The organism is Aeromonas bivalvium (assembly GCF_000819765.1).
GTDB classification, from domain to species: Bacteria; Pseudomonadota; Gammaproteobacteria; order Enterobacterales; family Aeromonadaceae; genus Aeromonas; species Aeromonas bivalvium.
In genome coordinates this window covers 211916-327258 of sequence record NZ_CDBT01000008.1, presented here as the reverse complement: position 1 = coordinate 327258, position 115343 = coordinate 211916, and the positions used below count along the sequence as shown (strand labels likewise).

Sequence of the window (115343 nt, the reverse complement as noted above, 5' to 3'; positions counted from 1 at the left end):
GACCCCGCGCCTGCAACAGCAGTGGCGGGGCGAGCTGCAAGCCCTGGCCATTCGCCTGGGGCTCGGCGCCCACTGAGGTGAGCCTTCCCGGTACATCTCAATGCCTGTGCATCGACGACAAGCCCCGCACTGCGGGGCTTTTTTGAAGGTTACTTGATGGCGCAGACGTCGCCGGCCAGCATGCGGCGGCGCCTGCGCCGCCACAACGAAAAGCCGCCATACCCCAGACTGAGCAGCACGGCATAGAGTACCTGGGAGGCAAGCGCCACCAGCACGGCAAGACAGAGCAGCACGCTCACCCCCGCCAGCCACTTGCCGCCTCCCGTCAGCAGACGCCAGCCCGCCGCCATGCACAGCAGATAGACCAGCACGAAGTTGCCGTTGGCGTAGCGGATCAGGGTATCCAGGGGCAGGGTCCAGTAGAGGATCAGGGTGATGGAGAGGACGCAGACGACGATCACCCAGCCGAGGGCCCGTACCGGCGCCCCCCGGGCCGACAGGGTGGCCAGGGACGCGGGCAGCTTGCCTTCCCGCGCCATGCTCCAGATAAGCCGCGCAAAGCCCTGCAGGTAGATGTTGATGCTGGCAAAGCAGGAGAGGTAACCCAGGATGGCCACCAGCCACTTGGCGGTGGGGCCGAACAGCAGGGAGAGCAGGGTCGGGATGGCGGTGGCATTGGTCGCCTCGTCACCGTAGAGACCGTACTTGAGCACCACCAGGGAGTGAACCCAGTAGATGAGCCCGGCCAGCAGGACGCCGCCGAGCAGAGCCAGGGGGTAGTCCCGCTCCGGGTTTTTGAACTCCTCCCCCATGTGGGCGAAGGCCTCCAGGCCGACGAAGCACCAGAACATCACCGCCAGGGCAGTGGCCATGGCTGGCCACTGCCCTGGGGCGGGAAGGGGCGTCGCCGCGTCCTGCCAGCGGATCTCCCCCTTCATGGCGATGAGCAGGGTCAGCCCCACGATGGCCAGGGCAATCAGCAGTTGCAGGTTGCCCGAAGAGCGCGCCCCCCGCAGCCCCAGCAGCAGCACCCCCAGCAGGGTCAGCAGCTGGATGGCCCACAGGGTCAGCTCGCCGAGCTCGAACAGGGCGTGCCAGAATCCCGCCGCTATGGTGAGGGCGGCGGGCAGCCCCACCGGCAGCACCGCCAGGAACAGAAACGCCGAGTAGCGCTCGGCCCCGGCCCCGAACGCCTTGCCGATAAGATGAGGCGCGCCCCCCGCGTGGGGATAGCGGCGCCCCAGCCTGGCGAAGGTGAAGGCGATGGGCAGCACCAGCACGATGAGCAGCCCCCAGGCCCAGAGGGAGGCTTCCCCTGCCAGGGAGGCGGCGGCGGCCGGCACCACGAATATTCCGGTACCCAGCAGGGAGGTCGCCAGCAATCCCATTCCCTGCCACAGACCCAAATCCTTCTTTAAACTCGACATAATCCCTTGTCCGATGTGAGAATCGCCCACCATGTTAGGCCAAATCGGCGCGGCTGATAAGCCATCAAGCCGCCCCTTGGCGACGGCGAAGCGACGGTTGTCGCCGCCATTTCGTCGGCAGCGGATCGAACGCCCCCAACAGAGGCAACAAAGAGGCAAGGTGGACAGATACGACGAGAAGATGGTGGCCCTGCTGCAGCAGGATGGCCGCCTCAGCATCAGCAAGCTGGCCGAGGCGGTGGCCCTGTCCCGCTCGGCGGTGAGCGAGCGGCTCAAACGCCTGGAAGAACGGGGCATCATCCTGGGTTATCGCGCCGTGCTGGCCGAGCCAGAGGGGCAGATCAGCGCCTTCTTCGAACTCTGCTTTCGCACGCCCCGCTGCGAACAGTATGGCGCCCTCATCGGCCAGATCCCCGAGGTGCGCCTGTGTTACAGCATCAGTGGCGATACCGACATGCTGGTGCAGGTGAGGGTGGCCGGCATGGCGCGGCTCGAAGCCATCCGCCAGCAGCTGGAGGCCCTGCCCCAGCTCACCATGATCAAGACCCACACCATCCTCAGTGAACTGGTGGATCGTACCCGCTAAATCCGAGTCCCCATGGTCAGCCCCCATCCCCTTGTGAGTGAACGGGTGGCTCGTACCGCCAGGCTCCCCCTATGCACAAAGCCGCCCTGAGGCGGCTTTGTGCTACCCGAGACCAGGCTCAGAACAGCAGGGAGTAGAGGATCCCCGTCATGGCCAGCACCCCTATCAGGGTGACGAACAGGTTGCTCGGCTGGCCGGCAAACCTGGCCATGGCGGGCACCTTGCGGATGGCGTACATGGGCATCAGGAACAGCAGCATGGCGATGATGGGGCCACCAAGGGATTCAATCATGCCCAATATGCTGGGGTTGATGGTGGCCACGGCCCAGGTGGTCAGGATCATGAACAGGGCTGTGATGCGATCGAGCTGGGCCACTTCCAGTCGCTTGCCGCGCTCGCGCAGGGTCTTCACCATCAGGCCGTTGAACCCCTCCTTCGCTCCCAGATAATGACCGAGGAAGGACTTGCTGATGGCGACCATGGCGATGAGGGGGGCCAGGGTGGCGATCACCGGGTTGTCGAAGTGGTTCGCCAGGTAGGAGAGGATGGAGATGTTCTGCTCCTTGGCCGCCAGCAAGTCGGCGGGGGAGAGGGCCAGCACGCAGCTGAACACGAAGAAGAGCACGCTGACCACCATCATGATGTGGCTGCCGAGCAGGATGCGGTTGCACTTGCCATCCGCCCGCTCCCCGTAGCGCCGCTTATTGTCCACCGCGAAGGAGGAGATGATGGGAGAGTGGTTGAAGGAGAACACCATCACGGGGATCGCCAGCCAGAGCGTCTTGATGAAGTCACCGCCAAAGGCCTCGGACAGGGGGGGCGCCTCGCTGATGATGGCACCGTTCCAGTGAGGCACCAGATAGAGGGCCAGCCCCATCAGGGCGATGACGAAGGGGAAGACCAGCACGCTCATCGCCTTGACGATGAAGTGGCCCCCCAGGCGCACCACGGCCATCAGGGCGAGGATCAGCCCCAGGGCCAGCAGGGCCCGCGGCGGCGGTGTCATCCCCAGCTGGTGCACCATCAGGCTCTCCACCGTGTTGGTGATGGCCACCGCGTACATCAGCAGGATAGGGTAGATGGCGAAGAAGTAGAGCAGGGTGATGAGCTTGCCCGCCGTCTTGCCGAAGTGCTCCTCGACCACCTCTGTGATGTCCCCCTCCCGGGTCGAGCCGGAGAGGACGAAGCGGTTGAGGCCACGGTGGGCGAAGAAGGTCAGCGGCAGGGCCAGCAGCGTCATGGCCAGCAGTGGCCAGAGGCCGCCCACGCCGGCATTGATGGGCAGAAACAGGGTGCCGGCACCGATGGCGGTACCATAGAGTCCCAGCATCCACACCAGATCGGCCCTGTTCATGCCGCTGGCGCGCGCCCCCTGACGTGGCAGGCCGGCCTCTACTGCAATATTCATCTCGGACATGGGTCTTTCCTGTAGTTTGACAATCGAAATCTGGCACATGGCATACGCCGCCTCGTTCCGACTCCCTGGAACCCTGTCTCCCCCCTGGATACTGCCCGCGTCCCGATCTGGGCCTATCGCGGCAACATGCTGGCAACGGCGGGGGCGCGCAGACGGGTCAGCTCCCATCGGCCGCTCGGGTCATTCACATCCCGTTAACCCCTGCCATGTCTATGGGGTCACTGTAAATTAAACGCCCGGCCAAACAATAGATAAATTTTAAAGATTCAACAAAAGTTTGACCTAAATCGTGTTTCCGGTGCCCAGGTTCACACTCCTGCCCCGAACTTGTAAAACCGGGGTAAACCGAAGGCCGCTCCCAGAGGCCATGGCCGCCGGGCGTTAACAAGGTGTTTGCATCTTGCGCTTGGTGCGCCCGATTGTGCGCCGCCCTGCCCTGGCGTACCCTGTTCTCCCCACTTTTCGCTGGATCAACATGGCCATCACCCGCACCGATCTTGCCGAGCTGGCGGTGTTTGCCGCCGTCGCCCGCCACCAGAGCTTCAGCAAGGCCGCCCTCGAACTCGGGGTCTCGGCCTCCGCCCTCAGCCACAGCCTCAAGGGGCTGGAGACCCGGCTGGGGATCCGCCTGCTCAATCGCAGCACCCGGGCCGTGGTGCCCACCGAGGCGGGCCAGCGGCTGCTCGTGGGGTTGCTGCCCACCCTCACCACCCTGGAGGAGGCCCTGGCGGAACTGACCCGCCACGGCGACGAACCTGTGGGGCGCCTCAAGATCAGCGCCCCCCGCAGCGCCATCGACGAACTGCTGACCCCGGTGCTCATCGACTATCTGGCGCTGTATCCGCGCATGCAGGTGGAGGTGGTGGAGCAGGAGCTGATGCCGCGCCTCATCGAGGATGGTTATGACGCCGCCATCTTCTATGGCGACCTGCTGCCCAAGGAGATGATCGCCGTGCCCATCGGGCCGCCCCAACGCTACCTGGTGGTGGGCTCCCCCGCCTATCTGGCCGAGCACGGCACGCCGCAACACCCCAGGGATCTGGCGCGCCATGCCTGCATCGGCTATCGGCTGACCCCCTCCCACCACTACCGCTGGGCCTTTGCCGGGGAAGAGGGAAGCCTACTGGAGATAGAGGTGAGCGGGCCGCTGACCGCCAGCTCCCCCTCTCTCTATCTGGGGGCGGCCGAGGCGGGTCTGGGGTTGGCCTACTGTCTGGAGGAGGAGGTGAGCGCCCCCCTGGCGGCGGGTCGGCTGGTGGCCGTGCTGACTCCCTGGAGCCCCACCTTCGCCGGTTTTCACCTCTTCTATCCCAGTCGCCATCAACTGAGCAGGGGACTGCGCGCCCTGATCGACCTGCTCAAGGCCCGCCAGGTGGCCAATTACTGAAAATTACTCAGCAATTCATTAAATAAAAACCGGATTATCAAAGAAAAGCGATCAATCTAGACTGTCAGCTCGATGATTGCCGCGAGATAAGTCTTATGTCCGCCCATGTCAGCCTGCGTCAGCGGGCCATGATCCGCCGTTTCTGGGGCCAGGCCCTCCCCTCCATCCTCGCCATGCTGGTCTCGGGTGCCTACTACCTGATCGATGGCATCTTCGTCGGTCACTACGTGGGGGCCTCGGGTCTGGCCGGGATCAACCTGGTCTATCCGGTCATCATGGTGCTGATCGGCCTCGCCGCCATGGTCAGCATGGGCACGGCCACCGCCATCTCCTTCCAGCAAGGGGCCAGGCAGCCGGGATTGGCCCGCCAGGCGCTGGTCAACGGACTCTGGCTGCTGCTGATCCTGGGCACGGTAGCGCCGCTGCTGCTGCACCACTGGCACACCGACATCCTGCTGGCCCTGGGCATGGAGCAGGGCAGCGAGACCTGGCGCCAGGCCAGCGACTACCTCGGCTGGATAGGGGGCGGCACCCTGCTGCTGGCCAGCAACCTGGCGGTGCCCTATCTGCTGCGCAACGACGGCCGTCCCCGCCTCGCCATGGTGCTGGTGAGCGGCGGCGCCCTCCTCAACATCATCCTCAACTACATCATGGTCGGCCGGCTAGGGCTGGGACTGATAGGAACGGCCCAGGCCACCCTCATCTCGGAAGGAGTGGTGAGCCTGCTGGGTCTGGGCTACTTCTTCACTCCCTACGCCAGGCTGCGCCTTGGCTGGCACCAGCTCCTGCCCAGGGCGCGGCTCATGCCAGGACTGCTGTTCACCGGCCTGCCGAGCCTGATCGCCCAGTTCAACCTCGGCCTGCTGCTGTTGCTGCACAACCTCCAGCTGATGGTGTACGGCTCGGTCAAGGATCTGGCGGGCTTTACCGTGGCCGGTTACACAGAGGCGGTGTTCATCGTGATCCTGCAGGGGCTGGCGTTTGGCATCCAGCCCCTCATCAGCCAGGCGGCGGGGGGCGGTCGCCATCGGGATCTGAGCTTCCTGATGGCCATGGGGCTCAAAGTGACGCTGATCTACGGGGTGGCGGTCTGGCTGCTGGTCCAGCTGCTGCCGCGCCAGGTGGCCATGCTCTACACCGGCAGCCAGGATGGCGAGCTGCTCGCGGCCGCCGTTCGCAGCCTGACCCTGAACCTGGGGGCCATTCCCCTGGAGGGGGTCATCATGTTCGGCATAGTGCTGCTGCAATCCATGACCCGCACCCGCCAGGCCCTGCTCATCTCGGTGGCCAAGACTCTGCTGTTGCTGCCGCTGATCTTCTGGCTGCCGCTCCAGTGGGGCCGGGACGGCGTGCTGCTGGCCCAGCCCGTCACCGTGCTGTTGCTGACCCCGCCGCTGTGCTGGCTGCTGTGGCGTGAATGGCGCCGCCTCAAGGAGGCCGATGCCCCGCTGGCAAGGCCAGGTCCCGCCCTCCCCCGCCGGGAACAGGTACTCGATCGTACCTAAAGCCGGCTGGCACGGATGCGGATCTCGGGCTCGGCCAGCGCCTGCTGGGCGGCCACCAGTTGCAGCTCGCCAGCCCCCGCCAGCCAGGTCTGGGCCAGCACGGCATCGACGCTGGCGTTGGTGCGCTCGAACGCCGTCACCGGATCAAACCCCGCCAGCAGATTGGCCAGCAGGGTGGCGCTCAGCAGGTCTCCGACGCCTATGGGGTGGCGGGCAAAGGGGTAGAGAGGGCGAGCGATATGAAAAGCCCCCGCCTCGCACACCAGCAACATCTCGAAGCGGTCCGCGGCAAAGCCCGCTCTGCAAAGGTGCTTGACCATCAGGATCTTCACCCCCTGCTCCCTCAGCTGCTGACAGGCCGCCAGGGCCTGGGGCACATTGCGGATCTCCCGGCCGATGAGCTGTTCCAGCTCCAGCAGATTGGGGGCCAGCATATCGGCGCAAGGCAGCGCCCGAGCCTTGAAAAAATCGGCGACGCCGGGGGCCACCACGCACCCCTTGTCCGGATCCCCCATGACGGGGTCGCAGAAATAGATAGCGTTGGGATTGAGCGCCTTGAGGTGGGCCACCGCCGCCAGGATCTCCTCCCCCTGCTCGGCCGAGCCGAGATAGCCGCTCAAGATCCCGTCGCACTGTCCCAGCACACCTATGTCGGCAAGCCCCGTCATCAGCGCACTGATGTGGCCATCCGGCATCCGCATTCCCTGCCAGCCTGCCTTGTACTGGGTATGGTTGGAGAACTGCACCGTATTGACGGGCCACACCTCTACGCCTAGGCGACGCATGGGAAACACGGCGGCGCCATTGCCGGCACAACCAAATACCACGTGGGACTGGATGGATAACACTCGTTTCATGACAAGCACCCATGACAATGAATAGATAACGCAGGCAAAAACGGGCCTTGCGGCCCGTTGTGTCACTCTCGCTTAACGCAGCACCTTGACGGTGTAGCTGCCATCGGCCTGACGATAGAGGCCGTGGATGTCGGTCTCGAAACCCGGATAGTGGGCACCGATTTCGCACAGCATCTCGAGGAACTCCAGCACCGGCTGGGAGTCAGCCGTCACCATCTCCCCCGGCAGCACCAGGGGCACTCCCGGCGGGTAGGGCAGGATCATGTTGGCGCTGACGCGATTCACCATGTCCCGCAGGGGCACCTCCTCCACCTTGCCCGCCAGCTCCTGCTGCCAGGCGGCGTGGGGGGGCATGGTCATCTCGGGCAGCACGTCGAACGCCTTGAACATCAACTCAGGCAGACGGTACTTGCAGGTCAGCTCGTGAATGCGCTGGGCCAGCTCCTGGATGCGCATCCCTTCGTAGAAGCCCGGATCTTCGCGATACAGGCTCGGCAGTATGCTCTTGATGGTCAGGTTCAGGTCGTAGCCGCGCTTGAACTCGGTCAGGGCGCGCAGCAGCTGCATCGCCTTGGACTGATCGATCCCGATGGAGAAGAGGAACAGCAGGTTGTAGGGACCTGTCTTCTCCACCACTATGCCGCGCTCGTCCAGGAACTTGGAGACCAGGGAGGCGGGGATGCCGCGCTCCAGCAGCTGGCCGTCGCGACCCATGCCCGGGGTCAGCAGGGTCACCTTGATGGGATCCAGGTACATGTGGTCGTCATCAATGTCCTTGAAGCCGTGCCAGTCATCCTTGGGATCCAGCTTCCAGCACTCGACGGTGTCGATGTCGTCCGGCTGCCAGACGTCGAAGAACCAGCCTTCGCTCTGCTCGCGCAGGCGCTTGATCTCTTTACGGAAAGAGATGGCCCGCTCGATGGAGTCCTTGATGAGGCGCTTGCCGCTGTTGCCCCGCATCATGGCGGCGGATATCTCGGTGGAGGCCACTATGCCGTATTGCGGCGAGGTGGAGGTGTGCATCATGAAGGCTTCGTTGAAGGTCTCCTCCTCCACGTCCCCCTTGATGTGGATCATCGAGGCCTGGGAGAAGGCCGCCAGCAGCTTGTGGGTGGACTGGGTCTCGTAGAACACCTTGCCCGGCATGGCCTCGCCGCTCATGCCGCACTTGCCCTCATAAATCGGGCTGAAGTTGGTGTAGGGCACCCAGGCACTGTCGAAGTGGATGTAAGGGGTGTCCAGCGCCTCCTTGATGAAGCCGGTGTTGTAGAGCAGGCCGTCGTAGGTGGAGTTGGTCACCACGGCGTAGCGCGGCATCTGGGCACCCGGGGTGGCGGCCACCTTGGCGGCTATGGTGTCGCGGCTGAATTCGCTTTGCGGAATGCCCCCCAGAATGCCGTAGGCGTTGCGGGTCGGGCGAAAATAGATCGGCGTCACGTCGTTCATCATCATCAGGTGAGTGAGGGACTTGTGGCAGTTGCGATCCACCAGCACGGTACTGCCCGCCGGCGCCGAGTACATGCCGACTATCTTGTTGGCGGTGGAGGTGCCGTTGGTGACTATGTAGGAGCGATCGGCGTTGAAGGTGCGGGCGATGTACTCTTCGGCCTCCTTGTGGGGACCCGAGTGATCCAGCAGGGAGCCCAGCTCCGGCATGGAGATGGAGACGTCCGCCTTGAAGGCATTGGGGCCGTAGAAGTCATAGAAGAGGCTGCCGGCCGGGCTCATCTGGAAGGCGGTCCCCCCCATGTGACCCGGGGTACAGAAGGTGTACTTGCCCTCTTCCACGTACTTGAACAGCGCCTTGGTGAACGGCGGCAGTATGGCGTCCTGATACGCCTGGGTGGCCTGGCCCATCTTGAGGGCGATGTCGTCGGCCATGCCGAGACGGTACTCGAAGAAGTGGACGTTCAGACGCAAGTCGGTCAGGTGAATGTCCAGGGTGGACTGGTCGTTGGCGAAGGCGAAGATCGGCAGCTTCTCGTTGCGATCGTGGATCTCCTTGCAAAGCCCCAGGGAGTATTTGTCCCAGTCGAAGATGGCGCCGCAGACGCGAGGGTTCTTCTCGATGAGCTTGAGCAAGTCGGCCACGTCGACCGGGTAGACGACCTCGAAGCCCTTGCGCTCGAGGGAGGCTTGCAGCTGACGGATGGGTTCTTCTTTGAAGAAAACGCCCAGGTGGTTGAGGATGGCAATGATGTTCATCTTGATGCTCCACACGTGAAGAGGCGCTCTCCATCAGGGATGGTGAGTGAAGAGCGCATGGAAAAGGAAAAGGGGATCAGTGGCTGGCTTGTTCTTTGAGCAGGGCGTCGTGCTGACACAGACCCTGTTTCTTGGCGTAGAACATCAGGATGATGAGCGACACCACGAAGGTAGCTGTGAGGTTGGAACCCTGGGCCCCCATCAGGGCCACCAGGCAGAAGACGCAGGCCACACCGGAGAAGATCATGGTGCCCATGCTGCGGGAGGTCATGCCCTCGAAACGGATGAGGTTAATGCTGGAGTAGAAGTAGGGCAGCATGGTCAGCAGCACAGCATCCGTGGTCAGCACGTTGAACAAGTCGGCGGCGTGGGCGGAGTGGGAGGTGAAGGCGGTCAGCACCACCATCAGCGCCGTCATCTTGAGGGAGCCGAGGATCAACCCCTTCTTGGCCACGCCGTTCTTGTCCACTTCGCCGTAGATCTTCGGGAAGTTGCCGTCGTTGGCGGCGCGCTTGCCCGCCTCGCCCACCAGCATCATCCAGGAGCCCAGGGAGGTGAAACAGGCCAGGGCGGTAAAGGCAGACACGAAGGGAGCTGACCAGTCACCAAAGATGGCGGAGGAGGCCATGGCGAACGGCGCGCCGGAAGCCGCCACTTCCCCGGCCGGGAACATGCCGCCGATCACCTGGGTGGAGAGTATGTAGATGACACCGGCGATGCCGGTACCCAGCATGGTGGCAAGGGGAACGGTGCGCTTGGGATCCTTCACCATGCCCGAGGAGACCGCGGCAGACTCGACGCCGACGAAGGACCAGAGGCAGATCAGCACGGCACTGATCACCGCATGCAGATCGCTGCCGCTGGTGGTGTTCCAGTTCTGGCGGTAGAGCTCGGGGTCGAAGTGGCCCCAGCCGATCAGGGCTGTGCCCACCACGGGCAGCAGGATCAGCACCAGACCCAGGGTACAGAGCCGGCTCACCCAGCTGCCGCCAAGCAGGTTGACCAGGGTAAAGATCCAGACCGCGGCTATGGTGGCGACCGATGCCGGTATGGGGTCATTGAGGATGGGGAAGAAGACCGAGAGGTAGGAGACCCCTGTGATGGCGATGGCCAGGTTGCCTATCCAGTTGGCGTGGTAGTAGAGCACGCCGGTCTGGAAGCCGAACACAGGAGAGATCTCGCCGGCGTAGGCGATGGGGCCTCCCTCTTGCGGGTTCTTGGTGGCGAGGCGGGCGAAGACGAAGGCCAGGCCCATGGCGCCCACCAGGCAGATGGCCCAGCTGAACACAGAAATGGAACCTATGGTGGCCAGGGCCGAAGGCAGCAGCGCGATGCCGCTCCCCATCATGTTGCCGGCCACCACACCTGTACAGGCGATGAGGCCGATCTTCTTGCTCGTATCGAGGGACATAAGATCTCCGGGGCAGTGAAAGGTCGGGGCATCCCATGCACTACTGGGCAGCACCCCGCCAACGAATGGCCACAGACTAGGCCTCTGCCCCCCGGAAAACATAAGGAACCGCTAACGGATAAAAATATGAGCCGTTTTTTTTCGCTGCCTCGCAGCCATTAAAAAACACATTTAAAAACAGAGCCTTGAGAGCATTCTCGCCAGCAGCTTGATAAAACCTTGATATCCGGCAATCTGGTTTTCGCCCCTTGATCACTCCCTTATCCGGCCCCCTTGATGTTTTTCCCGGGACACACCCGAGAGAAAGGGACTCTCATAGCGCCACCCTCCCCTTGTGGGCATCCAAACGCCCTCTGAGCCATGACGTGGCCGCTCATCCCTATCCGGCCAGCAATAAGACAGTGGCAACCCTCGACGTGGCAGCAAACCTCAGCGGCCATACTCTGTTTCCGACAATGGGCAGGCCATAGCCACATTCACGGTGAGATAGCGTGGTGAACAGCAGGAAACAAATCAGGCTGCGCCAAAACTGGCTATTCAAGCTGGCGGACAAGCAGGATTGAGACAGGCAGAAACGACACAGGCCGCCCGAAGGCAGCCTGTGCAAGGGGCTGGCCACAGAACCGCCCGAAAGGAGACAAGGGCCCCAGTGTTAGAAGAGCTTCACCTTGCTCTGGCCCAGCCCATTGAACAGGGCGGGAGTCAGGGTCTCCATGTTGCTGTAAAAACCCAGTTGCTGGCAGAGCAGATAGGTCTGCTCGGTCGCCTCCATCAGGAAGGCCTGACTGTAGGCATCCCCCGCCGCCTCGGGGCGACCGTCCAGCTCCGCCAGCTTGCCCTGCAATATGTAATAGAGCACGGAGCGGCCCCGGCTGGCGGCCCGCGCCAGCAGATAGCCGGCCTGTTGCGGCTGCCCCCCCAGGATGGCCTGCAGGGTCAGCGCCTCCCACACCCGGGCGGGCAGTGGCCCCTCCCCCCGTACCAGGACGGCGAGGCGGCTGCCTGTCTCCAGCAGACGATCGCTCTCGGACTTGCCCGCCAGGGTCGCCAGCGCCTCGCCGGCCAGATAGCGCTCCGCCAGCAGCAGGGGCTGATCGGGCTGACTGGCGAGGGCCTGGTCGAGCAGCACTATGCCGCGCCTGAGGGCCACGGGATCCCGGCTGTTGATGTAGTAGCGCGCCTCCATCATGGCCATCAGGGAGGCGTCATCGGTGGGCCAGCCCATGCCGGGCACCACCTCGGGCCTGTCCAGGGCGCGCAGCAGATCCTGACTGCTCGCCTGCAAGACCTGGTGCACCTTGTGGCGGCTGAGCTGGTACTGCTGACTGAACAGCACCCGGTTGGTGTTGAGGTTGCGGTACTCCAGATCCAGATAGGTGCCCCGTGGCTGGCGGCTGACCCGTACGCTCAGCTCCTTGCCGGGCAGTATGCCCCCCGTCGGGTTGGTGGCGCCGTACTGCACCCGCAGCGCCGTGGCGGCCGCCACCTCCCCCATCAGGGCACGGGTGATGCCGTCGGCCAGGCGCACGTTCTCGTTATTGCCATCCATGCCGGCGTGGAAGCGAAACACCAGCAGATGGGGATCCAGCATGGCGCGCACCCTGGGGCTGGCCCCCTGATAACTGAGCAGGCTCACCATGGCGATCAGCACCAGGACCACGAAGAGATCGAAGCCAAACATCCTGGCGCGGCTGCGGGGATCCTTGGCCCGAGCCGAGATGGCGCGGGTCAGGGGCCCGGCCGGGAAGGGGGCCGGGCCAGGCGGCGCAGGCTCGGCACAGGCCGATGGGGCCTGCATGGGCGGCAACGCCGCCGCAGGGGCTCCATCATCGGCCGCCCCCTGGGAGAGCGGCGGGACCGTTCGCACCGGCGCCACCAGCTTGTAGCCCCGTTTTGGCACTGTGACGATATAGTCGGTCGCGTCGGGGCGGCCGTCTTTCAAGAGTTTGCGCAACTCGAAGATGGACTGGGTCACCACCTGATCGGTCACCTCGGCGCCATCCCACACCTCGTCGATGAGGCAGTCGCGGCCGAACACAGTGCCGGCATGGCGGGCCAGAAAGCGCAGCAGGTTGACCAGCCTGGGTTCGAGGTAGACCTCGCGGTCGGGGCGACACAGCAGGTTGTCATCCACCTTCAGGGTCCAGTCATGGATCTCAATAACCGATTCGCTCATGGTTCACTCGCAGCAGATGAAGAGAAGGCCAGATGCGAGTGGCACACACCCTGAGTGGTCGACGAGGCAGGATCTTGGCAAAGAGGGTCTGCCGCAGGGTGGGCGCCTCCTTGCATCAGAGTGGGCGGGCCACTCGGTTTGGGTCTGCGGGCATCCTTGCGGGTCTTCCAATCGGTGAGATCGGAAGGGGGAATACTGTAAGCAAAGCGGGCGCCAGAACCCACCTCTTTTGCCCACCAATCACCGCTGAATTGATCCAAGAAGGGGTTTTGGCAGACAGTGCCGGCAGATATAGTGCTGGCAGATAGCCATGTGGGCAGGATTTTCATCCGGGCAGCCAACCCCGAAAACAAGAAGGCCCCCGCATTGCGGGGGCCTTCGACAGCGCCAGGACGGCGAGGGCTTAGCAGTAGCCGTAGCCCAGCAGACGCTGGTAGCGCTGCTCCAGCAATTGCTCGCTGTCCAGGGGGCGCAGGGCCTCGAGATCCTGCTTGATGCGGGCCTTGAGGCGCTCGGCCATCAGGGGCACGTCGCGGTGGGCGCCGCCGAGGGGCTCCTCGACGATGCTGTCGATGAGTTTGAGCTCCTTGAGGCGCTGGGCGGTGATGCCCATGGCATCGGCGGCCACCGGCGCCTTGTCGGCGCTCTTCCACAGGATGGAGGCGCACCCTTCCGGCGAGATGACGGAGTAGGTGGAGTATTGCAGCATGTTGACCCGATCGCCGACGCCGATGGCCAGGGCGCCGCCGGATCCGCCTTCCCCTATCACGGTGCAGACCACGGGCACGGTCAGACCGGCCATCACTTTCAGGTTGCGGGCGATGGCCTCGGACTGGCCGCGCTCCTCGGCGCCCACGCCGGGGTAGGCACCCGGGGTGTCGATGAAGGTGATGATCGGCATCTTGAAGCGCTCGGCCATCTCCATCAGGCGCATGGCCTTGCGGTACCCTTCCGGGCGCGGCATGCCGAAGTTGCGCTTGATCTTCTCCTTGGTCTCGCGACCCTTCTGGTGACCGATGATCATCACGGGCTCGCCGTCGAGACGGGCGATGCCGCCGACGATGGCCTTGTCATCGGCGTAGGCGCGATCCCCGGCCAGTTCGTCGAAGTCGGTGAAGATCTGCTCGATGTAGTCGAAGGTGTAGGGACGCTGAGGATGACGCGCCATCTGGGACACCTGCCAGGCACCCAGATCGCCGAAGATCTTCTTGGTCAGCTCTTCGTTTTTCTTCTCCAGCCGACGAATGTCCTCATTGAGATCGACGGCACTGTTGTGCTCACTCACATGGCGGAGTTCATCGATCTGCGCCTGCAACTCGGCAATCGGCTGTTCAAAATCCAGAAAAAGACTCATAGGGCCTATAGATCCTCTAATCAAAAACCAATTCCACCCGCTCTCGTCCCAGCAGGACGCGCAAGTCATCTATCAGTTGATCGGTGGGCGTCACCCGCCACTCGGTACCAAGGGTCAGTCGCACCCGGGAGCCGGGGCGCCGATAGTGTACCTGAACCGGACAGACTCCGGCACGGGCGGGTTCCAAAATCTCGTTAAAACGCTGAAAAAAGCGTTCATCTATCCGTTGTTCGTCGAGGAAGATGCGGATCGCTCTGGCGAATCGTTCCCTCGCATCGTTGATATCCAGTACTTCACGGGCCGACATTTTAAGGCCACCGGAGAAGTCATCAAAGCTGACCTGTCCAGAAACCACCAAAATACGGTCTTTTTGCATCAATTCTTCGTACTTTTCCAGCGCTTCGCTGAACAGGGTCACGTCCAGACGCCCGGATCTGTCGTCCAGGGTGAAGATCCCCATCTTGTTGCCGCGCTTGGTCACCATGCTGCGGGCCGCGATCACCAGCCCCGCCGCCGTGGTCACCGTATCCCGGGAGGTGGGGTGCAGGTCGCACAACCGCCCCGACGTATAGCGACGCAGCTCGCCGCTGTACTGGTTGATGGGGTGACCGGTGAGATAGAGGCCCAGGGTCTCCCGTTCCCCCTCCAGCCAGACCTTGTCCGGCCAGTGGGGCACGTTGGCGAACGCCTTCTTGACGTCGTCTATCTCCTGGGTCAGTACCCCGAACATGTCCACCTGACCGAACGCCTGGGCCTTGGCATGCTGCTCGGCGGCGCGCATGGCTTCTTCCAGGGTCGCCATCAGGGCGGCGCGGTGGGGGCCGAGCCGGTCCATGGCGCCGGAGTAGATGAGTTTTTCCATCACCCGCTTGTTGATCTTCTTGATGTCGACCCGGTTGCAGAAGTCGAACAGATCCCGGAAGGGGCCGTCCTGATCCCGGGCGCTGAGGATGGCGTCGATAGGGCCTTCCCCCACCCCCTTCACCGCACCTATGCCGTAGACGATGTGGCCGTCCTCGTTGACGCTGAAGCGATAGCGGCCCGTGTTCACGTCCGGCGGTATCACGGTGAGCCCCATGCGCTGACACTCGTCCACCAGCGTCACTATCTTGTCGGTGTTGTCCATGTCGGCGGTCATCACCGCCGCCATGAACTCGGCCGGGAAGTGGGTCTTGAGCCAGAGGGTCTGGTAGGAGACCAGGGCATAGGCGGCGGAGTGAGACTTGTTGAAGCCGTAACCGGCGAATTTCTCCACCAGATCGAAGATCTTCATCGCTAGCTCGCCGTCGACGCCGTTCTTGACCGCCCCCTCCTCGAAGCCGGCCCGCTGCTTGGCCATCTCCTCGGGTTTCTTCTTGCCCATGGCCCGGCGCAGCATGTCCGCGCCACCCAGGGTGTAGCCCGCCAGAGTCTGGGCTATCTGCATCACCTGCTCCTGGTAGAGGATGATGCCGTAGGTGGGCTCGAGTATGGGTTTGAGACTCTCGTGCTGCCACTTCTCGTCCGGGTAGGAGATGGCTTCTTTACCGTGCTTTCGCTCGATGAAGTTGTCCACCATGCCGGACTGGAGCGGGCCCGGACGGAACAGGGCCACCAGGGCGATCATGTCTTCGAAGCAGTCGGGCTGCAGCCGCTTGATGAGATCCTTCATGCCGCGGGATTCGAGCTGGAACACCGCCGTGGTCTCGAAGCGCTGCAACAGGTCGAACGATTTCTTGTCGTCGATGGGGATGGCGGCGATGTCGACCGGCGGCTTGCCCTCCTTGGCCAGGCGCGGGTTTATCATGCCAAGGGCCCAGTCGATGATGGTGAGCGTTCGCAGCCCCAGGAAGTCGAACTTCACCAGGCCGGCGTACTCCACGTCGTTCTTGTCGAACTGGGTGACCGGGTGCTGGCCCTCGCTGTCGCAATAGAGGGGCGCAAAATCGGTGATCTTGGTGGGGGCTATCACCACGCCACCGGCGTGTTTACCAGCGTTGCGGGTGATCCCCTCCAGTCGGCGGGCCATGTCGATGAGGTCTTTCACCTCCTCGTCCTGCTCGTAGAGCTCCGGCAGCTTGGGCTCGGCCTCGAACGCCTTGGCCAGGGTCATGCCGGGATCCGGCGGAATGAGCTTGGAGATGCGATCCACGAAGCCGTAGGGGTGACCCAGCACCCTTCCTACGTCCCGCACCACCGCCTTGGCCGCCATGCTGCCGAAGGTGATGATCTGGGACACCGCATCCCGGCCATACATGTCGGCCACGTGGTCGATCACCTCGTCCCGTCGGTCCATGCAGAAATCGACGTCGAAGTCGGGCATGGAGACCCGCTCGGGGTTCAGAAAACGTTCGAACAGCAGATCAAACTCGAGCGGATCCAGGTCGGTGATCTTGAGGGCATAGGCCACGAGCGATCCCGCCCCCGAGCCCCGGCCCGGCCCCACCGGGATGCCGTTGTCCTTGGACCACTGGATAAACTCCATCACGATGAGGAAGTAACCGGGGAAGCCCATCTGGTTGATCACCTTGAGCTCGATGTCGAGACGCTCGTCATACTCGGGACGGCGCTCGGCCCGTACCGCCGGATCCGGGAACAGAAACGCGAGACGCTCCTCCAGCCCTTCCTTCGATTTCATCACCAGGAACTCTTCCGTGGTCATGTCGCCGGTGGGGAAGTTGGGCAGAAAATATTCCCCCAGGCGCACGGTCACGTTGCAGCGCTTGGCGATCTCCACCGTGTTCGCCAACGCCTCCGGGATGTCGGCGAAGAGCTCCAGCATCTCGGCCTGGCTGCGCAGATACTGCTTGGGGCTGTAGTTGCGCGGCCGGCGCTTGTCCGCCAGGGTGTAGCCGTCATGGATGGCGACCCGGATCTCGTGGGCATCGAAGTCTTCGGCCTCGAGGAATACCACCTCGTTGGTGGCCACCACCGGCAGGTCGAACTCGGTGGCGATCGCCACCGCCATGTGCAGGTAGACCTCCTCATCCGGGCGCTCGGTGCGCAGCAGCTCCAGATAGTAGGCATCGGGGAAGTGCTGGCGGTAGAAGGCGAGACAGGACTCCGTCATCTGCCGGTTGCCCTTGAGCAGGAACTTGCCCACGTCCCCCTCGCGGCCGCCGGACAGCACTATGACCCCCTTGGCGTGCTCGCCAAGCCAGCCCTTGTCGATGACGGGCTTGTCCTGGACATGGCCGCGCTGATAGGCCCGGGAGATGAGCAGTGTGATGTTCTGGTAGCCCTCGTTGTCCATGGCCAGCAGGGTGAGGCGAAACAGCTCGTCGCCAAGCTCCTGGCTCTGCACCCAGAAGTCGGCCCCGACGATGGGCTTGATCCCCTTGCCGTGGGCCGTGCCGTAGAAGCGCACCAGGCCGCACATGTTGACCTGATCGGTCAGGGCCAGGGCGCCCTGGCCATCGGCGGCGGCGGCGGCCACGATGGGGCCTATCTTCTGCAGGCCGTCGACCATGGAGAAATCGGAATGCACGCGCAGATGGATAAAGCTAGGCTCGGCCATGGTCACCTCTTGGGTTGGCGGAAGAGAGAGTCAATTGCATCATGGGTGAGGGGCTGGCTCACTCCTGCCCGAGCGCACGGCGCACCGGCTTGAAGCTCTGACGGTACTCGGGCAGGGGGCCGCGCTCGGCCAGTATGGCAAGGTGCTCCGCGGTGGGATAGCCCTTGTGGCGGGCGAAGCCGTACTCGGGATGGCGGCTGTCCAGCTCGGTCATCTCGGCGTCGCGGGTCACCTTGGCGAGGATGGAGGCGGCGCTGATGGCGGCCACCAGGCTGTCCCCCTTGACCACGGCGCGTGCCTCCATCGGCAAAGCCGGGCAACGATTGCCGTCGATGAAGACCAGCTCGGGCGTCACCGCCAGCCCCGCCACGGCGCGCTGCATGGCCAGCATGGTGGCGTGCAGTATGTTGAGCTTGTCTATCTCTTCGGGCGTCGCCCGGCCGATGGCCCAGGCCAGGGCCTTCTCCCTGATCTCGCCGTACAGGGCGAGGCGCTTCTTCTCGGAGAGCTTCTTGGAGTCGGCGAGGCCAGGGATGGGATTGGCGGGATCCAGGATCACGGCGGCGGTGACCACGTCCCCCACCAGGGGGCCGCGACCCACCTCGTCCACGCCGGCAATCAGCTTGTCTTCGGGAATATCGATCGTCATCTCGGAGCCTTGAATCAAAACCGGCCCCGCAGGGCCAGTATCAGCACAACATCACGCATTACGCGCACATTCCTGCCCAACTAGCGGTAAAGCAACGCAGCGACCGCTTCCGCAGCCTGCACGTCCGCGTTGCAGCGGATCTTCTCGTGCAACCGGGTGAAGGTGGCGATGAGTTCGCTGTTGTCATGGTCGAGCAGCTTGCTGACCTCTTCCACCAGGTTCTCCGTGGTGCACTCATGCTGAAGGAGCTCGGGCACCAGCATCTGATCCGCCAGCAGGTTGGGCAGGGAGACATAGTCAGTCTTCACCAGCCACTGGGCCAGCCAGTAGCTGAAGGGCTTGAGCTTGTAGCCCACCACCATGGGTTTTTTCACCAGCATGGCTTCCAGCGCCGCGGTGCCGGAGGCGAGCATCACCACGTCGGCGGCGATCATGGCCTCCCGGCCCTGACCGTCCAGTAGCACCATGTCGAGATCCGGCGCCACCTCGGCCTTGATGGCCATGAACTGCTCGCGCCGCTTGCCGTTGACCAGGGGCACGATGAAGCCGAGATCCGGGTTGTGCACCGTCAGGTGCTTGCAGGCCTCGAGAAACAGGGGCGCCATGAAGCCCACTTCCGCACTGCGACTGCCCGGCAGCACCGCCAGCCAGCGGCGGGACGAATCCAGCCCCAGCTCGGCGCGCACCGCCCCTTGATCCGGTACCAGGGGGATGTCGTCCGCCATGGTGTGGCCGACGAAGCGACAGGGGGCGTCGAAGCGGTCGTAGAACGCCTTCTCGAACGGCAGGAAGGCGAGCACCATGTCGGTGGCCGCCTTGATCTTGTGAATGCGGCCCTGACGCCAGGCCCAGACCGAGGGGCTGACATAGTGGACCGTCTTGATACCGGCGCGGCGCAGTTTCAGCTCCACCCCGATATTGAAATCCGGTGCATCCACCCCGACGAAGATGTCAGGGGGATTGGCGATGAAGTGGCGCAGCAGCTCGCGGCGCACCTTGAGGATGCGGGGCAGACGGCCCAGCACCTCGGTGATCCCCATGACGGAGAGCTCTTCCATCTCGAACAGGGCCTTGACCCCGAGCGCCTGCATCCGTGGCCCGGCAATCCCTTCAAACTGCGCGTCCGGGTAGCGGGCCTTGAGCTCGCGCACCAGGCCGGCGGCCAGGATGTCGCCGGAGGTCTCTCCGGCAACGATGCCGATGCGGATGGGATCAGGCACGGATGATGCCACGCTCGTTGTCCTTGAGGAAATCCACATAGAGCTGAACCGCAGGCTCTGTGGCCGCCATCTCGATCAGCACGGGCAGCACCTCTTCGATGGTCTTGCCGGAGCGGAAGATCTCCTTGTAGGCACGCTTGACCGCCGAGATGGCCTCAGGGCTATAGCCACGGCGACGCAGGCCTTCGGAGTTGACCCCGAACGGCTTGGCATAGTTGCCCGCGGCCATCACGTAGGGCGGCACGTCCTTGTTGAGGGCGGCGCAGCCACCGACGAAGGCGTGGGAGCCGACCCGGCCGAACTGGTGAATGGCGGAGAGGCCACCGAAGATGACGAAATCGCCGATCACCACGTGGCCCGCCAGGGTGGCGTTGTTGGCGAAGATGCAGTTGTCACCGATGATGCAGTCGTGGGCCACGTGGACGTTGACCATGAACAGGTTGCCGCTGCCCACCTTGGTCAGGCTCTGGTCCTGGGTGGTGCCGCGATGCACGGTGCAGTTCTCGCGAAACACGTTGTTGTCGCCGATCTCGAGGAAGGTGCGCTCGCCGGCGTATTTCTTGTCCTGGCAATCCTCACCGATGGAGGTGTGCTGGAAGAACTTGTTGCCACGGCCAATCCTGGTCGGGCCCTTGATCACCACATGGGAACCCACCCAGGTATCGTCGCCTATCTCCACTTCGGCACCAATGACGGTAAAGGGGCCGATTTCAACCCCTTTACCTATCACGGCAGACTCATGGACGATGGCAGTATCGTGAATCATGGCTGTCGAATCGATCACTATTACACCTCGCGTTTGGCACACATCAGCTCGGCGGTACAGACCACCTCGCCATCGACGGTGGCCACACCGGTAAACTTGGCGATGCCGCGGCGCTCCTTCAGGAATACCACGTCCAGCACCAGTTGATCGCCAGGACCGACCGGGCGCTTGAAGCGGGCATTGTCGATGGAGGCGAAGTAGTAGAGTTCATTGGGGGACGGCTTGCCCACCATGGTGAACGCCAGGATGCCGGTGGCCTGGGCCATGGCTTCCAGGATCAGCACACCGGGGAACACCGGCTTGGCCGGGAAGTGTCCCTGAAAAATGGGTTCGTTGAACGAGACGTTCTTGATGGCACGCAGCGTCTTGCGCTCATCGCTGATCTCGTAGTGCTCCACCTTGTCCACCATCAGGAAGGGATAACGGTGCGGCAGCAGATCCATGATTTCCTGGATCCCCAGGCTTTTCTTTTCAGTAGTCAAAACAGTACCCTATCGTGATTATTCTTCTTCACCCAGTTTCTTCTCAAGCTTGCTTATCCGCTTGTGCATCTCGTCGATACGCATCACCCGGGCGGCGGTCTTGCGCCACTCTTTATTGGTTTGCAGGGGGATGCCGGAGGAGTAGACACCGGGCTCGGTAATGGGTCGCATCACCATGGCCATACCGGTAACGGTGGCCTGGTCGCAGATCTCCATATGCCCGTTGAAGACGGAAGCGCCGCCAATAATACAATACTTACCGACCTTGAGACTACCGGCCATCACGGTCGAACCCGCCACGGCGGTGCCGTAACCGATCTCGACGTTGTGGGCGATCTGACACTGATTGTCGATGATGACGTTGTCGGCAATGCGGGTGTCTTCCAAGGCTCCCCTGTCAATGGTAGTACAGGCGCCTATCTCGACCCGATTGCCTATGGTGACACCGCCCAGCTGGGGGATCTTGATCCATTCGCCACGCTCGTTGGCGTAGCCAAAGCCATCGGCCCCGATGACGGTGCCGGCTTGCACCAGGCAGTCGGTGCCCAGGGTCACCTTGTGATACAGGGTGACGTTGGCCCACAGGCGGGAGCGGGCTCCCAGCCGGGTGTCCTTGCCAACGAAACAGCCGGGGCCGATGCGCACATCGTCCCCCAGCACCACACCGGACTCAATGACCGCATTGGCACCGATGGCAACCCTCTCACCCAGCTGGACATCGGCGGCGATGACGGCGCTAGGATGGATATCCGTGGCCGGCTGCGGCGTGGTGTCCAGCAACTGGGCAACCCGGGCAAAGCCGACATAGGGATCCTTGAGCACCAGGGCATTGGTGGGGCAAAACGGCAGATCCGCCTCTGTGATGAGCACGGCGCTCGCCTTGCTCTGCGCCAGATAGTCGCGGTACTTCTTGTTGGACAGGAAGGTGATATCCCCCTCCCCGGCCTTCTCCAGTGTCGCTACCCTGCGAATTTCCAGGTTTTCGTCCCCATGAACCTCGGCCCCCAGTTGCTGGGCCAGCTGTGCGAGAGTGAATACCATCAATTAGTTGCTCTTGCTGACCTGAGAAATGACCTGACCGGAGATGTCCAGCTTGCTGGCGGCGTAAGGGGCGGCATTGCGCTCCAGCACCAGATCGTAACCATTGCTCTTGGCGATGGAGTCGATGGCAGCTTTCACCTTGGTCAGGATCTTGTTGCGTTCTTCCGCCTGACGACGGCCGTTATCCTGCTCGAACGCCTGACGCTTCTGGTTGAATTCCATCTGCAGCTTGGCCAGCTTCTCCTGGTTCTGCTTCTTCTGCTGGGCGCTCATGAAGGCTTCATCCTTCTTGAACTTCTCGACCAGCTTCTGGCCGTCGGCTTCCAGCTTCTGCAGCTCGCGCATGCGCGGCTCGAACTCGCCTTTGAGCTTCTGGGAAACGGCTTCACGCTGGGGCAGCTTCTGGAAGATTTCGCCCATGTCGACCACGGCAATCTTGGTGTCAGCCAGGGCGGAACCCATGCCAGCAGCCATCAGAGCAATACTCAGACCCGCGACTTTCAATGCTTTGTTCACACTAACTCCTTGTTCCCTCAAGGTGAGGGTAACGGATTACCTTGAATGACAAGCGGCACCCTGTGCCGACTCGTTACTTGGCGGGGCCGACAGGCCCCGGCATTACCTGCCCTCACCAGGAGGGCATCTCATCGAGAAAGGCGCCGGGAAGGCCCCTTTCTGTTAGAAGGTTCGACCTATGTTGAACGAGAAGAACTCTGTCCTGTCACCCTCGTACTCCTTGAGCGGCCGCGCGATGGCGAACACCAGGGGGCCCATGGGGGAGAGCCACTGCAACGACAGGCCATAGGAGGCGCGGAAGTTGGTGGGATCCGAGTAGTCCAGCAGATACTTGCAGCCCGTGGTGCAACGATCCTTGTACTGGTCATAGTCGAAGGTGGTGTCCCAGACCGAACCGGCATCGAGGAAGACGCTGGTACGCAGCTGGGGCTGATAGGTCTCGGACGCAAACGGCGTCGGCACTATCATCTCCAGAGACGCCACCGCCAGGGCGTTGCCCCCCACCGAGCTGTCGGTGCCCTGGGTCACGTCATTGCCCGCGACGTTGTAGTAGTAGAGCGCCTTGGGACCGACCGTGTTGCTCTTGAAGCCACGCAGGGTATCGAAGCCACCGGCGAAGTAGTTCTCGAAGAAGGGCAGCACGTGCTCGTAGTCACCGTTGTTGCCATAGCCGTTGCCGTAGGAGGCGCGGGCACGGGCCATCAGCACCCACTGGTGATCCGCATCGAACGGGAAGTAGTGGGCATCCTCGGCGTTGAGCTTGAAGTACTGCAGATCCATGCCGGGAATCGTCACCTTGGCATTGACCCGCTGGCGGTTGCCGTCGGTCGGGAAGGTGCCCTTGTTGAGGGTGGAACGGGTCCAGCCTGCGGTGAAGTCGACCGTGTTGAAGGTCAACCGGTTGTCGCCGTCAATGTTGCCGTTGTAGACCTTCCAGAACTCCTCTACCTGCTGATAGGGGTTGGGCTGGGAGAGCTTGTTGTTCTCGATCCCGAGGCTGAAGTCGAGGCGGTTGTTCTCGTTGACCGGGAAGCCGCTGGAGAGACGGAAACCTATGGTGGTGTTCTCGTAGTCGACGATGTTGGCATCGGCCGCACTGAACTCGTTGTAGTAGAGGCGACCGCCCAGGCTGACACCGTCCACGGTGAAGTAGGGATCGTTGTAGCTCAGATCGACGCTCTTGGAGTACTTGTTGGTACTGGCGGAGATGCCGATCTTCTTGCCGGTGCCCATGAAGTTGTCCTGCTGCAGGCCCGCCTGCAGGCTCAGACCCGACTCGGTACCATAGCCGACACCGGCGTTGATGGAGCCCGCCGGCTGTTCCTTGACCTTGAAGTCGAGATCGACCTGATCGTCCCGGCCAGGCACCCGCTTGGTGTCCACGTCCGCGCTTTCGAAGAAGCCGAGACGGTTGAGACGGGTCTTGGACTGTTCGACGTTGTCGGAGGAGAGCCAGGTGCCCTCCATCTGGCGCATCTCGCGACGCAGCACCTCATCCTGGGTGGTGACGTTGCCGCTGAAGTTGATGTTGCGCACATAGACACGGGGGCCCGGCTCTATGTTGACGATGAGCTCCACCTCTTTGCTCTCGTCATTGATCTGCGGGAAGGTGGTGACCTTGGGATAGGCGTAGCCGTAACGGCCGAGGAACTTGGAGAGCACCTCTTCGGTGTGGGTCACCTGGCTGGCGGAATAGACGCTGCCCGCCTCGATGGGGATCAGCTCCTTCATCTCGCCACCGCGATCTATCATGTCGCCCTTGAGCTGGACGCCGGAGACCTTGTACTGATCCCCTTCCTTGAGATTGAGGGTGACATAGACCCCCTTCTTGTCCGGGGTCATGGAGACCTGGGTCGACTCCTGGGCGAAGCGGATGTAGCCGCGGTCCAGGTAGTAGGAGCGCAGCACCTCGATGTCGCCGGCCAGCTTCTGCTTCTGATAACGCTGATCGCCGGTGAAGTTCCACCAGGGCACGTCATCTTTCAAGGAGAGCTGGGCCAGCAGCTTCTCTTCCGGGAACACCTGGTTGCCGACGATGTTGATCTGCTGGATCTTGGCCGCTTCCCCTTCCACGAAGGTGAACTTGAGGTCGACCCGGTTGCGGGGCAGCGGGGTGACGATGGCCTTGACCTTGGCGGAGTACTTGCCCACGCCGTAGTAGAAGTCTTCCAGTCCCTTCTCGAGGGAGCTCAGCACGGTGCGATCAAGGGGGTCGCCCACCCGGATGCCGGAGGACTCCAGGCTCTGGGTCAGCTGCTCTTCCTTGATGTCCTTGTTGCCGGAGAACTCGATGCTGGAGATGGTCGGCCGCTCCTTGACCGCCACTTGCAGCACGTTGCCGTCCCGATAGACCTTGACGTCCTCGAAGTTGCCCGAGGCGTAGAGCCGCTTGATGGCGGCGGCCAGGGTGACGGGATCCACGGTGTCACCGACCCGGATCGGCAGGTTCAACAGGGCGGCGCCCAGGGTCACCCGCTGCAAACCGTCGACCTGAATGTCTTGCACCACAAAAGAGGCAGGGGCCGCCTGGGCCAGGAAGCTGGCACCCAGCAGGCAACTCAACACCAATGCTTTTTTAACAGCCATTTTGTTCTTATGTGTCCTTGTTGATGCTCTGGCCTCAGAGGCGAGCGAAATCATTAAACAGCGCAATACCCATCAGCAACATCAGAATGGCGGCGCCTATCCTGAACCCCACTTCCTGGATCCGCTCCGAGACCGGCTTGCCGGTCACCGCCTCGATGAGGAAGTAAACCAGGTGGCCGCCATCGAGCACCGGCAGGGGGAACAGATTGATGATCCCCAGGTTGACGCTGATCAGCGCCAGGAAACCGAGAAAATAGACCAGACCATAATCGGCGCTGTTGCCCGCGCCCTTGGCGATGGAGATGGGGCCGCTCAGGTTGTCCAGCGACACTATGCCACCGATCAGCTTGCCTATCATGTCGAAGGTGAGCGTGATCAGGCTCCAGGTCTTGTGCATACCCTGCCAGAGGGCATCGAACGGCCCATACTGTAACAGAATTCGATATTCATCCGGTAATGGAACCACCTGAGGCGATATTCCTACGAATCCCACCGCCTTGCCCTTCACCTGCCTGGACTGGGGGGTCAGCTCGATGAGCAGTTCGCTGCCATCTCGCGCTATGGTCAGCCGCAGGGGTTGCTCGGGAGAGGACTGCACCTGGCTCACGAAGCGAGCCCAGTCGGCCAGCGGCTCCCCCTCCAGGGTCAGGATCTTGTCGCCCTTGCGCATCCCGGCCGCCGCGGCGGCGCTCCCCTCCACCACCTCGGCCACCACAGGCAGCACCTTGGCACCCAGGGGCACTATCCCCAGGCTGGAGATGGGGGACTCCTTGTCCGGATCGAACTGCCAGTCGTGCAGCATCAGCGTCTTGTCGGTGACATAGCTGCTCTGGGGCGCAGTCAGCTTGAGGGTGACCGCGTCTTCCCCCAGGTGGCTGATGAGGGCATAGGTGATGCTCTCCCAGTCGCCGGTCGGCTCACCGGCCACCTCGACAATCTGCATGCCGGGCAGCACCCCCGCCTCGGCGGCGATGGATCCGGTGCGCACCTCATCGACGATGGGCTTGACGCTCGGTACCCCTATCATGAACATCAGCCAGAAGGCGAACAGCGCAAACACGAAGTTCGCCATGGGGCCGGCGGCGACGATGGCCATCCGCGCCCAGACGCTCTTGTGGTTGAAGGCCTGGGCCTCCTCCCCCGGCTTGAGCTCGTCGACCCGGCCATCCAGCATCTTGACGTAGCCGCCGAGCGGGATCAGGGCCAGCACATACTCGGTGCCATCCTTGCCCATCTTGCGCCAGATAGCCTTGCCAAAACCGATGGAGAAGCGCTCCACCTTGACGCCGCAACGACGAGCCACCCAGAAGTGGCCAAATTCATGTACCGCGACCAGCAACCCGAGGGCGACGATGAAGGCGCCTATGTTCCACAACAGCGTGCCCATCAGCCCAGCACCTCGACTCGGTGTGCAACCCTGCACCCGAAGGGGGGAGTGGCAATCTGCCTGAGCGCGTCATTCATCGGCTAAGTTCCTCAATCAAGTCGTGAGCCCGGGCCCGGGCCGCCCCGTCCAGGGCAATCAAATCATCCAGCGAACCGGCACCCTGCTGACCGAAGGCCTGCAGGGCCGCCTCGTTGACTCTGGCAATATCCATGAAACCGATGCGCTCGGCAAGGAAAGCCGCTACCGCCGCTTCGTTGGCAGCATTGAGGGCCGTGGTAGCCGCCTGACCTTGTCGGCAGGCCGCCATGGCCAGGGCCAGGCAGGGGTAACGATCCAGGTCGGGCCGGATAAAGCTGAACTCTCCGACACTGAAGAAATCCAAAGGTTCCACCCCGGAGGAGATGCGGTCCGGATAGGCCAGGGCGTGGGCGATGGGGGTGCACATGTCCGGGTTGCCGAGCTGGGCCAGCACGGAGCCATCCTTGTACTGCACCATGGAGTGGATGACCGACTGGGGATGGATGACCACCTGGATCTGCTCGGGGGTGGCATTGAACAGCCAGCGCGCCTCTATGTACTCCAGCCCCTTGTTGAACATGGTGGCGGAGTCCACCGAGATCTTGGCCCCCATGGACCAGTTGGGGTGCGCCACCGCCTGGGCCGGGGTGACAGAGGCCAGTTCGTCGATGTCGCTGTAGCGAAACGGGCCACCGGAGCCGGTGAGCAGTATCTTGCTGATGCCGGCGGCGGCCAGATCGCAGAAGCCGGGCTGACGCTGGATGGCCTCGGGCAGGCACTGGAAGATGGCATTGTGTTCGCTGTCGATGGGCAGCAGCTCGGCACCATGGTCGCGCACCGCCTCCATGAAGAAGGCGCCGGACATCACCAGGGCCTCCTTGTTGGCCAGCAGAATGCGTTTGCCGGCACGCACGGCGGCCATGGTAGGAGCCAGCCCGGCCGCACCGACGATGGCGGCCATCACGCTGTGGGCATCGGGGTGCGCCGCCACCTCACACAGAGCCTTGGCGCCGGACAGCACCCGGGTCTGGCTGCCGTGGGCCTTGAGCCGGCTCGCCAGTTCGCGGGCGGCCGTCTCGTCCACCATGACGGCGAAGCGAGGAGAGAATTCTAGGCAATCACGCACCATGGCATCCAGGCTGCGCCAGGCGGTCAGGGCCAGCACCTGCCAGCGCCCGGGATTCTGCCGCAGCACCTTGAGGGTGCTCTGGCCGATGGAGCCGGAGGCCCCCAGGATCACGAGCTGGCGCATCAGACCCCCTGGCTCAGCAGCAGATAGCTGAGCAGGAACACGGGCAGCGCCGCGGTCAGGCTGTCGATGCGATCCAGGATGCCGCCATGGCCGGGCAGCAGGGTGCCGGAATCCTTGATGCCTGCCTCGCGCTTGAACATGCTTTCGGTCAGATCGCCGAGCACGGAGGCCAGCACCGCCAGCAGGGAGCAGAGCAGCACTATCCCCATCTTGGCGGGGACGAAGCCCATGAACCAGGTGACCCCGACCGCCAGCAATCCGGCGGTAAACAGGCCGCCGCACAGCCCCTCTATGGTTTTACCCGGGCTGACCGCCGGCGCCAGCTTGTGCTTGCCGAACGCCTTGCCGAAAAAATACGCGCCAGAATCTGCCGCCCAGACCAGCCCCATGACAAACAGCAGGATCCAGGCGCCCATGGCGGAGTCGTGATAGAAGTTGTAGCCGCGAATGGCGACCATGGACCAGAAGAAGGGGATCAGGGTCACCAGACCGAACAGGGACTTGAGCCAGATGGATGCCTTCCACAGCCGGGCGCTTTGGGGATAGCGCAGCACCAGCAGCAGGCCGAGCAGCCACCAGCTGGCGGCGGTCCAGAGTACCCCCATCAGCAGGGGATGCAGGTCCGGCGCCCATAACTGCTCCACCGGCAGCCACATCAGACTGGCCCCCAGCAACAGACAGAACAGCAGCGGGATCCATTCCCGCCGCTCGGCACTCACAAAACCACTCCATTCACGGCTGGCCAGCAGAAAGACCAGGGCTGCCAACAGGGCAAAAAATTTCAAAGGCAAGAAAAACAGCGCCCCCAGCACCAGGGGGATCAGACACAATGCGGTAATAATTCGTTGTTTTAGCAAAAGAAACCTCTCTCTTGGGAGCGGGGTTTAGCCGGTCTGTTGCGCGGCGATCAATTCCCGGATCTGTTCACCCGTACACCCGAAGCGACGCTCGCGGGCCACGAAAGAGGCAACTGCCTCACTGAACTCGGCCTCGTCAAAGTCGGGCCATAACACAGGGGTAAAATGGAGCTCGGCATAGGCGAGCTGCCATAACAAAAAGTTGCTGATGCGGTGATCACCACCGGTGCGGATCAGCAGATCGACCGCAGGCAGGTCCGCCATGCAGATGGCTTGCCCCAGTCGTGTCTCATCTATCTCGTCGGCCTGCAGCTCGCCGGCCGCCACGGCCCGTGCCAGTTGGCGCGCCGCCTGGGCTATGTCCCACTGGCCGCCGTAGTTGGCTGCGATGTTGAGGGTCAGACCTGTGTTGCCATCGGTCAGCGCCTCCGCCTTGGCGATCTTGCCTCGCAGCCGCTCGCTGAAACGCGAGGTATCGCCGATGACCCGCAAGCGGATGCCATGGCTATGCAGCTTCTTGACCTCGCTGCCCAATACGGTGAGGAAGAGTTCCATCAGGGCACTGACCTCCCCTTCCGGGCGACGCCAGTTCTCGCTGGAGAACGCAAACAGGGTCAAGGCTTCCATCTTGGCCTGGGCGGCAAAGGTGACGGCAGCCCGCACGGCCTTGACGCCGGCCTTGTGCCCATAGACCCGCATCTTGCCACGGTTCTCGGCCCAGCGCCCGTTGCCATCCATGATGATGGCCACATGACGGGGCAGACACTGGTTGGCGCTATCGCCTAACGCTGCCAAACGCGACATTCATTTCTCCCACAAAGACAAAAGCGCCGTGCAGGGGCACTACACGGCGCTCGTAATATACCTGTCAGAGCCTTAGATTTCCATTAGCTCCTTTTCCTTCGCGGCCAGGGCTTCATCCACCAGCTTGACGAAGGAATCGGTGAGTTTCTGGATCTCTTCCTGGGCACGACGGTCGTCGTCTTCGGAGATCTCCTTGTCCTTGAGCAGCGCCTTCAGGTCTGCGTTGGCATCGCGGCGGATGTTGCGCACGGCGACGCGGGCACCTTCGGCCTCGGCACGGACGATCTTGGTCAGATCCTTGCGGCGCTCTTCGGTCAGCGGCGGCAGCGGCACCCGCAGGGTCTGGCCGTTGCTGGACGGGTTCAGGCCCAGATCCGAGGTCAGGATGGCTTTTTCCACCGCCTGGATCATGGAGCGATCGAAGATGGAGATGGACAGGGTGCGGGCATCTTCAGCCACCACGTTGGCCAACTGCTTGAGCGGAGTCGCTGCGCCATAGTACTCAACCTGGATGCCGTCGAGCAGGCTCGGGTGAGCGCGGCCAGTACGGATCTTGGACATCTGGGATTTGAGCGATTCTACGCTCTTGGACATGCGGTCCTTGGCGTCGTTTTTAATCTCGTTGATCACAGTGGTTTTCCTTTTGGCGAACGAACCCGCAACGGGTCCGTTTCTGACTTATTTACTGACGTAATGGATAAGAGTCCTGTCGGCTCATTTACCAATGTGGTGGATCAGGGTGCCTTCCGGCTCACCCATGATAACCCGACGCAGGGCACCCGGCTTGTTCATGTTGAACACCCGGATCGGCAGGTCGTGGTCACGCGCCAGGGTAAAGGCGGCAAGATCCATTACTTTGAGTTCTTTATCAAGCACTTCGTCATAGCTCAGCTCATGATACAGCACGGCGTCCGGATTCTTAACCGGATCATCGCTGTAAACACCGTCGACCTTGGTGGCCTTGAGCACGACGTCAGCCTCGATCTCGATCCCGCGCAGGCAGGCCGCAGAATCGGTCGTGAAGAAGGGGTTGCCGGTACCGGCGGAGAAGATGACGACCTTGCCGGCGCGCAGCTGGCTGATCGCCTCGGCCCAGACATAGGAGTCACAGATTCCCTGCAGGGAGATGGCAGACATCAGACGGGCATTCACATAAGCACGATGCAGGGCATCACGCATGGCTAGGCCGTTCATCACGGTCGCCAGCATACCCATGTGGTCACCCACCACGCGGTTCATGCCCGCCTTGGCAAGACCGGCACCCCGGAACAGGTTGCCGCCGCCGATGACCAGACCGACCTGAACACCCAGCTCAACCAGTTCCTTGATCTCTTGGGCCATGCGATCCAGTACTGCCGGATCGATGCCGAAGCCTTCTGCGCCTTGCAGGGCCTCACCACTCAACTTAAGAAGAACGCGTCTGTATGCAGGTTTGGGATTGGTACTCATGTCACTGATTCCTGGTCATATAAAGACCGCGACATAAGTCGCGGTCTGGAGTTAGCGAAAACCGGTTCGGTTATGCCTTCTGAGCAGCCGCGATCTGGGCAGCAACTTCGGCAGCGAAGTCAGTTTCCTGCTTCTCGATGCCTTCGCCTACTTCGAAGCGAGTGAAGGAGACAACGTCAGCACCTTCTTTCTTCAGCAGCTCGGCAACGGTCATGGACGGATCCTTGACGAAGGGTTGACCAGTCAGGGAGACCTCACCGGTGAACTTCTTCATGCGGCCTTCAACCATCTTCTCGGCGATCTCTTTCGGCTTGCCGGAGTTGATGGCGATGTCGATCTGGATTTCGCGCTCTTTGGCAACGACTTCGGCAGACACATCTTCGGGCTTGACGAACTGCGGGCTGTTGGCAGCAACGTGCATGGCCAGATCTTTGGCCAGCTCGTCGGAACCACCGGTCAGCTTGGTGATAACACCGATGCGGGAACCGTGCACGTAGGTACCCAGGTTGTCACCTTCCACCAGCATCACGCGACGCAGGTTCATGTTCTCACCGATCTTGGCGATCAGGTTGGTGATGGTCAGCTCGACGGTCTCGCCGTTGCCGAAGTCGGCCGCTTTCAGGGCGTCAACGTCAGCAATTTTCTGGGTGGCAGCGATCTCGACGATCTTCTGACCCATGGCCAGGAAGCCGGCATCCTTGGAGACGAAGTCGGTCTCGCAGTTCAGCTCGATCATCACGGCAACCTTGCCTTCGGTACGGGCAAAGATCACGCCTTCGGCGGCGATACGGCCCGCTTTCTTGGCGGCTTTGGCCTGACCAGATTTGCGCATGTTTTCGATAGCCAGTTCGATATCACCGTTGGCTTCTTCCAGCGCTTTTTTGCAATCCATCATGCCAGCGGCGGTGCGCTCGCGCAGTTCTTTCACCAGGGCGGCGGAAATATTTGCCATGTCCAGTATCCTCGGTCTCGAGTTATCAAGAAACAGGGGCCACAAGGGCCCCTGCTAACCAATTACATCAGCTTGGTTAATAAGGGCTTTAACAGACCTTATCAATTACTCAGCTTCAACGAAGCCATCTTGTTCGGCTTGAACAACGATGTCTTGAGCGCGCGCTTCCAGTACGGTATCAGCAGCAGCGTTCAGGTACAGTTGAACGGCACGGATCGCATCGTCGTTACCCGGGATGACGTAATCAACGCCGTCCGGATTGGAGTTGGTATCAACGATGGAGACAACCGGGATACCCAGGTTGTTGGCTTCTTTGATAGCGATGTGCTCGTGGTCGGCATCGATCACGAACAGAACGTCAGGCAGGCCGCCCATGTTCTTGATACCACCCAGGCTCTTCTCCAGCTTTTCCATTTCGCGAGTACGCATCAGCGCCTCTTTCTTGGTCAGCTTTTCGAAGGTACCGTCCTGGCTCTGGGTTTCCAGATCTTTCAGACGCTTGATGGACTGACGAACGGTTTTCCAGTTGGTCAGCATGCCGCCCAGCCAGCGATGGTTCACATAGAACTGATCGCAACGAGCAGCAGCTTCTTTGACGGCTTCAGACGCGGCACGCTTGGTACCAACGAACAGTACCTTGCCTTTCTTGGCGGCAACGGAGCTCACGAAGTTCATGGCTTCATCAAACATAGGAACGGTTTTTTCCAGGTTGATGATGTGAACCTTGCTGCGGGCACCGAAGATGTAGGATTTCATTTTCGGGTTCCAGTAACGAGTCTGGTGACCGAAGTGAACGCCGGCTTGCAGCATGTCGCGCATAGAAACTTTAGCCATTTTATACCTCTGTATTGGGGTTAGGCCTCCACACATCCCATGTAACCGACCCCAGAGGGGCACCCCGGTACAGGTGTCGATGTGTGTGTGTTATTGATTAAGGGTGATGAAACCGGATCAGTAGTTCCGGTTCCGGCGCGCTTTATATCACAAGTTTGCCGCTGGCGCCACCGGCAGCCGTGCTAAAAACGGGTGCCCGAGCTTCACTCTGTGCCAGAGATTTGACCCTGTGATGACAATCACACTGGAAGTCGGCGGGGGTTGCGGATAAAATTTTGCCCTGATTGCAAACGCATCTATTTTTCATTACCTGCTTGTTGTCGGCCATGCCGGCGAGGAACCAGGCCGCAAGAGAGATCCCATGTCCATTAAAATCAAGACGCCGGAAGAGATTGAAAAGATGCGCGTTGCCGGCCAGCTGGCCGCCGATGTGCTGGTGATGATAGCCCCCCACGTCAAGGCTGGCGTCACCACTGACGAGCTCAACACTCTGTGCCATGACTTCATCGTCGATGTCCAGCAGGCCATACCCGCGCCCCTGAACTACCACGGTTTCCCCAAGTCCATCTGCACCTCGGTCAACGACGTCATCTGTCACGGCATCCCCAACCACAAGAAGTTGCGGGAAGGGGACATCATCAACCTGGACATCACCGTCATCAAGGATGGTTTCCACGGCGACACCTCCGCCATGTTCATCGTCGGCCAGACCACGCCCCTGCGCCGTCAGCTGTGCAAGGTGGCCCAGGAGAGCCTGTACGCCGCCATCAAGCGGGTGCGCCCCGGCATGTGCATCACCGAGATCGGCGCCGTGATCCAGCCCATCGTCGAGCAGGCGGGCTTCTCCGTGGTGCGCGACTACTGCGGCCACGGCATCGGCGCCGAATTCCACGAAGAGCCGCAGATCCTGCACTATCGCAACAGTGGCAAGCTGGAGCTCAAGCCGGGCATGTGCTTCACCATAGAGCCCATGGTCAACAGCAAGAAATACCACTGCCGCACCAACCCGAAAGATGGCTGGACTGTCACCACCAAGGATGGCGGCGACTCCGCCCAGTGGGAACACACCCTGCTGGTGACCGAGGATGGTTGCGAGGTGCTGACCCTGCGCCCCGACGACACTATCGACCGCCATATCAAACACGGTTAACATCAAACCCCGGCCCCGCGCCGGGGTTTGTGTTTTCAAGATGACGAGATGCCATGGACGCCAGCCTGCTTTCCCCCCACCTGCTCCCCGATGACGACCTCGGCCGGGACAACTGCAAAGAGTACCTGACCCGTTTCCTCGGCTGGTTGCACGAGCGCTTCGATGCCGGTGACAACATCATAGAGCTGGTCGCCACCCGCTCCCTCTACATGGATCAGCTGCTGACCCGGCTGTGGCACAAGTTCGGCTTCGATCAGGAGAACCACCTCACCCTGATCGCGGTCGGCGGTTATGGCCGGGGCGAACTGCACCCCCACTCCGACATCGACCTGCTGATCCTCTACCAGGGGGATGAGCTGGATGAGGCCCTGGGTCAGCGCATCGGCGAGTTCATCACCCTGCTCTGGGATCTCAAGCTGGAGGTGGGCCAGTCGGTGCGCAACCTGGCCGAGTGCATCGAGCAGGGGCTGGCCGACATCACGGTCGCCACCAACCTCATAGAGGCGCGCTACATTACCGGCAATCTGACCGGCTTCGAGGCACTGCAGCGGGCGACCCGCCCAGAGGTGTTCTGGTCGAGCGAGGATTTTTTCCGCGCCAAGCGCGCCGAACAGGCCCAGCGCCACCAGCAGTTCCTCGGCACGGCCTACAAGCTCGAGCCCGACCTCAAGAGCAACCCAGGGGGGCTGCGGGATATCCAGACCCTGGCCTGGGTCGCCCGCCGCCACTTCGGCGCCACCACCCTGTTCGAGATGACCAGCCACGGCTTCCTCAACCGGGCCGAGTACCGGGAGCTGCTCGACTGCCAGAATTTCCTCTGGAAGGTGCGCTTCGCCCTGCACATGGCCATCAACCGGGGCGACAACCGGCTGCTGTTCGACAGGCAGCGCACCGTGGCCGAGATGCTCGGCTTCGAGGGAGAAGGCAACCGGCCGGTGGAGCAGATGATGAAGCGCTTCTACCAGACTGTGCGCCGGGTCTCCGAGCTCAACGAGATGCTGCTGCAGCTGTTTGACGAGGCCATTCTCGGCAACACCGCCATGGACGTGCGCCGCATCAGCGACGAGTTCCAGCTGCGCGGCCGCCTCATCGATGCGGTGGATGCCGAGCTGTTTGGCCGCGATCCCGCCGCCATCCTGCGGCTCTTCTACCAGATAGCCCAGCACCCCGAGATAGCTGGCATCCACTCCGCCACCCTGCGCCAGCTGCGGGAGGCGCGGCGCAAGCTCGACTGCTGGCTGCAGGAGATCCCCGAGTGCCGGCGCCTGTTCATGGCGCTGTTGCGCCACCCCGGCGGCATAGGCCAGCCCCTCACCCTGATGCACAAATACGGGATCCTGGCGGCCTACCTGCCCCAGTGGAACCTCATCGTCGGCCAGATGCAGTTCGACATGTTCCACGCCTACACGGTGGACGAGCACACCCATCGGCTGCTCAAGAACATCCACCAGTTTCCCAATCCGGCCAGCCGCCAGACCCACCCGCTCTGCCACGAGATCTTCAATCGGCTGCGCAAGCCGGAGCTGCTCTGCATCGCCGCCCTGTTCCACGACATCGCCAAGGGGCGGCGCGGGGATCACTCCGAGCTTGGCGCCGTCGATGCCCTGGAGTTCTGCCAGCTGCACGGCCTGGATCGCTACGAGAGTCGCCTGGTGGCCTGGCTGGTGCGCCACCACCTGCTGATGTCGGTCACCGCCCAGCGCCGGGACATCCACGATCCCGAAGTGGTCACCGACTTCGCCCAGAAGGTGCGCGATGAACAGCATCTGGATCTGCTCTACTGCCTGACGGTGGCCGATATCTGCGCCACCAACGACACCCTGTGGAACGACTGGAAGGGCACTTTGCTGCGGGAGCTCTACTTCTCCACCCAGAAGGCGCTGCGCCAGGGGCTGGAGAACCCTCCCGACATTCGGCTGCGCATCCGTGAAAACCAGCGCCAGGCGCGCCAGCTGCTCGGCCAGCGCCACCTGGACGATGCCTCCATCACGGCCCTGTGGAGCGACTTCAAGGCCGACTACTTCCTGCGCCACAGCCCGGAGCAGATCGCCTGGCACAGCCGCCATATCCTGGAGCAGGAGGGGGCCGGCGAGACGCCCCTGGTCACCATAGGCAAGCACCCGACCCGGGGGGGCAGCGAGGTGTTCATCTACTGCCGCGACACCCCGAACCTGTTCGCCACCGTGGCTTCGGCCCTGGATCAGAAGAACCTCAACATCCACGACGCCCAGATCATGAGTTCCCGCAGCGGCTATGTGCTCGACACCTTCATCGTGCTCGAGCCCAATGGCGAGCCCATCAGCCCGAACCGCACCGCCACCATCAAGAAGGCGCTGGAAAAAGCCCTGCAGGAGCCGGGCAGGCTGGTGCTGCGCAACAAACCCCTGTCACGGCGCCATCGCCAGTTCATGGTACCGACCCGGGTGGTGTTCCTGCCCCACAAGGGCGAGAACCGCCACACCCTGCTGGAGCTGACCGCCCTGGATACCCCCGGCCTGCTGGCCCGTATCGGCGCAGTGTTCCAGCAGTGCGGCCTCTCCCTGCATGCCGCCAAGATCACCACCATAGGGGAGCGGGTCGAGGATTTCTTCAGCCTGACCAATCGCGACGGTGAGCCCCTGACCCAGCAAGAGCAGCGGGCCCTGGAAGAGAAGCTGGTGCATCAGCTCAACCCCCAGGAGCAGGAAGCCTGAGCCAAGTGAACCTATTGGGCCACGCCCGCCGCGGTTCTGGGGAAGAAATCCCCCCTCCCCCTTAAAACCGGCGGGAAAAGTGTGATACAACAAACAGAATTTTTTCAAAGGAACCCCACCATGACCGAGTTGCAACAGATCATTGAGTCGGCCTTCGAGCGCCGCGACACCATCACCCCTGGCACGGTAGACGGCGCCACCAAGGCCGCCATACTGCAAGCCATCGAGCTGCTGGACAGCGGCAAGGCCCGGGTCGCCGAGAAGATCGCCGGCGAGTGGGTCGTCCACCAGTGGCTGAAAAAAGCGGTGCTGCTCTATTTTCGCATCAATGACAACGGCATCATCAAGGGTGACGACGCCCAGTACTTCGACAAGGTTCCCCTCAAGTTCTCCGACTACAGCGCCGAGCAGTTCAAGGAAGCGGGTGTGCGCGTGGTGCCGCCGGCTACCGCTCGCAAGGGCTCCTTCATCGCCCCCAATACCGTGCTGATGCCCTCCTACGTCAACATCGGCGCCTTCGTCGATGAGGGCACCATGGTCGACACCTGGGCCACCGTCGGCTCCTGCGCCCAGATAGGCAAGAACGTCCACCTCTCCGGCGGCGTCGGCATCGGCGGCGTGCTGGAACCCCTGCAGGCCAACCCGACCATCATCGAGGACAACTGCTTCATCGGTGCCCGCTCCGAAGTGGTGGAAGGCGTCATCGTGGAAGAGGGCTCCGTCATCTCCATGGGCGTCTTCATCGGCCAGTCCACCCGCATCTATGACCGCGAGACCGGCGAGATCCACTATGGCCGCGTCCCGGCCGGCTCAGTGGTGGTCTCCGGCTCCCTGCCGTCCAAGTGCGGCAAGTACAGCCTGTACGCCGCCGTCATCGTCAAGAAGGTGGATGCCAAGACCCGTGCCAAGGTCGGCATCAACGCCCTGCTGCGCTCCATCGACGAGTAACAGGCTTCATGGCTATACAAAGGGCACCCCAGGGTGCCCTTTTTCGTTTCCAGCGCCTTCCGAGAACGGGCCTGAACGGCACCACCGATTTTGGTGCCCCAGTCACAGGCCGATCGCACTTTCTCGGCTATCATGGCTGGGCAAGACGCTTTCAAGCCAAGGAACAGTCGAATGTACGAGAATCTGAAGAGTTTGGGGATCCAGGATCCCACTGCGGTGGACAGTTATACCCTGCGCCAGGAAGCCAACCACGACATCCTCAAGATCTACTTCAAGAAACAGAAAGGCGAGTTCTTCGCCAAGAGTGTCAAATTCAAGTACCCGCGCCAGCGCAAGACCATACTGGTGGATTCGGGCACCCACCAGTACAAGGATGTCACCGAGATCAACGCCAATCTCAAGTACGTGGTGGATGAGCTCGACAGCCTGACCCAGGGGGTCCATGTCCAGGCGGATCAGGATCTCAAGAAGAAGATTTTGCGTGACCTGCGCCATCTGGAAAAAGTGGTGGCCAACAAGATAAGCGAGATAGAAAAGGATCTGGAAAAGCTCTGAGCCCGGCTCACGGCAACAAAACGGGTGCCTCAGGGCACCCTTTTTGTTGCATCTTGGCCCCGGGGCCGCAGATGCCCAACATGAAAAGAGGGAGGCCAGCGCCTCCCCCTTTTCGTCTTCTGTCTGTCAAGCAAGCGGATTAGTTGCTCTTCATCCAGATATCCATGTCGGTCTTCAGGTTGTCGGACTTGGTACCGAAGATGGCTTGCACGCCGGAGCCTGCCACCACCACACCGGCGGCGCCCAGCTTCTTCAGACCCGCCTGGTCAACCTTGGCCACATCCTTCACCCCAACCCGCAGACGGGTGATACAGGCATCCAGAGAGGCGATGTTCTCTTTGCCACCGAAGGCGCTGACCAGGGCAGCAGACATCTCGTCCTTGCTCTGACCCACGGTCTCCTCGGCACTCTCATCTTCGCGACCCGGGGTTTTCAGGTTCATGGCACGGATGACCACGGTGAAGACCACGTAGTAGATGACGGCGTAGACCAGACCCAGACCCACCAGCAACAGCATGTTGTCGGCACGGGGTGATTGCACCACGAAATCGATGAAGCCGTTGGAGAAGGTGTGACCGTGTACGACACCCAGGGAGTTGGTCAGCACATAGGCCAGACCGGCCAGCAGGGCGTGAATCGCATACAGCACAGGTGCGACGAACAGGAAGGAGAACTCGATAGGCTCTGTGATACCGGTCAGGAAGGAGGTCAGGGCAGCAGAGGCCATGATACCAACAATCTTGGCACGGTTTTCCGGCTTGGCAGCGTGAGCGATGGCAAACGCAGCGGCAGGCAGACCGAACATCTTGAACAGGTAACCACCGGCCAGTTGACCGAAGCCGTTACCGGCAGCACGGGAAGCGTCATCAGCAGTCAGGAAGCAGGTCATGATGCCGTGTACGGTTTCGCCAGCGGCGTTGACACAGGTACCCGCCTGATAGAAGAAGGGGACGTTCCAGATGTGGTGCAGACCGAACGGGATCAGGGAGCGCTCAACCACGCCGTAGATACCGAAGGCCAGTACCGGGTTCTGGTTGGCAGCCCAGTCGGAGAAGGCACCGATGGCACCACCGATCGGCGGCCAGATGAAGGAGAGCACAACACCCAGGCCGATGGAGACGAAGCCGGTGATGATGGGCACGGCACGCTTGCCGGCGAAGAAGCCGAGGTACTCGGGCAGCTGGATCTTGTAGAAACGGTTGAACGCCCAGGCGGCGACACCACCGGCGAGGATACCCCCCAGCACACCGGTGTCTATGCTCTCGACGCCCATCACAGGTGCCATGACCTTCAGGGTTGCGACCATGATGCCGTAGCCGACGATGGCAGACAGACCGGATACACCGTCGTTATTGGTAAAGCCAAGGGCCACGCCCACGGCGAACAGCAGGGCCATCTGACCAAACACTGAACCACCGGCCTGCTCCATCAGTTGGGAGACGATTTCCGGCAGCCAGCTGAAGTGGGCTGCGCCCACCCCCAGCAGAATACCTGCAACGGGCAAGACCGATACAGGCAGCATCAGCGCCTTACCGACCTTTTGCAGATTAGAGAAAGCATTTTTTAACATGTGTGTACTCCTGAATGATTGTTCCCTAACGGACCCATTCGAAGTTAAGCCTATCATCCGCATGAATGCTAACCAGAACTGGGGGATCGGGTGTTTTTTATTTTGACCAAGGAAATATACCCCATGAAATAGGGAAATTCTTCAGTCAGAAATTAGCAGATAAGAAATTTGGAGAGGAGATCACAAGATGATTGACACAAGACAAAAGCAGAATTTTAGAATTAATTTCCGGCAGGATAACTATATTTCAATTCAATGAAAACTACCGTTTCTTATTGTATTTTCTCCTTACCAAAATAATACAAAAAGAAACTCAATGTAACCACGTGTAACCGATATCCCATTTAGTGTAGAACCAATATAGCCATTAAAAAGGCCCCCGACAATGGAGGCCTGATAAATATAACCACGTCAGCGGATGATGTTATTTCTGCTGGGAGCGCTTCACCGCATCGATAAACACGGACTTCGCCTTGGTGGAACCGGCCCGTTCGGCTTCACTGACCAACTGCATGGCCTTGTCGATATCGCCAGCCTTCACCGCTTTTTCGATCTGGCTGTTGTAGAAGGTTTCCGTCTCGCTCAGCATGGCGGGCGCCGGCTTGCTCGGCGCCGTGGCCACCAGAGCCGTCCCCGCCACCGCGGTCGTCGCCGCCGCAGTGCTGGCCTGCTGGCCCTGGCTCAGGGCCACTTTATCGGCATATTCGGGCTTGAAGACGGCTTCTATGCCCTGCGCCTTGGCCATGTCGGTGACCACTATCTGCACCAGGCCCCAGGGAGAGTGCGGGATCACCGGATCTGCCACGGCCGGCTCGACCGTGTTGTTGGCCCGGGCGAAGGCCTTGGCGGGATGCAGTATGGTGGTGGAGCCGCTCAGCTGATCGGCTGGCGCATAGACCACCATATAGGTTTCGCTGGCCGGGTTGCCCGGCATGCTGCGATCGACAAAGACCTTGCCTTCGATACGATCGCCATCCATCAGGTGTGCCGGCTGGTAAGCAAATACGGACTCCCCTAACACACGGGTCACCTTGAAGTTGCCATCCAGCATGATGACCTTGGGCTGCAAGACTGACTTGCCGACCTGAGAGGCCAGGCGGATGTAGAGGTTCCCCGTGTCCTTGGGCAGACGATAGGCGGCAAAATAGCTCATGCCTTCATCGAAGCGGTAGCTGGGCTGTTTGCCATCCAGGCTCAGCAGCGTCTCCCCTTCGGGCAGATTGGCGTATTGGAATTCGCTGAAACCGGCACAGCAACTGTTGGCCTGGGCAAGGGCTTGCCTGGCCTGATCGGCGTTATCCAGCACGGCGCCATGCTCCTGCAAGGAGACCCCCATGTTACCCGCACAACCGGTCAACCAGGCGGTCACTACGGCTGCAATCGACATCTTTACCAGCGTCATTCTTATTGTCCCCATAATCCAATGGCCGTTACCCGGCGAAACGAAACTGCCCCCAAGTGGGGGCAGTCACTAACTTAACTGAAAGCCGGGCTTACCACCAAGCTTCCGCTTGGATACCGAAGTTCCAGGTGTTGTCGTCGTTGTTGCTGCCATTGAAGGTCTGGCCGTTGTCGCCACCGGACTTCAGGTAGGACGCAAACACACGGATTTCCGGACGGGCCCAGAAGCTGGAACCGGCGGACCAGGCCTGTGCGATGGTGTACTTCTGACCAGTGCGGTCCTGGCTGTCCTGATCACGGACATCCTGGGTGTCACGATAGTAGCCCAGCTCCAGGATGGTCTTCTGGATGTCATCCCACTTGTACATGGGACGGATCACCGCGGAGAAGGTATCGGCATCGGAGCCAGTCACACCGTTGATGGTCACGTCATTGGACTGACCGTAAACCAGCTGGTGACCAAACTCGACCTTGTCACCGACCGGCAGCACGCCCCAGTTGATGATGCGGAAGCCGTCGCCGCTGGCGCCATCCTGGCTGGTCCAGTTACCGGCACCGTAGTAGATCGGCAGGGTGGCATAGCTGTCGCTCATGTACTGCAGCGTGGTCTTGTTGAAACCACCCAGCAGGTTCTGGGTCAGCTCGGCGGTCACCATGACGCCATCCTTGATGTCGTCGTTGACTTTTTCCTGATCGTCAGTCGGGTTGGCGATGGCGTAATCAACGCCCAGCTCCAGGGAAGCGTCGCTCCACAGCGGGATGCCGGCATAACGGGCATCCAGGATGTTGTTGTTCAGCTCACCAGCATCGCTGCGGGTCCAGGCCAGGGAGAATTTGCCTGGACCGGCCTGGATGTTCTCGATACCGGCACCGGCACCGGACACGTCCCAGTAGTAGAAGTCGGAGATGTGGATGTCGTGACGCTGGTAGTAACGCTTACCGGCCCACAGGGTCGCTTCCGGGGCAAAGCCCAGCACGCCCTTGGCCTGGACGTTGAACTGACGCAGGGCGAAAGTGGCATCGTCTTCACACTGCTTGGTGTCGAAGTTGCAGCTGGTGCCAGTGCCTTCCCAGTCGTTGGACTGGTTGCTGACCATGGCGACCATGGAGTCAACGTAGAAGGACTTGCCATCCTTGTTGTAGACCTCCTGGCCCAGTTGTACTTCGCCGTAGGTCTCGTTTTCGTTACCCAGACGACCTACCTTCTGCTTGTCGAAGGTCTGCATGTCACCATCTTCGGAGATGCCGACACCGGAACGGAAGTAGCCGTGGAAATCAACGGCGAAGGCGGCTTGAGAAGCCAGGGCTGCGGTTACTGCGGCAGCGATCGGGAGCCACTTTGCTTTCATTTTCATTTTCCTTATTTCCCGCTGTGGAGTGTGTGTCCTGAGGTTCAACTTCCTATCACCATAAAAACGTTTTGGTGATAACCGGGGTCGATTATAGGTAGGTGATATAGGGACAAACATGAGCCATTTCACAAAACAGGGACAAATAACACCCAACCTTTCCAAGGTAGCAGCAGCACCCTAAATAACGCTATATACAGCAACAACTAACCAATTAACATCCATTCAAGCCGAACAATACCAACATGAAAGCGGTACCAACAATTATTTCGCAACGAAAACAAAGCTTGATTATGGCAATGGGATGACAAAAACATGACTGAAATCGCTTTCAATGAGGAACTTTTAAATTTGCGACTTGTCGGCATAGCCCCACTTTATCCAGGCGGATATCAGGATGCTGACGCTTCAGAAAGACAGATGAGGAAAAAATAATATTTTCCGTCAGGAAGAGACCACAAAAAATAACGGGCCAAATAGTGGCCCGTTTATCTTGTATAAAAGCGTCAATGATGTTCCCCGGGTGCTGACGAGAGGCGCTCTTGCCACTCAGCCAGCCAGGCGAGCGCCACCACTTCCGGCTCGTCCACCTGGGTCGCATCAATTTCCAGTCGGGGCAGCAGGGCATGGGCCCCCAGCTCCTGAAGCAGGGTGTCTAGCTGGCGACCGGCGCCGCAGAAGTGCTCATAGCTGCTGTCACCCATGGCGATCAGCGCATAATTGAGCCCCTTCATATAGGGGGCTCTCTCCCTGAGATCGGCGGCAAAGGGTGCCAGGTTGGGGGGAATATCCCCCTGGCCCGTGGTCGCCGACACCAGCAGCAGGAAACGACTGATGTCTATGTCTTCGAGGCGCGCCTCCTCGTGGAGACGGCACTCATGGCCCTGCCCCTCCAACGACGCCATCAGCGTCTGTGCCACCAGAAAGGCGGCGCCATAGACGCTGCCCACTACTATATCTATCTGTGCCATCTTGCCTCCTCAGTCGGGGAATGACCCCAGCATGCCACAGTGGGGGAACAGGGCAAGGCACCAGGTGGCAGAAGCGGCGTGCCGGTCAGTAATCACTCTCGCTGGCGGGCCATCCCAACCTGGCGAACAGGCTCAGCAGCTCGGCGCCGAGGGGGGCCTGGATCCGCATCGGCACCTTGAGCACAGGGTGCTCGAAGCTCAGGGTGCGCGCCACCAGCAGCAGGCGCTGGCAGTCAAAATGCTCTCGAAAGAAGCGATTGTGGCGGCCATCGCCATGGGTGGTGTCCCCGACGATGGGGTGGAACAGGTGGTCGAGATGGCGGCGCAGCTGATGCTTGCGGCCGGTGTGGGGCGCCAGGCGCACCAGGCTGTAGCGACTGGTGGCGTGCTTCTTGGACACCGCATGGGGCAGCTCCACCTGATGCAGCCGGCTGAAACTGGTCACCGCCTCCTGGGCGGGCTTGTCCGGATCGGCGAAGGCATCGGCTATCTTGTCCAGCTGCTCCTTGAGGGGATAATCGATGAGCCCGCGGGCCGGGGCCCAGCCCCGCACCAGCGCCAGATACTCCTTGTGCACCCGCCGCCCGGCAAATGCCTCGGTCAGGCTGCGGGCCACCTCGGGGCTCAGGGCAAAGAGCAGCACGCCCGAGGTCGGCCGATCGAGCCGATGCACTGGATAGACGTGACGACCCCCGATGAGATCCCGGGTCATCTGCATGGCGAAACGGGTCTCGCCCTTGTCGAGCCAGCTGCGGTGCACCAGCAGGCCGGAGGGCTTGTTGACCGCCACCAGCCAGTCATCCTGATAGAGCAGGGTCGGCGCCAGCGCATCTTCCCCGGGCTCGGAGCCAGGGGGCAGGGGCTCACTCATTTTTCCACCACCTTGCCGGAGAGCAGCAGATCGAAGCGGGCGATAAGCCGCAGCAGGTCGGCCACTTCCGCCAGGTTCTCCTTGTAGCTCTCGCTCGCCATGGGATAGAGGGAGACATTGGCGGGCAGGGGAGCCTGCAACATGACCAGCTGCTCCATGCGCGGGATCAGCACGAACTGCAGCCACTGATCGAAGCTCAGGGTATCGACGCAAAACGGCAGCGTGCTGGCCAGCGCCTCTTCCCCCGGGTGGTCGCTCTGCCAGCGATCCAGACGTTGCAACTCGGCGCTCAGCTCGCCCAGCAGGCCAGCCACCAACAGATACTTGTTCATCATCTACTCCTCAAGGCCGGGAGCCTCGCTCAATCGGGCCGGTCGCATCGGCCGCCAGATACCATCAGGGATAGCCCGGCCGGTCGCATCCGCTGCCGGATGCCATCAACAACTGTCGGGCAGGGGCAGATCCGTCGGCTGGGATACACAAAGGGGCGCCACTATACACAATCTCGCCACGGTTAGGCAGGGGCCACGCCGCTGGCTATCTGGTGCCGGCTCCTTATAATCGGGGGCCATGACCCATCAGCCTCTTCATACCATGACCGCCATCAACACCCTGACCGAATTCCTGACCCAGGCCGATACCCAGTTCCAACTGTTCGATCTGGGCCGCCAGGTGCGCCCCCTCGACAGCGCCGAGTTCGTGCGCGTCGAACAGCAAGCCATCCCCTACCCCTGGCCCCTGCAGCAACACGCCTGGCTCGCGGTGCACTTCTTCCAGCGTGCCGAGGAGAAACACTACCTCTGGTTCCTCAAGTTTGCCCTCGATGAGCGGGGTCTGCTCGTCAGCGCCGGTCCCAAGCACTTCATGGATCTGGTGGTCGAGACCCTGGGCTACAAGCTGACCGGCGAGCTGGACGATGCCACCGCCAAGCGGTTGGCAGACAACCCCTACACCTTCCGCCCGGCCGAGGCCAAGATGGCCAGCCTGCACGCCAAGCTGGGATGCCAGCTCGAACAGGCGCCCTCCGGCTACTATCAGGCTCTGTGCCACTATCTGGCCGCCCCCAGTGAAGAGGGCTGGCAGCAGCTGGGCCTGCAGGGCTTTGCCGATCTCGCCGAGCGCCTGCAACAGGAGAGCAACCTGGCCCTGGTGTGCAAGGCCATGGCGCGCCTGCCCGAGGCGCCATTGCACGCCCTGTGCCAGAGCCTGGAGAGCGCCCCCCTGCCCCCTGCCCTGCAAGGGGCACTGCTCGAGCGCATCGCCCGGGAGCAGGAGTCGGCTCATCCCAATCCCGAGACCCTGGCCTATCTGTGTCGCGCCTTCGCCGCCACCGCCAGCAACGGCCAGCGCATCAACAAGCTGTTGACCCTGCTGGAGACTCACCCCAGCCCCAGCCTGCTGCTCGCCATCGCCGGCCGGCTCTGGCCGGACCTGCAAGATCCCGCCCTGCTCGATCTCTTCCTCGAGCGACTGGCCGAACAGCCGACCCCCTTCTTCAATCAGGTCTTTGCCGAGCTGGTCACCCTGCCCCTGTTGCGGCCTCAGGTGCTCGCCACCCTGCGCAGCCCGACCCGAAGCGAGGCGGTCAGCCGCGCCATCGGCCGCCTGTTCAAGGCAGGCTGACCGCAAGGAGCCCATCATGGAAGAACTGCTCTGGATCCTGCTGCTGGTTGTGCTGGCATCCGCCTTCTGGCACCAGCGTCGTCAGGCCGAACTGGCCTGGCAATACCTGAGGCGCTACTGCCAGCAGCATCAGCTGCAACTGCTGTCGGTGGCCCGCAGCCATCGGCAGCTGGCCCATCGCCCCCTGCGCCTGCTCACCTGCTACCAGTTCGAATTCAGCAGCGATGGCGAGAGCCACTACCTTGGCACCCTCACCATGCAGGGGCTCAAGATAGCCGGGGTCGAGCTGCCCCCCCACCGGCTGCCGAGCGAGGGATAGCGCCAGTGATGAAAGGGGCGCCGGACGAAGCGAGGCAGGGGGCGGCTATAATCTAGGCATTTGCACCAAGGAGAAGAAAGATGGACCCCATGGTACACGACATGCCCGCCCTCTTTGCCCAGCTGGGGCTGCCCAACGATGCCGACAGCCTGCGCCGCTTCATCGACAGCCATACCCTGCGCGATGGCATGGCGCTGGCGGACGCCCCCTTCTGGAATGCGTCCCAGGCCAGCTTTCTGCGCGAATCCCTGCGCGATGATGCCGCCTGGAGCGAGACCATAGATCAGCTCGATGTGATGCTGCGCCAATGACCCCGGGCTCGCCGGGGCAGTGACAAGCGCCAGCCCATGACTTACCCTGCCTGCGTCAACCGCCCCGCACCAACCCGGCCCAGGGGCCGCCCCGGCCAAGACTCCAGAGGAGCCCTCATGTCGTCCAGCGAAATACATCAGATTGCCAGCGAGCTCAAGGCCCGCGGCATCAGTCCTACCACCGCCATGATCAAGGCGCGGCTGAGCCAGCCCATCCCCATGGCCGAGTTGCTCAAGGGCCTCAGCCAGTGGAAGCAGGCCCAGCTCAAGGCGCCCCAGGCTGAACCGGCACAGGAGACGCAGGTTCAGGCGCCTTGCGCGCAGTCGGACTCGGCCACCCCGGAGGCGGACGGCCCCAGCCTGCAGAGCCTGAGCGATCGGCTGGCGCGGCTCGAACAGAAGCTGGACCACCTCCTTGCCCTCATGACCCAGCCCCGCTAAATCAGGCCCAGCATCCACCATGTATATTCTCGAACTCACCTTCGAATGCTATCGCGACACTTCCCTCGGCGAGGCCGAGGACGCCATCGTCAACTACCTCGACATGCTGCGCTATCAGGGCCAGATCCTGGGCCGGGAGTTTCCCACCAGCATCCACGATGGTCATTTCATCAGCCGGGTGGTCTGCCCCGAGCAGGACAGCCTGCACCCGGACAACCAGAGCGAGCTGGTGACCCTGGCCGAGCAGAGGCTGCACCAGGCCGGTCTGCTGGCCCCCAAATTGCAACTGCAAGGGATGGATCTGCTCTCCGACAGCACGGATCCCTGCCCCCAGGGCGAAGCCCGCCCCGGCTGGCTGCTGCTCTATACCAGCTTCCTCCACAGCTGCTCGCCGGTGCGCTGCGGCGATCACTTCGCCCCCGTCCCCCTCTATCGGCTGCCCGCACTCGCCAACGGCGATCACAAGCAAGTCATCAAGTGGCAGGAGGATTGGGAGGCCTGCGATCAGCTGCAGATGAACGGCTCCATCGCCGAACACGCGGCCCTGCACGAAATAGGGGAGACGGACAGCCGCCTCGCCCGGCGCGGCCGGGATCTGTGCCAGCGGCTCGAGGCCCTGACCGGCATTCCCGTCTACTACTACCTCTATCGGGTCGGCGGCCTGAGCGGCGCCGAGGAGCGTGCGCGCCCCTGCCCGGGCTGCGGCGCTGACTGGGCACTCCAGGCCCCCCTGCACGAGATCTTCGACTTCAAGTGCGATCCTTGTCGACTCGTCTCCAACCTCTCCTGGGATTTCAAGGACTGAGGGGCGCCAGCAATAAGCAGATGGCAGAAGGGCCTGGCCATGGCGGCCAGGCCCTTCTCGTTTCAGGCGATGTCACATTACCCCTCGATGGGGCCGGGTCTCCAGCCGGGCGAGCAAAGCAGGCAGGGCGAAAGCCCCTTCTCCCCCAAAGTCACTTCACACGACCCCCTTCATTCAGAACACCTCTCAGTGAGGCAAGATTTCCAGCCGGGCAAGGAAAGCGGGCAGGGAGGGCGCCAGCGCGAGGCGGCGGCCCGAGTCGAGCCACTCCAGCCACACCTGGCCTGTCTCATTGTCCAGGGAGATGAGGGTCATCTCGTTGCGGGTGGTGGCGATAAACAGCGACGGGGTCCGCTTCAGCTTGCGCAGCATCAGCAGGTGGCCTATCAGGTTCTCCCGCAGCAAGTCGAGATCCTGCTCGTTCCAGGGCAGGATCAATTCGAGGCGCAACCCCTTGAACAGGCAAGGCAGCGGCCGGCTGAACCCCAGACCGAACCAGAGCCTGGCGCTCGGATGCAGGGTCAGCTCGAGGGCCGCCTCCATGGCGCTGAAATCGGCGGGCTCGGGGCGAACATGGGGCCGCCAGGCGACCTGTCCCCCGCTGGGCTCCCCCAGCTCGCAGGGGGAGCGCCAGTCCGCCTCCCACTGGCACAGAGGCAGCCCGCGCCGCGCCTCCCCCTCCCGCTGCCAGCGCAACAAAAAGTGCGTCAGGGCAGACAAGACTTGATCCGGCATCGAAATTCCTCACAATTAGCGACAACATTCGCCATTGCACCATCAATCCCATGAGCAAACAAGACAGATACCAGGATGCCGCAGCCCTGCAGGGCCTGAGCCTGGGCCAGCAGTCCGCCTATATCAGCCAGTACAGCCCGGCGCTGCTGCAACCCGTGCCCCGCAGCCTCAACCGTGACGACCTCGCCCTGCCGGATCCCCTGCCGTTCCAGGGCTCAGACATCTGGACCCTGTACGAGCTCTCCTGGCTCAATGACAAGGGCAAACCCATGGTGGCCCTGGGAGAGGTGAGCGTGCCCGCCAGCAGCGCGAACCTCATCGAATCCAAGTCGTTCAAGCTCTACCTCAACTCCTTCAACCAGACCCGTTGCGCCAGCATGGCGGCGGTGCGCGACCTGCTGACCCAGGATCTGAGCGCCTGCGCCGGCGCCCCGGTGGCGGTCACCCTCTTCCCCCTGGAACAGGCGCCGCACCGGATAGCCACTCTGCCCGGGGAGTGCATCGATGACCTCGATATCGAGGTGGACGAGTATGAATTTGATGCCGGCCTGCTGGCGGGCGCCGCCGGGGACGAGGAGGTGGAGGAGACGCTGCACAGCCACCTGCTCAAGTCCAACTGCCTGGTCACCCACCAGCCAGACTGGGGCTCTGTTGTGATCCGCTATCGCGGTCCGCGCCTGGATCGGGAGAAGCTGCTGCGCTATCTCATCTCGTTTCGCCAGCACAACGAGTTCCACGAGCAGTGCATCGAGCGGATCTTCACCGACCTCAAACACTTCTGCCGCCCGAGCCAGCTGACCGTCTACGCCCGCTATACCCGCCGTGGTGGCCTGGACATCAACCCGTTTCGCAGCGACTGGGAAGCACCCGCCGAGAACCTGCGCCTGATCCGGCAGTAAGCAGGGGGACGCTGACGGCAATGACACCGGTATCATATCTGTCAGTAAACTCTGGACTCACGGGGGGGGGCTTGGATAACATGCCCTCACCCCCGTGCGGCCCTCAATACCATGAATCAACTGTTTTTTCTGGCAATGATGATGTCCTCCCTGTCGGCTCCCAGCGTGGACCTGACCAAGGATCAATTGTCTATCGATCTCCAGCAGGCTCAGACCCTGGTGCAAAGCGATCCGGCCAGATGCGTACAGATCACCTCCGCCTTCCTGGTCCGCACGGCCAACAATCCCAAGCAGATCATCAATAGTCGCCAGGACTATGGCTACCGCGAACCCATGCTCACCTTCGGCACCATAGCCCAGGCCACCGGTGCCCACCTGCTCAAGGGGGAGTGCCTGATCCAGCTCGGTCAATACCAGCTGGCCCAGCAGGACCTGCAGCAGGCCCTGACCCTGGCCAGCAAGGAGCAGCAACCAGAGCTGCAGGCCCAGAGCCTCTATCTGATGCTGCGCAACCAGAACCTGCTGGGAGCCGGTCAGGACAATGCCCCCCTGCGCGCCCAGCTCTCCCGCCTGCTCGACGAGCGGACACTCCAGAACAGTCCACTGCAGGTCTACAGCCGACTGCTGCGCGCCACCGATCAGATCCAGGCCCATCAGTTCGAGGAGGCCAAGCAGCGGATCACCGAGGCGCGGCAGTGGGCAAACGCCACCGGCGACATCAGGGCCCTGGCCTGGATCGATGCCGTCAGCGGCGACCTCTATCATGCCCTCGGTCAGCCGCAACTGGCCCTTGGCGACTACATCTCGGCCCAGCAACAGGCCAGACCCCTGGCCGACCCCCTCTTCCTCGGCCTGCTCGCCAACCAGATAGTGAACCTCTATCAGGAGGAGCAGGAGCCCCATAAGGCGCTGCAATACGCCAACGAGGCCACCAACTACTTTCACGCCCTCGGCAACCCCATACTGCTCAGCCAGGCCCTGAGCGTGCTGGCGAGTCTCAACCGCAACCAGGGCGACATGAACATGGCCCTGGTCTACTTCTTCAATGCCCTGGATCTGCTGGACGAAGGGAGCCAGCGTACCCGGGTCGCCCAGCTCAAGTACGAGATAGGCAAGACCTATCTGCAAAGCGGCAACCTGCCCCTGGCCCGCAGCTATCTCAGCGCCGCCCGCCAGGCGCACAGGGCGGGAGATGACAAGGAGCCCCTGATCGATACCCTGCTGCTGCTCGGGGAGCTGCACCTCAAGCAGAAGGAGGCGGCCATCGCCATCCTGCAGCTGGAGGGGGCCCAGGAGCTGGCCAATCAGATAGACGACGTGCGCCGCCAGCTCGAGATCTACCGCCTGCTCTCCCTGGCCTATGAGCAGAAGGGCTACCTGCAACAGGCCCTGGAGAGTTACAAGCGCTTCCACCAGCTGAGCGAGCGGATCAACCAGCAGCAGGTGGATCTGGAGCAGGAGGCGATCCGCGACAACTACAGCCAGATCGAGCGGGAGCAGCAGATCAAGGCCCTGGAGCTGAGCCTGGATCACAGTCGCCACCAGCAGGAACGCTACCTCTGGTCGAGCGTCATCTCGGGCCTACTGCTCGCCTTCTTCATCTACCTCTTCTTCACCCTCTGGCTGCGGCTCAAGAGTGCCCGCCAGCAGGCGCGTTTTCTCGGCGAAGCCATGCTGATTGAACCCCGCAGCGGCCTGGCCAACTGGCAGCGCCTGATGAATCGCTGGCCCAGGGAGATGGCCAAGCGCCAGCAAAAATCGGAGCGCTGGTACCTCAATGAGCTGACCGAGGGGGAGTTCGACGACAAGCTGCACTACCTGCTGTTCCGGGTTCCCTTCCTGGCCAACAACCTGGAACGCCACGGCTATCAGCTGGCACGGGAGATAGAGAGCGCCTTTGGCGACTATGTGGCCGGGCTGACCCCCACCGATGGCCGCATCTATGACCTGCGCGAGGGGCATCTGCTCTATGTGGTGCCCCAGCGCCACGTCGCCCAGCTGCATCAGCTGGCCAGGCAGCTGCTGGAACAACTCGCCGCCTTCCCCTGCGATCAGCCCCTGGATCGCCGCATCAGCCTTGGCATCGTCAGCCACCCCTTCCTGCCCAAGGCCGCCAGCGCCCTCGATCACCTCGGTCTGTTCGACCTCTGCTACCTGGCCCTGGCGGGCGCGACCCAGCTCAGCGAGCGAGCCAATCAGAGCGCCTGGCTGGAACTGGCGGCGATCGACTGCCAACAGGCGGCGTTTTTTAACGGTGACGTGTGGCAATGCTGCCTGATGGCGATTGACAAGGGATTGGTAAAAGTAAACTCTTCTCACGACAAACAGTGGATCAACTGGCCTGGCCTGTCACGGACGAGAGGCGCAGATGATCGATGACAAGATAGCGGATCGCTGGGGATCTGAGTCGGCCTCGCCCACAGAGGACTATCCCACCTCCATGGACAATAACAACAAACAGGGCAGCCTGAACAATGAATGACATCACTGCCGTAGCAGGGCAACTGGCCAGACTCAGGGAGTCGCTCCAGCACAAGCAACTCGAGCTCGATGAAACTGTGCTCTGCAGCCAGGCCGAGCGCAGCCGCAGCATCCAGTTTATCGCCAAGCTGATGCAGGCCTGCCGCGGCCATGATCGCGAACTCGACAACAAGCTCGCCCGTCTCAAGCAGAAGCTGGAGGGACAACCCTCCCTGACCAGCCTGGACAACGACCTCGCCGCCATCGAGAAGCTGCTGCAACAGCACAGTACGGCCCTGGAAGAGTCTATTACCCTGACCGCCAGCGCCATCGAACTCGGTTCCCGGCAGCTCAAGTCCCTCAAGGGATTCCCGGAGGAGACCCGCAAGTCCCTCAAGGCCTTCCTGGCCGCCCCCAACGGCTATGGCCTCAGCGACCATCAGCGCCGGGTCGCCCAGCTGCTGGAGTTCTACCAGCAGGCCATCAAGATCCAGCTGCTGCCCAGCCAGCCTCTCCCCCCTTATGGCACCTCCGCCGACAAGGGGGCCAATGGCGTGACCCAGGAAACGGACGAGGCCGCCAGCCTCGACGTCAAGGTCTACAACCGCATCGCCGACGAGCTGCAGCGCCTCATCACCGAGCTCGATTTTGCCGGCGCCGTGGGGGAGAGCCTGGGAGAGATCCGCCGCCAGCTGCTGATGGGGATGGATCCCTCCCTGCTGGCAGAGTCCTGCCTGCAGGTGATCCAGCTCATCATCGAGGGCACCCGCGAGGAGCGCAAGAGCTCGCGCGCCTTCCTGACCGCCCTCAACGAGAGCCTCTCCTCGGTCCATTTCAACTTCACCGAATCCCTGGATGAAGGGCGGGCCTTGCAGCAGGCAAGCCAGACCAGCCGCCAGGCCCTGGACAACGAGGTCCAGGCCATCGATGACACCCTGACCCGCCACCACTCCTCGGAGGCGCTCAAGCAGGCCATCAGCGACCACATGGCCGCCATCGGCCTGCTGCTCAAGGAGCGCGAGGCCATGACGGCCCGCGAGCTGCACCTCATCACCCGCCTCTCCACCATGGAGGCCAAGCTGCGGCTGATGAAGGAGGAGACGGCGGAGTACAAGAAGCGCCTCACCATCCAGAAGCACAAGCTGTTCCTCGACAGCCTGACCCAGGTCCACAACCGGGCGGCCCTGGATGAGCGGCTCGAGCTGGAATACAAGCGCTGGCTGCGCTATCGCACCCCCCTGTGCCTGGCCATCATCGACATAGATCACTTCAAGGGGATCAATGACAACTACGGCCACATGGCGGGGGACAAGGCGCTCAAGGTGGTCGCCAAGGCGCTGCAAAAATCCCTGCGCGATACCGACTTCATCGCCCGCTTCGGCGGCGAGGAGTTCGTGGTGCTGCTGCCCAACGTCAATCCGGACAAGTTCGAAACCCCTCTCGAGAACCTGCGCAAGGCGATCAAGAGCATTCCGTTCCGTTTTCGCGATGCCAGGGTCGAGATCACCATCTCCATCGGTGCCACCCTGTTCAAGGAGGGGGATCAACCCTCCGACGCATTCGAGCGGGCGGACAAGGCGCTCTATGGCTCCAAGCACGCTGGCCGCGACAGGGTCAACACCGACCTGGGCTGATGCCCACCGTGAAGGGGGGGCCGGCTCGCCGGCCCCCTTCGCAGCCGCTCAAAAAAACGGCAGTCGCACCCGCCCCTATTCCCCTCCCCCATCCGTTGGCTCTACTATCAGGCGAGAGGGATGCCCAAAGGCATCCCCTCTATCCCCAGGGAAAGAGAGAACGATAACAACTGAGCGAGAAGGGGAAGATCATGATCACGCACATCAATCCCGTGGGCAGCATGGACCTGCTGTCCCAGCTCGAAGTCGACAGACTCAAGCAGACGGCCTCCAGCGATATCTATCAACTGTTTCGCAACTGCTCGCTGGCGGTACTGAATTCGGGCAGCCACACCGACAGCTCCAAGGAGATTCTGGAGCGTTTCAAATCATTCGACATTCATGTGATCCGGCGCGAGCGCGGGGTCAAGCTGGAACTGTTCAACGCACCTGAGCACGCCTTCGTCGATGGCGACATCATCCGCGGCATCCAGGAGCATCTCTTCTCGGTACTGCGCGACATCCTCTATGTTTCCAACCAGATAGAAGCCAACCGCCTGGTGGATCTGACCAGCCCGAGCCACATCTCCAACCTGGTCTTCTCCATCTTGCGCAACGCCAAGGCGATCCACCCGGGGGCGGATCCCAACCTGGTGGTGTGCTGGGGCGGTCACTCCATCAACGAGACGGAATACCAGTACACCCGCGCGGTGGGCAGCGAGCTGGGCCTGCGCGAGCTCAACATCTGCACCGGCTGCGGCCCGGGCGCCATGGAGGGGCCCATGAAGGGGGCCGCCGTGGGCCATGCCAAGCAGCGGGTGCGCGATGGCCGCTACATAGGCCTGACCGAGCCCTCCATCATAGCGGCCGAACCTCCCAACCCCATCGTCAACGAGCTGGTGATACTGCCGGACATAGAGAAGCGGCTCGAGGCGTTCGTGCGCCTGGGCCACGGCATCATCATCTTCCCGGGCGGGGTCGGCACCGCGGAGGAGCTGCTCTACCTGCTCGGCATCATGATGCACCCGGCCAACGAGCGCCAACCCATCCCCATCGTACTGACCGGGCCCAAGGAGAGCGCCGACTACTTCCGCGCCATCGACGACTTCATCAAGGCGACCCTGGGAGAGCCGGCCACCAGCCTCTATCGCATCATAGTGGGAGATGCCCCCGAGGTGGCCCGCACCATGAAGGAGGCCATGCCGCGCATTCGCGAGTACCGCAAGTCGGTGGGGGATGCCTACTCCTTCAACTGGTCCCTCAAGATAGAGCCCGACTTCCAGCTGCCCTTCGAGCCCAACCACGCCAACATGGCCAGCCTGGATCTGCACCGCAACCAGGCGCCGCAGCAGCTGGCGGCGCACCTGCGCCGCGCCTTCTCCGGCATAGTGGCGGGCAACGTCAAGGAGGCGGGGCTCCATGCCATCGAGCAGCACGGCCCCTTCAAGCTGCACGGCGACAAGGAGCTGATGGTGCTGATGGACAAGCTGCTGGAGAGCTTCGTCAAGCAGCAGCGCATGAAGCTGCCGGGCAGCCAGTATGTGCCCTGCTACGAGATAGTGCGCTAGGACAAGGAGCATCACCCCGTGACGGGAGGGGCGCAATGGCGCCCCTCCCTTGTTACAATGGCGCCATTCCCGCGCGCCAGCGCCACACCCCGCCGCTCCCCGAGCCGGCCCTTGGAGAAAGCGCACCGCCACCATGTCGCCCAAGTCTCATCTGCTGATCATCGATGCCCTCAACCTCATCCGCCGCCTCCATGCGGTACAGGCCCAGCAAGCGCTGAGCCCGGAGCAGGCACTGCTCGCCACCCGGGCCAACCTGGTCAACACCAGCCGCAAGCTGCTGGCGGGGGCGGCGCCAACCCATGTCATCGCCGTATTTGATAGTGAGCTCGATGGTGAGGTGCCAGGCTGGCGCAAGGGGCTCTATCCTGACTACAAGGCGGGGCGCAGCCCCATGCCCCCCGAACTCAAGGCCGGGCTGGCCAGCCTGCAGGATGCCTTCTGGGAGTGCGGCATCGATGCCCTGCTCTCCCAGACGGACGAGGCCGATGATCTGGTGGCCACCCTGGCCTGCGGCATCGCCCGCCACGGCCACAGGGCCACCATCATCTCCACCGACAAGGGGTTCTGCCAGCTGATAGGCCCCGGGATCCAGGTGCGCGACTACTTCAACAAGCGCTGGCTCGATGCCGCCTTCGTCCAGCAGCACTATGGGGTCGCCCCGGACCAGCTCGTCGATTTCTGGGCCCTGACCGGGGTGGCTGGCTCCAGCATCAAGGGGGTGGCGGGCATAGGCCCCAAGGGCGCGACCCAGCTGCTGCAGCAATACGGCAGCCTGGACGGCATGCTGGCAGTGGCCATCGAGGAAGCCAGCAAGCCCCTGCAAAAGGTGCTGGCCCAGGCCGAAAATGCCAGACTCGCCCAGACACTGGTGCGACTGAGGCTCGACATTCCCCTGGGCTTCAACCTGCAGGAGATCCGCTATACGCCTCGCTGATCCGCGTCGGCGCAATCATGACGGCGCTCACCTTCGCTGTTGAGGAAAACCGGTAGAATGTAAAGAAACATGGTGGGATTAGGGTAAAAATGATATAAAAACCGCCGAATCCTCCCCCCTCCTCTGTTCCCTAGAAGTGGATACGTTTCATGTCAAAAACCAAGATCACCGTCATCCCGGGCGACGGCATAGGCCCCAGCATCATCGAATCCGCCATCCAGATCCTGACCCATGCCGGCTGCGACTTCGAATATGAATACGCCGATGCGGGCCTGGTGGCCCTCGAGAAACATGGCGAGTTGCTGCCCCAGTCCACGCTCGATCTGATTGAAAAGAACAAGATCAGCCTGAAAGGGCCGCTCACCACCCCGGTCGGCGGCGGCTTCACCTCCATCAACGTCTCCCTGCGCAAGCGATTCCATCTCTACGCCAACGTTCGCCCCGTCATCTCCTTCAAGGGCACCAAGAGCCGCTACGACAACATCGACATCATCACGGTGCGGGAAAACACCGAAGGCATGTATTCGGGGGCAGGCCAGAAGCGCAGCGACGACAACAACAGCGCCGAGGCGATGAGCATCATCACTCGGGATGGGGCCGAGCGCATCGTCACCTTCGCCTACGAGCTGGCCCGCAAGGAGGGTCGCAAGAAGGTCACCGCGGTCCACAAGGCCAACATCCTCAAATCCACCTCGGGCCTGTTCCTGGAAGTGGCCCGGGAAGTCGCCGCCCGCTACCCGGACATCCAGAGCGAGGAGATGATAGTCGACGCCGCCTGCATGAACCTGGTGATGTACCCGGAGCGGTTCGATGTGATGGTCACCACCAACCTGTTTGGCGACATCCTCTCGGATCTGTGCGCCGGCCTGGTGGGGGGCTTAGGCATGGCCCCGGGCGCCAACATAGGCGAAGGGGCGGCCATCTTCGAGGCGGTCCACGGCTCAGCGCCTGACATCGCGGGCAAGAACATCGCCAACCCCACCTCCGTCATCCTCGCCGCCATCCAGATGCTGGAATACCTCGGCATGCAGGACAAGGCAGAGCGGATCCGCGAGGCGGTGCGCGCCACCATAGAAGCGGGCGAATGTGTAACCCGGGATCTGGGGGGCAGCGCCTCTACCGACCAGTTCACCCAGGCCATCATTGCCCGGCTGTAAATGATTTAATCCATTGATTTAAAAAGGGAGCTTCGGCTCCCTTTGTTTTATCAGACTCACCGCTTTCCCCTTGTCCCAATGGCAACTATGTTCAATAGACCAAGGATAAGGAGATCCGACATGCGAGCTATGCTGATGCTGCTATTGATAAGCAGCGGGGTAATGGCCATCGACAGACCCGTCGCGCAGCGAGCCTGGAAAGAGGCCCCCCCACAAACCCCCACTCAGACCTGGCAATCCAGTCTGGACACCAATGACCTGTTGAAAGCCCCCAAACCCCTCTCCTTTGGCGTCGAGATCACCACGGACAACCTAGGCAACCAGACCATCACCCACTACCAGAAGCTCAATCTGACGCCGGAAAAGAGCGTCAGCCTCGCCTTCGAGAATTACAAGCCCAAGATCAAGTTCAAGGCGGGCGGCATGAACACGGCGGTCAAGTTGCGGGGTGACGGGGTCAAGGTGCAGTTCAACCCGACCGACAAGACGATCCCGCTGCAAGTCGAGCTCAAGGTCACCGATGACGAGTCTTCCCTGCGCTTTGACTACAAGTTCTAGCTTGCTCCCCCTGCCCCAAAAAGCAGACCGGCTCGCGCCGGTCTGCTTGTTTCTGTCTTTTCAGGGTGTCGCCGTCAGATCTTCTCTTCGAGCTTGGAGACCCAGTACTTGTTGTAGACATGTACCGTGATCTCTTCCCTGTCGTGGTAGAGCTGCTTGGCCTGGATCACGAAGGCGTTGTCGATCTGCCTGAGCAGGTCACGCAGCACCTCTATGTTGTGCACCGCCTCGGCATAGCGCTTCTTCATCGGCAGCTTGAGGTTGAACATGGCCTCCTGACAGTCCCCTTCCCGGAACCAGTCCGCGATCATGTGGGTCACCCGCGCCGGCTTCTCCACCATGTCGCACACCAGCCAGTAGATGTTCTTCTTGCCGGGCCGCCAGACGAAACCGTCATCACGAACATGCTTGACCTGGCCCGTCTCCATCAGGGATGGGGCCATCATGCCGTTGTCCACCGCAGTCACCATCATGCCGCGACGCACCAGCTGATAGGTCCAGCCGCCGGGGCAGGCCCCCAGATCCACCGCCTTCATGCCGGAGGTGAGACGACGGCTCCACTCCTCCTTGGGCACGAACACATAGAAGGCCTCTTCCAGCTTCAGGCTGGAGCGGCTCGGCGCATCGGCCGGGCAGCGCAGGCGCGGTATGCCCATGTGGAATTCGGAGTTGTTGAAGGAGTAGGAGTAGCCCAGCAGCAGGTGATCGTTGGCCATGAAGAAGGCGTGGAACACGGGGCGGTTGCCTGTCTCCTTCTTGGTCAGGATCTCGTTGCTGCGCAGGGCCTGGCGCAAGGGGACGGTGAACTTGCGGCAGAAGGCCGACAGCTCTTTCGCCTCATTGGTGTCGGCGGTTTCCACCCGCAGATCGCCACAGATGGTGTAGTCACGTGCAGCTTCGATGATGGGGGAGATCCGATCCGCCACGTCCAGATCCTTCAGCTCGTGGGTCACCACCAGCATCTGACGGATGAAGATAAGCTCACGGAACGGCAGCTTTCGCGCCAGCAGATCGGCCTGCTCCTCGTCATACAACTCGTATATCACGTAACCGCTGTCGTCCTTGACCCGGGCGAAACCGTAGCATTGCATGTTACTGGCACGCTCGGTGATCTCTGCCGCCGCCTCTTTCTCAAAACCGGGGCGGCAATAAAGCAGCAGATTATTCATTTTTTCCTCCAAGACGACAGCCCACCCAGACAAGGGCGGTCCATCCCAACATAAAACAGAGGCCACCGGCCGGGGTCACAAGCCCCAGCCCCTTGCTGCCAAGCAGCACCATGGCATAAATACTGCCGGAGAATCCCAGGATCCCCAGCGTGAACGCAACGCCCGCCACCGTCACGGCACGGCGGCGCGGTGCACACCAGCCCAGCATCAGCAGGGCCAGGGCATGAAAGAACTGATAGTTGACCGCGCTCTGATAGGCCGCCAGCTTGGCCGGCGTGACACCGCTCGCCGCCAGGCCATGGGCACCATAGGCCCCCAGCATGGTCGCCGTCAGGCCAAACAGGCCCGCGAGCACCAACCAGACAGGATGAGTTCGCATCCAGACACTCCTTCTCGACAGGGAAAACGGATCAGATGGCCCCTGCCCCGATGAAGGCCCTGATGTGGGCCGCCGCCTGCGCCAGGTTGTCCGACTCGGTCAAACCGCTTGCCTTGCGCGGCTTGAAACCGTGATCGCCATCGGTCAGCCAGCGCACATCGACCCGGGCACAGAAGGGAAAATCGGCCAGCTCGAGGCGACTGCCGAAGCTGTCGCGCTCCCCTTGCAGCAGCAGGGTTGGCGTCGCGATCGTCTTGAGCACCTCGCCGCGCCAGGCATCGGGCTTGGCGGGAGGGTGGAAAGGATACCCGAGAACGAGCAATCCTGCAGCATTCACCTCATCGGCTATCTCGGCCGCCATCCGCCCCCCCATGGATTTGCCGGCCAGATAGAGCCTGGGATGGGCGAACTGCTGTACCATCTGGCGCCAATGGTCCAGCAAGACCGGCTGCCGGTCCGGCGGTCTGCGCCTGCCGTCCTGGGCCCGCTTGCTCATGTAGGGAAAGTTGAAGCGCACCACCTCTATCTCCGGCCCCGCCAGCAGTCGGGACAGCTCGGCCAGGAAGCTGTGCTCCATGCCGGCACCGGCGCCATGGGCCAGCAGGATACGCACCGGGGCGTCCGCCGCCCCCTCCCGGATCAGATCAGGCATCGGCCAGCCTCGCCCGGCGGCGGGCCTCTTCCTGTTCCACCAGCTCCAGCATCCAGTCGCGAAACGCCACTATCTTGCCCTGATCCGCCTGCTGTTCCTGACACACCAGGTAGAAGGCATTCTTGCTCACCAGCACCTGCTCGAACGGACAGATGAGACGGCCCGCCTCGATTTCAGGCTGAGCCAGCACGCTGTGGCCGAGCGCCACCCCCTGACCGTGGATCGCCGCCTGGATCACCATGGTGGAGTGGCTGAAGATGGGTCCCTGGTTGACGTTGGGCGCATCGATGTCGAGCTGGCGAAACCAGGCCTTCCAGTCGCGACGGGAGGTGTCGTGCAGCAGGGTGTGACGGGTCAGATCCTCCGGGGTGCGCAGCGGCTTGGGGCCGGTCAGCAGCAGGGGGGAGCAGACGGGGATCAGGTACTCGGTGTGCAGCTTGTCACAGCGCAGCCCCGGCCAGTTGCCGCGACCGTAATAGATGGCCACGTCCACGTCGTCGGTGAGCGCCCCCTCGTCCATGTCCACCGCCTTGATCCGCACGTCTATGTCGGGGTGGCGCTCGCTGAAACGCACCAGCCGCGGCACCAGCCACTGGATGGCGAAGCTGGGCTGCAGGGAGACGGTGAGGGCCCCCTTGGCGCTGCGGGCCAGCAGCTTGTCGGTGGCCTCCGAGATGGAGGCGAAGATGTCCTTGATGTCGAGGAAGTAGCCTTGCCCCTCCTCGGTCAGCAGCAGGGAGCGGTTCTTGCGCCGGAACAGCTTGATGCCAAGGTACTCTTCCAGTGCCTTGATCTGGTGGCTGATGGCAGCCTGAGTCACGAACAGCTCTTCGGCTGCCCGGGTAAAACTTAAGTGGCGCGCCGCCGCTTCGAAAGCCTTGAGCGCATTGAGCGGGGGTAAACGACGAGACATGACACCAGCCAACGATGAGTTTTTCTAATGGACGGCATTATAATTTGTCGGTTGCGGGCCGACCAGCGAATAAACATAATTCGCCCCGCAATCCGTTGTCATATGGCTCACTTTTTCTGCTCCGTGTGGTTCACATGTGCTTTTTGAGCCGGCTTCCGATTGTGGTGTTGTGTTTCTTCCTCTGCGGGAAGAGGGGTTTTGGCCGCAAGGCTTTGACCCAGTCTGTCATCTGAATGTGTTTGGCGCCTCCTATGGATGGCGCCTTTTTTTGTTGAAAAAATAATGGATTGGCACCCCATGAACCGCCGGGGTGCCGTCGTCACACCTTGAACTGACCGACCAGTTGCTGCTGTTGATCCGCCAGGGCGGCCAGGGCCCGGCTGTTTTCGGCCGCACTCGCCGCCTGCTCGCGAATACGGTGGCTCACGTCGCGAATGTTGCTGACGTTACGGTTGATCTCGTCGGCCACCCCGCTCTGTTCCCCCGCCGCCCTGGCTATCTGCTCGTTCATCTGGTGTATGGTGCCCACCGCATAGATGATCTGCTCGAGCACCCGCACCGAGGAGTCCACCTTGCCCAGGGTGAGATCCGCCTGACTGTGGCCGCTCATGATCGCCTTGACCACCCCTTGAGTGCCCGATTGCAGCTGATGGATGAGAGCCTGGATCTCCACGATGGCATTCTGGGTACGACCGGCCAGGTTGCGCACCTCGTCCGCCACCACAGCGAAGCCACGCCCCTGCTCCCCGGCCCGCGCCGCCTCGATGGCGGCATTGAGGGCCAGCAGGTTGGTCTGCTCGGCGATGCTCTGGATCACGGTGAGGATGTCGTTGATGTTCTCGCTGTTGACCGACAGTCGCTCCACCTCCGGCTTGGCCTCGCTGATCACCGCCATCAGCCTGGCCATGGCCTCCTGGGTATCGGCCACCACGAACTTGCCCTCCTGGGCGGCGCTGTCGGCCTCATCGGCCGCCGCCACCGCCGCCCTGGCATGGCCCGAGACCTGCAGGGCGGTGGCACTGAGTTCCTCGAAAGCCGTCGCCACCAGATCCACCTCCTGGTACTGGGCCTGCATCCCCGCGCTGGTGCTGTCTGCCACCACAGCGGCCTCGCTGGCGCTGGCCCGGGTGCCGCCCACCGTGGTGATGATGTCGCCTATGGTGACTTGCAGCTTGTCGAGAAAACCGTTGAAACCATCGGCCAGCTCGCCAATCTCGTCGCTGCGCTGGATATCGATGCGCTGGGTGAGATCCCCCTCCCCCGAGGCAATGTCCTTGAGTCGCGCCACCACGGCACGGATGGGGGCCACGATGCGATGGGCCATCCACCAGATAAACAGCAGGGCGCCCAGGGTGATGGCACCCCCGACTCCGAGCTGAGACCAGACGCTGCTCCTGGCCTGGGCCGCCAGCTCTCCCTGCAGCTGGTTGGCCGAGGCCAGCACCACGGTGCGGGGCAGATCGATATAGATGCCCCAGCGCTGGGAAGTGCCCCGCATGGCGACCGGCATGAAGCTCTGCAGGCTGGCACCATCCTGGCTCCACTGGGTGAGCGGCTCTCCCTGGCGCAGCCAGTCGCCAATCTGGGTCAGCAGTGCCTGATCCCGGGTACCGGGCGCCTCCCCCGGCTTGATGTCAAACCCGGCGGCGCCCGCCACCCGGCCCCCCTGGCTCAGCAGCAAGATGCGCCCCTGGCCCTGGTAGAGGGTCTGATCCATCTCGGCCACCAGCGTCTGCAACCTGGCCAGGGAGATGTCCATGCCGACCATGCCAAGCAGTGCTCCCTCTTCGCGCAGCGGCGTGGTGACCGAGGTCATCAGCACCTGCTCGCCCCCCACGTCGTCCAGATAGGGCTCGAGCAGACAGAGTGCCTGCTCCCGCAGGCTGCAGCGATACCACTCGTTCTGGGGCGTGCCGAACGCATCCGGGCTGGCATCCTTGAGGGTCGCCTCGTCCATCACCTCCAGGGTCACCTTGTCCCCCACATGGGCCCAGTAGCTGGAGAAACGCCCCTTGTCGTTGGAACCCAGCTCGGTCGAGCCCTGGTAGTTGGCATCTTCCCCATCCAGTTGATCCGGCTCGAAGATGGCGTAGGCGCCGATGAGATTCGGGGAGTGGGTGACCGCACTGTGCAGCTGCTGGTTGATGGCGCCCCGCAGCGCCTCGGAGTGGGTGAAGTTGTCGGCGGCGTTCTGGCGCTGGAACAGCAGGCTCTGGGCCAGCAGGGTGGTCCTGAAGTAGGCTTCGTCCAGATAGCTGGTGATCCTGGCCGCCTGCTCGGAACCCATGGCCTGCATCCAGCGGGTGGCGGCGAGCTCGGCCTCCGTGGTGGTGGACCTCATCACCTCATCTTGCATGCGCGAACCGGTGTAGAGGGAAGAGACCACCAGGGTGGCGGCACACAGCAACAGGGAGCAACCCGCAATCAGGGTAATACGCCCCTGGACCGAGAGAGAAAACATGCGAAAGATCCTTTTAGTGCAGTCGTCTTCAGGTTATCGGTGGCAACAACAAAAACTTAACCACCCGTATCGAGATCCAGGCTGAGCTGGTTCACCTCCCCCTCCCTGGGCAGACCCACCACCAATCCCAGGAGCCGTATGGGTTTACCCTCCGCCCGCAGCAGCCCTTCATGGAGCAGATCGTGGAACAGGGTGGCCGAATAGCCACCGTGGCTGCGATAGACGCTGGTCTGCTGGAAATCGGCAAACTTGAGCTTGATCCCCTGCCCCATGATCTGTTCGGGTGGGCAACGCTGGCCAAAGCGCAGCTCCAGTTCGGGGATAAGCCGGCTGAGCACGGTCCAGCAGGCCGCCTCGTCATGGACATCCGCATCCAGGGTGGTCTCCACCCCTATGGTCTTGCGCACCCGGGTCGGCTGCACCTGGCTGTCGTCACGGCCCCAGACCCGCTCGGCCAGCATGGCTCCCAGCTTGCCAAAGCGTGCCTTGAGCTCCTCGTCACTGAGCTGGCGCGCATCCTCGCACAGATAGAGCCCCTGCAACTCGAGCCGTTCCGCCGTCTTGCGCCCTATCCCAGGGATCTTGCCAAGGGGCAGATTGCGCACGAACTCATCCACCTCCTGGGGGGCGATGACGAAGAGGCCGTCCGGTTTGCGCCGCTCGCAGGCGAGCTTGGCCAGAAACTTGTTGGGGGCCACCCCGGCCGAGGCAGTCAGCCCCAGCTCGCTGGCGATGGCGGCACGGATTTCCATCGCCATCAGCGTCGCGCTGCCGCCGCAGTGGGGGCTGGCGCTCACATCCAGATAGGCTTCATCCAGGGAGAGGGGCTCCACCAGATCCGTGTAACGGTGGAAGATGGCCTGGATCCGGGTCGAGGTCTCCTTGTAGAGGGCCATCCGCCCCGGCAGCAGCACCAGGGGCGGACAGAGCTTGCGCGCCAGGGCGGTGGGCATGGCAGAACGCACCCCGAAGCGGCGCGCCACATAGTTGCAGGTGGAGATGACTCCCCGCCTGTCCGCCGCGCCACCGATGGCCAGCGGCACCTCCCGCAGGGCCGGGTTCTCGCGCATCTCGACGGCAGCGAAGAAACAATCCATATCGATGTGAATGATCTTGCGCATGACACTGTACAAATAAACAGTTTATGATCCCATGCTACCGCAGCGCGCCCCTGGATGCCATGCCGGATCTGCACAAGACGCGGCCCCACTCCTTCCCCTCGTGCGGGGGCGGCTCAGGAGGCCATGGCAACCCCATTCAGGGGGTCACCGAGGAGGCACTGACGCCATTGCACTAATCTGCAAGACGCGACAAGGGAAGATTCGGGAGGGGATATGAAGAGAGGATGGCGATATCGGGGGCTGGTCGCGGGCTTGCTGCTCTGGCCCATGCTGGTGAGTGCCAAGCAGCATCCCACCGCCGAGTGCCGCTGGCTGCACGACAGGATACTCATACTCAAGCAGAGCATTGCCAGGGGAGACACCCTGGGCACACGAGAGGAGCTGGCCCGCTGGCAGCAGGAGTACCAGAAAAAACGGTGCAGCCAATACGACTACTGACGTGGCCAGCAGAGGAGCTGCATCGCCAACCCGGCAACCCGGCAACCCGGCAACCCGGCAACCCGGCAACCAACAAGGCCATCCCGGGGGATGGCCTGATGGCAATCAGATGATCCTGTGCTCTTCCAGCATCTTGCGGCGAGCCTCTTCCTTGGCCATCTTCTGCTTGCGATTGTCGCAGGGTTCCGGACAGTCGCACTCCTTCTCAATCCCTATGGTGCCAAGGCCGCCACAGGAGCCGGAGATGCTCTTCTTCTGGAAGATGTAACCGATGGCCATGCCGACCACCACCAACAGAAACACCCCGAAGGTGATCAGAAAAATCTGCATATTCAATCCTTACCCCTGATTGCGGGTCAGAAATGGCTGGAAGGCGGGGGAGTAAGTCTCCTCGAACCCTTCATCCGTCTTGGTCACCATGAAGATGGCCAGCCCCTGTTCGGTGGCATAGGCCATGCCCTTCTCGGGCCCCATCACGGTCAGCGCCGTGGCCAATCCATCTGCGGTCATGCAGGAGGGATGCACCACTGTCACCGACACCAGTCGATGGTGAATGGGCTTGCCGGTGGCGGGATCTATGGTGTGGGAGAAACGCTGACCATCCATCTCGTAATAGTTGCGATAATCCCCCGAGGTGGCAACCCCGTTGTCACCGACCTGGATCACCTCCTGTACCGAGCCCAGATTGGCGGTCGGCTTCTCGATGGCGACGCGCCAGGGGTGACCCTTGCCGTTGACGCCATTGATGCGCAGTTCGCCGCCTATCTCCACCAGGTAGTTGCGCGAGCCCCTGGCTTCCAGGTACTCGGCCACCTTGTCCACCCCAAAGCCCTTGGCGATCGAGGAGAGATCCACATAGAGATCCGGGATGTCCTTTTGCAGGGTATCGGCATCGGCCGAGGTGATCACATGCAGATTGCCGAGGCCCGTCTTCTGCCGGGTCTGGGCGATCAGCTCGTCGGACGGCACCTTGGTCGGCCGCTTGTCCGGGCCAAAGCCCCACAGGTTGACCAGGGGTCCCACGGTCACGTCCAGCGCGCCCCGGGTCTCGCGACCCAGATGGAGGGACTCGGTCACCACACGGGCGGTATCGCGGGACACCACCACGGGCCGGTTGTCACGGCTCTGGTTGAAACGCGACAGCTCGGACTCGGGCCGGTAGGTGGACATCTGATCGTTCACCCGCTCGAGCAGCCGATCGACCTCGGCCTGGAAACCGGCCTTGTCCTGGATGGCATCGTCCGCCACCTTGATGGAGTAGTAGGTGCCCATGGTGCTGCCGGTGATGTGGATCTCCGGATGGGTCTTGACGTTCTCCTGGCCGCACCCCGCCAAGAAAAAGGCTAGCCCGAAGGCTAGCCAGGTCTTTACAACACTGTGCATGGATTAACCACCAAAGTCATCCAGGAGGATGTTTTCGTCTTCAACGCCGAGGTTTTTCAGCATGTTGATGACGGCCGCGTTCATCACGGGAGGTCCACACATGTAGAACTCGCAATCTTCCGGCGCCTCGTGGTTCTTGAGGTAGTTCTCGAACAAGACGTTGTGGATGAAGCCGGTGTAGCCATCCCAGTTGTCTTCCGGTTGCGGATCCGACAGGGCGACGTGCCACTGGAAGTTGTCGTTCTCGGCGGCCAGCATGTCGAAGTCTTCGACATAGAACATCTCGCGCTTGGAACGGGCACCGTACCAGAAGCTCATCTTGCGATTAGTCTTCAGGCGACGCAGCTGGTCGAAGATGTGGGAACGCATCGGCGCCATGCCGGCACCACCACCGATGAACACCATCTCGGCGTCGGTGTCCTTGGCGAAGAACTCGCCGAACGGACCCGAGATGGTCACCTTGTCTCCGGCCTTGAGGCTGAAGATGTAGGAGGACATCTGGCCGGGAGGGGCGGTCCAGTTGCTGGGCGGCGGGGTCGCGATCCGCACGTTCAGCATGATGATGCCGAACTCTTCCGGATAGTTCGCCATGGAGTAAGCACGAATGATCGGCTCCTTCACGGTGGACTCCAGATCGAAGATCTTGAAGCGATCCCAGTCACCACGGTACTCCTCGGGAATATCGAAGGTGTTGTACTTGACGTGGTGAGCCGGGGCTTCGATCTGGATATAACCACCGGCGCGGAACGGGACGCTCTCGCCATCGGGGATCTGCAGCTTGAGCTCCTTGATGAAGGTGGCCTTGTTGTCATTGGAGATGACGGTACATTCCCACTTCTTCACCCCGAAGATCTCTTCCGGCAGTTCGATGTCCATGTCGGCACGGACCGTCACCTGGCAGGCCAGACGCTCGCCGTGACGGGCCTCGCCCTTGCTGATGTGATCCAGCTCGGTCGGCAGTATGTCGCCGCCACCGGATTTCACCCGCACCTTGCACTGACCGCAGGAGCCGCCGCCGCCGCAGGCGGAGGAGACGAAGATACCGCTGCCGGCCAGCACGCCGAGCAGCTTGCCACCCGCCGGGCTGCTGACAGCCTTGGCCGGGTCGCCGTTGATGCTGATTGTCACGTCACCTGCGGTCACCAGCTTGGACTTGGCGAACAGAATGACTGCCACCAAGGCCAGCAGGATCACGGTGAACATGACCACACCCAGAATAATTTCCATTTATGATTCCTTTTCCGATTACAGGGAAATACCAGAGAAGGACATAAAGCCCAGCGCCATCAGACCCGCAGTGATGAAGGTGATGCCCAGACCGCGCAGGCCGTCCGGCACATCGGAGTACTTCATCTTCTCGCGGATCCCCGCCATCGCCACGATGGCCAGCATCCAACCGGCACCCGAGCCCACGCCATAGACCACAGACTCCACGAAGTTGTAGTCACGCTGCACCATGAAGGAGACGCCACCGAAGATGGCGCAGTTCACGGTAATGAGCGGCAAGAAGATGCCGAGGGCGTTGTAGAGGGCCGGGAAGTACTTGTCCAGGGTCATCTCCAGGATCTGCACCAGAGCCGCGATCACCCCGATGAAGGTGATGAAGCTCAGGAAGCTCAGATCCAGACCTGACACCAGGGCACCGTCTTTCAACACGAAGTTGTAGATCAGATTGTTGGTCGGGACCGCGATGGTCTGCACCACCACGACCGCGACGCCCAGACCCATGGCGGTCTTGACCTTCTTGGACACCGCCAGGAAGGTACACATGCCCAGGAAGAAAGAGAGGGCCAGGTTTTCGATGAAAATCGAACGAATCAACAGACTCAGATAATGTTCCATACCTTAATCCTTCGCCTCCACCTGCTTGGGATCCTTGGTGCGTACGCCCCAGATGATCAGACCAATGATGAAGAATGCACTCGGCGGCAGCAGCAGCAGGCCGTTGGGCACATACCAGCCACCATTGTTTACCAGCGGCAGCAGCTCGATACCGAACCAGGTGCCTGAGCCCAGGATCTCGCGCACAGTCGCCACGGTCAGCAGCACGGCGCCATAGCCCAGGCCGTTGCCGATACCGTCCAGGAAGGAGGGCAGCGGGGCACTCTTCATGGCGAAGGCTTCGGCACGACCCATCACGATACAGTTGGTGATGATGAGGCCGACGAACACCGACAGCTGCTTGGAGATCTCATAGGCATACGCCTTGAGCACCTGGTCAACCACGATAACCAGGGATGCGATGATCGCCATCTGGGCGATGATGCGCACACTGTTGGGGATCTGGTGGCGGATCAGAGAGATGAACAGGTTGGAGAAGGCGGTGACCGCCATGACCGCCAGGGTCATCACGAACGCCGTCTTCATCTGGCTGGTAACGGCCAGGGCGGAACAGACACCCAGCACCTGCAAGGCGATGGGGTTGTTACCGAGCACCGGCGTCAACAGCAGTTTTTTCATTGCGCTATTGTCAGCCATTGTTGAGTTCTCCTGCGCGGATCTTGGCAAGGAAAGGACCGAAGCCCTGGGGGCCCATCCAGAAATCGAACGAGTGCTGGACACCGTTGCTGGTCAGGGTGGCACCGGAGAGACCATCGATCTCGTGCTCGGAACCTGCAGGGGCATGGCCCTTGATCACCCGCAGCGCAGGTTGGCCTGCCTGGTCGAACAGCTTCTTGCCGACGAACAGCTCGCGCCAGGCCGGATTCTCGACCTCACCACCCAGACCCGGGGTTTCGCCCTGGTCATAGTAGGTGATGCCCTTGACGGTCTGGCCATCGGCCGCGACGGCGACGAAGGCATACATGGTGGACCACAGACCCTGGCCGTACACCGGCAGTATGATGTTGTCGACCTTGCCTTCGCTGTCTTTGGCGAAGAAGACCGGCATCAGCTTGGAGATCTGACGGATACCAGCCTTGTCGTCGGCAGGCGCCAGACGAATGTTTTCGGCCGGGTTCTTGGCTGCCAGCTTGAAATCGAAGCCGTCGGCGTCGCCGTCAACGAATTCGCCGGTGGTCAGGTCGACCAGGCGCGCTTCAATCTTGTCACCATACAGCTTGCCCAGCTCGCTCTTGGCGATGCTGGCGGTATCGATGCCGGCAACGGAGAGGATGTTGCTCTGCTTGTCCAGCGCCTTGTTCAGCTGCTGAGCCGGACGCAGGCCCACGGCGGCCACGGAGACCACGATGGAGCAGACCAGGCACAGGCCCGCCACTATGCTGACGGTACCGACGGTTGAATCTTTATTAAACGCCACGACTGATCCTCCGCTTGATGTTCGCCTGCGCCACGAAATGGTCAAACAAGGGGGCAAACAGGTTCGCAAACAGAATGGCCAACATCATGCCTTCCGGGAAGGCGGGGTTCACAACACGGATCAGCACCACCATGAAACCGATCAGGGCGCCGTACCACCACTTGCCCTTGTTGGTAAAGGCGGCGGAGACGGGGTCGGTCGCCATGAAGGCCATGCCGAAGGCAAAACCACCCAGCACCAGGTGCCAGTGCCAGGGCATGCTGAACATGGGGTTGGTGTCGGAGCCGATGACGTTGAACAGCAGGGAGGTCACCACCATGCCGACCATGACGCCGGCGATGATGCGCCAGGAAGCGATCCGCATGTAGACGATCATGGCTGCGCCGATGAGGATCATCAGGGTGGACACTTCACCGATGGAACCCGGCAGGTTGCCAAGGAAGGCATCCATCCAGCTGATGGCCTGACCGGTTGCACCGTTGATCAGTGCCATCTGGCCACCTTGGGACCACTGGCTCAGGGCGGTTGCGCCGGAGAAGCCGTCGACGGCAACCCAGACGGCGTCGCCGGAGATCTGGCTCGGATAGGCGAAGAACAGGAAAGCACGACCCGCCAGCGCCGGGTTCAGGAAGTTCTTGCCGGTACCACCGAACACTTCCTTGGCCATGACCACACCGAAGGTGATACCCAGGGCGGCTTGCCACAGGGGCAGCTCGGGCGGCACTATCAGGGCGAACAGGATGGAGGTCACGAAGAAGCCTTCGTTGATCTCGTGCTTGCGGATCATGGCAAACAGCACTTCCCAGAAGCCACCGACGATGAAGACGGTGATATAGATGGGGAAGAAGTGGGCCGCACCGATCAGCATCTTGCTGCCGACGCCGGCGACCGCCGGATCCAGCGAGGCCCCCAGCAGGGTGGCCAGGCCATATTGCCAGGAGGCGGCACCGGCGGCGGAGCCGAGGTGCGCGATGGCGGCGATGGCCTGGTTGCCGACGTTGAACATGCCCCAGAACATGGCCGGGAACACAGCCAGCCACACCATGATCATCATGCGCTTCAGATCGAGCGCATCACGGACGTGGGCGGCGTTACGGGTTACCAAACCCGGGGTATAGAAGATGGTGAAGGCCGCTTCGTACAGGGCGTAGTACTTCTCGTACTTGCCGCCCGGCTCGAAGTGGTGTTCCATCTTTTCAAGAAATTGCTTGAAACTCATCGCTTAACCTTCCAGTTCGATCTTGGTCAGGCACTCACGCAAGATGGGGCCGTACTCTGTCTTGCCGGGGCAGACAAAGGTACACAGCGCCAGATCTTCCTCATCCAACTCCAGGCAACCGAGCGCCTGGGCGCTGTCGGTGTCACCGGCGATCAGATCCCGCAGCAGCAGGGTCGGCAGGATGTCCAGCGGCATCACCCGCTCATAGTTGCCGATAGGCACCATGGAACGATCACTGCCGTTGGTGGTGGTGGTGAAATTGATCAGCTTGCCCTTCACCAGGTGAGACAGGGTGGTGCGGGTGATGGAGAACTTGCTGGCGCTGGGTTTGATCCAGCCCAGGAACTCCTTCTCGCGACCTTCACCCAGTACGCAGACCTGATTGTGGTAACGACCCAGATAGTCGTGCGCCTCATCGGTCTTGGCACCGCTGAGCAGGGAACCGGAGATGATGCGGTTCTCGTCGGCACGCAGCTCGTTGTTGGTCAGCTGGCTGATGCAGGCACCCTGACGGGTACGCAGCAGGCGCGGCTTGACCACGTTCGGGCCGGCCAGGGCGATCACCTTGTCGGTGAAGATCTGGCCAGTGGTGAACAGCTTGCCGAATGCGATCACATCCTGATAGTTGATGTGCCACTGGATCTTGTGGCTGCCAACCGGATCGATGAAGTGAATATGGGTACCCGGCAGACCAGCGGGGTGAGGACCAACGAAGACCTCTTCCTGGACTTGCGCTACGGAAGCCTGCGGCAGACTGCCTTCGCCCTTGCACACATACACCTTGCCATCCGTCAGGCGGCTGAGCAGGGTCAGACCGTCGATGAAGGCCTGGGATTGCTCCTTGATGATGAGCTCGGCACTGGCGGCCAGCGGGTTGGAGTCCATGGCGGTCACGAAGATCGCACGGGGCTCGGAACCGACGGCGGGCACCTTGCTGAAAGGGCGGGTACGCAGCGCAGTCCATTGACCTGACTCGACCAGGATCTCTTGCACCTTGCTGCGCTCGAGCTTGGCCAGCTCGGCGGAGGCAAAGTGCTCAAAGGTCACCTGCTCGTCAGACCCATCGATGTCGATGACCACGGATTGCAGAATGCGTTTGGCACCACGGTTGATCTCTGAAACTACGCCGGTGGCGGGAGCCGTGAATTTAACGCCAGGGTTCTTCTTATCTTCGAAGAGCACCTGACCTTTAATGACGCGATCCCCTACTTTGACAAACATAGTAGGTCGCATCCCCACGAACTCTTCGCCCAGTGTAGCAACACGGGTGATGGCCGGGCCATCGTAGATTACTTGCTCTGGCGCACCCAGCACGGGGATGTCCAGTCCTCTTTTAATTGTAATCATACTCACTTGCACTACCGTTACGGGGAGAGAGAATGGTTAGCGCCGAGAAATACATCACGACGAGTTGTTGAACACACGCGGCACATGGCTAGCTGAATACAAATAAACAACAAATCAGCAACATACAGGGTGTGTCAAAAGCGCTTGAGTTTACCACTTCCGGCTTGATGACTGCCACGTCAAATGGGGAAAATTAACCCCCTATCACAAAATTAGCTTGGGCTGCTGCCCGGCCCGTCGGCATGAAAATCCCCTATGCCGCCGCCGCCGGCATGAAGTACCACCTAAGAGGTATTCTGCGAGATCGCACCGGCAAGATTAGAAAAATTGATGGCGTACCGTCCAAAAAACGTTCGATAAAACGGCAAGGGGTGAGTTCGATGTTAACGAAACATCACAGCGGCCCGGGTATCGCCCTGCCTATTGAGGGCCCAGCTTGCTGACGCAGCCTGGGGTGCGCGGCGCCATCCCCTTTTGCTGCCACTCCTCGGCCGTATAGGTATGCAATGCCAGTGCATGAATCGGGCCAGCCAACAGCTCGGCCAGCAACTGGTTGATCTGGCGATGGCGGGCGATGAGGCGCTGGCCGACGAAGGCCTCGCTCACGACGATCACCTTGAAGTGGCTCTCGGCTCCCGGCTCGGTACGGTGCATATGACTCTCGTTGAGCACCTCCAGGTGGCTGGGTGACAGCGCCTCGCTGAGGCGGGCCTCGATGGTCTCTTGCATCTTCATGGGGTACTCCGACAGAGGGAAAGGACATGGGCCCTCATTCTATCGACTTTGAGGGGCAGGGAGAACTTGCACGGCGGGGCGATTGGTGAATCGGGGCACCGCCGCTAGAATAGCGCCATCCGATCCAGCCGTGAGACAAAGAGTTCGATGCAGACCCACCTCGAGACAGACCATTGCCGCCTGACCCTGCTGCGCTACCCGCGCCAGGCGCAGGATCCCCTGCAGGCCTGGGATGCCGCCGATGAGTACCTGATCCAGCACCTGGCCGAGCAGCCTCCCACCGGCAGCGGTCCCGTCATCATCATGAATGACAACTTCGGCGCCCTGGCCGCCTTCCTGCACGGCCATCAGCCCCTGTGCATCACCGACTCCTTCGTCAGCGAGCAGGGCACCCTGGCCAACCTGGCGGACAACGGCCTGGATCCGGCCAGCATCCGCATCCAGGACGCCCTGGCGCCACTGCCCGAGGCGCCGTCCCTGGTGATCATCAAGGTCTCCAAGTATCAGGCCCTGCTCGAACAGCAACTGCTGGCCCTGCGCGCCGTGGTCACCCCGGCGACCCGCATCATTGCAGCCGGCAAGGCCAAGGAGATCCACAGCTCCACCCTCAGGCTGTTCGAACACTATCTGGGGGAGACCCGCACCTCGCTGGCCTGGAAGAAGGCGCGGCTCATTCACTGCACCGTCGCCAGCGCCCCCGACGAGCGCCCTCCCCTGGCCGATCCCTTCCCGACCGTCTGGCCCCTGGAGGGGAGCGGGATGCAGATCCACAACCACGCCAACGTGTTCTCGCGCACCAGCCTGGACATAGGCGCCCGCTTCATGCTGGCCAATCTGCCCATTCACAGCGCCCGCAAGGTGATCGATCTGGGCTGTGGCAACGGGGTGCTCGGTCTCTCCCTGCTGGCGCGAGACAGCGAGGTGGAGGTGACCTTCATCGACGAATCCTACATGGCGGTGGCCTCGGCCCGGCTCAACGTCCAGCACAATCTGCCAGATGCCTTGGCGCGGGCCCACTTTCTGGTCAACAACTGCCTGGACGGTCTGCCGAGCGGCTATGCGGACCGTATCCTCTGCAATCCGCCGTTCCACCAGTTGCAGGCGATCACGGACCATATCGCCTGGCAGATGTTTCAGGATGCCCACAGGGTCTTGCCCAAAGGGGGGGAGCTCTGGATAGTGGGCAACCGGCATCTGGACTATCACCACAAGCTCAAGCGACTGTTTGCCAATGCGCAAGTCGTTGCATCCAATAATAAATTCGTTATTTTGAAAGCCATCAAACGCTAGAGGACCCCATCATGAAATCATCCTTTCTGCTGCTCGCCGCCCTGCTGCTTGGCGGTTGTGCGACCCACTGGCCCGAGACGGCACTGCTCAATCCCCAGGTGATCCCGGCGAACCAGCAATACTACTCCGGCAACCGCATCACCATGGAGGGCATCGACAAGCGCACCGCCGCCCATGTGTTCGCCATCCAGCAAAAAGAGAAGGCCCCCGTCTACATCCGAAGCGAACAGCCCCTCAATACCCTGCTGGTCGAGCGTCTTGGCGAAGGGCTGCGCGGCCAGGGGCTGGAAGTGGGCAGCAGCGGCACCACCCACCTCACCCTGCAGGTCAACAATGCCCTGGTCAATGTCGACGAGAAGACCTTCACCTATGTCACCAAATCCAAGGTGAGCCTGCAGGTGATGGCCGATTTTCAGGGCAGCCGCCTGACCAAGGTGTTCAACGCCAGCGCCAGCAAGGAGGGGCCGGGTGAACCCAGCATCGCCGATCTGGAGCGGGTGCTGAACCAGCAGCTCGGCAACCTGATCCAGCAGATCATGGCCGACGAGCAGCTGCGCGGTTACCTCAAGGGCCAACCGAGCGCCTGATCCCTCAACGTCCAAGGAAATATGCGATGAAAAAGCTGATGTTACTGGCCCTGCTGGTCTGCCCGCTGGCCTTCGCCGCCCCCAAGGTGAAGCTGGAAACCAACCACGGCAACATAGTGGTGGAGCTGGCCCCCAAGGCGGCGCCCCAGACGGTGAAGAACTTTCTGCGCTACCTGGCCGATGGCAGCTATGACGGCAGCCTGTTCCACCGGGTCATCCCGGGGTTCGTGGTGCAGGGGGGCGGCTACAACCAGCAGTTTCAGCAGCTGCCTACCTATGATCCCGTGGTGAACGAGTCCAAGGGGGGCCTGCCCAACGTCCGCGGCAGCATCGCCATGGCCCGTACCCAGGCGGTAGACAGCGCCACCCGCCAGTTCTACTTCAACCTGGCCGACAACAACAACCTCAACGCCAATGCCGGCGCCGGTTACACCGTATTCGGCCAGGTGGTACAGGGCATGGAGGTGCTGGACAAGCTGGCCCAGGTGCAGACGGGCTACAGCCCCATACTGCGCGCCAACGACGTGCCCACCAGCACCATCATCCTCAAGAAGGCGAGCCTGCTCGCCAACTGAGCCAAAGGCGGGCCCTACCGGGCCCGCCTTGCATCGCGCCTCCCCCCCCGGGTCCAACATCAGGGCCCAGCCCCCATCCCTCGCCGCCATCCGGCTCAGCCCCGCGGATCAAGGTAACTCGCCAATTTCTGGCACATGGGGGAGGTACTTCCCGACCGACTTCCTCTGAGCGCCACCAGGGCGATGACGAGGCCGGACCCCGAGCACGCCCTCCCACCACAGGCCCAGCCCCCCATTTGACGGCGCTGCCACGGCAAGTCCCAGGCAGATCGAGCCCCTCTTTATCCCCGCAATATCCCCGCAATCTGAGCGCCCGCCTTGGCGCGGCACCATGAACCTGCCAAAATGGCTCACTTTTTTCGAGGAGTCAGGCACTTGAACGCTGTCAGCAAACCAAGCTGGAGAGAATCCCTGCGGGTCTATCTCGAGCCCCGCGTCCTTATTCTGTTTGCCATGGGGTTCTCCTCCGGTCTGCCGCTGCTGCTGGTGTTCGGCACCCTCTCCTTCTGGCTGCGGGAAGCCGAGGTGAGCCTGACCGACATCGGCTACATGAGCTGGGTCGCGCTGGCCTATGGGGTCAAGTGGCTATGGTCTCCCCTGGTGGACAGGCTGGCCCTGCCCCTGCTGTCGCGCCTGCTCGGCCGGCGCCGCAGCTGGATGCTCTTCTCCCAGCTGCTGATCGCCGCGGCCCTGGTCGGCATGTCCTTCTGCGATCCCAAGACCCAGCTGGCCCAGCTCGCCCTGTTCGCCCTGCTGGTGGCGTTCGCCTCCGCCACCCAGGACATCGTCATCGATGCCTACCGCATCGAGTCCGCTCCCGAACGCTTGCAGGCGGCCATGGCGGCCTCCTACATGACGGGCTACCGGCTCGCCATGATCATGGCGGGAGCCGGCGCCCTGGCGCTGGCGGCCTGGCTTGGCAGCAACAGCGCCTATGACTACCGCGGCTGGCAGCTCACCTATCTGCTGATGGCGGGGATGATGAGCATCGGCCTGGTCACCACCCTCTGCTGTCACGAGCCCGACATCGATGTGGCGAGCCAGGACAGGCAGCAGGCGCAGCGCAAGGCTCTCCTGCTGCAACATGGCTGGCCCACCCCCCTGGCGGGACTCGGCGCCTGGGCCTATGAGGCCATCTGGTGCCCCTTCGCCGACTTCTTTGCCCGCCATGGCCGCTCGGCCCTGCTGATCCTGGGGCTCATCGCCTGCTATCGCATCTCGGACGTGGTGATGGGGGTCATGTCCAACAGCTTCTATGTGGACATGCAGTTCAGCAAGACGGAGGTGGCCACCATCACCAAGGTGTACGGGGTCATCATGACCCTGGTGGGGGCCAGCCTGGGGGGAATACTGGTGATGCGTTTTGGCACCCTGCGCATCCTGATGCTGGGGGCCCTGCTCACCGCCAGCACCAATCTCCTGTTCGCCCTGCTCAACCAGCTCGGCCACAACCTGGAGCTGCTGACCCTGATCATCTCCCTGGACAACCTGAGCGCCGGCATCGCCACCGCCGCCTTCATCACCTATCTGTCGAGCCTGACCAATGTCGCCTTCTCGGCGACCCAGTACGCCCTGTTCAGCTCTGTGATGCTGCTGCTGCCCAAGCTGCTTGCCGGGTTTTCCGGCCGTTTCGTCGAGCAGTTCGGCTACAGCACCTTCTTCGTCACCACCAGCCTGCTCGGCATCCCTGTGCTGCTGCTGATCGCAATGGTTGCCAGACGGAACATGGCCTTGTCACCGAAATCGGACAAATAGCAAGCGTTTGCGCGAAATTGGGGGTGATTAGATTCACACTTCCAGAGAAAGTTCCCTCTTGAACGTTTATCCGCTGAATTTATTTGGCTAGAATCCCTCCGCTCCTTGTGGGCAGGCTACGGAAAACCTCAACTAAACGCACAAGAGACCAATAAAATGGCCAAATTTACCAAGACTCTGATCGCTGCTGGTCTGCTGGCGGCTTCCGCCACTCCGGCTATGGCTGCTGACTATAGCGGCGACATCCACAAGAACGACTACAAGTGGTTCCAGTTCAACGTGATGCACACCATCGACCAGCTGCCCTACAGCGAAGCCGAAGGTGGCTACAACGACACCTACTTCGAAATGGAATTCGGTGGTCGCTCCGGTATTTTTGACCTGTACGGTTATGTCGACGTATTCGATATCTTCCAGAGCAAGCACGACGACAAGCATGACAGCGACAACCTGTTCATCAAGTTCGCCCCGCGCCTGTCCATCGATGCCATGACCGGCAAAGATCTCTCCTTCGGTCCGATCCAGGAAGTCTACATCGCCAACCTGGTCAACGTGGGTGGTCCGGATGGCCTGTTCGAAGCCATGACCGGTCTGGGTGCCGACGTACAGGTGCCCTGGTTCGGCAAGGTGGGCATGAACCTGTATGCACGCCACGTCAACGAAGGCTCTGGCGAGCAAGGCTGGAACGGCTATCAGTTCTCCATGAACTGGTTCAAGCCCTTCTACACCTTCTCCAACGGCAGCTTCGTCGCCTATCAGGGCTACCTGGATCACCTGTTCGATGCCAAGGACAGCTCCACCGACGGTACCGCCATGTTCAACGGCCTGTACTGGCACTCCGACCGCTACGCCGTCGGTTACGGCCTGAAGTACTTCAACGACATCTACGGCATCCAGAACGGTACCTTCGGCCTGAAGACCACTGGTTTTGGCCACTACTTCTCCGTGACCTACAAGTTCTAATCGAACCTGTTCTCACAGAGACAAAAAAACCGGAGCCCAGGCTCCGGTTTTTTTTGGCATCGGTCCGACGAAATAAAGAGGGGCATCCCCTCTTTATCCGCAGTCAGTCGCGGAAATTCTGGAACTGCATCGGCTGGCCCAGCTCGGCGCCGCGCACCAGGGCCATGGTCTCCTGCAGATCGTCGCGCTTCTTGCCGGTGACCCGCACCTCGTCGCCCTGGATGGCGACCTGCACCTTGATCTTGGAATCCTTGATGAGCTTCACCAGCTTCTTGGCGGTCTCTTTCTCGATCCCCTGCTTGAACTTCACGGTCAGGTGGAAACGCTTGCCGGAGTGAACGCTGTCGCCCACCTCCATGGAACTGTTCTCGATGTTGCGCTTGAGCAGGGCGCCCCGCAGCATCTCGACCATCTGCTTGAGCTGGAAGTCGGCATCCGCCTCCAGCTTGACCTCTTCCTTGTTCAACTCGAAGCTGGCTTCAACACCACGAAAATCGAATCGGGTGGCCAGTTCACGATTGGCGTTGTCGACCGCGTTCAACACCTCGTTCATTTTGACTTCAGAGACAATATCGAATGACGGCATGGCCGGGGCTCCTCATGTTGCATTATTGGCGGCCAAATCTACCAGAAAACCGGCAAATTTGCTGATTTCGATAAAGACGCTCTGTTAGAATCCTTGCCATTGCCGACAGGTGAGACCCATGAGTGTCCACCTCCAAGCCTCCCAGGCTGGACGGCCCACCCTGATGATCGAGTCATATCATGCCAAGCGGATCCCAACTTCCCCCTTCCCCCTCCTGGTCCCTGCTCGGTTGTGGCGCACTCGGCGGCGTGTTCGCCACCCTGCTGACCCAATCCGGCCAACCCACACAGCTGCTGCTGCGCGAGCGCCACAGAGCCACCCTGCATCCTGTCGTCGACTTCACCGGTCTGGATGGTCAGCATACCCTCATCGCCATCCCCCGCGCCTTCGTGGCCGATCGCCCGGCCATCCGCCGCCTGCTGGTGATGACCAAGGCGGACCAGGTGATCCCGGCTCTGCTCCCTCTCCTCGGCAAGCTGGACAAGCAGGTGCCCATCGTCCTGCTGCACAACGGCATGGGAGTGGCCGAGCGCGTGGTCGAGCTGTTCCCCGACAACCCCGTCATCGCCGGCGTCACCAGCCATGGCGCCCTGCAGCAGGGCCACTTCGTGTTTCGTCACACCGGCCGGGGCGAGACCTGGCTCGGCCCGGTCAACGAGGCGGGGCGCCAGTTTGCCCCCCTGGCCGATCGACTGGCCCAGGCCCTGGGTCAGGCGAGCTGGGATGAGCAGATCCTCACCCGCCAGTGGCACAAGCTCGCCATCAACTGCGCCATCAACCCCCTCACCGCCCTCTATCGCATCAAGAATGGCGAGCTGACGGGTCCGCGCTTTGCCGACACCCTGCAGCAGATCTGCATCGAGGTGGCCGACGTCATGAACGCCGAGGGGATCACCACCACGGCGGAGGAGCTGGCGCGGCGGGTGCAATCGGTCGCCGGGCTCACCGCCGACAACTACTCCTCCATGCACCAGGATCTGGAGCAGGGCAAGGAGACGGAGATAGAGGCCATCACCGGCTTCCTGCTGGCCAGGGCCCAGGCACACGGCATCATGGTGCCGGTCAATCAGGGGCTCTACCAGGCCATCAAGGATCGCAGCCAGGACCAGGGCTAAGCTTTGACGGCCCGCCCCCCATTTCTCACAGGAGTCACCCCATGAGCGTCTTGTTGCTGGTCGCCCCCGGCTCGGAAGAGATAGAAACCGTCGCCACCCAGGACGTGCTGGTGCGCGCCGGCATCGAGGTGGTGCTCGCCTCCTGCTGCCCGACCGGTCAGCGCCTCGTCCGCGCCTCCCGTGGTGTGCAGCTGATGGCAGATTGCCACCTCGACGAGCTGCCAGCAGGCGACTTCGAGTTGATCGTCGTGCCCGGCGGCCTGCCCGGCAGCGAATGTATTCGGGATAACCCCAGGGCCATCGCCCTGCTGCGGGCCCAGGCCGAGGCGGGCCGCTGGCGCGCGGCCCTGTGCGCCGCCCCCGCCGTGGTATTGCTGCCCCATGGTCTGCTGGGGGAGGCCAAGGCCACCTGCCATCCCGGCTTCTGGGCCCGGATCCCCGCCTCCCAGCTCAGCCAGGAGCGCGTCGTCATAGATAGCGGCTCTCGACTGGTGACCAGTCAGGGACCCGGCACCGCCATCGAGTTTGCCCTCGCCCTGGTGCGAGTGCTGCGGGGCGCCGAGGCGGCCGATGCCGTGGCCCGCCCCATGGTGCTGTAACCGGCAGGGGAACTGTCCGAGTCACGCCAACGAAAAGGCCTCCGCAAGGGAGGCCTTTCTCTTATGGCGGCGCCGGAGGTGGCGACTTACTTGACGGTCACCCGAGCAAACTTGCGCTTGCCAACCTGGTAGACGGCGGTGCCGGCACCGATGAGTGCCTTGCCATCATCCAGCTTCTCGCCATCCACCTTCACCGCGCCCTGCTTGATCATGCGCAGCGCCTCGGAGGTGGTGGCCACCAGATCGGCCTCCTTGAGCAGGTTGGCGATGGCCAGGCCGTCGCCTTCCAGGGCCAGTTCGACTTCCGGCATCTCGTCCGGGATGGCGTTCTTGGAGAAGCGCTGGGTGAAGTCTTCGTGGGCCGCCTCGGCTGCCGCTTGGTCGTGGTAACGGGCGATGATCTCCTTGGCCAGCCAGATCTTCACGTCGCGCGGGTTCAGGGTCCCGGCTTCGATCCCTGCCTTGAACTCTTCAATTTCAGCCAGCGGACGGAAGGAGAGCAGCTCGTAGTAGTTCCACATCAGGGTGTCGGTGATGGACATGATCTTGCCGAACATCTCCCCCGGGGCGTCGTGCACGCCTATGTAGTTGGCAGCGGACTTGGACATCTTCTTGACGCCGTCCAGGCCCACCAAGAGCGGCATCATCAGCACGCACTGGGTCGCCATGCCCGCATCTTTTTGCAGCTCGCGGCCCATCAGCAGGTTGAACTTCTGATCGGTACCGCCGAGCTCGACGTCCGCTTTGAGCGCGACCGAGTCATAGCCTTGCAGCAGCGGATAGAGGAATTCGTGAATGGCGATGGACTGGCCGCCGCTGTAGCGCTTCTTGAAATCGTCGCGCTCCATCATGCGGGCCACGGTCTGCTTGGCCGCCAGCTTGATCATGCCGGTCGCGCCCAGCTCGCCGAGCCAGGTGGAGTTGTACTCGATGCGGGTCTTGGCCGGGTCGAGGATCTTGAACGCCTGCTCCGCATAGGTGAGGGCGTTGTGCTTGATGGCCTCTTCGGAGAGCGGCGGACGGGTGGCGTTCTTGCCGGAGGGATCCCCCACCATGGCGGTGAAGTCGCCAATCAGCAGGATGATCTCGTGGCCCAGGTCCTGGAAGGTCTTCAGCTTGTTGAGGATCACGGTGTGACCCAGGTGGATGTCAGGTGCCGTCGGGTCCATCCCCAGCTTGATGCGCAGGGGGCGCCCTTCCTTCAACTTGGCAACCAGTTCCTCTTCCACCAGAATTTCTTCCGCTCCGCGCTTGATCTCGGCTAGCGCCACCTCGAGCTGGGACATTTTTTGACTCTCCAATCACGATTCCACAGGGCCAGCCATATTACTGGAATGGCGGGCCAATTGGAAAGGCGGTAAACTCCGAGCTTCTTCCCGGCTCAACTTCGTCAGCTTCCCATGGTCCTTTGGCACGCCTTCAACTCTCTCCCCACCTGGCACCGCAAGATGGTGCTTATTCTGAGCATACTGGTGATGATGCTGGCGGCCTGGCCGAGCGAGCGCGCCGTGGCCACCCGGGTCGATGACAACGACAACGAACTGGCCGTCGAGCAGCAGGTCGACGAGGAGGCGCTGCTGGCACGGGCCGAACCCGTCACCCCGCCCAAGCCGCGTTATGTCACCAGGCAGGTGAAGGTGCGCAGCGGCGACAACATGGGGGTCATCTTCCAGCGTCTGGGCCTGAGCACCGCGGATCTGCACCTCATCGATCAGCTCGAGGGCACGGATACCCTGCGCCTGCTCAGGCCCGGCCAGGAGCTCACCTTCAAGCTCACCCAGGGCGGCGAGCTGCACAGCCTCTATTACCCCCACAGCCTGGAGCAGGCGCTCAAGGTGAGCCGCAAGGACGACAGCTTCACCGCCAGGGCCGTTCGTCTCGAGCTGGACACCCGGGAAGCGAGCGCCCAGGGCAGCATTCGCTCCAGCTTCTGGGGCGCCGCCGTGGAGGCGGGCATGACGGAGGATCAGATCATGGATCTCGCCGCCATCTTCGGCTGGGACATCGACTTTGCCCAGGACCTGCAACCGGGGGACAGCTTCCGGGTGCTGTTCGAGGAGAAGTATCAGGATGAGGAGCGGGTCGCTTCCGGCGACATCCTGGCAGCCGAGTTCATCAACCAGGGCGAGATCTATCGCGCCGTGTTGAGCGAGGATGGCAACTACTACACCCCGGCGGGCAAGGCGATGCGCAAGAGCTTCCTGCGCGCCCCGGTCAACTTCAAGTACATCAGCTCCAACTTCAACCCCCGCCGCCTGCACCCGGTCACCGGCAAGGTGCGCCCCCACAACGGCATCGACTATGTGGCGCCGGTGGGCACCCCCATCATGGCGGCGGGCGGTGGCAGCGTGGTGGCGGCCGGTTACAACCAGTTCAACGGCAACTACGTCTTCATCAAGCACGCCGGCAACTATGTGACCAAGTACCTGCACCTCTCCAAGCGCACCGTCAACAAGGGGCAGCGGGTGAAACAGGGGCAGACCATAGGCCTGCTCGGCGGCACCGGCCGGGTCACAGGCCCGCACCTGCACTATGAATTCGTGGTGGGCGGTATCCACAAGAACCCGCGCACCCTGATCCTGCCCCAGGCCGAGACCCTGAGCGGCAACGCCCTGAGCCGATTCAAGGTGCAGGCCCGCCAGCAACTCGCCAAGCTGGAGCAGCCGCAGTTGCAACTCGCCCAGCGCCGGGACGCCTCTTGACGGCCACCTCGGCGACCGGCGACACGGGCCGCTCGCACGCCCCTGAACCACAAGGAGCCTTGTCATGGCAGAACGTCATATCGGATTGATGTCGGGGACCGGAGCAGGGTATGGCATGGCATCGAACCGTCCCTCTGTACCACTGAAGAGGTGATGTCATGAGAGAGCGTTTTATCCGATTGATCTCGGGGACCGGAGCGGGGCATGGCATCGAACCGTCCCTCTGTACCACTGAAGAGGTGATGTCATGAGCGAGCGTTTTATCCGATTGATCTCGGGGACCGGAGCAGGGTATGGCATCGGACCATTCCTTTGCATCATTGAAAGGGGGTTGTCATGACTGAACGCTATATAGGATTGATGTCCGGAACCAGCCTGGACGGCATTGATGCCGTGCTGGTGAGCATGGAGGGCGAGACCCTCAAGGTCGAGACGGCCCTCTGCCATCCCTGGCCTGCCGATACCGCCCGCACCCTGCATGACCTCTGCACTCCGGGGGAGAGCGAAATCGACCGCATGGGGGTGGCCGACAATCGGGTGGCCCGCGAATTTGCCGCCGCCACCCAGGCCCTGCTCGCCAAGGCCGGCCTCACGCCTGCCGATATTCGCGCCATCGGCAGCCACGGCCAGACCATTCGCCACCGTCCCGCCCTCGGCTTTACCCTGCAGATAGGCAATGCGGCCCTGCTGGCGGCGCTGACCGGCATCGACGTGGTGGCCGATTTTCGCACCATGGACATGGCCCTCGGCGGTCAGGGGGCGCCCCTGGTGCCCGCCTTCCATCAGGCGCTCTTTGCCCGCCCCGGCGCCCTGCGGGTGGTGCTGAACCTCGGCGGCATCGCCAATATCTCTGTGCTGCCCGGTAAGATCGATGGCGGATCTGGTTCAGGGGTATATGGCTTCGATACCGGCCCGGCCAACACCCTGCTCGACGGCTGGTATCGCCGCCATCATCCCCACGGCGACAGCTATGATGCCGGTGGCCAGTGGGCCGCGAGCGGCCAGCTTGTTCCCGCGCTGCTCGAGAAACTGCTGGCTCACCCCTACTTCGCCGCCCCCGCTCCCAAGAGCACGGGGCGGGAGATGTTCACCCTGGAGTGGCTCGACGGCGAGCTGGCAGGCACGGCATACGCCCCCGTGGATGTGCAGCGCACCCTGCAGGCGCTGACCTGCCACAGCATCGCCCGCCAGTTGCCCGCACTGGATGGTGCGCCAACCCGGCCCGAGCTGTTTGTCTGCGGCGGCGGTGCCCACAACGCCCCGCTGCTGGCAGAGCTTTCGGCCCTGCTCCCTGGCTGGCATCTGGCCAGCACAGCCCTGCTCGGCCTCGCGCCGGACTGGGTGGAAGGGGCCGCCTTTGCCTGGCTGGCACAGCGCTTTATCCAGCAAAAGCCGGGCAACCTGCCTGCGGTGACCGGCGCCAGCCGCCCGGCGGTGCTGGGCGCCCTCTATCCCGCCTGAGGCGGGTCACCGAGCGCCATCCCCCCGAATAGAACAAGCCCGAACAGGTGCACCTGATCGGGCTTGTTTATATGGCTGACGCCAGATGGCCCAGACCCGCCACTGGATGCGCCCTACCCGAGCCGCTCCTTCAGCCTGGCCGCCTGCGCCTTGAAGGTTTCATAATCGGCGGCGTGCCGGCTTTTTGCTGCGGTGATCCACTGCACGCCCGTCTCGTCGGCGTGGGAAAATTCGATGCGAAATTCATATTTCGCGCTAGAGAGCAGCCCCATCAGGGCGCCAACCAGAAAACCCACCAGGGGCAGGAACAGCACGATGAGCCAGTTGCCCGCCTGCTCGTAGGAAGGAGTGAAGTAGAAGAGCACACTGGAGGTGACCACCCCCAGCAACAAGATCTTCTTGAGCCGATCCATCCAGCCGAGTGCTTTTACCTGCACGCCGACGATACGAGCCAGATCGTAGCGATCCTTGTTGACCCTCAGTGTGTTGTCCGACTGTTCAATGGCAATGGCCATCCTGATACTCCGTCCTGTTGGCTATGGCGATAACGGGTCTGCCGTGGCAGCCCCGGGCTGTGCATCCCGTGGGCATGACGGGACCAGCGGCCAGCCACAGGGGCGATGGGCGGCGCCTCCCCCCAACAGGAACACACGATGCGCATGGTATCGTATGGCGCCAGAGTTCAAAAGAAGTTGAAGTCAAAAGGCGAGGCGGCTCACCTCCTGCCTGACCCTTGTCGCCCGTGCTGCCTGTGTCTTTCCTGACAATCCCTGCTCTTGGGCAAGGTAGTTGGGTATCCGGAAGGCGGGAGCCAGATTGCATCGCAAAGAGAGTGGGATACGCCTGGGCGGCAAAGCAGGGCAAACTCAGGTGGAGGGTCATGGCTGGAGCGATATATACCGGCGGGGCGGCGAGTCGGGGCAGGCCCCTCCCCTTGCCTGCTTCTGCTGCCTGCTGGCGGGCTGCATTCGCGCCGCTGAAAAAATATGGCATAGGCGACGCGCCGACCAGCCCATGTCTGCCTCGGCATCAGGGGCTAAAAAGCGCCCTCTCTTTCTCCCGTATTTATGTCATGACCTGTGGCCATGCAGAGAGGATGAATGTTATTTCAGTGTGCTCACCGCAGCATATTTTGGCGGCGCTGAACAGGGCGTCGAGAGAGCGATAAATAGATAGCTATGCAAAACCGGGAGAATAAGCTGCAATTTCGCCAAAAGTATTAACGGAGGATTCACAGGCTGTAACCCTGATGCGCGACAATATGGCGCTATCTGGTTCCACTTTCATATCAAAGCGGGATCGTCATCACCTTTATTTACCATGCCCGTCATGAATTGAATCGCAAAATGAATATATTTCACTCTGTTGAGCCACCTCATAGAAACAGGATCCCGGTTTGCATCCCCGGATAGCCGCCCCCTAGAATCCTTCCGTCTGAATCACCAGGCCAAACTCTCTCCCTTGTCTGTTGCACGCGCTGTCTGCATCGAAACAGGGCTCGACACTGTGATGATCGTTCTCCTTTTCTCCGTCGCCCTGCGGCGGGAACGGGCAACTGTTGCCGCAATATCACGAGTCATCAGCGTGCCGCATTCGGTCAGGGAAGAACAATGCGGCCCGGACCCTACATCAAAAACGAAAAAGGAGTATCGCCATGAGTGGTACCATCATCAAATCCGCCAGAAATACCCCCAATGCGCCTCAGGATCTGGGGCCCTATACCCAGAGCGTGGCCTTCTCCCACTACAACAATATTGCCGCCCAGCTCCCCGTCGTTCCGAAAACGGGCGAGCTGGTCGCAGGGGATATCCAGGCCCAGGCCAGACAGTGTCTCACCAATATCCAGGCCATCGTCCAGAGCATTGGCCACGGCATGGAGGACATGGTGAAGGTGACTCTGTTCCTCGCGGACATAGCCGACCTCGATGCCGTCAACGCCGTCTATCGCGAGTTCTTCCCCCGCAACCTGCCGACCCGAACCGTGCTGGCGGTGGCCGGTCTGCCGCTCGGCGCCGCCATTCAGATGGACGCCCTGCTCTCCAACGGGGAAGGCACCTTCCCCCAAGCCCCCTGCCCGCTGCTCAAACTCGCCCGCAATAGCGACCACGCCCCGCAGGATCCGCTCTCCAGCCAGAGCGTCGCCTTCTCCCATTACAACAATATCGGTGCCCAGCTGCCCCTCGACCCCGCCTCCGGCGCCCTGGTTGACGGTGGCATCCGCGAGCAGGCGGCCCAGTGCCTGCGCAATATCAAGGCGGTGCTGGAGAGCATCGACGTGCCCTTCGACGACATCGTCAAGGTGACCGTCTATCTGACCAATCTGGCGGATCTCGACGCCGTCAACGAGGTCTACACCACCTTCTTCCCGGACTCCGCCATTGCCCGTGCCGTCGCCTATCTGCCCGCTCGCAGCGTGATCGCCGCCTCCGCCCTGCCGCTGGGCGCCCGGGTACAGATGGATGCGGTCATCTCCCACGGTGACGGCACCCCGCCACAACTGGTGGAAGACAGACACAATCTGGTGATCAGCGCCCGCAATACCGACAAGGCGCCGCGCAGCCCGCTGCACACCCAGACAGTCGCCTTCTCCCACTACAACCATATCGCCGGCCAGTTGCCGCTCGACATGGCCACCGGCAAGGTGCTGACCGGTTGCGTCAAGGAGCAGACCGCCCAGTGCCTCGGCCATATCAAGACCATCGTCGAGAGCATCGGCCACGTGATGGACGATATCGTCAAGGTCAATATCCAGCTTGCCAACATCGCGGATCTGGCGGACGTGGATGCCATCTACGCCAAATATTTCCCGGGCTATCTGCCTGCCCGCACCGTGATTGGCGTGAGCGAGCTGCCCGCCGGCGCCCTGGTGCAGATGGATGCCGTACTCTCCAATGCGGAAAGTACCCCGCCGCAGGCGTAAGATTTGTTTTAAAAAATAAAAAGAGACCGGCTGATAGTCGGTCTCTTTTTATGTAACATATGGGGCATTATTTTTATGGCATCAAATTAAAGAACGTTGCATATATTAAACAGGACCACCCGCCACATCGGGATATGCTTTTACCCAAGGGTCCTCATTACCGGTTTCCTTATACCATCTCATGGTGGCATTGAATATCTCAATACCAACATGTATTGCCTCATCATTAAAACCACCTCGAGATGATGGCTCATAAGGATAACGACTTTCAACAAATAAAGCCTTATTCTTTTCAAAAAACGAACAATAACGAGAGAAATTCAATTTGTCATATATATCTCTGTCAATTCTTGCCGCTATATCATTAAAGAGATGGACTTTTTGCTTTATCTCATACTGTTCACCAACTGTACCTTTACGCATGTTATTAGTGGGTTGAGATAGAAAACTCTTCAATATTATCTCTATCGCAATTGCAGCATTGACCATAGCAACAGACTGTAAATTTGGTTGCAACCAAATTACCTTGGCAGCACGTAGATAATCTGATGCTGTTTCTAACATATAGGCAGATTGATTTCTCCCTATCGCATCTAGTTTACTATGAGAGCTCATTTTTCTCCTTATCTATAGCTGAACGCCATAAAATAATATTTGGCAATAATGCACTAAGATTGATATCTGTTGTACCCAACAACATAGATAGAACATTGCTCAGTGGATAGTCCTCTGAATCAGAAACATCCATCACAATTCGCTGAGTATTCATTGCCAATTTACTATTATTTTTACCCTCACCTACCCACTCGGATGAGTGCTTCCACCAATTTGCAGCAGCATTAACCACTGAGATGAATGAAAATTTCATAGAGTAACGCGGACCAATATCAAAAGCTTGTCTTTTTATCACTCCGGTGAGAGTAAGAGTATCATTCAAATATTGTTGTATTGCAGCAAAACCAACACCAACAAAATACTCACCACGATCAGCTAAACCTTCTGATTCAGGAGGGATAGATCTCAACATGGAAAGCCTAACGGCATGAATCTGACCATCTAGTAAAGAAAGTAAATCTGATAAGAGATTTAATTCCCCATCCATATATTCATTATCAATTTTAATATACATAAAACTTCCAAAACATAGTTTATTTCCGTTTAATTAATTTCAAAAAACCATATTAACAATTAAAGAAATATGATTCATTACTATCCACAACAAATTCTTTAAAATAAAAAAAGCCCCCCATCTTGCGATGGAGGGCGTTTTATCGTTCTGGCTATTGAGCCTAAGCGGCCCAATGATCAGCTATTACAGGGACTCAGCGGTCGCAACCACGTTTTCCACGGTAAAGCCGAATTCCTTGAACAGCAGCTCGGCCGGAGCGGACTCACCGAAGGTGCGCATGCCGATGATCTTGCCGCCAAAGCCCACGTACTTGTACCAGTAGTCGGCGATGCCCGCTTCGATGGCCACACGCTTGGTGACGGCGGCCGGCAGGACGGACTCCTTGTACTCGGCGGACTGGGCGTCGAACACATCGGTAGACGGGATGGAGACCACGCGCACGGCACGGCCCTTGGCAGTCAGCTGCTCATAGGCTGCGGCAGCCAGCTCCACTTCGGAACCGGTGGCGATCAGGATCAGCTCCGGGGTACCGGCGCAATCCTTCAGCACGTAACCACCCTTGGCGGCATCGGCCAACTGCTGGGCGGTGCGGTCCATCTGGGCCAGGTTCTGACGGGAGAAGATCAGGGAGGTCGGGCCGTCGGTACGCTCGATGGCGTGTTTCCAGGCGATGGCGGACTCAACCTGGTCACACGGGCGCCAGGTGCTCATGTTCGGGGTCAGACGCAGGGAGGCGATCTGCTCCACCGGCTGGTGAGTCGGACCATCTTCACCCAGACCGATGGAGTCATGGGTGTAGACGAAGATGGCGCGCTGCTTCATCAGGGCGGCCATGCGCAGGGCGTTGCGGGCGTACTCCATGAACATCAGGAAGGTGGCGCCGTAGGGGATGAAACCACCGTGCAGGGCGATGCCGTTCATGATGGCGGACATGCCGAACTCGCGCACGCCGTAGTGGATGTAGTTGCCTGCGGCGCTCTCGGGAGTCAGGGACTTGGAGCCGGACCACATGGTCAGGTTGGACGGCGCGAGATCCGCGGAGCCGCCCATGAATTCCGGCAGCAGCTTGCCGAAGGCTTCCAGAGAGTTCTGGGACGCTTTACGGGTCGCGATCTTGGCCGGGTTGGCCTGCAGGGTTTCGATGATCTTGGCGGATTCAGCAGCCCAGTTGGCCGGCAGCTCGCCAGTGGTGCGGCGCTTGAATTCGGCAGCCAGGGCCGGGTGAGCGGCTTCATAGGCGGCGAACTTGGCAGCCCAGTCGGATTCGAGCTTGGCGCCCTTCTCCTGACCGTTCCACTCGGCGGCGATGTCGGACGGAATGACGAACGGCGCGTGGTCCCACTTCAGGAAGGCACGGGCGGCGGCGATCTCGTCGTTGCCCAGCGGTGCGCCGTGGCAGTCGTGGGAGCCGGACTTGTTCGGGGAACCGTAACCGATGATGGTGCGGCAGCAGATCAGGGTCGGCTTGCCGGTCTCGGCCTTGGCGGCTTCGATGGCGGCGTTGATGGCTTCCGGGTTGTGGCCGTCAACGGCCGGGATGACGTGCCAGCCGTAGGCTTCGAAGCGCTTGGGAGTGTCGTCGGTGAACCAGCCTTCCACGTGACCATCGATGGAGATGCCGTTGTCATCCCAGAACGCGATCAGCTTGCCCAGACCCAGGGTGCCGGCCAGGGAGCAGGCCTCGTGGGAGATACCTTCCATCAGGCAGCCGTCGCCCATAAAGGCGTAGGTGTAGTGGTCGACGACATCAAAGCCCGGCTGGTTGAACTGCTCGGCCATGGCCTTCTCGGCGATCGCCATGCCCACGGCGTTGGTGATGCCCTGACCCAGCGGACCGGTCGTGGTTTCAACGCCCGGCGCGTAGCCGTACTCCGGGTGACCCGGGGTGCGAGAGTGCAGTTGGCGGAAGTTTTTCAGATCCTCGGTGGAGAGGTCATAACCGGAGAGATGCAGCAGGGAGTACAGCAGCATGGAGCCGTGGCCGTTGGAGAGGATGAAACGGTCGCGGTCGGCCCATTTGGGGTTGTTCGGGTTGTGCTTGAGGTGGCTGCGCCACAGCACTTCAGCGATATCCGCCATTCCCATGGGGGCGCCCGGGTGACCGGAGTTGGCTTTTTGCACGGCATCCATACTCAATGCACGGATGGCATTGGCAAGCTCTTTACGAGAAGGCATCTGTATCTCCTGATATTGCTTCATTTGATGGCCAAGTTTTTAGGCGCGTTATTGTCCCAGCAGGGGGCGCGGCGTGCAAATATTATCTGGGCGAATAAAGTGGCTTTGGGAGCGCAGTCGCTTTTCTCGGGCCGGCAAACGATTCGGCCCGCGCCACGTTCCAGCCCTTTGGGGGTAGGGCTGGCTGCGGTCGGCACCAAACCAAAATAGTGCTGGCAATCCCACTGCCCCCTCTCTAAAATAGACGTCCAGATGTAGATACCTCTACAAATCCTGTCCTTTTATCCGGTTATGGCCGAGGCGATAACCCCCAAGCGTTGAGAATTCATCCATGGCAAAGCTGTTTACTTCCGAGTCGGTCTCCGAAGGCCATCCCGATAAAATCGCCGACCAGATCTCCGATGCGGTGCTGGACGCCATCCTGGAGCAGGATCCCATGGCCCGTGTGGCCTGCGAGACTCTGGTCAAGACTGGCATGGTGCTGGTCGGCGGCGAAGTAACCACTTCAGCCTGGGTCGACATCGAGCAGATAGTGCGCGACACCGTGCGCGAGATTGGCTACACCCACTCCGACATGGGCTTCGATGCCGACTCCTGCGCCGTACTCAATGCCATCGGCAAGCAGTCCCCGGACATCAACCAGGGTGTCGACCGCGCCGATCCGTACGAGCAGGGTGCCGGTGACCAGGGCCTGATGTTCGGCTACGCCACCAACGAAACCGACGTGCTGATGCCCGCCCCCATCACCTACTCCCACCTGCTGGTGAAGCGTCAGGCGCAAGTGCGTAAAGACGGGACCCTGCCGTGGCTGCGTCCGGATGCCAAGAGCCAGCTCACCTTCGCCTACGACAGCGAAGGCAAGATCCTGGGCGTCGATGCCGTGGTGCTCTCCACCCAGCATTGCGACTCCATCAGCCACAGCGACCTGGTCGAGGCGGTGCGCGAGGAGATCATCAAGCCGGTGCTGCCGGCCGAGTGGATCAGCAAGGAGACCAAGTTCTTCATCAACCCGACCGGCCGTTTCGTCATCGGCGGCCCCATGGGTGACTGCGGTCTGACCGGTCGCAAGATCATCGTCGACACCTACGGCGGCATGGCCCGTCACGGTGGTGGCGCCTTCTCCGGCAAGGATCCGTCCAAGGTGGATCGCTCCGCCGCCTACGCCGCCCGCTACGTGGCCAAGAACATAGTCGCTGCAGGTCTGGCGGATCGCTGCGAGCTGCAGGTCTCCTACGCCATCGGCGTGGCCGAGCCCACCTCCATCAGCGTCGAGACCTTTGGCACCGCCAAGGTGGCCGAAGAGCTGCTGGTCGCCCTGGTGCGCGAGCACTTCGAACTGCGCCCCTACGGCCTCATCGAGATGCTGGATCTGAAGCGTCCCATCTACCAGGCCACCGCCGCCTACGGCCATTTCGGTCGCGACGAGTTCCCCTGGGAGCGTACCGACAAAGCCGAGCTGCTGCGCGCTGCCGCCGGTCTGTAAGCCGCCATCTGGCAAAGCCATGTGGCAAGAAGGGGAGCCTGGGCTCCCCTTTTTTCATGGCCGCTCTCCGGCTAGGCGTGCGCGCCTCCCCTTGCACCGACGCCAGCAGCGGGTAGACTGCCCCCTCTCGTTCATGCCCTGACATCGCCATGACCCAATCAGTCCCCACACTCCCCCAGATGCAGCAGACCCTGACCGAGCGGGTGGATGCCTGCTTCAGCCAGGCCGAGCTGCGGCTCGGACGCACTTTTGCGCGTCCGCAGATCCACTGCAACATGCGGGGCCGGGCGGCGGGGTCGGCGCGGCTGCAAACCTGGGAGCTGCGTTTCAACCCTGTGCTGTTTGCCGCCAATTATCAGGCCTTCCTGGACGAGGTGGTGCCCCACGAGGTGGCCCATCTGCTGGTCTATGCCCTGTGGGGCGAGGGGCGCGGCAAGAGCCGGGTACTGCCCCACGGCCGCCAGTGGCAGTCGGTGATGCGGGAGCTGTTTGGCCTCGAGCCCAGCACCACCCACAGCTTCGATCTCGCCGTGCTGGCCCAGCCGACCGTGCCCTACGCCTGCACCTGCCAGCAGCACGGGCTCTCCATCCGCCGCCACAACAAGGTGGTGCGCGGCGAGGCTCGCTACCATTGCCGCCGCTGCAAGCAGCCACTGGTGCCGGTGGCGCAGCCTGGCTAGACCGTCGTCCCCGGGGCAAGTCGCTCTCTTTTCTTCGTTCAACCCTTTCACTGCCAAGGATATTCATGTTTCGCCCCCTGCTCTCCCTCGCGCTCGCCCTGCTCATCATTGCCCCGGCCCACGCCCAGACCTTTCGCGAAGCCAAGCGGGATCTGGTCAAGCTCTACCGCACCCAGCCCGCCGTCACCAGCTTCTACTGCGGCTGTGACATCGACTATCGGGGCAAGCAGATGAGCCCGGATCTGGCCAGCTGCGGCTATGAACCGCGCAAGCAGGCCAAGCGCGCCGCCCGCATCGAGTGGGAACACGTGGTGCCCGCCTGGGAGTTCGGCCACCAGCTCCAATGCTGGCAGGAGGGGGGGCGCAAGAATTGCGGCAAGAGCCCGGAATTCAACAAGATGGAGGGGGACATGCACAACCTCTTCCCCGCCATCGGCGAGGTCAACGGCGATCGGGCCAACTACCGCTTCACCGACTGGAACGGCAAGCCGAACCAGTATGGCCAGTGCCAGATGCTGGTGGATTTCAAGGCGCGTCAGGTACAGCCGCCCAAGGGGCCGGTACGGGGCCAGATCGCCCGCGCCTACCTCTACATGAGCCAGCAGCATGGGCTGCGTCTGGCGGCGCAGCAGCGTAGACTGTTCGAGGCCTGGGACCGCCAATACCCGGCACAGGGCTGGGAGTGCGAGCGCAACCGCCGCATCGGCAAGCTGCAGGGCAATACCAATCCCTTCATTGAAAAGCAGTGCCAATAACCCCATTTGACCAGGGAGGGGGAGCGCCCCCTCTCCACCATGAACCCCTTTCCCGCTGTCGCGTGAGCCTTGCTCGCCGCCGTGCAGTAGGGTATTGAAGGGGTTCCAAGCAAGAGACTGACAAGCCGCCATGCGCATTCCACGAATTTACGAACCGGCCCCTCTGCAAGTGGGCCAGACCCTCGCCCTGTCGGAAGACGGTGCCAACCACATAGGCCGGGTGCTGCGCATGCAGCCGGGCCAGCAGCTCGAGCTGTTCAACGGCGACGGCCACCAGTACCCCGCCACCATCACGAGCGTGGGCAAGAAGTCGGTGGAGGTGACCATAGACAGCTGCGACGCCCAGTCGGTGGAATCCCCCCTGGCCATCCACCTGGGCCAGGTGATCAGCCGCGGCGACAAGATGGACTTCACCATCCAGAAATCGGTGGAGCTCGGCGTCACCTGCATCACTCCCCTCTTCTCCGAGCGCTGCGGCGTCAAGCTGCCCGCCGATCGGCTGGAGAAAAAACGCGAGCAGTGGCAGAAGGTGGTGATCAGCGCCTGCGAGCAGTGCGGCCGCAATACCGTGCCCGAGGTGCGCATGCCCATGGAACTGGATGCCTGGCTAGGGGAAGAGACCCAGGAGCTCAAGCTCAACCTGCACCCGCGCGCGCCCTACAGCATCAACACCCTGCCAGTCCCCGAGCACGGGGTGCGTCTGCTGATCGGCCCGGAAGGGGGCTTGTCCAGCGACGAGATCGCCCGTACCGTGCAGGAAGATTTCAAGGAGATGCTGCTGGGGCCGCGGGTGCTGCGCACCGAAACCGCCGCCCTGACCGCCATTACCGCGCTGCAGTGCCGCTTTGGCGATCTGGCCTGAAACAGGTTTTAAGAATCTCACTCGCAATCGAGCCACCAGAAGGAATTTCGGATGACCATCAAACTCGGCATCGTGATGGACCCCATCTCGACCATCAACATCAAGAAGGACTCCAGCTTCGCCATGCTCGAAGAGGCGCAAAAGCGCGGCTACGAGCTCTTCTATCTGGAGATGAAGGATCTCTACATGGAGGGCGGACGGGCGTTTGGCACCATGCGTCCGCTCACCGTCAAGCATGACTATGCCCACTGGTTCAGCCTGGGGGAGGTGGTGGATCAGCCGCTGTCGACCCTGGACGCGATCCTGATGCGCAAGGATCCCCCCTTCGACACCGAGTTCATCTACGCCACCTACATGCTGGAGCGGGCCGAGGACGAGGGCTGCCTCATCGTCAACAAGCCCCAGAGCCTGCGCGACGCCAACGAGAAGCTCTACACCGCCTGGTTTGCCGAGCACACCCCGACCACCCTGGTCACTCGCCGCGCCGACAAGCTGCGCGCCTTCCACGCCGAGCACAAGGACGTCATCCTCAAGCCCCTGGATGGCATGGGCGGCGCCTCCATCTTTCGCATGAAGGAAGATGACGCCAACGTCGGCGTCATCATCGAGACCCTCACCGCCCACGGCAGCCAGTACTGCATGGCCCAGACCTTCCTGCCCGCCATCAAGGAGGGGGACAAGCGGGTGCTGGTGGTGGACGGCGAGCCCGTGCCCTACTGCCTGGCCCGCATCCCGGCCCAGGGGGAGACCCGTGGCAACCTGGCGGCCGGTGGTCGTGGCGAGGCGCGCCCCCTGAGCGAGTCCGACTGGGCCATCGCCCGCGCGGTCGGTCCGACCCTCAAGGAGAAGGGGCTTATCTTCGTCGGCCTCGACATCATAGGCGATCGGCTGACCGAGATTAACGTCACCAGCCCCACCTGCATCCGCGAGATCGAAGCCGCCTTCCCGGTGCATATCACCGGCATGCTGATGGACGCCATCGAGCGCCGCCTCGGCCGCTAAGCCAGAGGCCCTGACGAGAAAGGGAGTGGCCAGGCCACTCCCTTTTTTATCTGACGGCCGCCATCTGGATGGGGATGCGCTGCCATCGGCCCGCCCTGACAGCCCCCGCCAGGGCGGCGCCGGGCGAAAAAGCGGTTTTGCCCACCCGCCCTAGCTGCCATAATTGGCCCAAATCCTCGGCCCATGCACTCTTTGACCCATGCAAACACTGCAAAATCATTTTCTGCTCGCCATGCCGAGCCTCAAGGATCCCTACTTCGAGCGCGCCCTCGTCTATCTGTGTGAACACAATGCCGAAGGTGCCATGGGGCTGGTAGTCAACATCCCGGTGGACATGTCCCTGGACACCATGCTGACCCAGCTCAAGCTGACGCCGCCCCCCAGACCCGAGCTCAAGCAGCCGGTGCTGCAAGGGGGACCGGTCGCCGCCGAACGCGGATTCGTGCTCCACAGCTTTCGCCCCGGCTTCAACTCCACCCTGCAGGTCAGTGACGAGCTCATGGTCACCACCTCCAAGGACATCCTGGAGACCCTGGGCACGGACGAGGCCCCGGATCACTACCTGGTGGCCCTGGGCTATGCCGGCTGGAGCGCCGGCCAGCTCGAGCAGGAGCTGGTGGACAGCGCCTGGCTGGTGATACCGCCGGATCCTGCCCTGCTGTTCGAGACCCCCACCCATCTGCGCTGGCAGCAAGCCGCCGCCAGCATAGGGGTCAATCCCCTGCACCTCTCCAGCGACATAGGCCACGGCTGAGCCGGGCCGCCACTTTAGGAACAGACGATGTCATCACGCAGCATCATGGGCTTTGACTACGGCACCAAGAGCATAGGGGTCGCCATCGGCCAGGAGCTCACAGGTACGGCCCAGCCCCTTCGCTCCCTCAAGGCCAACGACGGCATTCCCAACTGGGACGAGATTGAAAAGTTGCTCAAGGAGTGGCAGCCGGATCTGCTCATTGTCGGCCTGCCGCTGAACATGGATGGCACGGATCAGGAGATCACGGTGCGGGCCCGCAAGTTCGGTAACCGCCTCCATGGCCGCTTCGGCAAGCCGGTGGAATTCAAGGACGAGCGGCTCACCACCACGGATGCCCGTGCCCGCCTGTTCGAGCGCGGCGGCTACAGGGCACTGGACAAGGGCAGCGTGGACGGGGTCTCCGCCCAGCTCATCGTCGAAGCCTGGATGGAAGAGCAGTACGGTTGAGCCAGGGGGCCGATCACAGGTTATCTCCCCGCCCCCGCAGACGCCCCCCATGGCAGCGCGCCAACCCACAGCAGCCCTGGCCGCCATGACGAACCGCGAAACGGTGAAGGCGGTCAAGCCATGCCGGCCATCCCCTGATGACATGACAATGCCGGGCAGCCCCCAGAAGTACGCCGGGCTGTCCCGGCGTACTTCCGTCCATCAAGGGGGTCGAACTGTCACTCCGTCAGCCGGCTCAGGATGGCGTGGGCCGCCTCGACACGGGCGTCATTCGGATAGTTTCGATTGGCCAGCATGACGATGCCGATGCTCTGGGCCGGAACGAAGGCCACATAGGCGCCGAAGCCGTTGGTCGATCCCGTCTTGTTGAACAGGGTCTCGCCCTTCGCCACCACAGGCTTGGCGATGGGCGTCACCCCATGGGCCTTGAACGCCATATCGGCACTGTTGCCGGCTTGCAGCTCGGCCAGGCTCAGCGGGTAGTCATACATCTCCCACCCCAGCCCCTGGGTCATCTCCCCCACAGAGTAGAAACCGGTACGGGTCAGCGCCATCGCACGCTTGATCCCATCGTCTCCCTGATAGGCCATGTTGGCCTCGACAAACTTCAGCAGATCCGCCGAGTTGGTCTTGATGCCATAGGCCTCGTCCGCCCGGATTGACCCGAATAGGCTTGCCCTCTTTCGAGTAGCCATAGGCGTAGTTGGCCATGGCCGCAGCGGGCACCTTGAGATAGGTATGCTCAAGGCCGAGTCCGGGCAGCAGGGTCTGGCTCATCAGCCGCTCAAACGGCTGACCCAGGCTCTGCGCCGCCAGATGGCCAAACAGACCGATGCTGGGGTTGGAGTACTGGCGATGGCTGCCTGCCGGGTAGGCTGGTGTCCACTGGCGATAGTAGGCATGCATCTTGTCCGTGGAGTCCACCTCGTCGGGGAATTGCAGCGGCAGGCCCCCGGCGCTGTAGGTGGCCAGCTCCCCCATGGTGATGCCGTCAAATGCCGATCCCTTGAGCCAGGCGGCATGCTGACTCACCTTGTCATCGAGCTGGAATCCCCCCTTGATCAGGGCGTAGGCCCCAAGCGTTGCGGTAAGAGTCTTGCTGACCGAGCCTATCTCGAACAGGGTCTGATCGCTCACCCGCTGGCCGCTCTCCTGGTTGGCCATCCCATAGTTGAAGTAGTGGGCCTTGCCATCTTTCAACACCGCCACCGCCATGCCGGGAATGTGATGCTCCTTCAGCAGGGGCTTGATGGTGGCGTCGACGGTCTGGCGCAGGGCATCAGGCCCTGTGCCGGACGTGCTCCTTACCGTATCGGCCAGCGTCTGGCCGGCCCACAGCAGCGCACTCGCCACCAAAGTCATCCGCAGGTGTTGTTTCATCACTCTCTTGTCCTCTCATTTGTCGGGATCGCCGCCCGTACGGCGAACAGTGAGGCCAGCATAGGACACCTGCATGTGCTGGGTATGAGCTTGTGTGAAGTCCGGGTGAAGTGACGCCGGTTCGCCCATGAAAAAGGGGAGCCAGTGGCTCCCCTCGTCATCGCGGCAAAGCGACAGCGTTATTTCTTGGCCGGGGTATCCCAGATCCCCGCTTCCAGCTGGCTGCGGATCTCGGGGTACTTGTTGGCATCGAAGGTCGGCACCTTGCCGAGCTTGAGCTGGTCGTTGTAATCCTTGGCCAGCTTGATGGCCACCCCGGAGAGCAGCAGGATGGCAACCAGGTTGACGATGGCCATGAAGCCCATGGAAACATCCGCCATGGCCCACACGGTCGGCAGCTCGCCGACCGAACCGAACATCACCATGCCGAGCACAAACAGCCGGAACAGCAGCAGGCCGCCCTTGTGGTTGTGCTCCAGGAACACCAGGTTGGTCTCGGCGTAGGAGTAGTTCGCGACGATGGAGGTAAAGGCGAAGAAGAAGATGGCGGTGGCGATGAAGATGTTGCCCGCACTGCCGATCTGGGAGGAGAGCGCCCGCTGGGTCAGTTCCACCCCGGTGATGCCTGAGCCCGGCTCAAACTGCCCGGACATCAGGATGATGGCGGCGGTACAGGTACAGATGACGATGGTGTCCATGAAGACCCCCAGCATCTGCACATAGCCCTGGGATGCCGGGTGCGGCGGATAGGGTGTGGCAGTGGCGGCGGCGTTCGGCGCCGACCCCATGCCCGCCTCGTTGGAGAAGAGGCCGCGCTTGATGCCGTTGATCATCGCCTGGGAGATGGCGTAACCCAGGGCGCCTGACCCGGCCTGCTCTATGCCGAAGGCCGATTTGAAGATGAGGACGAACACGCCAGGCAGCTCAGAGATGTTCATCACGACGATGGCCAGGGCCAGCAGTATGTAGGCCAGTGCCATGAAGGGCACCACCAGCTCGGCAAAACGGGCGATGCCGCGGATGCCGCCGAAGATGATGAGGCCCGCCAGCAGCACCAGGGCGATGCCGCTCATCCAGTCGGGAATGCCGAATGCCACGTTCATGGCCAGACTGATGGAGTTGGCCTGCACCGCATTGAACACCAGGCCGAACGCCATGATGAGGCACAGGGAGAACAAGACCCCCATCCAGCGCATGCCGAGGCCGCGCTCCATGTAATAGGCAGGACCACCGCGATAGTTGCCATCCTCATCCTTGACCTTGTAGAGCTGGGCCAGGGAGCTCTCGACGAAGGCTGTCGCCATGCCGATGAAGGCGATCAGCCACATCCAGAAGATGGCCCCGGGGCCGCCGAGGTAGATGGCGACGGCGACACCGGCCAGGTTGCCGGTGCCCACGCGGGCCGCCAGGCTGGTACACAGGGCCTGGAAGGAGGAGATGCCCGCCTTGTCGGATTTGCGGCTGTGGCGCAGGACCGAGAACATGTGGCCGAAGTGGCGTACCTGAATAAAGCCCAGGCGGAAGGTGAAGAAGATGCCGACCCCGATCAGCAGGTAGATGAGCACGGCTCCCCACATCAGGTCGTTTAGTAAAGCTATCAAGGTATCCATAATTCTCTCGTTGTCATTCACATCCATGGTCAGTCTGCGCTGACCGTTTTGCTGTATGTTGCCGAATTAGCTTTCTGCTAAAGGGGCGGAATCTAGCATAGCGAGCCCATTCAGAATAGTGATCCCGCTCACCCGGATCACAAAAAACGAGCGATGACAGGCCAAAAAGCACCAAATATTCAGCAAATCTTCAACAAAACCATTAATCCACAGCCCGGCTGACGACCAGGTTCCGCCCTGGGGGCGCGCCCGTCCCTCCCCTCTCCACGCCATCGTTTGCCCAAACGTTTGCCAGACACGGGCAGAAAATCGGCCCAGTTCCGCCAAACGTTTTACACGTAATAAAATTTCAAGTAGTGGTCATGATATTTTTTGTGATCAATCACACAAAATCAGAAAAACCCTGAAAAAAGTGCCGTTGACAAGCGACTCGATAAGGATGGGAATGCATTAAAAAACCGATATAAATCATTAGCTTTAACCATGACTCACCCCAGGGTTCCTCCCGCTGTTCGATCCCTGTGCAATCCCCCCTCTTGCGGGCAGCCCCCCAACTGTATTAAGTAGGCAAACAGTGTGGATGGGGAGCTCCCCTCCCGCAGTTCTGAGCGTCCGCCGCCCTGGTTTTGTAATTAAGTTTCAAAACTGGCCGCCCACGCCATCACCCTGGGATGACTCCCCATCAAGAGATGATATTTGCCATGGCCGATAAATTAACCCAGCTCAAAGCCCTGACCACAGTCGTCGCCGACACCGGTGATATCGAAGCCATCAAGCGCTACCAGCCGACCGACGCCACCACCAACCCTTCCCTGGTGTTGAAGGCCTCCGAGATCCCCGAGTATGCGCCCCTGATCGACGACGCCATCGCCTGGGCCAAGGCCCAGAGCCAGGACAAGGCGCAGCAGATCATCGATGCCGGCGACAAGCTGGCGGTCAATATCGGTCTGGAAGTGCTGAAGATAGTGCCGGGCCGCATCTCCACCGAAGTGGATGCCCGCCTCTCCTTCGATACCGACGCCAGCATTGCCAAGGCCCGCAAGCTGATCCGCCTCTACAACGAAGCCGGCATCAGCAACGATCGCATCCTGATCAAGCTGGCCTCCACCTGGGAAGGCATTCGTGCCGCCGAGGTGCTGGAGAAAGAGGGCATCCAGTGCAACCTGACCCTGCTGTTCTCCTTCGCCCAGGCCCGTGCCTGCGCCGAAGCCGGCGCCTTCCTGATCTCCCCGTTCGTCGGCCGCATCCTCGACTGGTACAAGGCCAAGCACAACCGTGACTACACCGCCAGCGAAGATCCGGGCGTGGTTTCCGTCACCGCCATCTACGACTACTACAAGCAACACGACTACCCGACCGTGGTCATGGGCGCCAGCTTCCGCAATACCGGCGAGATCCTGGAGCTGGCCGGCTGTGACCGCCTGACCATAGGCCCGGCCCTGCTGGAAGAGCTGAGCAAGGCCGAGGGCGTGGTCGAGCGCAAGCTGCACTATACCGGCGAGCGTCAGGCAAAACCGGCTCCCATGAGCGAAGCCCAATTCCGCTGGGAGCTGAACCAGGACGCCATGGCCGTCGAGAAGCTGGCAGAAGGCATCCGCCTGTTCGCCGTCGACCAGGGCAAGCTGGAAACCATGCTGGCCAGCCGCCTGGCCTGACTCGAGGCACGATGACGCCATGCACAAAACCGGGAACCCGAGAGGGGACCCGGTTTTTTTTATTGCCCGACATACCCCAATTGATACCCGTCATATGGCTGTAATGAAAACGTTTTAATTTTCATGATGCTGTGTTATACGATTGGTGAAAACAATAACAACCAAGGAGGGATCCATGGATATGTTCAGCTTTGAGGTTGAAGATGTTGTTGAGTTGGGTTCACGCGGTCGCGGGACAACGGGAAAAAAACGCAAATGGAGAGAGATCGAGGCATTGAAGGATAAACATCGTCTGCAAAAGGAGCTGCAATCGATCGATATCACCTACGATAGTCTCTCCGAAGAGATAGTGCTGTAACGGCATCCTCTCTCGACCAGGCCCCCTGCGGGGCCTTTTTATTGCCGCGATGACCAGCGCCCGCCTTGGCGCCTGATCAATCGGCAGGCCCCAAAAACAGCAGGCCCGGCATGATGCCGGGCCTGCGCCATTGTGCTGGTGTCAGCTGATGGGCAAAGAGAGCCGGTGGGCCAGCTCCTTGAAGTGTTGACTCACCTCGGGTCCGAACAGGGGATCGCCGATGGCCCGGTTCTGCCACTGCTGCTCCAGCTGACGCCAGTCATCCTCGGTCAGCGCCTCCCGCAGCAGGGGGAACACCACCCCCTCCTCGTAGTTCATGTGCGCCTCCTGCTGGGCGATGAAGCGGGCCAGCTTGGCGGTGAACTGGTCGAGGGGAATGACGGCATCCAGCAGTATCATCTCCACCATCTCCTTGAGCTCGGTGCCCGCCTCTATCAGGCTGGCGTGCTCCAGTTGCAGGCGGTGACTGATCTCCCCCTCGACCAGACGGTACTTGAGGTAGTACTCATAGATCAGATCTTCCTTGGGATGGTGATAGCTATCAGACACCTCTCGCAGGTAGTCGATCACATCACGCACCAGCGCATAGTTGACCGCTCGCTCCTCATTGATGGCATCGAGCTTGCTTTTCAGCAGCTGAAGTAGTTTGGCGATGTTGAGATGATCCTGGTGCAGCTTGGCTAACATAAGCTCTCCTTGGCTTAAAAATGAGCATGTCCGCCTTTGAGTATACGGCCATTTGCCCCCTCAACTTTGCCCTTCGTCAAGTCAGCCGCAGACAGAGTTCCACTCGATGGGCCCCTGACCCTGTTGTGCCAGCAGGCGATTGGCCTCGCTGAAGTGGCCGCAGCCGATGAAACCGCGATGGGCCGAAAGCGGGCTGGGATGGGGCGCCGTCAGTACATGATGGCGGCTCCGATCGATGAAGCGCCCCTTCTTCTGGGCATGGGCCCCCCACAGCAGAAACACCACTCCCTCACGACTGACATTGATCTGTTCAATCACCCGATCGGTGAAGGTCTCCCACCCCAGGCTGGCATGGGAGTGCGCCTGACCCGCTTCCACCGTCAGCACCGTATTGAGCAGCAACACCCCCTGCCTGGCCCAGGACTCGAGGAAGCCGTGATTGGGGATGGTGAATCCGGGCAAGTCCCGCGCCATCTCCTTGTAGATGTTGACCAGGGAGGGCGGGGTGCGCACCCCGGGCAGCACGGAGAAACAGAGGCCATGGGCCTGATCCGGGCCGTGATAGGGATCCTGCCCCAGGATCACCACCTTGACATCGGCGAGCTCAGTCAGCTTGAAGGCGTTGAATACCTCACTGGCGGGGGGATAGACCAGCTTGCCCGCCTCGCGTTCGGCCCTGACAGCGGCCAGGGTCTGCTTGAAATAGTCCTGCTCCTTCTGGGAGCCAATCACATCCTTCCAGGTCAACACCGGGATACCTCGTTCTCAGTTTCGGCAAGGGGCCCAGAATAGGGGGATGCCCCCTCGGGTGCAACCGGGGCAAGGATGACCTCACTCGGTGGCGGATAGCCGAAGCGTCGCCCCTCCTCCGCTCCCGGGCCGGGCCAACCGGTCAAATATGGACAAAATTCATGATAAGATGTAGTTAAATTACTAGATTAATAAATCAAAAGAAGCATAATTGGCATATCTTATGATTTGGTAAAAATGACTTAAATTTGATTAAACTCAATTAATTAATTGCCTGAAAGCGCCGCTTTTCTGGTATTTTTTGATTTGGATCAAATTTGGTTTTATTACCACCATGCTATATATGACCCCATCAAAGTAAAGGTGTAAGGCAAGGGCCCGTTAAATCATCCAGGTGGTTTAAATACATCAGGGTAATGTCCTTACAGTTGAATCCGCTTTCCCATGAGGAGTCATACCATGATCAAGGGCATTCAAATCACCCAGGCCTCCAACGCTGCCTTGCTGAACTCTTTCTGGTTGCTGGACGAGGCGCAGCAACAGGCGCGCTGCATCTGCGCCAAGGGCGATGTCTTCGCCGCCGATCAGGAAGTCAAGCTGTCGGATCTTGGCCAGTTCGAATACCGTGAACTGCCGCTGCAGAGCGAGCCCGTGGTCGAGGGCGGTCAGCATCTGAACGTCAACGTACTGAGCCGCGAGACGCTGGAAGATGCGGTCGCCAATCCGGAAAAATACCCCCAGCTGACCATCCGCGTCTCCGGCTATGCGGTGCGTTTCAACGCCCTGACCCCGGAGCAGCAGCGCGATGTCATCACCCGTACCTTCACCCAGAGCCTCTGACCCGCTCTGCGCCCACAGGTACCATCAAAAGCGGCCCGAACGGGCCGTTTTTTTGTGGGTCATATCCGGCGTCGACACGACAAGGCCCCGCGTCGCGAGGCCTTTTTCGTTTGTCGTGACGACCGTCGCTATCAGACGGAGGTATCCAGGGGCTCGAAACCCTTGATGAGATCGTCGATGGCCTTCATCTGCTTGAGGAAGCCTTCCAGCTTCTCCAGGGGCAGAGCGCTCGGGCCGTCGCAGCGGGCAATTTTCGGATCCGGGTGGGACTCAATGAACAGACCCGCCAGGCCCACCGCCATGCCGGCACGGGCCAGCTCGGTCACCTGCTCGCGGCGGCCACCGGAGGCGGCCCCCAAGGGGTCGCGGCACTGCAGGGAGTGGGTCACGTCGAAGATGACGGGGTAGCCGCCGGTGCTCTTCTTCATGACACCCAGACCCAGCATGTCCACCACCAGGTTGTCGTAGCCGAAGTTGGCGCCGCGCTCGCACAGGATCAGGCGATCGTTGCCGCACTCCTCGAACTTGTCGGTGATGTTCTTCATCTGGCTCGGGCTCAGGAACTGCGGCTTCTTGATGTTGATGACGTTGCCGGTGCGGGCCATGGCCTCCACCAGATCGGTCTGGCGCGCCAGGAAGGCGGGCAGCTGGATGACGTCCACCACCTCGGCCACCGGCTTGGCCTGAGCGGGCTCGTGCAGATCGGAGATCACCGGCATGCCGAAGGTCGCTTTCAGCTCCTCGAAGATCTTCATCCCCTCTTCCAGACCCGGGCCGCGGTAGGAGTGGATGGAGGAGCGGTTCGCCTTGTCCCAGCTCGCCTTGAACACGAAGGGGATGCCGAGCTTGCTGGTCACTTCCACGTACTTCTCGCACACCGCCATCGCCATGTCGCGGGACTCCAGCACATTCATGCCGCCGAACAGCACGAAGGGCTTGTCATTGGCGACGTCGATCTGGTTGATCTTGATATTCTTCTGTTCCATCTCAGGCATCCTTAAGTGAGGCTCGGGGCTCGATATGCTTCTGTTTCACTTCCCAGGCACCCTTAACGTGAAGAGGCTCGGGGCTTGTATTCAGCTTGGTCCGCTGTGCCTTGGGCACAGCGGACCTGGATATTGTTCAGTTTCATTTCCCAGGCCGCCTCAATGGAGGGGCTTGGGGCTAAGATCCAGGGCGGCCAGCTGCATCTTGAGCACGTCGGCCACCGGATCGTCCGGGCACTGCTCAATGAAGTATTCAAAATCGTCGGCGGCAAAGCGCGGGCAGTCGAGCTGCTCGTAGATAAAACCCCGATCCCGCGTCTCCTGGGGATCCCCCGGTTTCATGCGCAGCAGCAGTTCGCTGGCGCGCAGCGCCTCCGTCATGCGATTCTCCCGCAGCAGGGCCGCCTTGTTGACGTTGAGCAGTCGCTCGATGATCTCCCACTGGCCCGAGGGTTGCAGGTAATCCTGGCTCAGGCTCGCCAGGTTGCCGAGGGCGCCCCGCAGCAGCGACTCGATGCGGGTCAGGCTCAGCACCTCGCCGTTGAAGGGATCGACATAGACCTCCCCCTCGTCGCCGGCAAAACTCACCAGGAAGTAGCCGGGGAAGCAGATCCCCTCCACGTCGAGGCCGATGCGCCGCCCGAGCTGGATCAGCAGTATGCCGAGACTGACCGGGATCCCCTGGCGCCCGGTCAGGACGGCGGCCAGATCGCTGTTGGCGGAGGAGAAGAAATCCTGCCAGTCGCCGTGAAAGCCCAACCCCTGGTAGAACCCCTGGATCAGCTGGCTGCGCACCTCGTCGGCCGTGCCCTCATGGATGGACTCGTTGAGCCACTCATCCAGCAGCTCCAGTTCCCGCAGGGCCTCCTCTGTGTCGCGCTGATAGATATCCTCGCTGACACTCAGGGCCAGCAGTGCCAGATCCTGGGCCTCGAAATCGGTCCACTCATCGATGCGAAACATCAGACTCCCCCGGGCGAAGCAGGCCGCCACAGACATTCAAGGTAAAACCGGCCGCGCGGCGCCGATGGCTTGCTGACATCCTCACTCCTCACGCAAACAGGCTGGCATGTTTGAACAGGGCCAGCTTGACCACGAAATAGAGCCAGCCCAGGGAGCCCAGGAAGGCGAACCAGCGGATCAGATTGCCCCGGGCCAGGCGCAGGGCCATCAACGCCAGGAAGGCCACCACCAGGATGGCCACCAGCTTCTCGCTGAGCCAGGGCACGGCGTTGTTGAGGGGGTTGAGATCCAGCACCATGCACAATAGCACTCCGCTGATCACCACCAGGCCGTTGCACCAGCCGCTCACTTGCAGGGTACGCGGGCTGCGCGCCAGGGGAGACCCGGTCTGCTGCCAGTAAAAACGCAGGATGAACATCAGCACAGCGGCGGCGATCAGCAGCAGGTGCAGATGCTTGAGAGCAAAATACATCACAAAACCTCAATTGACTCGTTGCGGTGCGCCGGCCGGTGGGCCCGCTCACCGCGAATGGGGTAAAGGGTAAAAGAGAACCCCTATCCTTGAAATGGTGCGGGATCGGGCTCAGCCGCCACGCCTGGCCAGCATCCCAGGGTCACCCGCTCGTTGTCCCCGTAGTCACGTACGGTCGCAACCTGCTGATAACCCTGATCTAGCAGCAAGCGACGCACCGCCTCCCCCTGCTCCCAGCCATGCTCGAGCAAGAGCCAGCCCCCCGGCAGCAGATGGTCGGGGGCCTGCGCCACTATCTGGCGCAGGTCAGCCAGCCCCTGCTCGTCGGCCACCAGGGCCGAGCGCGGCTCGAAACGCACGTCCCCCTGGGCCAGATGCTGATCCGCCCCGTCGATATAGGGGGGATTGGAGACAATCATCGCAAAATGCGGCGCATCCACCAGGGGCGCAAACCAGCTGCCCTCGCGCACGACGATGGGCAGCCCCAGGGCGGCGCTGTTGCTGCGGGCCAGGGCGGCGGCGTCCGCCATCCGATCCACTGCCCAGATATCGGCATCGGGGCGTTCGGACTTGAGCGCCAACGCGATGGCGCCGGTGCCTGTGCCCAGATCCAGCAGGGCACAGGGGCCGGCCGGCAGGCGCGCCAGGGCCTGCTCCACCAGCAGCTCGGTGTCCGGGCGCGGGATCAGGGTGGCCGGGCTCACCTTCAGGGGCAGGGACCAGAACTCCCGCTCGCCGATGAGATGGGCGATGGGCTCGCCATTCAGACGGCGCGCCAGCCAGCCCTGCAGGGTCGCTTGCTGGGCGGCATCGAGCTCGCGCTCCGGCCAGGTCATCAGGTAGCTGCGCCGGCAACCCAGCAGATGGCAGAGCAGCGCATCGGCGTCGGCACGGGGGGATTCCCCAAAAGCCAGGGTCGCCATGATGTGGGCACGGGCCTGCTGGATCTGCATCAGTGGCGCTCCCGTCCGCTCGCCATGGCGAGCGCCGCCAGCGAGCCTCTTTGCATCGGCACTGTGCTCATCAGCCGTTGTCCGCCAGGGAGGCGAGCTGATCCGCCTGATACTCCTGCACCAGGGGGGTGATGACGCAATCCAGATCCCCTTCCAGGATCTCCCCCAGACGATACAGGGTGAGGTTGATGCGATGTTCGGAGAGGCGCCCCTGGGGATAGTTGTAGGTGCGAATGCGCTCGGAGCGATCCCCGGAGCCCACCAGGTTGCGACGGGTGCTCTGCTCGGCGGCGCGATGGCGCTCGTCCTCGGCCGCCTGCAGGCGGGCGGAGAGCACGGACATCGCCTTGGCGCGGTTCTTGTGCTGGGAGCGCTCATCCTGGCACTCCACCACCAGGCCGGTGGGCAGGTGGGTGATGCGGATGGCGGAGTCGGTCTTGTTGACGTGCTGACCACCGGCCCCGGAGGCGCGGAAGGTATCTATCTTCAAGTCCGAGGCATTGATTTCGATCTGCTCGGCTTCCGGCACTTCCGGCAGCACGGCCACGGTACAGGCGGAGGTGTGGACCCGGCCCTGGGATTCGGTCTCGGGTACCCGCTGCACCCGGTGACCGCCGGACTCGAACTTGAGGCGACCGTAGACGTGCTCGCCGTCCACCTTGGCGATCACCTCCTTGTAGCCGCCATGCTCGCCATCGTTGCAGCTGACGATGGAAACGCGCCAGCCCTGACGTTCGGCATAACGGGAATACATGCGAAACAGATCCCCCGCGAAGATGGCCGCCTCGTCGCCACCGGCGCCGGCGCGGATCTCCAGGTAGCAGTTGTTGTCATCCCGGGGATCCCGGGGCAGCAGCATCACCTGCAACGCCTGCTCCTGCTCCTCCAGGCTGGCCTTGACCAGGGGCAGCTCCTCCTGCGCCATCTCGCGCAGCTCGGGGTCGTCCTCCTCCAGCATCAACCTGGTGGTCTCGAGATCCTCTTCGGCCTGGCGAAAGCGCTGGAAGGCGTGAACGATATCTTCCAGCTGGGCATATTCCCGGGTCAGGGCACGGTATCTGTCCTGATCCGAGGCGACCCCGGGTTCGCCGAGCAGGGCCTGTACTTCTTCATGGCGCTCGATGAGGCCTTCCAGCTTTCTGATCAGTGACGGGTTCATGGTTTCCGGTATCTCAATGGTGACGGGGCCGCGGCGGGCCCGGACAAGGTTATTCGGCGGACAGGCCAAGGATCTGGCGCAGCTGACCCAGCTGCTCCCGATCGCCACTGGCGCCGGCCTGGCGCAGGGCCTGGGTCGGGGCATGGATCAGCTTGTTGGTGAGCCTGTGGCTCAGGGCGCGGGCGGCCGCCTCGGGGGACTCGCCCTGTGCCAGGGCTTGCAGGGTGCGAGCCAGCTCCTCTTCGGCATACTGCTGGGCCTGGGCACGGTAATCGCGAATGAGGTCGACCGCATGAAGCGAACGGTACCAGCCCATGAAGTCGTCCCGCTCTTCCAGTACGATGAGCTCGGCCTCGGCGGCCGCCCGTTTGCGGGTCTCCAGGTTCTGCTCGATGATCCCCTGCAGATCGTCCACCGTGTAGAGGTAGGCATCGGAGAGATCGTCCACCTCGGCCTCGATGTCCCTCGGCACCGCTATGTCCACCAGGAACATGGGTCTGAAACGGCGCGCCTTGAGGGCACGCTCCACCATGCCCTTGCCGATGATGGGCAAGGGACTGGCGGTGGAGCTGATGACGATGTCCGCCTCGTGCAGGTAATCGGGGATCTCTTCGAGCGTCATCACCTGGGCGCCAAACTCCTCGGCCAGGGCATGAGCCCGTTGCAGTGTGCGGTTGGCGACCATCATCTGGCGCACGTTCTGCTCGCGCAGATGGCGGGCCACCAGTTCTATGGTCTCGCCGGCGCCCACCAGCAGCACCTTGGTCTGGGAAAGATCCGAGAAGATGCGCCGGGCCAGGCTGACCGCGGCGAAGGCCACCGACACGGCGCTGGCGCCGATCTCGGTGTCGGTGCGCACTCTTTTCGCCACCGAGAACGACTTCTGGAACAGGCGTTCCAGCGAGCCCTTGAGCACCTCGGCCTGCTGGGCATGGGCGTAGGACTGCTTGATCTGCCCCAGGATCTGGGGCTCTCCCAGCACCAGGGAGTCGAGGCCGCAGGCGACCCGCATCAGGTGGCGCACCGCCTCCTCATCGTGATGGCGATAGAGGGCGCCCTGCACCTCGCCGGCGTCCAGGCCGTGGTAGCGCTGCAGCCACTGGGTGACCTGATCGTCGTGCCCCTGCTCCAGGGCGCAATAGAGCTCGGTGCGGTTGCAGGTGGAGACGATCACCGCCTCGTGCACCCCGGGCTGCGCCGCCAACTCCCGCAAGGCGTGGTCGATGCAATCGGGGCCAAAGGCGACCCGTTCCCGCAAGGCGACACTGGCGGTGTTGTGGTTGATTCCGAGGGCAAGCAGACTCATGAGTGGGCGCTGGTCGTTTCTTGGGCACAGGGTGTATAAGGCTGCCAATTGTACGAGAAAGGGTAAGGCTTTAAAAGCAATACGGCCGCCCCGTATACTGTGCCAAACCACCATGTCGGGAGCCCTACCTTGTTCTTGCGATTTTTGCCCCTGCTCGGCCTGCTGCTGCTCGCCGGTTGTACCACGACCTCCCCCCAGCGCCAGCAAGTGAATTGGCAGCAGGAGCGCGCCCGCCTCGAGCGACTCGACCACTGGCAGCTGTCGGGCAAGATGGCCATCATCAGCGCCCAGCAGAGGGGCAGTGCCCGCCTCAACTGGCAGCAAGATGGCGAGGATTATCGCCTCAACCTCACCAGCCTCATCGGCACCAGCATACTGGAACTCTCCCGCAGCCAGGGCCGGGTCAGCCTGACTGACAACGAGGGGCGCCAGCACCAGAGCCAGGATGCCGAGGCGCTCATCTTCCAGCTCACCGGCTGGCACCTGCCCATCGCCGGCCTGCCGGACTGGATCAAGGGGCTGCCCGGCAAGGCGGACTACCGCCTCAACCCCGACAACAGCCTGGCGAGCGTACGCGATGGCCAGTGGCAGATAAGCTATCAGGAGTACCGGGATCAGGACGGCTATCGCCTGCCTCATCTGCTCACCATGACGGGGCCCCAGAGCCGCCTCAAGTTGCAGATCAACGAGTGGGCCCTGCAACCATGACCCAGCTGCGCTGGCCCGCCCCGGCCAAACTCAATCTCTTCCTGCACATCAATGGCCGCCGCCCCGACGGCTATCACGAATTGCAGACCCTGTTCATCTTCCTCGATCAGGGTGACTGGCTCGAGTTCGAGCCACTGCCGGGCACGGACCTGCTCACCCTGACCCCGGCCATCCCCGGGGTACCCGATGAGCAGAATCTCATCATCCGCGCCGCCCGCCTGCTACAGGCCAGATTGCCGCGCCCCCAGGGGGCCCACATCCGGCTGGAGAAAATTCTGCCCATGGGGGGCGGCATCGGCGGGGGGTCGTCTGACGCCGCCACCACCCTGGTGGCCTTGAATCACCTCTGGCAGGCAGGGCTCACGCAAGATGAGCTGGCCGAGCTCGGCGTCAGCCTGGGGGCCGATGTGCCTGTGTTCGTGCGCGGTCGCGCCGCCTTTGCCGAAGGAGTGGGAGAGCAGTTGCAGCCGGTCACCCTGCCGCAGCACTGGTATCTGGTGATCAAGCCGCAGTGCCATGTCAGCACGGCGGCCGTGTTTCAGGATCCCGAACTGCCCAGAAATACCCCTAAATTGACATTGCAGGGATTGCTGGCAGGAGAATGGAAAAACGATTGCGAGCCCCTGGTGAAAAAGCGCCACCCCGAGGTTGCCAATGCGCTCGGCTGGTTGCTAGAATACGCGCCGTCAAGAATGACGGGCACAGGAGCCTGCGTCTTTGCTCAGTTTGAAGACGAAGTGAGTGCTCGAAAGGTGTTGGCCAAGGTACCGAAAGCGTGGGGAGGGTTTGTCGCCAAGGGCGAGAACATATCACCACTCTTCGTGACATTGCAACAGGCTCAATGATTGGGGTATCGCCAAGCGGTAAGGCAGCGGGTTTTGATCTCGCCATTCCTAGGTTCGAATCCTAGTACCCCAGCCATCATTGCAGTACGGGAAGCGTAACCGAAGGCAGACTCCCGTCATGGCTTCGCCCCCTCCCTTTCTGCTATAAGGTCTGTGCAGGGTTCATTCGGTTGGCCTGCCGGTCCGGGTCCTTAGCCCTGCCCCGTCAGCTTGCTAAATCGTTTGCTACCGAACGATGATGGGTCCAATAACGGACTCACCCACATACTGGATGCAACCCCGAGGTTTCAAACCGTGCCTGACATGAAGCTGTTTGCTGGTAACGCAACGCCGGAACTAGCCCAGAAGATCGCAGATCGCCTGTTTATCAAACTCGGCAATGCTGCCGTAGGTCGCTTTAGCGACGGCGAAATCAGCGTACAGATCAATGAGAATGTACGTGGTGGCGATATCTTCATCATTCAATCCACCTGTGCCCCGACCAACGACAATTTGATGGAATTGATCGTGATGGTGGATGCCCTGCGTCGTGCTTCAGCTGGCCGTATCACTGCTGTCATTCCCTACTTTGGCTATGCCCGCCAGGACCGCCGCGTCCGCTCCGCCCGTGTGCCCATCACCGCCAAGGTCGTCGCAGACTTCCTCTCCAGCGTGGGTGTGGATCGCGTGCTGACCGTTGACCTGCATGCCGAACAGATCCAGGGCTTCTTCGATGTCCCGGTAGACAACGTGTTCGGCAGCCCGGTGCTGCTGGAAGACATGAAGTCCAAAAACCTCGAATCCCCCGTGGTCGTCTCCCCGGACATCGGCGGCGTGGTCCGTGCCCGTGCCATCGCCAAGCTGCTGGATGACACCGACATCGCCATCATCGACAAGCGTCGTCCCCGTGCGAACGTCTCCCAGGTCATGCACCTGATCGGTGACGTTGCCGACCGCGACTGCATCATAGTCGACGACATGATCGATACCGGCGGCACCCTGTGCAAGGCCGCCGAAGCGCTGAAAGAGCGCGGCGCCAAGCGGGTGTTTGCCTACGCGACTCACCCTGTCTTCTCCGGCACCGCCGTCGAGAACATCAAGAACTCGGTCATCGACGAGCTGATCATCACCGACTCCATCCCGTTGACCCCGGAGATGAAGGCCGTTGGCAAGGTCAAGCAGCTGACCCTCTCTACCGTGCTGGCCGAGGCGATTCGCCGCATCAGCAACGAAGAGTCCATCTCTGCCATGTTCGAGCATTGATGCCGGCTCGCCAGTGCGCTGGCAGGCCAGAACAGAAAAACCGCCCCCGTGGCGGTTTTTCTGTTTTCCGGGGTCTTGGCCGCGGCGGGACAGCATTGGTTGAGTGATCGCCACTCGGCGGCTAGAATATTGCGTCCTATTGCCCCGGGCACACCGCTTTGGGCAGCTGCGAGTAAAGAGAGCGAGCGTGACAAGCCAAATCAAACTGATCGTCGGGCTGGGCAACCCCGGCGCCGAATATGCCAAGACACGCCACAATGCGGGTGCCTGGTATGTCGAGCAGCTGGCCCGCTGGCACAATGTCAGCCTGCGTGAAGAGCCCAAGTTTTATGGTCACACGGCCCGCATCCTGGTGGAGGGACAGGACGTTCGCCTGCTCATCCCGAACACCTACATGAATCTCTCCGGCAAGGCGGTGGCCGCACTGGCCCGCTTCTACCAGATAGAGCCGCAAGAGATGCTGGTGGCCCACGACGAACTGGATCTGCCCCCCGGCATCGCCAAATTCAAGCAGGGTGGCGGCCATGGCGGCCACAACGGCCTCAAGGACATCATCGCCAAGATGGGCAACAACAAGGAGTTCTTCCGGTTGCGGCTCGGCATCGGCCACCCCGGCGCCAAGGAGCTGGTCGCCGGCTTCGTGCTGACCAAGGCGCCCAGCAGCGAGCAGGGCCTGATCGACGCCGCGCTGGACGAAGCCTTGCGCGCCACCGACATCCTGTTCAAGCAAGACATGACCAAGGCCATGAACCGCCTGCACAGCTTCAAGGCCGAGAAAGCCTGATCCGGCACGCCGGACGGGCGATCACGAGCAAGATATGACCAAGGCCGGGCACCGCGAGGCGGCGCCAGGCCGAGAAAGCATGACACGGGTCGCCCGGGCGGCCTCACAGCATCCACCAAGTAAGGTAACTATCCATGGGTTTTAAATGCGGTATCGTGGGCCTGCCCAATGTAGGCAAATCCACCCTGTTCAATGCGCTGACCAAGGCCGGCATCGAAGCCGCCAACTTCCCGTTCTGCACCATTGAGCCGAACACGGGTGTCGTGCCCATGCCGGATCCCCGTCTCGACCAGCTGGCGGCCATCATCAACCCCCAGCGCGTCGTGCCGACCACCATGGAGTTCGTGGACATCGCCGGTCTGGTGGCGGGCGCTTCCAAGGGTGAAGGTCTGGGCAACCAGTTCCTGGCCAACATCCGCGAGACCGAGGCCATTGGTCACGTGGTGCGCTGCTTCGAGGACGAAAACATAGTCCACGTCGCGGGCAAGGTCTCTCCGGCCGATGACATCGAGGTGATCAACACCGAGCTGGCCCTGTCGGATCTGGATGCCTGCGAGCGCGCCATCCACCGTCAGTCCAAGCGCGCCAAGGGCGGCGACAAGGATGCCAAGCTGGAAGTGGAAACCCTGGAAAAGATTAAAGCCGCTCTGGAAGATGGCAAGATGATCCGTGGTCTGGATCTCTCCAAGGAGGAGCTGGCCGCCGTTGCCCACCTCAACTTCCTGACCCTGAAACCCACCATGTATATCGCCAACGTGGCGGAAGATGGCTTTGACAACAACCCCTTCCTCGACAAGGTGCGTGAAATCGCCGCCGCCGAGAATGCCGTGGTGGTCGTGGTCTGCTGCGCCATCGAGGCGGACATCGCCGAGCTGGATGACGCCGACCGCGCCGAGTTCATGGCGGATCTGGGCATCGAGGAGCCGGGCCTGAACCGGGTAATTCGCTCCGGTTACGAGCTGCTGAACCTGCAGACCTATTTCACCGCCGGGGTGAAGGAAGTGCGGGCCTGGACCATCCCGGTCGGTGCCACGGCGCCCCAGGCGGCTGGCAAGATCCACACCGACTTCGAAAAAGGCTTTATTCGCGCGCAAACCATCGCGTTTGACGACTTTATCACCTACAAGGGTGAGCAAGGCGCGAAGGAAGCGGGCAAGATGCGCGCCGAAGGCAAGGACTATATCGTCAAGGATGGCGATATCATGAACTTCCTGTTCAACGTCTAACCCCATGACAGGCCAGCAAATGCTGGCCTGTTTTTTAAGGGGTAGCAGCGGTTGGCCCAAGACGCCCTGAGCTTAAAAAAGTCAGATTGTTGGGCTTTTGCGCGACAGAGCGCAATATCTGGCCAAACGCACCCAAATTCGGTTTTTCTGGCAAAAAAAGGGTTGACGCCCCAAAGCCAGATACGCATAATTCGGGCCGCACAGTGACGAGGCAACGAGGCACTGGAAGCAAGGTTGGCTATGTAGCTCAGTTGGTTAGAGCATCGCACTCATAATGCGAGGGTCACAGGTTCGAATCCCGTCATAGCCACCATTAATCTTGCAGTTGGGGTATCGCCAAGCGGTAAGGCAGCGGGTTTTGATCTCGCCATTCCTAGGTTCGAATCCTAGTACCCCAGCCATTTTTAAAGTTCTTTGGCAAGTCTCATGACTGTCGAGGAGCGCTGTTGGGGTATCGCCAAGCGGTAAGGCAGCGGGTTTTGATCTCGCCATCCCTAGGTTCGAATCCTAGTACCCCAGCCATTATTATGTTTTCTTCCACCTTGTGGTTGATAACAAAGGCTATGTAGCTCAGTTGGTTAGAGCATCGCACTCATAATGCGAGGGTCACAGGTTCGAATCCCGTCATAGCCACCATTCTTGTTCTGTTGGGGTATCGCCAAGCGGTAAGGCAGCGGGTTTTGATCTCGCCATCCCTAGGTTCGAATCCTAGTACCCCAGCCATTATTGCCGTTCATCGAACTTGTCGGTGAACACTGTGGTCAACGTAAGAGATTGTTAATCTCGTCGACGTTGCTAGGTTTCTATCCTGGTGCCGCAGTCATTTTTAAAGGTTCCTTGATCAGTCTCATGACTGTCGAGGAGTGTTGTTGGGGTATCGCCAAGCGGTAAGGCAGCGGGTTTTGATCTCGCCATTCCTAGGTTCGAATCCTAGT

The 115343-nt window shown here is 61.7% G+C and carries 106 protein-coding genes, 6 tRNA genes and 2 pseudogenes (1 of these 114 cut by a window edge); 53 read left to right on the top strand and 61 right to left on the bottom strand.

Annotation, left to right across the window (positions count from 1 at the left end; all coding sequences use genetic code 11):
- Positions 1-76 carry the 3' end of an ABC-F family ATP-binding cassette domain-containing protein gene (locus tag BN1119_RS02605; RefSeq protein WP_041993436.1) on the top strand. It extends 1658 nt beyond the left edge of the window, so only the last 76 of its 1734 coding nucleotides appear in the window; its start codon lies beyond the left edge, outside the window; the stop codon is at positions 74-76.
- A gap of 73 nt (positions 77-149) precedes the next feature.
- Here BN1119_RS02605 and yjeH read toward each other — a convergent pair whose 3' ends face one another.
- On the bottom strand, positions 150-1427 hold the full coding sequence (yjeH, locus tag BN1119_RS02600; RefSeq protein ID WP_041993433.1) for an L-methionine/branched-chain amino acid transporter: 1278 nt from the start codon (positions 1425-1427) through the stop codon (positions 150-152).
- A 160-nt stretch (positions 1428-1587) separates the two neighbouring features.
- On the opposite strand from yjeH, the gene BN1119_RS02595 reads away from it, so the two are divergent.
- Entirely contained in the window at positions 1588-2013 is a 426-nt protein-coding gene (locus BN1119_RS02595; RefSeq protein ID WP_041993430.1) for an Lrp/AsnC family transcriptional regulator, read from the top strand.
- 118 nt (positions 2014-2131) lie between these two features.
- On the opposite strand, the gene BN1119_RS02590 is transcribed toward BN1119_RS02595, so the two are convergent.
- Complete coding sequence (locus BN1119_RS02590; RefSeq protein WP_041993427.1) at positions 2132-3430, bottom strand: HAAAP family serine/threonine permease; 1299 nt, start codon at positions 3428-3430, stop codon at positions 2132-2134.
- 475 nt (positions 3431-3905) lie between these two features.
- Here BN1119_RS02590 and BN1119_RS02585 point away from each other — a divergent pair, with 475 nt between their 5' ends.
- Complete coding sequence (locus BN1119_RS02585) at positions 3906-4817, top strand: LysR family transcriptional regulator (protein ID WP_041993424.1); 912 nt, start codon at positions 3906-3908, stop codon at positions 4815-4817.
- Positions 4818-4912: 95 nt separating this feature from the next.
- Positions 4913-6322, top strand: coding sequence for an MATE family efflux transporter (locus BN1119_RS02580; protein ID WP_041993421.1), 1410 nt, complete (start codon positions 4913-4915; stop codon positions 6320-6322).
- Here BN1119_RS02580 and pdxY read toward each other — a convergent pair.
- The 21 genes from pdxY to rpsB all read right to left on the bottom strand — a co-directional run bounded on the left by pdxY (position 6319) and on the right by rpsB (position 32634).
- Positions 6319-7179, bottom strand: coding sequence for a pyridoxal kinase PdxY (pdxY, locus tag BN1119_RS02575; protein WP_041993418.1), 861 nt, complete (start codon positions 7177-7179; stop codon positions 6319-6321). The genes BN1119_RS02580 and pdxY overlap by 4 nt on opposite strands.
- Before the next feature lie 72 nt (positions 7180-7251).
- Positions 7252-9384 (bottom strand): lysine decarboxylase CadA, encoded by a 2133-nt coding sequence (locus BN1119_RS02570; protein ID WP_041993841.1) that lies wholly within the window; start codon positions 9382-9384, stop codon positions 7252-7254.
- Between the two features lie 76 nt (positions 9385-9460).
- The gene (gene cadB / locus BN1119_RS02565; RefSeq protein WP_041993415.1) at positions 9461-10795 is read right to left on the bottom strand and encodes a cadaverine/lysine antiporter; all 1335 of its coding nucleotides are present in this window, start codon (positions 10793-10795) and stop codon (positions 9461-9463) included.
- A gap of 652 nt (positions 10796-11447) precedes the next feature.
- Positions 11448-12971 carry a lysine decarboxylation/transport transcriptional activator CadC gene (cadC, locus tag BN1119_RS02560; RefSeq protein WP_041993412.1) on the bottom strand — a complete coding sequence of 508 codons (1524 nt, stop codon included), beginning with the start codon at positions 12969-12971 and terminating at the stop codon, positions 11448-11450.
- A 403-nt stretch (positions 12972-13374) separates the two neighbouring features.
- Positions 13375-14325 (bottom strand): acetyl-CoA carboxylase carboxyl transferase subunit alpha, encoded by a 951-nt coding sequence (accA, locus tag BN1119_RS02555; protein ID WP_041993410.1) that lies wholly within the window; start codon positions 14323-14325, stop codon positions 13375-13377.
- Positions 14326-14341: 16 nt separating this feature from the next.
- On the bottom strand, positions 14342-17821 hold the full coding sequence (dnaE, locus tag BN1119_RS02550) for a DNA polymerase III subunit alpha (protein ID WP_041993407.1): 3480 nt from the start codon (positions 17819-17821) through the stop codon (positions 14342-14344).
- A 58-nt stretch (positions 17822-17879) separates the two neighbouring features.
- Positions 17880-18470, bottom strand: a complete 591-nt coding sequence (gene rnhB / locus BN1119_RS02545) for a ribonuclease HII (protein WP_041993404.1) — start codon at positions 18468-18470, stop codon at positions 17880-17882.
- A gap of 80 nt (positions 18471-18550) precedes the next feature.
- Positions 18551-19690: a lipid-A-disaccharide synthase gene (gene lpxB, locus BN1119_RS02540; RefSeq protein WP_041993401.1), complete on the bottom strand. Its 1140-nt coding sequence runs from the start codon at positions 19688-19690 to the stop codon at positions 18551-18553.
- A complete protein-coding gene (gene lpxA, locus BN1119_RS02535) occupies positions 19683-20474 on the bottom strand; it encodes an acyl-ACP--UDP-N-acetylglucosamine O-acyltransferase (protein ID WP_084205250.1) in 792 nt (263 codons plus the stop codon). Before lpxA ends, lpxB begins: the two co-directional genes overlap by 8 nt.
- Positions 20475-20476: 2 nt before the next feature.
- Entirely contained in the window at positions 20477-20938 is a 462-nt protein-coding gene (gene fabZ, locus BN1119_RS02530; RefSeq protein WP_041993394.1) for a 3-hydroxyacyl-ACP dehydratase FabZ, read from the bottom strand.
- An 18-nt stretch (positions 20939-20956) separates the two neighbouring features.
- Positions 20957-21979: a UDP-3-O-(3-hydroxymyristoyl)glucosamine N-acyltransferase gene (gene lpxD / locus BN1119_RS02525; RefSeq protein ID WP_041993837.1), complete on the bottom strand. Its 1023-nt coding sequence runs from the start codon at positions 21977-21979 to the stop codon at positions 20957-20959.
- 3 nt (positions 21980-21982) lie between these two features.
- Positions 21983-22495: an OmpH/Skp family outer membrane protein gene (locus tag BN1119_RS02520; RefSeq protein ID WP_041993391.1), complete on the bottom strand. Its 513-nt coding sequence runs from the start codon at positions 22493-22495 to the stop codon at positions 21983-21985.
- Positions 22496-22657: 162 nt separating this feature from the next.
- Positions 22658-25081: an outer membrane protein assembly factor BamA gene (bamA, locus tag BN1119_RS02515; protein WP_041993388.1), complete on the bottom strand. Its 2424-nt coding sequence runs from the start codon at positions 25079-25081 to the stop codon at positions 22658-22660.
- 34 nt (positions 25082-25115) lie between these two features.
- Positions 25116-26468: a sigma E protease regulator RseP gene (gene rseP / locus BN1119_RS02510; protein ID WP_041993385.1), complete on the bottom strand. Its 1353-nt coding sequence runs from the start codon at positions 26466-26468 to the stop codon at positions 25116-25118.
- 73 nt (positions 26469-26541) lie between these two features.
- Positions 26542-27738, bottom strand: a complete 1197-nt coding sequence (gene ispC / locus BN1119_RS02505; protein WP_041993382.1) for a 1-deoxy-D-xylulose-5-phosphate reductoisomerase — start codon at positions 27736-27738, stop codon at positions 26542-26544.
- Positions 27738-28595 carry a phosphatidate cytidylyltransferase gene (locus BN1119_RS02500; RefSeq protein ID WP_041993379.1) on the bottom strand — a complete coding sequence of 286 codons (858 nt, stop codon included), beginning with the start codon at positions 28593-28595 and terminating at the stop codon, positions 27738-27740. Before BN1119_RS02500 ends, ispC begins: the two co-directional genes overlap by 1 nt.
- 27 nt (positions 28596-28622) lie before the next feature.
- Positions 28623-29399, bottom strand: a complete 777-nt coding sequence (uppS, locus tag BN1119_RS02495) for a polyprenyl diphosphate synthase (protein ID WP_041993377.1) — start codon at positions 29397-29399, stop codon at positions 28623-28625.
- Between the two features lie 72 nt (positions 29400-29471).
- On the bottom strand, positions 29472-30029 hold the full coding sequence (frr, locus tag BN1119_RS02490) for a ribosome recycling factor (protein WP_041993374.1): 558 nt from the start codon (positions 30027-30029) through the stop codon (positions 29472-29474).
- Between the two features lie 84 nt (positions 30030-30113).
- Positions 30114-30848, bottom strand: coding sequence for a UMP kinase (gene pyrH / locus BN1119_RS02485; RefSeq protein WP_041993373.1), 735 nt, complete (start codon positions 30846-30848; stop codon positions 30114-30116).
- Positions 30849-30918: 70 nt separating this feature from the next.
- Complete coding sequence (tsf, locus tag BN1119_RS02480; protein WP_041993370.1) at positions 30919-31800, bottom strand: translation elongation factor Ts; 882 nt, start codon at positions 31798-31800, stop codon at positions 30919-30921.
- A gap of 105 nt (positions 31801-31905) precedes the next feature.
- Positions 31906-32634 (bottom strand): 30S ribosomal protein S2, encoded by a 729-nt coding sequence (gene rpsB, locus BN1119_RS02475; RefSeq protein WP_041993367.1) that lies wholly within the window; start codon positions 32632-32634, stop codon positions 31906-31908.
- A 361-nt stretch (positions 32635-32995) separates the two neighbouring features.
- Here rpsB and map point away from each other — a divergent pair, with 361 nt between their 5' ends.
- The 4 genes from map to BN1119_RS02455 all read left to right on the top strand — a co-directional run bounded on the left by map (position 32996) and on the right by BN1119_RS02455 (position 37980).
- Entirely contained in the window at positions 32996-33784 is a 789-nt protein-coding gene (gene map / locus BN1119_RS02470; protein ID WP_041993364.1) for a type I methionyl aminopeptidase, read from the top strand.
- Positions 33785-33837: 53 nt separating this feature from the next.
- Positions 33838-36477, top strand: a complete 2640-nt coding sequence (glnD, locus tag BN1119_RS02465; protein WP_041993361.1) for a bifunctional uridylyltransferase/uridylyl-removing protein GlnD — start codon at positions 33838-33840, stop codon at positions 36475-36477.
- A 120-nt stretch (positions 36478-36597) separates the two neighbouring features.
- Positions 36598-37425 carry a 2,3,4,5-tetrahydropyridine-2,6-dicarboxylate N-succinyltransferase gene (gene dapD, locus BN1119_RS02460; RefSeq protein WP_041993357.1) on the top strand — a complete coding sequence of 276 codons (828 nt, stop codon included), beginning with the start codon at positions 36598-36600 and terminating at the stop codon, positions 37423-37425.
- 171 nt (positions 37426-37596) lie between these two features.
- Complete coding sequence (locus BN1119_RS02455; RefSeq protein WP_041993354.1) at positions 37597-37980, top strand: DUF3461 family protein; 384 nt, start codon at positions 37597-37599, stop codon at positions 37978-37980.
- A 139-nt stretch (positions 37981-38119) separates the two neighbouring features.
- Here BN1119_RS02455 and ptsG read toward each other — a convergent pair whose 3' ends face one another.
- The 6 genes from ptsG to BN1119_RS02425 all read right to left on the bottom strand — a co-directional run bounded on the left by ptsG (position 38120) and on the right by BN1119_RS02425 (position 44474).
- Positions 38120-39550, bottom strand: a complete 1431-nt coding sequence (gene ptsG, locus BN1119_RS02450; RefSeq protein ID WP_041993352.1) for a PTS glucose transporter subunit IIBC — start codon at positions 39548-39550, stop codon at positions 38120-38122.
- A gap of 424 nt (positions 39551-39974) precedes the next feature.
- On the bottom strand, positions 39975-40952 hold the full coding sequence (locus BN1119_RS02445) for a MalM family protein (RefSeq protein WP_041993349.1): 978 nt from the start codon (positions 40950-40952) through the stop codon (positions 39975-39977).
- Between the two features lie 91 nt (positions 40953-41043).
- A complete protein-coding gene (locus BN1119_RS02440; protein WP_041993347.1) occupies positions 41044-42300 on the bottom strand; it encodes a maltoporin in 1257 nt (418 codons plus the stop codon).
- Positions 42301-42806: 506 nt separating this feature from the next.
- Positions 42807-43271 carry a flavodoxin gene (locus BN1119_RS02435; protein ID WP_041993344.1) on the bottom strand — a complete coding sequence of 155 codons (465 nt, stop codon included), beginning with the start codon at positions 43269-43271 and terminating at the stop codon, positions 42807-42809.
- 85 nt (positions 43272-43356) lie between these two features.
- Positions 43357-44142 carry a tRNA pseudouridine(65) synthase TruC gene (truC, locus tag BN1119_RS02430; protein WP_041993341.1) on the bottom strand — a complete coding sequence of 262 codons (786 nt, stop codon included), beginning with the start codon at positions 44140-44142 and terminating at the stop codon, positions 43357-43359.
- Positions 44139-44474: a YqcC family protein gene (locus BN1119_RS02425; protein WP_041993337.1), complete on the bottom strand. Its 336-nt coding sequence runs from the start codon at positions 44472-44474 to the stop codon at positions 44139-44141. Before BN1119_RS02425 ends, truC begins: the two co-directional genes overlap by 4 nt.
- A gap of 262 nt (positions 44475-44736) precedes the next feature.
- Here BN1119_RS02425 and BN1119_RS02420 point away from each other — a divergent pair, with 262 nt between their 5' ends.
- From BN1119_RS02420 to BN1119_RS02400, 5 genes are all read left to right on the top strand, one after another.
- A complete protein-coding gene (locus BN1119_RS02420; RefSeq protein ID WP_041993334.1) occupies positions 44737-45765 on the top strand; it encodes a DUF3549 family protein in 1029 nt (342 codons plus the stop codon).
- 16 nt (positions 45766-45781) lie between these two features.
- Positions 45782-46084, top strand: coding sequence for a DUF3301 domain-containing protein (locus tag BN1119_RS02415; protein WP_041993332.1), 303 nt, complete (start codon positions 45782-45784; stop codon positions 46082-46084).
- Positions 46085-46164: 80 nt separating this feature from the next.
- On the top strand, positions 46165-46395 hold the full coding sequence (locus BN1119_RS02410) for a DUF2789 domain-containing protein (protein ID WP_041993329.1): 231 nt from the start codon (positions 46165-46167) through the stop codon (positions 46393-46395).
- A 117-nt stretch (positions 46396-46512) separates the two neighbouring features.
- The gene (locus BN1119_RS02405; protein WP_041993326.1) at positions 46513-46836 is read left to right on the top strand and encodes a hypothetical protein; all 324 of its coding nucleotides are present in this window, start codon (positions 46513-46515) and stop codon (positions 46834-46836) included.
- A gap of 19 nt (positions 46837-46855) precedes the next feature.
- Positions 46856-47641 carry a Zn-ribbon-containing protein gene (locus tag BN1119_RS02400; RefSeq protein WP_041993323.1) on the top strand — a complete coding sequence of 262 codons (786 nt, stop codon included), beginning with the start codon at positions 46856-46858 and terminating at the stop codon, positions 47639-47641.
- A 186-nt stretch (positions 47642-47827) separates the two neighbouring features.
- On the opposite strand, the gene syd is transcribed toward BN1119_RS02400, so the two are convergent.
- Positions 47828-48376: a SecY-interacting protein gene (gene syd, locus BN1119_RS02395; RefSeq protein WP_041993319.1), complete on the bottom strand. Its 549-nt coding sequence runs from the start codon at positions 48374-48376 to the stop codon at positions 47828-47830.
- Positions 48377-48426: 50 nt separating this feature from the next.
- Here syd and queF point away from each other — a divergent pair, with 50 nt between their 5' ends.
- From queF to BN1119_RS02360, 7 genes are all read left to right on the top strand, one after another.
- Positions 48427-49275 (top strand): NADPH-dependent 7-cyano-7-deazaguanine reductase QueF, encoded by an 849-nt coding sequence (gene queF, locus BN1119_RS02390; RefSeq protein ID WP_041993316.1) that lies wholly within the window; start codon positions 48427-48429, stop codon positions 49273-49275.
- 111 nt (positions 49276-49386) lie between these two features.
- Positions 49387-51654: a hypothetical protein gene (locus BN1119_RS02385; protein ID WP_041993314.1), complete on the top strand. Its 2268-nt coding sequence runs from the start codon at positions 49387-49389 to the stop codon at positions 51652-51654.
- 95 nt (positions 51655-51749) lie between these two features.
- On the top strand, positions 51750-53369 hold the full coding sequence (locus BN1119_RS02380; protein ID WP_041993310.1) for a GGDEF domain-containing protein: 1620 nt from the start codon (positions 51750-51752) through the stop codon (positions 53367-53369).
- Between the two features lie 191 nt (positions 53370-53560).
- Positions 53561-54916: a nucleotide 5'-monophosphate nucleosidase PpnN gene (gene ppnN, locus BN1119_RS02375; protein ID WP_041993307.1), complete on the top strand. Its 1356-nt coding sequence runs from the start codon at positions 53561-53563 to the stop codon at positions 54914-54916.
- Positions 54917-55049: 133 nt separating this feature from the next.
- A complete protein-coding gene (gene xni / locus BN1119_RS02370; protein ID WP_041993304.1) occupies positions 55050-55850 on the top strand; it encodes a flap endonuclease Xni in 801 nt (266 codons plus the stop codon).
- A 149-nt stretch (positions 55851-55999) separates the two neighbouring features.
- Entirely contained in the window at positions 56000-57007 is a 1008-nt protein-coding gene (locus BN1119_RS02365) for an isocitrate dehydrogenase (RefSeq protein ID WP_041993303.1), read from the top strand.
- 120 nt (positions 57008-57127) lie between these two features.
- Entirely contained in the window at positions 57128-57565 is a 438-nt protein-coding gene (locus BN1119_RS02360; protein ID WP_041993300.1) for a hypothetical protein, read from the top strand.
- A gap of 74 nt (positions 57566-57639) precedes the next feature.
- Here the strand turns inward: BN1119_RS02360 and rlmM are convergent, their stop codons facing one another.
- The 6 genes from rlmM to dinB form a co-directional block, all read right to left on the bottom strand.
- Positions 57640-58734 carry a 23S rRNA (cytidine(2498)-2'-O)-methyltransferase RlmM gene (gene rlmM, locus BN1119_RS02355; RefSeq protein ID WP_041993297.1) on the bottom strand — a complete coding sequence of 365 codons (1095 nt, stop codon included), beginning with the start codon at positions 58732-58734 and terminating at the stop codon, positions 57640-57642.
- Positions 58727-59113, bottom strand: coding sequence for a DUF423 domain-containing protein (locus tag BN1119_RS02350; RefSeq protein ID WP_041993294.1), 387 nt, complete (start codon positions 59111-59113; stop codon positions 58727-58729). Before BN1119_RS02350 ends, rlmM begins: the two co-directional genes overlap by 8 nt.
- A 31-nt stretch (positions 59114-59144) precedes the next feature.
- The gene (locus BN1119_RS02345; protein ID WP_041993291.1) at positions 59145-59765 is read right to left on the bottom strand and encodes an alpha/beta fold hydrolase; all 621 of its coding nucleotides are present in this window, start codon (positions 59763-59765) and stop codon (positions 59145-59147) included.
- A complete protein-coding gene (locus BN1119_RS02340; RefSeq protein ID WP_005893350.1) occupies positions 59758-60678 on the bottom strand; it encodes a transcriptional regulator GcvA in 921 nt (306 codons plus the stop codon). Before BN1119_RS02340 ends, BN1119_RS02345 begins: the two co-directional genes overlap by 8 nt.
- Before the next feature lie 319 nt (positions 60679-60997).
- A complete protein-coding gene (locus BN1119_RS02335; protein ID WP_041993285.1) occupies positions 60998-63139 on the bottom strand; it encodes a methyl-accepting chemotaxis protein in 2142 nt (713 codons plus the stop codon).
- 56 nt (positions 63140-63195) lie between these two features.
- Positions 63196-64260: a DNA polymerase IV gene (dinB, locus tag BN1119_RS02330; protein ID WP_041993280.1), complete on the bottom strand. Its 1065-nt coding sequence runs from the start codon at positions 64258-64260 to the stop codon at positions 63196-63198.
- 23 nt (positions 64261-64283) lie between these two features.
- Between dinB and BN1119_RS20340 the strand changes: the two genes are divergently transcribed.
- Positions 64284-64436, top strand: coding sequence for a hypothetical protein (locus tag BN1119_RS20340; RefSeq protein ID WP_157438604.1), 153 nt, complete (start codon positions 64284-64286; stop codon positions 64434-64436).
- A gap of 37 nt (positions 64437-64473) precedes the next feature.
- The gene (locus BN1119_RS02325) at positions 64474-64698 is read left to right on the top strand and encodes a hypothetical protein (protein WP_041993277.1); all 225 of its coding nucleotides are present in this window, start codon (positions 64474-64476) and stop codon (positions 64696-64698) included.
- Positions 64699-64803: 105 nt separating this feature from the next.
- On the opposite strand, the gene nqrM is transcribed toward BN1119_RS02325, so the two are convergent.
- The 9 genes from nqrM to BN1119_RS02280 all read right to left on the bottom strand — a co-directional run bounded on the left by nqrM (position 64804) and on the right by BN1119_RS02280 (position 72641).
- A complete protein-coding gene (gene nqrM / locus BN1119_RS02320) occupies positions 64804-65028 on the bottom strand; it encodes a (Na+)-NQR maturation NqrM (RefSeq protein WP_041993275.1) in 225 nt (74 codons plus the stop codon).
- A gap of 9 nt (positions 65029-65037) precedes the next feature.
- Positions 65038-66081 (bottom strand): FAD:protein FMN transferase, encoded by a 1044-nt coding sequence (locus BN1119_RS02315; protein WP_041993272.1) that lies wholly within the window; start codon positions 66079-66081, stop codon positions 65038-65040.
- Positions 66082-66084: 3 nt separating this feature from the next.
- The gene (gene nqrF, locus BN1119_RS02310) at positions 66085-67308 is read right to left on the bottom strand and encodes an NADH:ubiquinone reductase (Na(+)-transporting) subunit F (RefSeq protein WP_041993268.1); all 1224 of its coding nucleotides are present in this window, start codon (positions 67306-67308) and stop codon (positions 66085-66087) included.
- Positions 67309-67326: 18 nt separating this feature from the next.
- Positions 67327-67923, bottom strand: coding sequence for an NADH:ubiquinone reductase (Na(+)-transporting) subunit E (gene nqrE / locus BN1119_RS02305; RefSeq protein ID WP_041993264.1), 597 nt, complete (start codon positions 67921-67923; stop codon positions 67327-67329).
- A gap of 3 nt (positions 67924-67926) precedes the next feature.
- Entirely contained in the window at positions 67927-68559 is a 633-nt protein-coding gene (locus BN1119_RS02300; protein WP_041993262.1) for an NADH:ubiquinone reductase (Na(+)-transporting) subunit D, read from the bottom strand.
- Entirely contained in the window at positions 68552-69340 is a 789-nt protein-coding gene (locus BN1119_RS02295; protein WP_041993259.1) for a Na(+)-translocating NADH-quinone reductase subunit C, read from the bottom strand. The genes BN1119_RS02300 and BN1119_RS02295 overlap by 8 nt, the downstream gene beginning before the upstream one ends.
- Positions 69330-70559: an NADH:ubiquinone reductase (Na(+)-transporting) subunit B gene (locus tag BN1119_RS02290; protein ID WP_041993255.1), complete on the bottom strand. Its 1230-nt coding sequence runs from the start codon at positions 70557-70559 to the stop codon at positions 69330-69332. Before BN1119_RS02290 ends, BN1119_RS02295 begins: the two co-directional genes overlap by 11 nt.
- A gap of 3 nt (positions 70560-70562) precedes the next feature.
- Positions 70563-71906 carry a Na(+)-translocating NADH-quinone reductase subunit A gene (locus tag BN1119_RS02285; protein WP_041993252.1) on the bottom strand — a complete coding sequence of 448 codons (1344 nt, stop codon included), beginning with the start codon at positions 71904-71906 and terminating at the stop codon, positions 70563-70565.
- A gap of 420 nt (positions 71907-72326) precedes the next feature.
- Positions 72327-72641: a BolA family protein gene (locus BN1119_RS02280; RefSeq protein ID WP_041993249.1), complete on the bottom strand. Its 315-nt coding sequence runs from the start codon at positions 72639-72641 to the stop codon at positions 72327-72329.
- 147 nt (positions 72642-72788) lie between these two features.
- Between BN1119_RS02280 and BN1119_RS02275 the strand changes: the two genes are divergently transcribed.
- The 5 genes from BN1119_RS02275 (at position 72789) to BN1119_RS02255 (ending at position 77811) form a co-directional block, all read left to right on the top strand.
- Entirely contained in the window at positions 72789-73931 is a 1143-nt protein-coding gene (locus tag BN1119_RS02275; RefSeq protein WP_041993246.1) for a methyltransferase, read from the top strand.
- Between the two features lie 11 nt (positions 73932-73942).
- On the top strand, positions 73943-74518 hold the full coding sequence (locus tag BN1119_RS02270) for a YajG family lipoprotein (protein WP_041993242.1): 576 nt from the start codon (positions 73943-73945) through the stop codon (positions 74516-74518).
- A gap of 26 nt (positions 74519-74544) precedes the next feature.
- Positions 74545-75093 carry a peptidylprolyl isomerase gene (locus BN1119_RS02265; protein ID WP_041993238.1) on the top strand — a complete coding sequence of 183 codons (549 nt, stop codon included), beginning with the start codon at positions 74545-74547 and terminating at the stop codon, positions 75091-75093.
- A 375-nt stretch (positions 75094-75468) separates the two neighbouring features.
- Positions 75469-76848, top strand: coding sequence for an AmpG family muropeptide MFS transporter (locus BN1119_RS02260; protein ID WP_041993235.1), 1380 nt, complete (start codon positions 75469-75471; stop codon positions 76846-76848).
- Positions 76849-77004: 156 nt separating this feature from the next.
- A complete protein-coding gene (locus tag BN1119_RS02255; RefSeq protein ID WP_041993232.1) occupies positions 77005-77811 on the top strand; it encodes a nucleoside-specific channel-forming Tsx family protein in 807 nt (268 codons plus the stop codon).
- A 103-nt stretch (positions 77812-77914) separates the two neighbouring features.
- On the opposite strand, the gene BN1119_RS02250 is transcribed toward BN1119_RS02255, so the two are convergent.
- Positions 77915-78397: a YajQ family cyclic di-GMP-binding protein gene (locus BN1119_RS02250; RefSeq protein WP_041993229.1), complete on the bottom strand. Its 483-nt coding sequence runs from the start codon at positions 78395-78397 to the stop codon at positions 77915-77917.
- Between the two features lie 179 nt (positions 78398-78576).
- Here BN1119_RS02250 and BN1119_RS02245 point away from each other — a divergent pair, with 179 nt between their 5' ends.
- Entirely contained in the window at positions 78577-79512 is a 936-nt protein-coding gene (locus BN1119_RS02245) for a ketopantoate reductase family protein (protein ID WP_041993225.1), read from the top strand.
- A 41-nt stretch (positions 79513-79553) separates the two neighbouring features.
- The gene (locus BN1119_RS02240; RefSeq protein WP_041993223.1) at positions 79554-80111 is read left to right on the top strand and encodes a DJ-1 family glyoxalase III; all 558 of its coding nucleotides are present in this window, start codon (positions 79554-79556) and stop codon (positions 80109-80111) included.
- Positions 80112-80197: 86 nt separating this feature from the next.
- Here the strand turns inward: BN1119_RS02240 and tyrS are convergent, their stop codons facing one another.
- Positions 80198-81397, bottom strand: coding sequence for a tyrosine--tRNA ligase (gene tyrS / locus BN1119_RS02235; RefSeq protein ID WP_041993220.1), 1200 nt, complete (start codon positions 81395-81397; stop codon positions 80198-80200).
- Positions 81398-81511: 114 nt separating this feature from the next.
- Here tyrS and BN1119_RS02230 point away from each other — a divergent pair, with 114 nt between their 5' ends.
- Both BN1119_RS02230 and BN1119_RS02225 read left to right on the top strand, forming a co-directional pair.
- Positions 81512-82813, top strand: coding sequence for a peptidoglycan DD-metalloendopeptidase family protein (locus tag BN1119_RS02230; RefSeq protein WP_041993218.1), 1302 nt, complete (start codon positions 81512-81514; stop codon positions 82811-82813).
- A 336-nt stretch (positions 82814-83149) separates the two neighbouring features.
- Positions 83150-84274 carry an anhydro-N-acetylmuramic acid kinase gene (locus BN1119_RS02225; protein ID WP_041993215.1) on the top strand — a complete coding sequence of 375 codons (1125 nt, stop codon included), beginning with the start codon at positions 83150-83152 and terminating at the stop codon, positions 84272-84274.
- Between the two features lie 113 nt (positions 84275-84387).
- Here BN1119_RS02225 and BN1119_RS02220 read toward each other — a convergent pair whose 3' ends face one another.
- The gene (locus BN1119_RS02220) at positions 84388-84789 is read right to left on the bottom strand and encodes a hypothetical protein (protein WP_244463664.1); all 402 of its coding nucleotides are present in this window, start codon (positions 84787-84789) and stop codon (positions 84388-84390) included.
- Positions 84790-85928: 1139 nt separating this feature from the next.
- On the opposite strand from BN1119_RS02220, the gene BN1119_RS02215 reads away from it, so the two are divergent.
- On the top strand, positions 85929-87194 hold the full coding sequence (locus tag BN1119_RS02215) for a RidA family protein (RefSeq protein WP_041993212.1): 1266 nt from the start codon (positions 85929-85931) through the stop codon (positions 87192-87194).
- Between the two features lie 105 nt (positions 87195-87299).
- Here the strand turns inward: BN1119_RS02215 and BN1119_RS20335 are convergent, their stop codons facing one another.
- The 3 genes from BN1119_RS20335 to tkt all read right to left on the bottom strand — a co-directional run bounded on the left by BN1119_RS20335 (position 87300) and on the right by tkt (position 90498).
- Positions 87300-87809 (bottom strand): hypothetical protein, encoded by a 510-nt coding sequence (locus tag BN1119_RS20335; RefSeq protein ID WP_157438603.1) that lies wholly within the window; start codon positions 87807-87809, stop codon positions 87300-87302.
- Positions 87796-88323 (bottom strand): hypothetical protein, encoded by a 528-nt coding sequence (locus BN1119_RS20330; RefSeq protein ID WP_157438602.1) that lies wholly within the window; start codon positions 88321-88323, stop codon positions 87796-87798. Before BN1119_RS20330 ends, BN1119_RS20335 begins: the two co-directional genes overlap by 14 nt.
- Positions 88324-88506: 183 nt before the next feature.
- Entirely contained in the window at positions 88507-90498 is a 1992-nt protein-coding gene (gene tkt / locus BN1119_RS02210) for a transketolase (RefSeq protein WP_041993208.1), read from the bottom strand.
- Between the two features lie 331 nt (positions 90499-90829).
- On the opposite strand from tkt, the gene metK reads away from it, so the two are divergent.
- From metK to ruvX, 7 genes are all read left to right on the top strand, one after another.
- Positions 90830-91981: a methionine adenosyltransferase gene (gene metK / locus BN1119_RS02205; RefSeq protein WP_041993205.1), complete on the top strand. Its 1152-nt coding sequence runs from the start codon at positions 90830-90832 to the stop codon at positions 91979-91981.
- Positions 91982-92130: 149 nt separating this feature from the next.
- Positions 92131-92661: a SprT family zinc-dependent metalloprotease gene (locus BN1119_RS02200; protein ID WP_041993201.1), complete on the top strand. Its 531-nt coding sequence runs from the start codon at positions 92131-92133 to the stop codon at positions 92659-92661.
- Between the two features lie 65 nt (positions 92662-92726).
- A complete protein-coding gene (locus BN1119_RS02195; RefSeq protein WP_041993198.1) occupies positions 92727-93416 on the top strand; it encodes an endonuclease in 690 nt (229 codons plus the stop codon).
- 130 nt (positions 93417-93546) lie between these two features.
- Positions 93547-94278, top strand: a complete 732-nt coding sequence (rsmE, locus tag BN1119_RS02190) for a 16S rRNA (uracil(1498)-N(3))-methyltransferase (protein ID WP_041993194.1) — start codon at positions 93547-93549, stop codon at positions 94276-94278.
- Positions 94279-94329: 51 nt separating this feature from the next.
- Positions 94330-95280: a glutathione synthase gene (gshB, locus tag BN1119_RS02185; protein WP_041993191.1), complete on the top strand. Its 951-nt coding sequence runs from the start codon at positions 94330-94332 to the stop codon at positions 95278-95280.
- 199 nt (positions 95281-95479) lie between these two features.
- A complete protein-coding gene (locus BN1119_RS02180) occupies positions 95480-96034 on the top strand; it encodes a YqgE/AlgH family protein (protein ID WP_041993188.1) in 555 nt (184 codons plus the stop codon).
- Positions 96035-96061: 27 nt separating this feature from the next.
- Entirely contained in the window at positions 96062-96484 is a 423-nt protein-coding gene (gene ruvX, locus BN1119_RS02175) for a Holliday junction resolvase RuvX (protein WP_041993186.1), read from the top strand.
- A 218-nt stretch (positions 96485-96702) separates the two neighbouring features.
- On the opposite strand, the pseudogene ampC reads toward ruvX, so the two are convergent.
- A pseudogene (gene ampC, locus BN1119_RS02170) lies at positions 96703-97864 on the bottom strand (class C beta-lactamase).
- Positions 97865-98043: 179 nt separating this feature from the next.
- Positions 98044-99474 carry an alanine/glycine:cation symporter family protein gene (locus BN1119_RS02165; RefSeq protein WP_041993183.1) on the bottom strand — a complete coding sequence of 477 codons (1431 nt, stop codon included), beginning with the start codon at positions 99472-99474 and terminating at the stop codon, positions 98044-98046.
- Positions 99475-100175: 701 nt separating this feature from the next.
- Between BN1119_RS02165 and tal the strand changes: the two genes are divergently transcribed.
- Complete coding sequence (tal, locus tag BN1119_RS02160) at positions 100176-101129, top strand: transaldolase (protein WP_041993829.1); 954 nt, start codon at positions 100176-100178, stop codon at positions 101127-101129.
- Between the two features lie 175 nt (positions 101130-101304).
- Positions 101305-101487: a DUF3545 family protein gene (locus BN1119_RS02155; protein WP_041993178.1), complete on the top strand. Its 183-nt coding sequence runs from the start codon at positions 101305-101307 to the stop codon at positions 101485-101487.
- A gap of 141 nt (positions 101488-101628) precedes the next feature.
- On the opposite strand, the gene BN1119_RS02150 is transcribed toward BN1119_RS02155, so the two are convergent.
- Positions 101629-102174 carry a hemerythrin domain-containing protein gene (locus tag BN1119_RS02150; RefSeq protein WP_041993175.1) on the bottom strand — a complete coding sequence of 182 codons (546 nt, stop codon included), beginning with the start codon at positions 102172-102174 and terminating at the stop codon, positions 101629-101631.
- Between the two features lie 81 nt (positions 102175-102255).
- On the bottom strand, positions 102256-102924 hold the full coding sequence (gene ung, locus BN1119_RS02145) for a uracil-DNA glycosylase (RefSeq protein ID WP_041993172.1): 669 nt from the start codon (positions 102922-102924) through the stop codon (positions 102256-102258).
- Positions 102925-103383: 459 nt separating this feature from the next.
- Between ung and grcA the strand changes: the two genes are divergently transcribed.
- Entirely contained in the window at positions 103384-103764 is a 381-nt protein-coding gene (gene grcA, locus BN1119_RS02140; protein ID WP_041993169.1) for an autonomous glycyl radical cofactor GrcA, read from the top strand.
- A gap of 131 nt (positions 103765-103895) precedes the next feature.
- Here the strand turns inward: grcA and kdsA are convergent, their stop codons facing one another.
- The 6 genes from kdsA to hemA all read right to left on the bottom strand — a co-directional run bounded on the left by kdsA (position 103896) and on the right by hemA (position 109603).
- On the bottom strand, positions 103896-104750 hold the full coding sequence (gene kdsA, locus BN1119_RS02135) for a 3-deoxy-8-phosphooctulonate synthase (protein WP_041993166.1): 855 nt from the start codon (positions 104748-104750) through the stop codon (positions 103896-103898).
- Positions 104751-104909: 159 nt separating this feature from the next.
- Positions 104910-105713: a SirB1 family protein gene (locus BN1119_RS02130; RefSeq protein ID WP_041993827.1), complete on the bottom strand. Its 804-nt coding sequence runs from the start codon at positions 105711-105713 to the stop codon at positions 104910-104912.
- An 88-nt stretch (positions 105714-105801) separates the two neighbouring features.
- On the bottom strand, positions 105802-106185 hold the full coding sequence (locus BN1119_RS02125; RefSeq protein WP_041993163.1) for a SirB2 family protein: 384 nt from the start codon (positions 106183-106185) through the stop codon (positions 105802-105804).
- An 83-nt stretch (positions 106186-106268) separates the two neighbouring features.
- Positions 106269-107138 (bottom strand): peptide chain release factor N(5)-glutamine methyltransferase, encoded by an 870-nt coding sequence (prmC, locus tag BN1119_RS02120; protein ID WP_041993160.1) that lies wholly within the window; start codon positions 107136-107138, stop codon positions 106269-106271.
- 70 nt (positions 107139-107208) lie between these two features.
- Positions 107209-108297, bottom strand: a complete 1089-nt coding sequence (gene prfA / locus BN1119_RS02115) for a peptide chain release factor 1 (protein WP_041993157.1) — start codon at positions 108295-108297, stop codon at positions 107209-107211.
- Between the two features lie 49 nt (positions 108298-108346).
- Positions 108347-109603 carry a glutamyl-tRNA reductase gene (gene hemA, locus BN1119_RS02110; RefSeq protein ID WP_041993154.1) on the bottom strand — a complete coding sequence of 419 codons (1257 nt, stop codon included), beginning with the start codon at positions 109601-109603 and terminating at the stop codon, positions 108347-108349.
- 129 nt (positions 109604-109732) lie between these two features.
- Between hemA and lolB the strand changes: the two genes are divergently transcribed.
- The 11 genes and pseudogenes from lolB (at position 109733) to BN1119_RS02055 (ending at position 115131) form a co-directional block, all read left to right on the top strand.
- Complete coding sequence (gene lolB, locus BN1119_RS02105; protein WP_041993151.1) at positions 109733-110311, top strand: lipoprotein insertase outer membrane protein LolB; 579 nt, start codon at positions 109733-109735, stop codon at positions 110309-110311.
- A pseudogene (gene ispE / locus BN1119_RS02100) lies at positions 110308-111178 on the top strand (4-(cytidine 5'-diphospho)-2-C-methyl-D-erythritol kinase). The gene lolB and the pseudogene ispE overlap by 4 nt, the downstream one beginning before the upstream one ends.
- Positions 111158-111232 (top strand) — tRNA-Gln (locus BN1119_RS02095). The pseudogene ispE and the gene BN1119_RS02095 overlap by 21 nt, the downstream one beginning before the upstream one ends.
- Positions 111233-111450: 218 nt before the next feature.
- Positions 111451-112398: a ribose-phosphate pyrophosphokinase gene (locus BN1119_RS02090; protein ID WP_041993145.1), complete on the top strand. Its 948-nt coding sequence runs from the start codon at positions 111451-111453 to the stop codon at positions 112396-112398.
- Between the two features lie 187 nt (positions 112399-112585).
- Positions 112586-113182 (top strand): aminoacyl-tRNA hydrolase, encoded by a 597-nt coding sequence (gene pth, locus BN1119_RS02085; RefSeq protein ID WP_041993142.1) that lies wholly within the window; start codon positions 112586-112588, stop codon positions 113180-113182.
- Positions 113183-113316: 134 nt separating this feature from the next.
- Entirely contained in the window at positions 113317-114408 is a 1092-nt protein-coding gene (gene ychF / locus BN1119_RS02080) for a redox-regulated ATPase YchF (protein ID WP_041993139.1), read from the top strand.
- Between the two features lie 236 nt (positions 114409-114644).
- Positions 114645-114721 (top strand) — tRNA-Met (locus BN1119_RS02075).
- Between the two features lie 13 nt (positions 114722-114734).
- A tRNA-Gln gene (locus BN1119_RS02070) sits at positions 114735-114809 on the top strand.
- A 46-nt stretch (positions 114810-114855) separates the two neighbouring features.
- Positions 114856-114930, top strand: a tRNA-Gln gene (locus BN1119_RS02065).
- A 37-nt stretch (positions 114931-114967) separates the two neighbouring features.
- Positions 114968-115044: transfer RNA gene (locus BN1119_RS02060), tRNA-Met, on the top strand.
- Positions 115045-115056: 12 nt separating this feature from the next.
- Positions 115057-115131: transfer RNA gene (locus tag BN1119_RS02055), tRNA-Gln, on the top strand.
- The last annotated feature ends 212 nt before the right edge of the window (positions 115132-115343 follow it).

Coding starts and splice junctions, on each gene's coding strand:
- BN1119_RS02455 (WP_041993354.1), top strand. CDS start 37,597: ATGTACGAGAATCTGAAGAGTTTGGGGATCCAGGATCCCACTGCGGTG.
- rsmE (WP_041993194.1), top strand. CDS start 93,547: ATGCGCATTCCACGAATTTACGAACCGGCCCCTCTGCAAGTGGGCCAG.
- truC (WP_041993341.1), bottom strand. CDS start 44,142: ATGAGTGAGCCCCTGCCCCCTGGCTCCGAGCCCGGGGAAGATGCGCTG.
- ppnN (WP_041993307.1), top strand. CDS start 53,561: ATGATCACGCACATCAATCCCGTGGGCAGCATGGACCTGCTGTCCCAG.
- BN1119_RS02440 (WP_041993347.1), bottom strand. CDS start 42,300: ATGAAAGCAAAGTGGCTCCCGATCGCTGCCGCAGTAACCGCAGCCCTG.
- BN1119_RS02270 (WP_041993242.1), top strand. CDS start 73,943: ATGAAATCATCCTTTCTGCTGCTCGCCGCCCTGCTGCTTGGCGGTTGT.
- BN1119_RS02245 (WP_041993225.1), top strand. CDS start 78,577: ATGCCAAGCGGATCCCAACTTCCCCCTTCCCCCTCCTGGTCCCTGCTC.
- BN1119_RS20335 (WP_157438603.1), bottom strand. CDS start 87,809: ATGAGCTCTCATAGTAAACTAGATGCGATAGGGAGAAATCAATCTGCC.
- glnD (WP_041993361.1), top strand. CDS start 33,838: ATGGACGCCAGCCTGCTTTCCCCCCACCTGCTCCCCGATGACGACCTC.
- BN1119_RS02415 (WP_041993332.1), top strand. CDS start 45,782: ATGGAAGAACTGCTCTGGATCCTGCTGCTGGTTGTGCTGGCATCCGCC.
- BN1119_RS02405 (WP_041993326.1), top strand. CDS start 46,513: ATGTCGTCCAGCGAAATACATCAGATTGCCAGCGAGCTCAAGGCCCGC.
- syd (WP_041993319.1), bottom strand. CDS start 48,376: ATGCCGGATCAAGTCTTGTCTGCCCTGACGCACTTTTTGTTGCGCTGG.
- lpxD (WP_041993837.1), bottom strand. CDS start 21,979: ATGGTATTCACTCTCGCACAGCTGGCCCAGCAACTGGGGGCCGAGGTT.
- map (WP_041993364.1), top strand. CDS start 32,996: ATGTCCATTAAAATCAAGACGCCGGAAGAGATTGAAAAGATGCGCGTT.
- cadC (WP_041993412.1), bottom strand. CDS start 12,971: ATGAGCGAATCGGTTATTGAGATCCATGACTGGACCCTGAAGGTGGAT.
- BN1119_RS02125 (WP_041993163.1), bottom strand. CDS start 106,185: ATGTATTTTGCTCTCAAGCATCTGCACCTGCTGCTGATCGCCGCCGCT.
- ychF (WP_041993139.1), top strand. CDS start 113,317: ATGGGTTTTAAATGCGGTATCGTGGGCCTGCCCAATGTAGGCAAATCC.
- BN1119_RS02570 (WP_041993841.1), bottom strand. CDS start 9,384: ATGAACATCATTGCCATCCTCAACCACCTGGGCGTTTTCTTCAAAGAA.
- ispC (WP_041993382.1), bottom strand. CDS start 27,738: ATGCGCCAGCTCGTGATCCTGGGGGCCTCCGGCTCCATCGGCCAGAGC.
- BN1119_RS02275 (WP_041993246.1), top strand. CDS start 72,789: ATGCAGACCCACCTCGAGACAGACCATTGCCGCCTGACCCTGCTGCGC.
- bamA (WP_041993388.1), bottom strand. CDS start 25,081: ATGGCTGTTAAAAAAGCATTGGTGTTGAGTTGCCTGCTGGGTGCCAGC.
- BN1119_RS02255 (WP_041993232.1), top strand. CDS start 77,005: ATGGCCAAATTTACCAAGACTCTGATCGCTGCTGGTCTGCTGGCGGCT.
- hemA (WP_041993154.1), bottom strand. CDS start 109,603: ATGAGTCTGCTTGCCCTCGGAATCAACCACAACACCGCCAGTGTCGCC.
- BN1119_RS02335 (WP_041993285.1), bottom strand. CDS start 63,139: ATGTTTTCTCTCTCGGTCCAGGGGCGTATTACCCTGATTGCGGGTTGC.
- BN1119_RS02250 (WP_041993229.1), bottom strand. CDS start 78,397: ATGCCGTCATTCGATATTGTCTCTGAAGTCAAAATGAACGAGGTGTTG.
- BN1119_RS02385 (WP_041993314.1), top strand. CDS start 49,387: ATGAATCAACTGTTTTTTCTGGCAATGATGATGTCCTCCCTGTCGGCT.
- rnhB (WP_041993404.1), bottom strand. CDS start 18,470: ATGACGATCGATATTCCCGAAGACAAGCTGATTGCCGGCGTGGACGAG.
- BN1119_RS02165 (WP_041993183.1), bottom strand. CDS start 99,474: ATGGATACCTTGATAGCTTTACTAAACGACCTGATGTGGGGAGCCGTG.
- BN1119_RS02290 (WP_041993255.1), bottom strand. CDS start 70,559: ATGAGTTTCAAGCAATTTCTTGAAAAGATGGAACACCACTTCGAGCCG.
- prmC (WP_041993160.1), bottom strand. CDS start 107,138: ATGCAGATCCAGCAGGCCCGTGCCCACATCATGGCGACCCTGGCTTTT.
- BN1119_RS02215 (WP_041993212.1), top strand. CDS start 85,929: ATGAGTGGTACCATCATCAAATCCGCCAGAAATACCCCCAATGCGCCT.
- yjeH (WP_041993433.1), bottom strand. CDS start 1,427: ATGTCGAGTTTAAAGAAGGATTTGGGTCTGTGGCAGGGAATGGGATTG.
- dapD (WP_041993357.1), top strand. CDS start 36,598: ATGACCGAGTTGCAACAGATCATTGAGTCGGCCTTCGAGCGCCGCGAC.
- BN1119_RS02360 (WP_041993300.1), top strand. CDS start 57,128: ATGCGAGCTATGCTGATGCTGCTATTGATAAGCAGCGGGGTAATGGCC.
- BN1119_RS02240 (WP_041993223.1), top strand. CDS start 79,554: ATGAGCGTCTTGTTGCTGGTCGCCCCCGGCTCGGAAGAGATAGAAACC.
- BN1119_RS02155 (WP_041993178.1), top strand. CDS start 101,305: ATGGATATGTTCAGCTTTGAGGTTGAAGATGTTGTTGAGTTGGGTTCA.
- prfA (WP_041993157.1), bottom strand. CDS start 108,297: ATGAACCCGTCACTGATCAGAAAGCTGGAAGGCCTCATCGAGCGCCAT.
- xni (WP_041993304.1), top strand. CDS start 55,050: ATGTCGCCCAAGTCTCATCTGCTGATCATCGATGCCCTCAACCTCATC.
- BN1119_RS02300 (WP_041993262.1), bottom strand. CDS start 68,559: ATGGCTGACAATAGCGCAATGAAAAAACTGCTGTTGACGCCGGTGCTC.
- rpsB (WP_041993367.1), bottom strand. CDS start 32,634: ATGGCTAAAGTTTCTATGCGCGACATGCTGCAAGCCGGCGTTCACTTC.
- cadB (WP_041993415.1), bottom strand. CDS start 10,795: ATGTCCCTCGATACGAGCAAGAAGATCGGCCTCATCGCCTGTACAGGT.
- BN1119_RS02580 (WP_041993421.1), top strand. CDS start 4,913: ATGTCCGCCCATGTCAGCCTGCGTCAGCGGGCCATGATCCGCCGTTTC.
- BN1119_RS02400 (WP_041993323.1), top strand. CDS start 46,856: ATGTATATTCTCGAACTCACCTTCGAATGCTATCGCGACACTTCCCTC.
- nqrM (WP_041993275.1), bottom strand. CDS start 65,028: ATGCAGATTTTTCTGATCACCTTCGGGGTGTTTCTGTTGGTGGTGGTC.
- dnaE (WP_041993407.1), bottom strand. CDS start 17,821: ATGGCCGAGCCTAGCTTTATCCATCTGCGCGTGCATTCCGATTTCTCC.
- ptsG (WP_041993352.1), bottom strand. CDS start 39,550: ATGTTAAAAAATGCTTTCTCTAATCTGCAAAAGGTCGGTAAGGCGCTG.
- BN1119_RS02200 (WP_041993201.1), top strand. CDS start 92,131: ATGACCCAATCAGTCCCCACACTCCCCCAGATGCAGCAGACCCTGACC.
- ruvX (WP_041993186.1), top strand. CDS start 96,062: ATGTCATCACGCAGCATCATGGGCTTTGACTACGGCACCAAGAGCATA.
- tkt (WP_041993208.1), bottom strand. CDS start 90,498: ATGCCTTCTCGTAAAGAGCTTGCCAATGCCATCCGTGCATTGAGTATG.
- nqrF (WP_041993268.1), bottom strand. CDS start 67,308: ATGGAAATTATTCTGGGTGTGGTCATGTTCACCGTGATCCTGCTGGCC.
- BN1119_RS02280 (WP_041993249.1), bottom strand. CDS start 72,641: ATGAAGATGCAAGAGACCATCGAGGCCCGCCTCAGCGAGGCGCTGTCA.
- BN1119_RS02230 (WP_041993218.1), top strand. CDS start 81,512: ATGGTCCTTTGGCACGCCTTCAACTCTCTCCCCACCTGGCACCGCAAG.
- BN1119_RS02220 (WP_244463664.1), bottom strand. CDS start 84,789: ATGGCCATTGCCATTGAACAGTCGGACAACACACTGAGGGTCAACAAG.
- BN1119_RS02410 (WP_041993329.1), top strand. CDS start 46,165: ATGGACCCCATGGTACACGACATGCCCGCCCTCTTTGCCCAGCTGGGG.
- BN1119_RS02420 (WP_041993334.1), top strand. CDS start 44,737: ATGACCGCCATCAACACCCTGACCGAATTCCTGACCCAGGCCGATACC.
- dinB (WP_041993280.1), bottom strand. CDS start 64,260: ATGCGCAAGATCATTCACATCGATATGGATTGTTTCTTCGCTGCCGTC.
- queF (WP_041993316.1), top strand. CDS start 48,427: ATGAGCAAACAAGACAGATACCAGGATGCCGCAGCCCTGCAGGGCCTG.
- BN1119_RS02130 (WP_041993827.1), bottom strand. CDS start 105,713: ATGTTTCGCATCGATGAGTGGACCGATTTCGAGGCCCAGGATCTGGCA.
- BN1119_RS02585 (WP_041993424.1), top strand. CDS start 3,906: ATGGCCATCACCCGCACCGATCTTGCCGAGCTGGCGGTGTTTGCCGCC.
- metK (WP_041993205.1), top strand. CDS start 90,830: ATGGCAAAGCTGTTTACTTCCGAGTCGGTCTCCGAAGGCCATCCCGAT.
- gshB (WP_041993191.1), top strand. CDS start 94,330: ATGACCATCAAACTCGGCATCGTGATGGACCCCATCTCGACCATCAAC.
- tsf (WP_041993370.1), bottom strand. CDS start 31,800: ATGGCAAATATTTCCGCCGCCCTGGTGAAAGAACTGCGCGAGCGCACC.
- kdsA (WP_041993166.1), bottom strand. CDS start 104,750: ATGGAACAGAAGAATATCAAGATCAACCAGATCGACGTCGCCAATGAC.
- BN1119_RS02225 (WP_041993215.1), top strand. CDS start 83,150: ATGACTGAACGCTATATAGGATTGATGTCCGGAACCAGCCTGGACGGC.
- BN1119_RS02340 (WP_005893350.1), bottom strand. CDS start 60,678: ATGTCTCGTCGTTTACCCCCGCTCAATGCGCTCAAGGCTTTCGAAGCG.
- BN1119_RS20330 (WP_157438602.1), bottom strand. CDS start 88,323: ATGTATATTAAAATTGATAATGAATATATGGATGGGGAATTAAATCTC.
- pyrH (WP_041993373.1), bottom strand. CDS start 30,848: ATGAGTACCAATCCCAAACCTGCATACAGACGCGTTCTTCTTAAGTTG.
- BN1119_RS02350 (WP_041993294.1), bottom strand. CDS start 59,113: ATGCGAACTCATCCTGTCTGGTTGGTGCTCGCGGGCCTGTTTGGCCTG.
- BN1119_RS02195 (WP_041993198.1), top strand. CDS start 92,727: ATGTTTCGCCCCCTGCTCTCCCTCGCGCTCGCCCTGCTCATCATTGCC.
- BN1119_RS02345 (WP_041993291.1), bottom strand. CDS start 59,765: ATGCCTGATCTGATCCGGGAGGGGGCGGCGGACGCCCCGGTGCGTATC.
- BN1119_RS02265 (WP_041993238.1), top strand. CDS start 74,545: ATGAAAAAGCTGATGTTACTGGCCCTGCTGGTCTGCCCGCTGGCCTTC.
- uppS (WP_041993377.1), bottom strand. CDS start 29,399: ATGTCGCGTTTGGCAGCGTTAGGCGATAGCGCCAACCAGTGTCTGCCC.
- grcA (WP_041993169.1), top strand. CDS start 103,384: ATGATCAAGGGCATTCAAATCACCCAGGCCTCCAACGCTGCCTTGCTG.
- pdxY (WP_041993418.1), bottom strand. CDS start 7,179: ATGAAACGAGTGTTATCCATCCAGTCCCACGTGGTATTTGGTTGTGCC.
- BN1119_RS02285 (WP_041993252.1), bottom strand. CDS start 71,906: ATGATTACAATTAAAAGAGGACTGGACATCCCCGTGCTGGGTGCGCCA.
- accA (WP_041993410.1), bottom strand. CDS start 14,325: ATGAGTCTTTTTCTGGATTTTGAACAGCCGATTGCCGAGTTGCAGGCG.
- BN1119_RS02590 (WP_041993427.1), bottom strand. CDS start 3,430: ATGTCCGAGATGAATATTGCAGTAGAGGCCGGCCTGCCACGTCAGGGG.
- BN1119_RS02150 (WP_041993175.1), bottom strand. CDS start 102,174: ATGTTAGCCAAGCTGCACCAGGATCATCTCAACATCGCCAAACTACTT.
- nqrE (WP_041993264.1), bottom strand. CDS start 67,923: ATGGAACATTATCTGAGTCTGTTGATTCGTTCGATTTTCATCGAAAAC.
- tyrS (WP_041993220.1), bottom strand. CDS start 81,397: ATGTCCCAGCTCGAGGTGGCGCTAGCCGAGATCAAGCGCGGAGCGGAA.
- rseP (WP_041993385.1), bottom strand. CDS start 26,468: ATGGGCACGCTGTTGTGGAACATAGGCGCCTTCATCGTCGCCCTCGGG.
- BN1119_RS02445 (WP_041993349.1), bottom strand. CDS start 40,952: ATGACGCTGGTAAAGATGTCGATTGCAGCCGTAGTGACCGCCTGGTTG.
- BN1119_RS02365 (WP_041993303.1), top strand. CDS start 56,000: ATGTCAAAAACCAAGATCACCGTCATCCCGGGCGACGGCATAGGCCCC.
- BN1119_RS02315 (WP_041993272.1), bottom strand. CDS start 66,081: ATGCACAGTGTTGTAAAGACCTGGCTAGCCTTCGGGCTAGCCTTTTTC.
- BN1119_RS20340 (WP_157438604.1), top strand. CDS start 64,284: ATGATCCCATGCTACCGCAGCGCGCCCCTGGATGCCATGCCGGATCTG.
- BN1119_RS02325 (WP_041993277.1), top strand. CDS start 64,474: ATGAAGAGAGGATGGCGATATCGGGGGCTGGTCGCGGGCTTGCTGCTC.
- BN1119_RS02435 (WP_041993344.1), bottom strand. CDS start 43,271: ATGGCACAGATAGATATAGTAGTGGGCAGCGTCTATGGCGCCGCCTTT.
- BN1119_RS02180 (WP_041993188.1), top strand. CDS start 95,480: ATGCAAACACTGCAAAATCATTTTCTGCTCGCCATGCCGAGCCTCAAG.
- BN1119_RS02425 (WP_041993337.1), bottom strand. CDS start 44,474: ATGAACAAGTATCTGTTGGTGGCTGGCCTGCTGGGCGAGCTGAGCGCC.
- rlmM (WP_041993297.1), bottom strand. CDS start 58,734: ATGAATAATCTGCTGCTTTATTGCCGCCCCGGTTTTGAGAAAGAGGCG.
- tal (WP_041993829.1), top strand. CDS start 100,176: ATGGCCGATAAATTAACCCAGCTCAAAGCCCTGACCACAGTCGTCGCC.
- BN1119_RS02380 (WP_041993310.1), top strand. CDS start 51,750: ATGAATGACATCACTGCCGTAGCAGGGCAACTGGCCAGACTCAGGGAG.